The 86,799-nt window shown below is 67.0% G+C and carries 71 protein-coding genes and 2 pseudogenes; 37 read left to right on the top strand and 36 right to left on the bottom strand.

Annotated features, from left to right (window positions below; genetic code table 11):
* Window positions 1-210: 210 nt before the first annotated feature.
* Window positions 211-1,230, bottom strand: a complete 1,020-nt coding sequence (locus tag IE243_RS15830) for an LLM class flavin-dependent oxidoreductase (RefSeq protein ID WP_191320361.1) — start codon at window positions 1,228-1,230, stop codon at window positions 211-213.
* Between the two features lie 152 nt (window positions 1,231-1,382).
* On the opposite strand from IE243_RS15830, the gene IE243_RS15825 reads away from it, so the two are divergent.
* Complete coding sequence (locus IE243_RS15825) at window positions 1,383-1,706, top strand: YnfA family protein (RefSeq protein WP_191320360.1); 324 nt, start codon at window positions 1,383-1,385, stop codon at window positions 1,704-1,706.
* 161 nt (window positions 1,707-1,867) lie between these two features.
* Here IE243_RS15825 and IE243_RS15820 read toward each other — a convergent pair whose 3' ends face one another.
* The 4 genes from IE243_RS15820 to IE243_RS15805 form a co-directional block, all read right to left on the bottom strand.
* Window positions 1,868-2,356 carry an ABZJ_00895 family protein gene (locus tag IE243_RS15820; RefSeq protein WP_191320359.1) on the bottom strand — a complete coding sequence of 163 codons (489 nt, stop codon included), beginning with the start codon at window positions 2,354-2,356 and terminating at the stop codon, window positions 1,868-1,870.
* 106 nt (window positions 2,357-2,462) lie between these two features.
* Window positions 2,463-2,945 (bottom strand): very short patch repair endonuclease, encoded by a 483-nt coding sequence (locus tag IE243_RS15815; protein WP_244643214.1) that lies wholly within the window; start codon window positions 2,943-2,945, stop codon window positions 2,463-2,465.
* Window positions 2,926-3,756 carry a GIY-YIG nuclease family protein gene (locus IE243_RS15810; RefSeq protein ID WP_244643213.1) on the bottom strand — a complete coding sequence of 277 codons (831 nt, stop codon included), beginning with the start codon at window positions 3,754-3,756 and terminating at the stop codon, window positions 2,926-2,928. Before IE243_RS15810 ends, IE243_RS15815 begins: the two co-directional genes overlap by 20 nt.
* 26 nt (window positions 3,757-3,782) lie before the next feature.
* Complete coding sequence (locus IE243_RS15805) at window positions 3,783-4,970, bottom strand: DNA cytosine methyltransferase (protein ID WP_191320357.1); 1,188 nt, start codon at window positions 4,968-4,970, stop codon at window positions 3,783-3,785.
* 290 nt (window positions 4,971-5,260) lie between these two features.
* On the opposite strand from IE243_RS15805, the gene IE243_RS15800 reads away from it, so the two are divergent.
* Window positions 5,261-5,506 carry a hypothetical protein gene (locus tag IE243_RS15800; protein ID WP_191320356.1) on the top strand — a complete coding sequence of 82 codons (246 nt, stop codon included), beginning with the start codon at window positions 5,261-5,263 and terminating at the stop codon, window positions 5,504-5,506.
* A 370-nt stretch (window positions 5,507-5,876) separates the two neighbouring features.
* Here IE243_RS15800 and IE243_RS15795 read toward each other — a convergent pair whose 3' ends face one another.
* The 4 genes from IE243_RS15795 to IE243_RS15780 all read right to left on the bottom strand — a co-directional run bounded on the left by IE243_RS15795 (window position 5,877) and on the right by IE243_RS15780 (window position 10,685).
* Entirely contained in the window at window positions 5,877-6,317 is a 441-nt protein-coding gene (locus tag IE243_RS15795; protein WP_191320355.1) for a DUF983 domain-containing protein, read from the bottom strand.
* 341 nt (window positions 6,318-6,658) lie between these two features.
* Window positions 6,659-8,161 (bottom strand): aminotransferase-like domain-containing protein, encoded by a 1,503-nt coding sequence (locus tag IE243_RS15790; RefSeq protein WP_191320354.1) that lies wholly within the window; start codon window positions 8,159-8,161, stop codon window positions 6,659-6,661.
* 110 nt (window positions 8,162-8,271) lie between these two features.
* A complete protein-coding gene (locus tag IE243_RS15785) occupies window positions 8,272-9,966 on the bottom strand; it encodes an AMP-binding protein (protein ID WP_191320353.1) in 1,695 nt (564 codons plus the stop codon).
* Window positions 9,967-10,061: 95 nt separating this feature from the next.
* Window positions 10,062-10,685 carry a MarR family winged helix-turn-helix transcriptional regulator gene (locus tag IE243_RS15780; RefSeq protein ID WP_191320352.1) on the bottom strand — a complete coding sequence of 208 codons (624 nt, stop codon included), beginning with the start codon at window positions 10,683-10,685 and terminating at the stop codon, window positions 10,062-10,064.
* A 330-nt stretch (window positions 10,686-11,015) separates the two neighbouring features.
* On the opposite strand from IE243_RS15780, the gene IE243_RS15775 reads away from it, so the two are divergent.
* Together IE243_RS15775 and IE243_RS15770 are read left to right on the top strand one after the other, a co-directional pair.
* Window positions 11,016-14,426, top strand: a complete 3,411-nt coding sequence (locus IE243_RS15775; protein ID WP_191320351.1) for a carboxyl transferase domain-containing protein — start codon at window positions 11,016-11,018, stop codon at window positions 14,424-14,426.
* Window positions 14,427-14,575: 149 nt separating this feature from the next.
* Entirely contained in the window at window positions 14,576-16,306 is a 1,731-nt protein-coding gene (locus tag IE243_RS15770; RefSeq protein ID WP_191320350.1) for an AMP-binding protein, read from the top strand.
* A 72-nt stretch (window positions 16,307-16,378) separates the two neighbouring features.
* Here the strand turns inward: IE243_RS15770 and IE243_RS15765 are convergent, their stop codons facing one another.
* Complete coding sequence (locus IE243_RS15765; protein WP_191320349.1) at window positions 16,379-17,608, bottom strand: ABC transporter substrate-binding protein; 1,230 nt, start codon at window positions 17,606-17,608, stop codon at window positions 16,379-16,381.
* Window positions 17,609-17,780: 172 nt separating this feature from the next.
* The gene (locus tag IE243_RS15760) at window positions 17,781-18,305 is read right to left on the bottom strand and encodes a hypothetical protein (protein WP_191320348.1); all 525 of its coding nucleotides are present in this window, start codon (window positions 18,303-18,305) and stop codon (window positions 17,781-17,783) included.
* A 283-nt stretch (window positions 18,306-18,588) separates the two neighbouring features.
* Between IE243_RS15760 and IE243_RS23795 the strand changes: the two genes are divergently transcribed.
* The 12 genes from IE243_RS23795 (at window position 18,589) to IE243_RS15700 (ending at window position 31,976) form a co-directional block, all read left to right on the top strand.
* A complete protein-coding gene (locus IE243_RS23795) occupies window positions 18,589-19,662 on the top strand; it encodes a tellurite resistance TerB family protein (RefSeq protein ID WP_191320347.1) in 1,074 nt (357 codons plus the stop codon).
* A 352-nt stretch (window positions 19,663-20,014) separates the two neighbouring features.
* Complete coding sequence (locus tag IE243_RS15750) at window positions 20,015-21,610, top strand: OpgD/OpgG family glucan biosynthesis protein (protein WP_191320346.1); 1,596 nt, start codon at window positions 20,015-20,017, stop codon at window positions 21,608-21,610.
* A 255-nt stretch (window positions 21,611-21,865) separates the two neighbouring features.
* Window positions 21,866-22,156, top strand: coding sequence for a hypothetical protein (locus IE243_RS15745; protein ID WP_191320345.1), 291 nt, complete (start codon window positions 21,866-21,868; stop codon window positions 22,154-22,156).
* Window positions 22,153-22,947, top strand: a complete 795-nt coding sequence (gene aztA, locus IE243_RS15740; protein WP_191320344.1) for a zinc ABC transporter ATP-binding protein AztA — start codon at window positions 22,153-22,155, stop codon at window positions 22,945-22,947. Before IE243_RS15745 ends, aztA begins: the two co-directional genes overlap by 4 nt.
* A gap of 71 nt (window positions 22,948-23,018) precedes the next feature.
* Window positions 23,019-23,894 carry a metal ABC transporter permease gene (locus tag IE243_RS15735; protein ID WP_191320343.1) on the top strand — a complete coding sequence of 292 codons (876 nt, stop codon included), beginning with the start codon at window positions 23,019-23,021 and terminating at the stop codon, window positions 23,892-23,894.
* A gap of 190 nt (window positions 23,895-24,084) precedes the next feature.
* Window positions 24,085-25,083, top strand: coding sequence for a CobW family GTP-binding protein (locus IE243_RS15730; RefSeq protein WP_373301708.1), 999 nt, complete (start codon window positions 24,085-24,087; stop codon window positions 25,081-25,083).
* A gap of 15 nt (window positions 25,084-25,098) precedes the next feature.
* A complete protein-coding gene (locus tag IE243_RS15725) occupies window positions 25,099-26,124 on the top strand; it encodes a WD40 repeat domain-containing protein (RefSeq protein WP_191320342.1) in 1,026 nt (341 codons plus the stop codon).
* Between the two features lie 12 nt (window positions 26,125-26,136).
* Window positions 26,137-26,406 carry a hypothetical protein gene (locus IE243_RS15720; RefSeq protein ID WP_308432060.1) on the top strand — a complete coding sequence of 90 codons (270 nt, stop codon included), beginning with the start codon at window positions 26,137-26,139 and terminating at the stop codon, window positions 26,404-26,406.
* Between the two features lie 15 nt (window positions 26,407-26,421).
* Window positions 26,422-27,075 (top strand): GNAT family N-acetyltransferase, encoded by a 654-nt coding sequence (locus IE243_RS15715; RefSeq protein ID WP_191320341.1) that lies wholly within the window; start codon window positions 26,422-26,424, stop codon window positions 27,073-27,075.
* A 447-nt stretch (window positions 27,076-27,522) separates the two neighbouring features.
* The gene (locus tag IE243_RS15710; RefSeq protein ID WP_244643212.1) at window positions 27,523-28,905 is read left to right on the top strand and encodes a serine hydrolase domain-containing protein; all 1,383 of its coding nucleotides are present in this window, start codon (window positions 27,523-27,525) and stop codon (window positions 28,903-28,905) included.
* Between the two features lie 199 nt (window positions 28,906-29,104).
* Window positions 29,105-30,925 (top strand): glycosyltransferase family 2 protein, encoded by a 1,821-nt coding sequence (locus IE243_RS15705; RefSeq protein WP_210319878.1) that lies wholly within the window; start codon window positions 29,105-29,107, stop codon window positions 30,923-30,925.
* Between the two features lie 139 nt (window positions 30,926-31,064).
* Window positions 31,065-31,976: a DMT family transporter gene (locus IE243_RS15700; RefSeq protein WP_191320366.1), complete on the top strand. Its 912-nt coding sequence runs from the start codon at window positions 31,065-31,067 to the stop codon at window positions 31,974-31,976.
* Window positions 31,977-32,033: 57 nt separating this feature from the next.
* On the opposite strand, the gene IE243_RS15695 is transcribed toward IE243_RS15700, so the two are convergent.
* The 6 genes from IE243_RS15695 to IE243_RS15670 form a co-directional block, all read right to left on the bottom strand.
* Window positions 32,034-32,552, bottom strand: a complete 519-nt coding sequence (locus tag IE243_RS15695) for an RNA pyrophosphohydrolase (RefSeq protein WP_191320339.1) — start codon at window positions 32,550-32,552, stop codon at window positions 32,034-32,036.
* A 353-nt stretch (window positions 32,553-32,905) separates the two neighbouring features.
* Window positions 32,906-34,363 carry a S41 family peptidase gene (locus tag IE243_RS15690; protein ID WP_191320338.1) on the bottom strand — a complete coding sequence of 486 codons (1,458 nt, stop codon included), beginning with the start codon at window positions 34,361-34,363 and terminating at the stop codon, window positions 32,906-32,908.
* Entirely contained in the window at window positions 34,363-35,802 is a 1,440-nt protein-coding gene (locus IE243_RS15685; RefSeq protein WP_191320337.1) for a murein hydrolase activator EnvC family protein, read from the bottom strand. Before IE243_RS15685 ends, IE243_RS15690 begins: the two co-directional genes overlap by 1 nt.
* 239 nt (window positions 35,803-36,041) lie before the next feature.
* On the bottom strand, window positions 36,042-36,521 hold the full coding sequence (gene rlmH, locus IE243_RS15680) for a 23S rRNA (pseudouridine(1915)-N(3))-methyltransferase RlmH (protein ID WP_191320336.1): 480 nt from the start codon (window positions 36,519-36,521) through the stop codon (window positions 36,042-36,044).
* A 159-nt stretch (window positions 36,522-36,680) separates the two neighbouring features.
* Complete coding sequence (rsfS, locus tag IE243_RS15675) at window positions 36,681-37,079, bottom strand: ribosome silencing factor (RefSeq protein ID WP_191320335.1); 399 nt, start codon at window positions 37,077-37,079, stop codon at window positions 36,681-36,683.
* A 78-nt stretch (window positions 37,080-37,157) separates the two neighbouring features.
* Window positions 37,158-37,820 (bottom strand): nicotinate-nucleotide adenylyltransferase, encoded by a 663-nt coding sequence (locus IE243_RS15670; protein ID WP_191320334.1) that lies wholly within the window; start codon window positions 37,818-37,820, stop codon window positions 37,158-37,160.
* 75 nt (window positions 37,821-37,895) lie between these two features.
* On the opposite strand from IE243_RS15670, the gene IE243_RS15665 reads away from it, so the two are divergent.
* Complete coding sequence (locus tag IE243_RS15665; protein ID WP_191320333.1) at window positions 37,896-38,144, top strand: hypothetical protein; 249 nt, start codon at window positions 37,896-37,898, stop codon at window positions 38,142-38,144.
* A 95-nt stretch (window positions 38,145-38,239) separates the two neighbouring features.
* On the opposite strand, the gene IE243_RS15660 is transcribed toward IE243_RS15665, so the two are convergent.
* Window positions 38,240-39,481, bottom strand: a complete 1,242-nt coding sequence (locus tag IE243_RS15660; protein ID WP_244643218.1) for a glutamate-5-semialdehyde dehydrogenase — start codon at window positions 39,479-39,481, stop codon at window positions 38,240-38,242.
* Between the two features lie 257 nt (window positions 39,482-39,738).
* Window positions 39,739-40,884, bottom strand: a complete 1,146-nt coding sequence (gene proB / locus IE243_RS15655; RefSeq protein ID WP_191320331.1) for a glutamate 5-kinase — start codon at window positions 40,882-40,884, stop codon at window positions 39,739-39,741.
* Window positions 40,885-41,411: 527 nt separating this feature from the next.
* On the opposite strand from proB, the gene IE243_RS15650 reads away from it, so the two are divergent.
* Window positions 41,412-42,446: a complex I NDUFA9 subunit family protein gene (locus IE243_RS15650; RefSeq protein ID WP_191320330.1), complete on the top strand. Its 1,035-nt coding sequence runs from the start codon at window positions 41,412-41,414 to the stop codon at window positions 42,444-42,446.
* A gap of 128 nt (window positions 42,447-42,574) precedes the next feature.
* Here the strand turns inward: IE243_RS15650 and IE243_RS15645 are convergent, their stop codons facing one another.
* The 4 genes from IE243_RS15645 to IE243_RS15630 form a co-directional block, all read right to left on the bottom strand.
* On the bottom strand, window positions 42,575-43,108 hold the full coding sequence (locus IE243_RS15645; protein ID WP_191320329.1) for a DUF4405 domain-containing protein: 534 nt from the start codon (window positions 43,106-43,108) through the stop codon (window positions 42,575-42,577).
* Window positions 43,109-43,367: 259 nt separating this feature from the next.
* Window positions 43,368-44,111, bottom strand: a complete 744-nt coding sequence (locus IE243_RS15640; RefSeq protein WP_280514603.1) for a sulfate transporter family protein — start codon at window positions 44,109-44,111, stop codon at window positions 43,368-43,370.
* A gap of 520 nt (window positions 44,112-44,631) precedes the next feature.
* A complete protein-coding gene (locus tag IE243_RS15635) occupies window positions 44,632-45,456 on the bottom strand; it encodes a YiiX/YebB-like N1pC/P60 family cysteine hydrolase (RefSeq protein ID WP_191320327.1) in 825 nt (274 codons plus the stop codon).
* A gap of 63 nt (window positions 45,457-45,519) precedes the next feature.
* Complete coding sequence (locus IE243_RS15630) at window positions 45,520-46,515, bottom strand: 2-hydroxyacid dehydrogenase (RefSeq protein WP_191320326.1); 996 nt, start codon at window positions 46,513-46,515, stop codon at window positions 45,520-45,522.
* 230 nt (window positions 46,516-46,745) lie between these two features.
* Here IE243_RS15630 and IE243_RS15625 point away from each other — a divergent pair, with 230 nt between their 5' ends.
* A complete protein-coding gene (locus IE243_RS15625; RefSeq protein ID WP_373301706.1) occupies window positions 46,746-47,276 on the top strand; it encodes an SH3 domain-containing protein in 531 nt (176 codons plus the stop codon).
* 256 nt (window positions 47,277-47,532) lie between these two features.
* On the opposite strand, the gene irrA is transcribed toward IE243_RS15625, so the two are convergent.
* Complete coding sequence (gene irrA, locus IE243_RS15620) at window positions 47,533-48,012, bottom strand: iron response transcriptional regulator IrrA (RefSeq protein ID WP_191320325.1); 480 nt, start codon at window positions 48,010-48,012, stop codon at window positions 47,533-47,535.
* A gap of 328 nt (window positions 48,013-48,340) precedes the next feature.
* Here irrA and fabA point away from each other — a divergent pair, with 328 nt between their 5' ends.
* The 8 genes from fabA to IE243_RS15580 all read left to right on the top strand — a co-directional run bounded on the left by fabA (window position 48,341) and on the right by IE243_RS15580 (window position 58,028).
* A complete protein-coding gene (fabA, locus tag IE243_RS15615) occupies window positions 48,341-48,865 on the top strand; it encodes a 3-hydroxyacyl-[acyl-carrier-protein] dehydratase FabA (RefSeq protein ID WP_191320324.1) in 525 nt (174 codons plus the stop codon).
* Between the two features lie 275 nt (window positions 48,866-49,140).
* Window positions 49,141-50,364: a beta-ketoacyl-ACP synthase I gene (fabB, locus tag IE243_RS15610; RefSeq protein WP_191320323.1), complete on the top strand. Its 1,224-nt coding sequence runs from the start codon at window positions 49,141-49,143 to the stop codon at window positions 50,362-50,364.
* Between the two features lie 248 nt (window positions 50,365-50,612).
* A complete protein-coding gene (fabI, locus tag IE243_RS15605) occupies window positions 50,613-51,434 on the top strand; it encodes an enoyl-ACP reductase FabI (protein WP_191320322.1) in 822 nt (273 codons plus the stop codon).
* Window positions 51,435-52,606: 1,172 nt separating this feature from the next.
* Window positions 52,607-53,296, top strand: a complete 690-nt coding sequence (locus IE243_RS15600; RefSeq protein ID WP_191320321.1) for a phosphoribosylanthranilate isomerase — start codon at window positions 52,607-52,609, stop codon at window positions 53,294-53,296.
* Window positions 53,293-54,597, top strand: a complete 1,305-nt coding sequence (trpB, locus tag IE243_RS15595) for a tryptophan synthase subunit beta (RefSeq protein WP_191320320.1) — start codon at window positions 53,293-53,295, stop codon at window positions 54,595-54,597. Before IE243_RS15600 ends, trpB begins: the two co-directional genes overlap by 4 nt.
* Window positions 54,598-54,614: 17 nt before the next feature.
* Complete coding sequence (gene trpA, locus IE243_RS15590; protein ID WP_191320364.1) at window positions 54,615-55,484, top strand: tryptophan synthase subunit alpha; 870 nt, start codon at window positions 54,615-54,617, stop codon at window positions 55,482-55,484.
* A 274-nt stretch (window positions 55,485-55,758) separates the two neighbouring features.
* Window positions 55,759-56,667: an acetyl-CoA carboxylase, carboxyltransferase subunit beta gene (gene accD, locus IE243_RS15585; RefSeq protein ID WP_191320319.1), complete on the top strand. Its 909-nt coding sequence runs from the start codon at window positions 55,759-55,761 to the stop codon at window positions 56,665-56,667.
* A gap of 17 nt (window positions 56,668-56,684) precedes the next feature.
* On the top strand, window positions 56,685-58,028 hold the full coding sequence (locus IE243_RS15580; protein ID WP_191320318.1) for a bifunctional folylpolyglutamate synthase/dihydrofolate synthase: 1,344 nt from the start codon (window positions 56,685-56,687) through the stop codon (window positions 58,026-58,028).
* Window positions 58,029-58,338: 310 nt separating this feature from the next.
* Here IE243_RS15580 and trxA read toward each other — a convergent pair whose 3' ends face one another.
* From trxA to ahcY, 7 genes are all read right to left on the bottom strand, one after another.
* Window positions 58,339-58,662 (bottom strand): thioredoxin, encoded by a 324-nt coding sequence (trxA, locus tag IE243_RS15575; protein WP_191320317.1) that lies wholly within the window; start codon window positions 58,660-58,662, stop codon window positions 58,339-58,341.
* A 145-nt stretch (window positions 58,663-58,807) separates the two neighbouring features.
* A complete protein-coding gene (gene addA / locus IE243_RS15570) occupies window positions 58,808-62,362 on the bottom strand; it encodes a double-strand break repair helicase AddA (protein WP_191320316.1) in 3,555 nt (1,184 codons plus the stop codon).
* Entirely contained in the window at window positions 62,359-65,688 is a 3,330-nt protein-coding gene (gene addB / locus IE243_RS15565; protein WP_244643210.1) for a double-strand break repair protein AddB, read from the bottom strand. Before addB ends, addA begins: the two co-directional genes overlap by 4 nt.
* A 258-nt stretch (window positions 65,689-65,946) precedes the next feature.
* Entirely contained in the window at window positions 65,947-66,648 is a 702-nt protein-coding gene (locus IE243_RS15560; RefSeq protein ID WP_244643216.1) for a nucleotidyltransferase family protein, read from the bottom strand.
* A 338-nt stretch (window positions 66,649-66,986) separates the two neighbouring features.
* On the bottom strand, window positions 66,987-68,684 hold the full coding sequence (tsaE, locus tag IE243_RS15555) for a tRNA (adenosine(37)-N6)-threonylcarbamoyltransferase complex ATPase subunit type 1 TsaE (RefSeq protein WP_308432063.1): 1,698 nt from the start codon (window positions 68,682-68,684) through the stop codon (window positions 66,987-66,989).
* Window positions 68,685-68,901: 217 nt separating this feature from the next.
* On the bottom strand, window positions 68,902-71,532 hold the full coding sequence (locus IE243_RS15550; protein WP_191320314.1) for a sensor histidine kinase: 2,631 nt from the start codon (window positions 71,530-71,532) through the stop codon (window positions 68,902-68,904).
* A gap of 443 nt (window positions 71,533-71,975) precedes the next feature.
* The gene (gene ahcY / locus IE243_RS15545) at window positions 71,976-73,385 is read right to left on the bottom strand and encodes an adenosylhomocysteinase (protein ID WP_191320313.1); all 1,410 of its coding nucleotides are present in this window, start codon (window positions 73,383-73,385) and stop codon (window positions 71,976-71,978) included.
* A 350-nt stretch (window positions 73,386-73,735) separates the two neighbouring features.
* Here ahcY and IE243_RS15540 point away from each other — a divergent pair, with 350 nt between their 5' ends.
* Window positions 73,736-74,662: an SMP-30/gluconolactonase/LRE family protein gene (locus tag IE243_RS15540; RefSeq protein ID WP_210319877.1), complete on the top strand. Its 927-nt coding sequence runs from the start codon at window positions 73,736-73,738 to the stop codon at window positions 74,660-74,662.
* Window positions 74,663-74,808: 146 nt separating this feature from the next.
* Here the strand turns inward: IE243_RS15540 and IE243_RS15535 are convergent, their stop codons facing one another.
* Both IE243_RS15535 and IE243_RS15530 read right to left on the bottom strand, forming a co-directional pair.
* Window positions 74,809-75,522, bottom strand: a complete 714-nt coding sequence (locus IE243_RS15535) for a type 1 glutamine amidotransferase (RefSeq protein WP_191320311.1) — start codon at window positions 75,520-75,522, stop codon at window positions 74,809-74,811.
* 188 nt (window positions 75,523-75,710) lie between these two features.
* A complete protein-coding gene (locus IE243_RS15530) occupies window positions 75,711-76,493 on the bottom strand; it encodes an SDR family NAD(P)-dependent oxidoreductase (protein WP_191320310.1) in 783 nt (260 codons plus the stop codon).
* Between the two features lie 442 nt (window positions 76,494-76,935).
* On the opposite strand from IE243_RS15530, the gene IE243_RS15525 reads away from it, so the two are divergent.
* Together IE243_RS15525 and IE243_RS15520 are read left to right on the top strand one after the other, a co-directional pair.
* Window positions 76,936-77,355: a VOC family protein gene (locus IE243_RS15525; RefSeq protein WP_191320309.1), complete on the top strand. Its 420-nt coding sequence runs from the start codon at window positions 76,936-76,938 to the stop codon at window positions 77,353-77,355.
* 128 nt (window positions 77,356-77,483) lie between these two features.
* A pseudogene (locus tag IE243_RS15520) lies at window positions 77,484-78,125 on the top strand (magnesium chelatase domain-containing protein); the annotation flags it as partial.
* Window positions 78,126-78,224: 99 nt separating this feature from the next.
* Here IE243_RS15520 and IE243_RS15515 read toward each other — a convergent pair.
* On the bottom strand, window positions 78,225-79,208 hold the full coding sequence (locus IE243_RS15515; RefSeq protein ID WP_191320308.1) for a DUF2806 domain-containing protein: 984 nt from the start codon (window positions 79,206-79,208) through the stop codon (window positions 78,225-78,227).
* 235 nt (window positions 79,209-79,443) lie between these two features.
* Between IE243_RS15515 and IE243_RS15510 the strand changes: the two genes are divergently transcribed.
* Window positions 79,444-80,556, top strand: coding sequence for a hypothetical protein (locus IE243_RS15510; protein ID WP_191320307.1), 1,113 nt, complete (start codon window positions 79,444-79,446; stop codon window positions 80,554-80,556).
* Between the two features lie 38 nt (window positions 80,557-80,594).
* On the opposite strand, the gene IE243_RS15505 is transcribed toward IE243_RS15510, so the two are convergent.
* A complete protein-coding gene (locus IE243_RS15505; protein ID WP_244643209.1) occupies window positions 80,595-81,494 on the bottom strand; it encodes a recombinase family protein in 900 nt (299 codons plus the stop codon).
* A 66-nt stretch (window positions 81,495-81,560) separates the two neighbouring features.
* Here IE243_RS15505 and IE243_RS15500 point away from each other — a divergent pair.
* The 6 genes and pseudogenes from IE243_RS15500 to IE243_RS15480 form a co-directional block, all read left to right on the top strand.
* Window positions 81,561-82,469: pseudogene (locus tag IE243_RS15500) on the top strand (YifB family Mg chelatase-like AAA ATPase); the annotation flags it as partial.
* 377 nt (window positions 82,470-82,846) lie between these two features.
* Window positions 82,847-83,557: an acid phosphatase gene (locus IE243_RS15495; RefSeq protein WP_210319876.1), complete on the top strand. Its 711-nt coding sequence runs from the start codon at window positions 82,847-82,849 to the stop codon at window positions 83,555-83,557.
* Complete coding sequence (locus IE243_RS23190) at window positions 83,532-83,684, top strand: hypothetical protein (RefSeq protein ID WP_210319875.1); 153 nt, start codon at window positions 83,532-83,534, stop codon at window positions 83,682-83,684. Before IE243_RS15495 ends, IE243_RS23190 begins: the two co-directional genes overlap by 26 nt.
* A gap of 221 nt (window positions 83,685-83,905) precedes the next feature.
* On the top strand, window positions 83,906-84,160 hold the full coding sequence (locus IE243_RS15490) for a hypothetical protein (protein WP_191320304.1): 255 nt from the start codon (window positions 83,906-83,908) through the stop codon (window positions 84,158-84,160).
* A gap of 220 nt (window positions 84,161-84,380) precedes the next feature.
* Window positions 84,381-85,007 (top strand): HAD-IA family hydrolase, encoded by a 627-nt coding sequence (locus IE243_RS15485; RefSeq protein WP_191320303.1) that lies wholly within the window; start codon window positions 84,381-84,383, stop codon window positions 85,005-85,007.
* Between the two features lie 133 nt (window positions 85,008-85,140).
* Complete coding sequence (locus tag IE243_RS15480; RefSeq protein ID WP_191320302.1) at window positions 85,141-85,914, top strand: HpcH/HpaI aldolase family protein; 774 nt, start codon at window positions 85,141-85,143, stop codon at window positions 85,912-85,914.
* A 118-nt stretch (window positions 85,915-86,032) separates the two neighbouring features.
* Here the strand turns inward: IE243_RS15480 and IE243_RS15475 are convergent, their stop codons facing one another.
* Window positions 86,033-86,749, bottom strand: a complete 717-nt coding sequence (locus tag IE243_RS15475; protein WP_191320301.1) for an alpha/beta hydrolase — start codon at window positions 86,747-86,749, stop codon at window positions 86,033-86,035.
* Window positions 86,750-86,799: the final 50 nt, after the last annotated feature.

Raw genomic sequence — 86,799 nt, 5'->3', positions numbered from 1 at the left:
CGGTAGCTCGTCAGGCTCATAACCTGAAGGTCGCTGGTTCAAATCCAGCCCCCGCAACCACCGATACTAACAAACCCGTCGCATCAGCGGCGGGTTTTTGCGTTCAGGAAAACACCCACGTCACAACGCATCCCCAATGGCCAGACAATCAGGATAACCCCCCGAACAAGGGTGGCCAGGGGCCCGTCCCGGAGGCGTGCCCCGCGCCAATCACCGCCAGCCAAGGCCCGGGGCAACATGCTTCAGGATGGCCTCGATCACATGCGCGTTGTAGGCCACGCCAAGCTGGTTCGGAACGGTCAGCAGCAGGGTGTCAGCCTCGGCGATCGCCTCGTCCTTGCGCAACTCCTCGATCAGCCGTTCAGGCTCCGCCGCGTATGAGCGGCCGAAGATGGCCCGGGTGTTGTCATCGATATAGCCGATCGAATCCGCATCCTTGCCGTTGCCGAAGTAAGCGCGATCCTGATCATTGACCAGGGCGAAGATCGAGCGGGACACTGAAACGCGCGGCTCCCGCGCATGGCCAGCTTCCTTCCACGCCTCACGATAGGCGCGGATCTGCTTCGCCTGCTGCACATGGAAAGGCTCGCCTGTCTCGTCGTCCTTCAGCGTCGAGCTTTGCAGGTTGACGCCGAGCTTCGCCGCCCAGATCGCCGTCGCGTTGGAGCCAGAACCCCACCAGATCCGCTCCCGCAGTCCCGGTGAGTGGGGCTCCAGCCGCAGCAGGCCGGGCGGATTGGGGAACATGGGACGTGGATTGGGCTGGGCGAAGCCCACGCCCTTCAGCGCTTGCAGGAAGGCCTCGGCATGCCGGCGGCCGAGATCGGCGTCGCTCTCGCCATCGCCTGGCGCGTAGCCAAAATAGCGCCAGCCGTCGATGACCTGCTCCGGCGAACCCCGACTGAGGCCAAGCTGCAGGCGGCCGCCGGCTATCAGATCGGCGGCGCCGGCGTCTTCAGCCATGTACAGCGGGTTTTCATAGCGCATGTCGATGACGGCGGTGCCAATCTCGATCCGGCTGGTTCTGGCGCCGACAGCGGCGAGCAGCGGAAACGGCGAGGCCAGCTGGCGGGCGAAATGGTGGACGCGGAAATAGGCGCCGTCCGCGCCAAGCTCCTCGGCAGCCGCCGCAAGGTCGATCGACTGCAACAGGGCGTCGCCGGCCGAACGGGTTCCTGAGTGCGGCGAAGGCGACCAGTGCCCGAATGAAAGGAAGCCGATTTTCTTCATGATCTCATCATCCCTGGGGCTCGCACATGGTGCAGGCCATCGAACCTCCATGTGGCCCGGCGCGAAGCGCTTCGCCAGCGCTGGGGCGCAAACAGCATCTTGCGCAAACGCAATTGGCGGGTGATGAGCAGCGCATGGGCAAAGGAGGACGAATGACCATTGCAGCCTATATTGGCGCGGCTTTCGCTGAAATCGCCGGCTGTTTCGCCTTCTGGGCCTGGCTGAAGCTGGGAAGGAGCCCGCTGTGGCTGGCGCCAGGGCTGGCGTCGCTGGCGGCCTTTGCCTGGTTGCTGACCCTGGTCGACAGCGAAGCTGCGGGACGGGCTTATGCAGCTTACGGCGGAGTTTACATCGTGGCGTCGCTGTTGTGGCTGTGGGGCGTTGAGGGCGTCCGCCCCGACCGCTGGGACACGTTCGGCGCGACAGTGTGTCTGGCGGGCGTAGCCATCATCATGTTCGGCCCGCGCGCGCCGTGACCGTGGTCGCTAATGCCAAAAGCCAATGAGGCTGGCATTTTGGCTTTTGGTAAAGCCCAAGCTGCGCAAGGCAGGCCCAGCAAGGACATGCGTCCCGCCTGCATGAGCTTTGCAGGTCGGGGATGCGTCGGCGTCCTCGCGGCGATCTGGTGTAAAGCGGCTTACTCGAAGGTCCCGGCAATCACCCGCCTGTCCTTCTTCTGCGCCTGACGGCCGCCCATGAACAGGCCAAGCCGGATGAGCGCCAGCTCCAGCAACAGGACAAAGGCGCCGACGCCGGCCAGCAACAGCTGTTCATTCGGACGCACGCCGCGCAGGGGATTGTCTGGCATTCCGGCGGCCACATAGAAAACGCCGACCAGTAGCGCCTGAACAAGGATTGTCGCCATCAGACACAGCAGGGCGACCCGCCACGCACGGGCGCCATGGGGGCGGACGTGTTCGCGCCTGTACCAGATCTGACCAACGCTGCCGGCGGAGGCGACCATCAGCAGGAAGGCCATGGCGGCGCCATTCGACGGGCTGAAGTGGAAGAATGCCTGGATCAGCAGATACAGGACGTTGAGCGCCACGACGCCGCCAACGAAGATGGCGAGATAATACAGCGCAAGCGTCAGATTGGAGACAGGGCGGGGTGTGTTGGCGTTCATGAAATCATCCGGATGCTTGTAACAACCCCTTGTTGGTCGCGCATCGCCACGGGTCCAGTCGCAGCCGCGCCGGAAATGGCCAGGATCACCGTATCTTGATCCAGGATCATTCAGGGAGGGCTGCGGGGGCCGTTGCCGGCGGGGCGTCCACGGGCGTGGTCGCATCTTCCAGAAAATCCCGCAGCAACGCCGTCAGGGCCGGACGTTCGCGGACTTTGAGCTGGCATTCCCAGACAATCAGCACGTCCCACCCCGCCAGGCGCAGCGCGGCGAGGTGATCGGCGTCACGGGCGACATTGCGGGCGATCTTGCTGCGCCAGTAGTCGGCATTGGCGGCTGGCGCGCGGGCGCCGCGGGCGCAGTCGTGGCCATGCCAGAAGCAGCCGTGCACGAAGATAAGCTTGCGACGGCCCGGAAAGACGATGTCTGGCGCGCCCGGCAAATCGCGGCGGTGAAGCCGGTAGCGATAACCCATGGCGTGCAGCAGTCGCCGGACGGTCATCTCGGGCCGGGTGTTAACCGAGCGCACGGCGCGCATGATGCGGCTGCGTTCGGCCGACGGCGCGCTCTCAGGTTTCTTCGGCGTCATCGGCGACGTCAACATTAGCCGCGCCGCCCAGCGCCTGATAGCGTCGCTCGGCCAGCCATTGTAGCCGGCGGGCCTGGGTGGTCAGCACCCGGCGCAGACCGCCAGGCGCCTTGCGCTCCGAGATCACCTGGGCCAGCCGGGCGATCACGAGGGCGCGGCGGGCGATGCGGAAATCCGGGTGGGAGCGGATGGCGGCGACGGCGTCCGAGACGATGCCGCCGCGCAGCGATGGCGGGGGCGTCATGGCGACGCGCGGCGTCGGCGGGTCTTTCTCGTTGAGCACGGCCCCAAAGGCGCTGCCGGCGATAGCGGCCAGATAAACCGCGTGCTCCAGGGCGTTGAGCGCGTCGCGGGCCGCCCGGCTGTCGGTGCGGCTCATGTCCTGAAACTGTGGCAGCGGCCAAACTTCAATCTCGAACACTTCGAACGGATCGAGCACCGACATCGCCACCGCATCGGTGCGCTGGTTGGTGAGGTGACGACGGATCCGCGTGCGCAGGCGTTCGTTGGTCTGGCCAACATAGATCGGCTCGCCGTCATAATCGTAGAAAGCGTAAACGCCCCAACGCCAGTTGCCGACCGGCAGGGTGACGCCAGTGACGGCGTCCGCGAAGGGCGTATCCAGAAAGATCGTCAGATTGCGCCGCAGGTCATCGGTTTCAAAGGGAGGAGCGGCGTCGTTGTCCCGGCCGGCGTCAGGGCGCCGGTCAGGCAGGGGCTGCGGCGTTGGCATGGCCTGATGCGCTGGCGTGGCCAGATCGGGGAACAGCAGCGGCGCATCGCAATCCGGCATGGCGTAGCGCTGCGTCATGGCCGCCCCCATTTCGCCGTCCCCACTCAAGCCTGGCCTCCACTCCCGGACTGGTTGGCCGAAGCCGTCGCGGACTGCGCGGCGACGCCGAGCAGCGGTTCGAACAGATGACGGGCCAGGTGGCGCACCACCGGCGCGGCGACGCCGTCGCCGGTCAGGTGATAGGCCTCGTTGTAATTGCGCGGCAGGCGGTATTCGTCTGGCAGGCCCATCAGGCGGGCGGTTTCACGGGCCGAAATCAGGCGGGAGCGGATGCGGTCGCCGTCGACCACCATGATCACCTGGCGGCTGGAGCCGCCGGCTGGCGTCCGCAGGCAGCCCGCCACGTCGTCAAAGCGAACTTCGGCCCGTTGCGCCTTGGCGCCGCTGGCGTCGGTGCGGGTGCGTTTGTAGATGGCGCCCACCATGCGGCGCCCGGCGCGGCGCGCCGCTTCCACCTTGGCGAGATTGACCGGCGACATGCGCGACAGCAGCAGCCGGGTTTCCGCCTCCGTGTGCCAGGCGACGCTGGCCGGATTGTCCTCAACCAGATCGGCGAAGCCCTGGTTGCGGCGCGGCGGCGTCGGCACGTTCCACCACAGCCAGTTGGCGCGGGCCGCGTCGGACAGGCGGGCCATCGCCGCCCGCAGTCCACGGGTGTGAAATGGCTCCAGCGCGTCCGGGGCGATCAGGCCTGGCGGCAGCGGCAGATCCTTGCGCACGCCGACAACGAACAGCCGCGGACGCGACTGGGGCACGAACAAGGCGGCGTCGATGACGAGAGCGCCGCAGGCGTAACCATTATCTGCGAAGGTCTGGCAGATGGCGGCGAAGTCCTGACCGCCATGCGAGGTCAGCGCGCCAGTGACGTTTTCCAGCGCGACGACGCGCGGCCCCCGGCCTTCCGCCGCAAGGGCGCGGACGATATCCCAGAAAGCGTAGAACGTGCCCGAGCGGGCGCCCTTCAGCCCGGCGCCGGCGCCGGCCAGCGACAGGTCCTGGCAGGGGAACGACGCCCAGGCCAGATCGGCCACGCCTGGCAGCGAATCAATCCCGACAGCGCGGATGTCGCCGACCTGGATGACGCCTGGCGCGCCCCAGTTGGCCTGATAGGTCAGGGCCTTCTTGTGATCGAAATCATTGGCGAAAGCGCAGCGCCAGCCGTCTCCGAGGCCGGCGCGGGCCATGCCGCCGCCAGCAAAAAACTCGTAGAATGTCGGCTGCGGATCATGCATCGCCGGCTCCGGAAGCGCATCCCGCCCCTGTGCCGGAGCGGAATGTGTGTTGCGGGTGGGTGGACTACGGCGCGGGCCGTCAATCGCCGCGAAATGACGCCGGCCAGACCGCCAGCGTTTCCTGTTCGTTCCTATCGTAGCAGGCCGGGCCGGGCGTCGCCAGCACATCCTGGCGGATGGATCGGCCGACCGCCCGTTCCGTTGGCGGGCGGCGCCGCTTGCGCAACATCATGCGGCGCGGAAGTTTCCGCGCGGCGCCCCGGATAGCGGGGCGTTTTTTGGGGGGCGTTGTGAAAATTCCATTCCTGTGCATGGCGGCGATCATGCTGGTCTGGGCCAGTGCGCCAGTCGCTGCGGAAGCCGCCCCATATGGCTCGTATATGGCCAGTTGCAAGGATATCCGCGTCGTGGCCGGTTGGCTGCGCGCTTCATGTCAGGATCGCAAGGGGCGTTGGGGCGAGGCGACGACGGCGGTGAGCTGGTGTGCGCGGGGGCGGGACATCGCCAACGACGACGGGCGGCTGGTCTGCCGCTAGATGTGAGCTTTCCATAGGTTGTCCATCCGGTTCCAAGCGAGGAAGCTGAACCGGATGAACATCCACAAGAATGCCCGCCTGACGCCGATTGGTCGAGAGCGTCTGGTCCGGCGGATTGCGGGCGGCCAGACAGCGGAGGCGGCCGCACCGCCGCTGTGTATGGAGGGGGCGTATGGCGGAGCCAGGATCACTGGCGCCGGGGGGCAGGCGTTGCCCCGAGCGGGCGCCAGGGATGGCGAGCCCGGCAAGCGGCCGGCGCGCGCCTTGATCAACCACCCCCGCGTCACGCCGTCGGGGCGCTGGCTGCGCGCAGGCGCCCGAGGCGCTGCACGTTTGGGGCCAAGATGAGGTCCAAGGCTTGGCGCAAGCCTTATTCCTTCGCGCCTTTCGGCCAGGAGCCGCCCTGGGCGTCGCTCAGCTGGTAGTGGCCGGAGGCGCCGGCGAGACGTCCTTCCTCGGCCTTGTGGAAGTACTGGCTGGCGACGAGCCAGCCCTTGAGCGGTCGCAGCGGCAGGATGCAGCCGATGATCATCAGCGGCATGGTCGTCACCAGATGCACCCAATAAGGCGCCGTATAGGCGACTTCCAGCCACACCGCGAAAGCGCTGATCAGGATGCCGGTGACGCAGATGGCGAAGAACGCCGGGCCGTCGGCCGGGTCAGCGTAAGAATAGTCGAGGTCACAGACCTCGCACTTCTTCGCCAGCTTCAGATAGCCGGTAAACAGGTGGCCCTGGCCACAGCGGGGACAAAGGCCGCGCGGTCCGGTGCTGGAAGGGGGGAGGGGCGGCCAGTAGGTCCCGTCAGACATCGCCAGTTCCTCATGTCGGGCATTTCCGGGCGACGCCAGGCGGGAGCGGTTCAAACCGGACCGGCAATCGCCTTGTCGCGCAGATGCTGGACGTGCTGGAAGCGAGTGTCGCTGGAAAGCGCTCCGGTCCGCGCGTCTACGCCAGGAAATGCGCCTTTTCAAACGCAGGTTGCCATCCGCTCTGGCCCCGATCGTGCGCGCTGGCCCAGCGAACCGCAATGCACCCGGGTCCAAGGCGCCCGCATGCATGATATTGTATGTATATTGAATGGAATGTATGTCAACGACGCGGCGGCGCGCCAGGCGCGTTTGTCGCAGGCCGAAGCCCTGGCCTCCCGCTGTCAGACCACGCCAGGCGCGAATTCCGGTTCCCGGGCCAGCATGTCGGCGGCGATATGCAGGCCGCGCTCCAGATCGCCGCGTCGCGCCGGCACGCCGAGGCCGAGACGCAGCGCCTGCTGCGGCGCGGGGCCAATGGCGAAGGCCTCTGAGGGAACCGCGGCGACGCCGGCGACACGCAGCCGGGCGGCCAGATCAACGCCGCGCCACGGCGCCGGCGCTTCGAGCCACAGGTGGAAGGCGTTGCTGTCGGCCGCGACACATTCGGCCGGGAGGATGCGCCGGGCCAGCGCCACGCGGGCCGCGGTTTCGGCGCGGATGGCGTCGCGAACCGCATCCGCCACGCCATTGCGAATCCAGGCGGCGGCGATGGCGACAGTGAGCGGCGAAGCCATGAGCGTTGTCGCGCCAATGGCCCCGCCGAGGCGGGTGGCGCTGCGGATGTCGGGGGCCGCCACCCATGCGACGCGCAATGCCGGGGCAAGGGATTTCGCCATGCCGGCGATATGGATGACGCGCCCGGGCGCCAGCCGGGCCAGTGGCGGCGGCGCGTCAGGGGCCAGAGCCCCATAGGCGTCGTCCTCAATGATGGCCACGCCATGGTCGGCCGCGATCGCGAGCAGCGCCTGGCGCCGTTGCAGCGACATGGTGCGGGTTGTGGGGCTGCTGAGCGTAGGATTGCAGTAAAGCGCGCGCGGCGTCCCGGTCTTGCAGGCAAGTGCGAACGCATCCGGCAGCAGGCCTTCGCGGTCCATGGCGATGGGCAACAGGCGCAGGCCCAGCACTTTCGCCGCCGCGATCAGACCGGGGTAAACCAGGGTTCCGGCGGCAATTGCGTCACCCGCGGCGCAGAGGGCGTGACAGGCGGCGAGCAGGGCGCTCTGGGCGCCCGGGCAGGCCAGTATCCGGGCCGGATCAACGCCGGGCAGGCGCGGGGCCAGCCACAGGGCGCCGGCTTCCCGGTCCTGAAAGGCGCCGCCGGGTTCCTGATAGCGCATCATCAGGTCGGCGCCGCCTTCATGGCCGATGGCGGCGATGCTGTCCCACATGCGCGCGGCCAGCTCACTGTCGCCAACCGGCGGCGGCAGGTTCATGCTCATGTCGATGAGGCCGCTCCGCTCCGGCGCGCGTTCCGGCGGGCGGCCTTGCGGGGGCTGCCCGACGCGGCGCCGCGGCGGCGCGGCGTCCGGCGCTGGCCTGTCGCCGCCGCCGGGCTCGCGCACCCAGGTGCCCTGGCCGACCTTGCCGTCGATCAGGCCCCGGCTGCGGGCCTCCGTATAGGCGCGCGTCACCGTGGTGAAATCGACGCCGAGGCGCGCCGCCAGGGCGCGCTGTGACGGCAGGCGGGTCCCGGCCGCCAGGGCGCCGCGGGCGATATCCGCCTGCATGGCGTCGGCGATGGACAGATACAGCGGGCCGCTGCTGCGGTTGATCGCCGGCGACCAGACGTCGTCAGACGGGCCATCGCCACGCCTGTCGCCGGAATCTGCATCTCGCCGCGCCATACAATATCCCCTCATTCGTCAACGGGCATATTGTATGTATAGTGTATGTCGACGGCAAGACGGCCCATATGGCGACCGCCCTGTGGGGACTGGCTGGCGACGGCCTGCCGTCAGCCGCGCAGCTTTTCGCGCGTCACCTTCACGCCGGCTTTTTCACGATCCCACGTCTCGCCAGTGACGCCGGCGCTGCGCAGCACGTGCTTCTCCACCTTCTGGGTTGGCGTCTTCGGCAAGTCCGGCAACACGCGGATGTAGCGCGGCAGCATGAAATGGGCGAGGCGGGGGCGCAGGAACTCCAGCAACTCCAGCGGATCGATGGTCGCGCCAGGCGTCGGGGCGACGATGGCCAGAACGTCGTCCTCCGAGGTCTCGTTGGGCACGGCGACCACGGCGCACTCACGCACCGCCGGGTGCGCCAGCACCTCCACTTCCACCTCGAACGACGAGATGTTTTCGCCGCGCCGCCGGATGGCGTCCTTCTTGCGGTCAACGAAGAAGAAATCGCCGTCCCCGTCGCGGCGGAAAGCGTCGCCGGTGTGGAACCAGCCGTTGCGCCACGCCTGCGCCGTCGCTTCCGGATTCTTGAAGTAACCGGAATTCAGCGCCCATGGCGCGTCGGTGCGCAGGATCAGTTCGCCGACTTCGCCGGGCCCGACCTCGCAATCGTGGTCATCGACAATGCGCACCTCAACGCCGGCGCGGGGCCGGCCGCAGGTCCCCGCCTTGGCCGGTGAAGGCCCGGAGACGATTGGCACGTTGATCTCGGTCATGTTGAACAGCGTCGTCACTTCCGTGCCGAACCGCTCCTTGAAGGCGCGCCAGTTCTCATCGAGCGGGATCATCACCACCTTGCGCAGGGAATGCTCCCGGTCCTGCGGCGACGGCGGCGCCTTGGCGACAAAGGTGGTCATCACGCCGAGCAGGATGGTCACCGTCGCCTGCGTCGCCCGCACATGATCCCAGAACCTGTCGGTAACGAAATCGCCAGCCATGCCCACGGAGCCGCCGCGATTGAGCATCGCCACCACCGGCAGGGTGCCGCCGACGTGGAACAGCGGCCCGTAGAACAGGAAGGTGTCCGTGCTGTCCACGGTTGGCCAGGCTTCCCGGCCGCTCATGTGGAACAGGTGAGCGTAGCTGCTGATCACGCCCTTGGAGGGGCCGGTCGTGCCGGAGGTGTAGATGATCGACTGCACGTCCCACGGCTCGATTGGCCGCTGCAACGCTGGCAGCGTCGCCGGGTCGCCCGCCAGCGCGACGGCGCCGGAGAGGATATCGAGACCGGGAATGGCAAGGCCAGGCTCCACGTCGCCGCCAACGGTGACGCAGGTGGTCAGACCGGCGCGGTCCACGTCCGCCAGGCGGGGCGCGAGATCAGGGCTGGCGACGATGACGCGCGAGCCGGCGTTGGCGATGACGTGAGCCAGCAGATTGCCGCGATAGGCGACGTTGATCGGCACATAGGTCGCGCCCAGCCAGTTGATGGCGAACCAGACGCGGATCATGTCGACGCTGTTCGGCAGCCAGACGGTGACCGTATCGCCCTGGGCGACGCCCAGCTTCGCCAGCGCCGCCGCGATGGCGATCACGTCGTCGCGCATGGCGGCGTAGGAAATCGCCGACCCGTCGGCGAGACGCAGGAAAGGATGGTCCGGCTGCTCCACCGCGCGACGCTCGAGCACGTAACGCAGCACGCAGGCGTCGCGGGCGGGCACACGGGAGTCCGGCGGGTATTGGTTCTCCGCGCGCGGATCCTGCACCGATGAATTCTGGGCGGACGGAGTCCCGATGATCTGTTCGGACATGGCGTTTCCTGCTGCGTGGCTTCTGTGGCCAGAACTTCCGCAGGCGAATGTGCCGTGTCGTGGTTATTGTGTCAATTCATTGATGTATTTTGCGGTCAGTCGCTGGCGCGCGCCGCGTCATCGCGCAGCCCGTCGGCGGATCCCACGTCCGGATGCGCGTCGTCCCCGTGATGCGCGTCGTCCCCTTGCAGGTCTTCGCGACCGTCGGCGACCATCCGCAGGTTGCGCAAATTGCGGGTGACCTTGGCCAGCGTCGCGGTGAAGGCGATCTTTTCTTCCGGCGAAATGCCAGCGGCGGCGTGTCTGAAGAACTCCACCGTGCGGCCGCCCAGGGTTTCCCAGGCCCGTTCGCCGGCCGGGGTCAACCGCACCATGCGCACCCGGCGGTCGCGGCGGTTCTCCACCCGCTCCACATAGCCGAGCTTCTCCAGGCGCTTCAGCACCGCGTCAAGATTTTGCCGGCTCACGGCGATGTAGTCGACGAAACTGGAGAAGGCGATGCCGTCGGGCATGTAGCGCGAGAGCGCGCCGAGGACGACGCCCTGGATGGCGGAAATGTTCAGTTCGCGATGAGCGGTGCGCTCATACTGGTTGGCGGCCTGGCAGAGGCGGAAAAACAGCCTGTTGTTGATGTCATGATCCGGCGCGACCTGTTGCCCGTGCACGGCGCGCCCGGACGGACCAGCCCCCCCGACGCCGTGTAAATCCGGCTTGTTCATTGTTCTGCTTCCCTGAAACACGTTCGCGCGCCGCCCGGTCAGCCCACGCGCTTCATGCCCTGGTTATGCGCTTCCGTCGCGGACATGGACGCCGCCTGTCCCGGAAATGCTTTGATCCTGACAAGTATGCCCGACGTGACAGCGTCTTGTCACGTCACAGGCCCGGGCGGGGATAAACGGAGAAAAAAGGCGACCCTGGAATACGTGTCAATATATTGACGTAATCGCCGATCGCTCCTAGGCTCGGGCAAAATCTGAACCTTAAATCTGAAAAAGCACTGTGGCCGTCGCTTCTCCAGGAGCAGCCGGCTGTCCGGACGGGAAACCCCAATGAGTCTCTCCAGCGCGCGTATTTCCAGGCTGCTGATCGCCAATCGCGGTGAAATCTCCATCCGCATCGCCCGCGCCGCCGCCGGTTGTGGCGTCGCGTCGATCGCCGTCTACGCCAGTGACGACGCGAAGTCCCTGCACGTGCGCGCCGCCGATGAAGCCGTCGCCCTGGATGGCGTCGGCGCCGCCGCCTATCTGGATATCGAAAGCCTGATCGCCGCCGCGAAAACGAGCGGCGCCGACGCCATCCATCCTGGCTATGGGTTTCTGTCGGAGAGCGCGGCCTTCGCCCGCCGCGCCGCCGAGGAGGGCGTCGTCTTCGTCGGCCCGCGCCCCGAGTTGCTGGAGCTGTTCGGCGACAAGGCGAAAGCCCGGGCGCTGGCCATCGAGGCTGGCGTGCCCCTGCTCGCTGGCACGACTGGCGCGGCGACGCTGGAAGAAGTCCAGTCGTTCTTCCGCGCCCAGCAGGAGGCGCATGGCGACGGCGCGGCGATCATGATCAAGGCCATCGCCGGCGGTGGTGGTCGCGGTATGCGCGCTGTGACGCGCTTCGAGAATATCGAAGACGCCTGGCGGCGCTGCCGGTCGGAGGCGAAGGGCGCCTTCGGCGACGATTCCGTCTATGTGGAGCGCTATCTGCCCAACGTGCGCCATATCGAGGTGCAGGTGGTGGGCGACGGCGTTGACGTCATCCATCTGGGCGAGCGCGAGTGCACCATCCAGCGCCGCAACCAGAAGATCGTCGAGATCGCGCCAAGCCCGACCCTGTCGCCGGTGATGCGCGCCGCCGTCTGCGACGCCGCCATCCGCATGGCGCAGCGGGTCGGTTACGCCGGCCTCGGCACCTTCGAGTTTCTCGTGCCCGGCGACGCCGCGCCAGATTCCACTGACTTCGCCTTCATGGAGGTGAACCCGCGCGTTCAGGTCGAGCACACGGTGACCGAAGAGGTTTACGGCGTCGATCTGGTGGAGGCGCAACTGCGCATCGCCGACGGCGCGCGTCTCGCTGATCTGGGACTGGCCGCTGGCCTGCAGCCGCGCGGCTACGCCATCCAGTTGCGCATCAATATGGAGACGATCACGCCGGAGGGTGAGGCGCGCCCGTCCGGCGGCCGGCTCGACGCCTTCGATCCGCCGTCGGGGCCCGGCGTGCGCGTCGATACCTTTGGCTACGTCGGCTACGTCACCAGCCCGCGCTACGATTCGTTGCTGGCCAAGCTGATCGTTCACAGCCGCGCGCCCGACTATGACGAGGCCGTGCGCCGCGCGCTGCGCGCCCTGCGCGAGTTCCGCATCGAGGGCGTGGCCACCAACATGCCATTCCTGCGGGCGCTGCTTGATCACCCCAAATTCATCGCCAACGCGGTGAGCACCCGCTTCCTTGAGCAGCATATTGGCGAGCTGGTCGGGCCGGATGTGACGGTGCAGGGCGACCTGTTCCACAAGGGCGCCGCTGGCGCGCCCGGCGGGCGCGGCAAGATCCGGTCGTCAAAGGAGTTAGATCCGCTGGCGGTGTTCGGCGGCGCCGGGCCAGAGGCGGTCGCCGATGCGGCGCCGGAGCCGGGCGACGCCATCGACGCGCCGGAGGGCATGGCGGCTGTGAGCGCGCCGCTGCAGGGCACGATCGTCAGCATCGACATTGCTCCTGGCGCCGAGGTGCGCAAGGGCCAGCCGCTGCTGGTGCTGGAAGCCATGAAGATGGAGCATGTGGTGGCGGCGCCAGAAGCCGGCGTGGTCGCCCAGGTTCTGGTCAGCGCCGGCGACACGGTGTTCGAGGGCCATCCGCTGGCTTTCTTCACGCCCGGCGAGGTCAGCGGCGGCGAGGCGGCGGTCGAGGAGGAGATTGATCTCGATCATATCCGCCCCGATCTGGCCGAGGCGCTGGAGCGCCACGCCATTCTTTATGACGATCGCCGCCCCGATGCGGTGGCGCGGCGGCGCAAGACCAACCAGCGAACCGTGCGCGAGAACATCGCCGACCTGGTCGACGACGGCAGCTTCATCGAATACGGCGGCCTCGCCCTGGCCGCCCAGCGCCAGCGCCGCAGCTTTGACGAGTTGCTGAAGATGAGCCCGGCCGACGGCATGGTCACCGGCCTTGGTTCGGTGAACGGCGCGCTGTTTGATGAAGACGCCGCCCGTTGCGCCGTGATGGGTTATGACTACACCGTGTTCGCCGGCACCCAGGGCGTTATCAACCACCGCAAGAAGGACCGGCTGCTGGAGCTGTCGGCCAGATGGAAGCTGCCAATGGTGGTGTTCGCCGAAGGCGGCGGCGGCCGCCCCGGCGATGAATGGCCGACCCCGGCTGGTCTCGACACCACCACCTTCACCCGTTTTGGCCAGCTCAGCGGCCTGGTGCCGACCGTCAGCATCGTCGACGGACGTTGTTTTGCCGGCAACGCGGCGGTGGCCGGCGCCTGCGATCTCATCATCGCCACCGGCAACGCCAACATCGGCATGGGCGGCCCGGCGATGATCGAAGGCGGCGGCCTTGGCGTTTTCCGCCCCGAGGACGTTGGCCCGGTGTCGGTGCAGGCGCCGAACGGCGTCATCGATCTGGTGGTGAGGGACGAGGCCGACGGCGTCGCGGCGGCGAAAAAATATCTGGGTTATTTCCAGGGCCGCACCCGGGACTGGACCTGCGCCGACCAGCGGCTGCTGCGCCGGGCGATTCCTGAAAACCGCCTGCGCGCCTATGACATCCGCGAGGTCATCGCCACCCTGGCCGATACGGATTCGGTGCTCGAACTGCGCGCCGGTTTCGGCAAGGCCATGGTCACCGCCCTCGTCCGCTTCGAGGGCCGGCCGATGGGCGTGATCGCCAACAACTCCCAGGTGCTGGGCGGGGCCATCGATTCCGACGCGGCGGACAAGGCGGCGCGCTTCGTGCAGCTCTGCGACGCCTTCGACATTCCGTTGCTGTCGCTGTGCGACACGCCCGGCATGATGGTGGGGCCGGAGGTGGAGCGCACCGCCCAGGTGCGGCACGTGTCGCGCATGTTCGTGGCGGCGGCCAACGCCACCATTCCCATGTTCACGGTGGTGCTGCGCAAGGGCTACGGTCTTGGCGCCCTGGCCATGGCTGGCGGCGGCGGCCATTCCTCGTTCTTCACCCTGGCGTGGCCCACCGGCGAGTTCGGCGCCATGGGCCTGGAGGGCGGCGTCAAGCTGGCCTACCGCAAGGAGATGATGGCGATTGAAGACCCCGCCGAACGCAAGGCGTGGTTCGACGCCATGGTCGCGGCCGAATACGAGAAGAACAAGGCGCTCTCCGGCGCCACCTTCCTCGAGGTCGACGACGTGATCGATCCGGTGGATACGCGCCGCTGGATCCTGCGCGGCCTCAGGTCGCTGCCCGCCGTCGCCCCGCGCGCCGGCAAGAAGCGGCCGAGCGTCGACGTGTGGTGAGGCCGTTGGCAAGGCCTGCCAGAGCATGACAAGCTGACGCCAGTTTCCGGCGGCCGTTCGCGCCGCCGGTTCTCGCAAGAACAGCCGGAGCAGCGCCGGCGAGCGATTGAGGTTCCAGCCGGAAGGCGTGGACCGCGGGGGATGACGCCATGAGCACACAGGAGCAAAACGCCGCCTGGCTGGCCAATGAGGCCGCTTACCTTGAGCACGTCCGGGCCCTGTGGGCGGCGCGCTGGCCACAGGGCGTTCCGCGCCAGCAGCATTTTCCACTCGGCGAGCAGACGCTCACATATTATCTGCGCGAATGGGCCCGGCGCACGCCCGACAAGGCGGCGATCATCTTCTATGGCCGCGAGATTTCCTACGCCGAACTGGACCGGCTGAGCGACCGCTTCGCCGCCGTGCTGCATGGCGCCGGCGTGCGCAAGGGCGACGCCGTTGGCGTGTTCCTGCCCAGCTGTCCGCAGTTCCTCATCGCCTTCCACGCCATTCTGAAGCTCGGCGCCATCCATGCGCCGATCAATCCGATGTTCCGTGAGTCGGAGCTGGTTTACGAACTCAACGACACCGGCGCGCGCATCCTCATCGCCCAGGACATCCTGCTGCCGGTGGTGGATGCGGCGCGCAGCCAGACCGGTTTGACCCATGTCTTCGCAACGGCCGTGTCGGCCTTCCTGCCGGAAGCGCCGTTCGGTCCCGTTCCCGCCGGCCTGGACGCGCCGTTGGTCGATCTGCCGGCGGGCGTCGTCGACTTCATGGCCGCCATGGTGGCGGAAACCGGCGCGCCGCCCGTCGTGGACGTCAGCCTGGATGACGTCGCCGCCCTCAACTACACCGGCGGCACCACCGGCCTGCCGAAGGGGTGCATCCACACCCAGCGCGACATGCTGTTCACCGGCGCCAGCATGTGCAGCATCACCGCCTCCATTGGACCGGACGATGTGATCATCAATTTCTGGCCGGTGTTCTGGATTGCCGGCGAGGACGTGGGCGTCATCGCGCCGCTGGTCGCGGGCGCAACCTGCGTGCTGCTCGCCCGTTGGGACGCCGCCGCCTGGATGGCCCAGGTGGAGCGCTACAAGGTGACCGTCACCGCGATGGTGGTCGACAACGCCGTCGAGATCATGGAGAGCCCCGATGCGGGCAAACACGACCTGACCTCGCTGCGCGAGGCGGTGGTGGCCTCCTTCGTCAAGAAGCTCAACGTTCCTTTCCGTGAGCGCTGGCGCGCCCTGACGGGCACAACCCTGCGCGAAGCCGCCTGGGGCATGACCGAGACCCACTCGTTCGACACGTTCACGCGCGGATTTCAGGACAATGATTTCGACCTGAACGCCCGCCAGGTGTTCTGCGGCCTGCCCACCGGCGCCACCGATTTCAAGATTCTGGAATTCGGTAGCGAACGGCTGATCCCGCTCGGCGAGGAGGGCGAACTGTGCGTGCGTACGCCGTCGCTGCTCAAGGGCTACTGGAACAGCCCCGGCGGCACGGCCGGCGAGATCAGGGACGGCTGGCTGCGCACTGGCGACCTCGGCATGATTACCGCGGAGGGCTTCATCCTGTTCCTCGGCCGGCGCAAGGAAATGCTCAAGGTCAAGGGCATGAGCGTGTTCCCGACGGAGATCGAGGCGGTGCTTGGGCAGCATCCTTCGGTCATCGGCAGCGGCGTCATTGGCCGCGAGGATCCGGACAAGGGCCAGGTGCCGGTCGCTTTCGTCATGGTGAAGCCGGAAGACGGCGTTGAAGCCGCCGACGTGCTGGCCTTCTGTCGCGAGCGCCTTGCCGTCTACAAGCTGCCGGAAGTGCGGGTGGTGGAGGCGCTGCCGATGACCGCGACCGGCAAGGTGAAAAAGGAGGAGCTGGCGCAGCAGTTTCTCTGAAGCTTCGCCAGACACCGCCGAATAAAAAAACCGCCGGGAAACCGGCGGTTTTTTCGTTGTCCAGGGGGGCGGTTATTTCTTCTCGCCGGCCTTCGGGTTCAGCAGCTTGCATTCGCTCTCGCTGGCCGGGATGAAAACCTCTTCCGCCGGATATTTCTTCACCAGCGTCAGCAGGTCGTCCTTGTCCTTCATCTCTTCCGGTTTTTTGACCGTCGCGTAGTACATGTCGCGCATCAGCCGGCCATCGGCGCGGATTTTGGCGTCTTTCGTGAAGAAGTCGTTGACCGGCGTTTCCTTCATCTTGGCCAGCACGGCCTTGTTTTCCGTCGTGCCGGCGGCTTTCACCGCCTTCAGGTAATGGGTCACGGCGCTGTAGACATTGGCCTGCGGGTCGGCTGGCATCTTGCCGAACTTCGCCTTGAAGCGCTCCGCGAACTTCGCCGCTTCCGGGGATTCGGTCCAGTGGTAGCTGAGCACCGCCGGCATGCCGGCCGTCGCCTTGTTGCCGAGGCCATAGACGTCGACGGTGGTCAGCGAGAACGGCACGAACTGCTGGCCATTGGCGTTGATGCCGAATTCATCGGCCTGCTTGATGCCGTTGATGAGGTCAGCGCCGCCGCCGATATGGGCGATGTTTTTCGCGCCGGAATTCTGCGCCTGCAACAGGAAGGAGCTGAAGTCCGCCGTGTTCAGCGGGAAGCGCACGGCGCCGAGGAACTTGCCGCCGTTCTTCTCGATGATCTTCTTCGAATCGCCTTCGATCGAATGACCGGCGGTATAGTCGACGGTGAGGAAGTACCAGGTGTTGCGCGCTGGCGTGGTGCTGCCCTTCACCGTCAGATTGGCGACGGAATAACCGTCATTGGCCCACTGCATGCCGTTAGGCGAGCAGTTCTTGCCGGAAATGTCGCGGCTGGAGGCCATCGAGACCACGAGGATCTTGTCTTTTTCCTCGGCCAGCTTCTGCACGGCGAGGGCGACGCCCGAGGAATAGATGTCGAACACGGCGCCAACGCCGTCCACGTCGAACCATTTGCGGGCGATCGAGGCGCCGACGTCAGGCTTGTGCATGTGGTCAGCCGCCACGACTTCGATTGGCTTGTCGAACAGCTTGCCGCCAAAGTCTTCAACCGCCATCCGCGCGGCCACGACGGAGCCCTCGCCGGTGATGGTGGAATAGACCGACGCGCGGTCGTTGAGGACGCCGATTTTCACCGGCCCCTGGTCAGCGGCGAACGCGCCGGCGCTCCAGACGGCGCCAAGGGCCGTTGCGGCCAAAAGACTCTTGTATGCAGTTTTCATTACGCCGTCCTCCCCATGGCGCACAGGTCCCCGACCGTGCGACGCCCGCCGGATGTTCTCCGGAACCGGATTTTTTACTGTTGTCTGGCGATGGCCCAACCCAAAGGTTGTCGCCTGGCCGCGCCTTGCCAGCGAGTTTCCACGCGCAGAAATAAATGTCAACAAGTTGATATTAATTGACGACTGTTCCGTTTCCGTCCGGAGGTCGGGAATCTGGCGCCGGCTGGCCTGGTATCACCACCGGACGGGCGTCATTGCTGACGCGGGCGGCGGCGTCGCTGGCGGCGCGGCGCAGGGCTGCGTAGAGCAGGCAGGCCAGCAAGAACGGCGCCAGGGAGAACAGCGAGAGGCCGCCGCCGCCGTTGGCCCGCCAGCCGATCCACAGCAGGTTAACGATGGCGATCCCCAGACAGATCCATGCCGGACTGCGCGGAAAAGCATGCACGGGCGCGCCATTGACCGGGCGAAAACCGTGAACGCCGCGAAATCCGGCCACATTATACACGTAATAGCGGCCCGCCGCGCCCACATGGATATGGGCGGCGATCTCCGGCAGGGCGCGGATATTGGCGAGCGTGGTGGTGACGCCGTGGGGATCGATCACATCGACGGCGGCGTAATTTACGGCGCGGCCCGGCGCCGCGGGGCGGCGCGCCTCGACGGCGTCCACTGTTCCGTCAATGTCTCCAAGCTTCATCGTTCCTCACCCGGCTTCTAACTTTGTGATCCGGCGCCGCCGCGGGACCGGGAGCCTTGCCACGAAACCTGACGTTGCGGCGAACGCCTTTCCGCCAGCGGTGTTTGGAGCCGTCAGCCTGACGACGTCCGGGACGCCGCCCGCCCGGGCGCGCCGCTCTGCTGGACAGCGCGCTCTTGCGTCGCAGCCAAAGCCATGGCCCGATGCGCTTCTCGCTGCGCGCCGCAAAACCGTCAACAGCGGGTGTGAGAAATCGGGCTGCACATGCAATGGAGCGATACAGATGTTCGACGCCAGGCAAATCCTTGACGCCCTTGTCGGCGCCGCGGCCATCAATCCTCAGGGCGGTCAGCCCGGCCAGCCGGGCAATGTCGCCCGTGATTCCGGCGCTCAGGGGGGTGGTCTCGGCGACATTCTCGGACAGTTGACCGGCGGCCAGGCTGCCGATGGAGGCCAGGCGACAGGCGGCGCCGCGGGGGGACTGGGCGGTCTGCTCGGCAAGATGCTTGGCGGTGGGCAAAGCGGTTCATCTGGCGGCTCATCCACCGGCGCGTCGGGCGGTGGGCTCGGCGACCTGCTTGGCGGCCTGCTGGGTGGTGGATCGGGGCAGGGACAGGCCGGCGCGCCGGTTCCGCAAGCCGGCGAGGCCCAGGGCGGCGGGCAACAGGCCGGCGGACAACAGGGTGGAGGTCTTGCAGGCTCGTTGCAGGACGCGGTCACCCGCATGGCCGGTCCGCAGGCCGGCGGTCTGCTGCGCCAGGCTATCGATTTCGCGCAGACGCCGAAAGGGGCCGCCATTCTGGCCGGTCTCGCCGGGCTGATGCTGAACAAGGCCGGGCGCACGGTCTCGGGCCGGGCGGCGCAACTGGGCGGCGCGGCGCTGGTCGGCGGCCTCACCTACAAGGCCGTGCAGGAATGGCAGGCCGGTTCGGCTCCGGCGCAGACCCAGGCCAGCACGCCGGCCCCGGCGCCCGCGGGCTCCGGCTTCGAGGCGGCCAGCCAGACCCATGACGGCGCGCTGGCGCTGGTGCAGGCCATGATCGCGGCCGCCGCTGCGGATGGTCAGGTCGATGACGCGGAACGGGCCAAGATCACCGGCGCCCTTGGTTCCGCCTTGCCCCAGGATGCGGTGGATTTCCTGAACGCCGCCTTCGCCAACCCGCTGTCGCCGGAGCAACTGGCCGATCTGGCGACCGGCCCGGAACATGCGGCGCAAATCTATGAAGCGGCCCGGTTGACCGTTGATCCGGACACCCCCGCCGAGCAGGCGTTTCTGGCGCGCCTCAAGAACAGCCTTGGCCTTGATGAGGGGCTGGTCGCCCATCTTGACGCCGCCGCGCTGAGCGCCCGCGCCTGATCATCAGGCGCTTCAAGAGCGCTTTCCGGGCAGGCGCGACTTGTCTGGCCGATCAGAAATCGCTCAAAACAGGAAGCCACGGAGCCGTCCCGGCGCTATGCTGACCGGAAACGATCCGGCCCCTGGATTCCAGACCCAGGCCCGGACCAGGCGCGCCGGATCAGGCGCGTCCAGCCCCCGGGTTCTCCGCCGGACCGTTTTGCTGGCCGATCTGGTCTGGAACCGTTTTCTGGCGTGGGCGACGATTGTCGGCCACGATGATGACGCAATATCCGTTCAACCGGCTTTACCCCCCAGGCCTGAAGGCTCCCGGCCTTCCGCCGTCCGCATTTTCCGGAGCGATGTCCTGCCCATGCTTCACCGCCGTTCGTTTCTGACTGCCTCAGCAGCCACCGCCGCCCTCGCCGCGGCGGGTTTTCCGGTTGGTGCGCTGGCTGAGGCCGGCCTCAAATTCGGGGCGCCGGCGCCGTTCTCCTTCGAGGCGCTGAAGGCGCGCGCCAAGGCTCTTGCCGCGCAGCCGTACAAGGCGGCGGCGTCGCCGGATCCGGCGGTGCTCGACGCCATCGATTATGACGCGCATGGCAAGATCAAGTTCCGCCCGCAGGACGCGCTGTTCGCTGATGGCCCCGGCGCTTTTCCGGTGACCTTCTTCCACCTCGGCCGCTTCTTCCAGCGGCCGGTGCGGATGCGCGTGGTCAAGGACGGCAAGGCGCGCGAGATCATTTACGAGCCGCGCTATTTCGACATGCCGAAGGATTCCGTGGCGCGGAAGCTGAAGGAAAATTCCGGCTTCGCCGGCTTCCGCTTCCAGGAAAGCCGCTTTGGCGACCAAAAGGAAAAGCCCTGGCAGACCAATGACTGGGTCGCCTTCCTTGGCGCGTCCTATTTCCGCGCCATCGGCGGACTGTATCAGTATGGCCTCTCGGCGCGCGGCGTCGCCATCGATTCCGCCGTGGCCGGCAAGGGCGAGGAGTTCCCGGATTTCACCGAGATCTACTTCGAGACGCCGACCAATGATGGCCCCACCGTCACCATCTTTGCGCTGCTGGAAGGCCCCTCCGTCACCGGCGCCTATCGTTTCGACATGACGCGCGGCAAGGACGACGTGGTGATGGACATCACCGCCTCGGTGAATGTGCGCAAGGCGGTGACGCGCTTTGGCCTCGCGCCGCTCACCTCCATGTACTGGTTCTCCGAGACCGCCAAGCCGACCATGGCCGACTGGCGGCCGGAGGTGCACGATTCCGACGGCCTCGCCATGTGGACCGGGTCCGGCGAGCGCATCTGGCGGCCGCTCAACAATCCACCCTACATCACTGCTTCCGCCTTCTCCGACGACAATCCGCGCGGTTTCGGCCTGATGCAGCGCGACCGCAATGTCGATCATTACCTCGACGGCGTGCGTTACGAGCGGCGGCCCAGCGCCTGGGTCGAGCCGGTCGGCGGCTGGGGCAAGGGCGCCGTGGAACTGGTGGAACTCACCACTGACGACGAGATTCACGACAATATCGTCGCCATGTGGGTTCCGGCAGGACAGACGGCGCCCGGCCAGACTCATGACATCCGCTATCGCCTGTACTGGGTCAACGGCGATCCCTTCTTCCCGGACAGCCTGGCGAAATGCGTCGCCACCCGCCTCGGCAATGGCGGCGTGCCTGGCCAGCCGCGCCCGAAAGGCGTGCGCAAGTTCATGGTCGAGTTCCTCGGCGGACCGCTGAAGGATTTGAAGTTCGGCGAAAAGCCGGAGGTCGTGCTCAGCGCCTCGCGCGGCAAGTTCTCCTACATCTTCACCGAAGCGGTGCCGGACGACATCCCCGGTCACTGGCGGGCCCAGTTCGATTTCTCGGCGGAGGGGCAGGATCCGGTGGATCTGCGCTGCTACCTGCGCCTGGGCGACAGGGTGCTGACGGAAACCTGGCTCTTCCAGTATTTCCCCAACCGGGGCTGAGATGTGGATACGCCGGCGCCCTCAGGCATGACGGGGCCGGCGTCTGCAACGGCCATGCGGGGGCCGCGCCGCGCCGGGCGCCGGCGCGCTGCTCCTGTCGCAGGCGCTCCCGGGCGCAGGCGTTCAGGCTGTTCGCCCATACCGGCGCCATGGCGTTGCGGGACGACATATTGTAATATTGGAACGTTGCATCAACGCCCGTGACGATGGGCGGAGGGAATGATTGTGAGTTCGGGCGTCAGCGCAGGGATCAGGATGGCCGATGCGGCCGGGCGCGACGTGGCCGCGTCGGGGGGCGGGTTTGCGCCGGTCCATGCGGCCGATCAGTATAGCCACGGCCAAACCCCTCATTCCCATGCGCACGGCCACTCGCATGATCGCGTCCACGGCGACGCGCACGCTCATTCGCACGCGCCCGCCGCCCGCAATCTGCCGCAACAGCCGGGGTTCTCGCTGATGCGGGCGTCGCTTGCCGAGCGGCTGCTGCTGGCGGCGGCGTTATCGGCGTTGTTGTGGATCGCCATCGCCGGAGTGCTCTGGTCATGAGCGCGCCCGTTGTCGCCCCCGTCTCCCCCCCGCCACAGCCGGCGAGGCGTCCACTGCCGCCGGTGCTGCGCTTCGACAATGTGACGCTCGGCTACGACCGCCATCCGGCGGTGCATCATTTGCATCTGCAGATCGCCCCCGGGGCGCTCACCGCCATCGTCGGCCCCAACGGCGCCGGCAAATCGACGCTGCTGAAGGCGGCGGCGGGGTTGATCCGCCCGCTCGACGGCGTCATCCAGCGCGGCGTTCCGGCGCGGCGGATCGCTTATCTTCCCCAGGCGGCGGCGCTGGACAACAGCTTTCCCCTCACGGTCTATGATCTGGTCGCCATGGGTTTATGGGAGCGTTGCGGGCTGTTTGGCCGCATCGGCCGCCGTCATGCGCCGCGCATCGCCGAAGCCCTGCGCGCCGTGGGGCTCACCGGCCTCGAGAGCCGGCCCATCGGCGCGCTCTCAGGCGGCCAGTTGCAGCGCGCCCTGTTCGCCAGGCTGCTGCTGCAGGACGCCGCGCTGATCCTGCTCGACGAGCCGTTCAACGCCCTCGACGCCGCCACCGTCGCTGACCTGACCGCGCTGATCCATCGCTGGCGCGACGAGGGCCGCACCGTGCTCGCCGCCCTGCACGATCTGGAGCTGGTGCGCGCTTCCTTTCCGCAGACCCTGCTGCTGGCGCGCGAACTGATCGCCCACGGGCCCACCGACGTGGCGCTCACCGAAGCCAATCTTGCGCGGGCGCGCCGTATGAACGAGGCTCCCGATCCTCACGCCGCCCCCTGTGTCCGCGCCGCCTGAGGCCATGGCGCGCAATCCAGCGCGCAAGCCCCGCAATTCCAGACCCCGCAGTTCCGGATAGCTTCCTTACCATGCACGCCATTTACGCCTGGCTGATCGGGCCGTTCGTCGAATTCGACTTCCTGCGCCGGGCGCTGGTGGGGGCGCTGGCCCTGTCGCTGTCCGGCGCGCCGGTTGGCGTGTTCCTGATGTTGCGCCGCATGAGCCTGACCGGCGACGCCATGGCGCACGCCATTCTGCCAGGCGCCGCCATTGGCTATCTGCTCTACGGTCTGTCGCTGCCGGCGATGACCTTCGGCGGTCTTGCCGCCGGCTTTGTCGTGGCGCTGCTGGCCGGGGCCGTGGCGCGACTCACCCAGTTGCGCGAGGACGCCTCCATGGCGGCGTTTTATCTGCTGTCGCTGGCGCTCGGCGTCACCATCGTCTCGCTGCGCGGCTCCAATGTCGATCTGCTGCACGTGCTGTTCGGCTCGGTGCTGGCGCTGGACGACGCCACGTTGATTCTGCTCGGCGCCGTGGCCGTCATCACCCTGTTCACTCTGGCGGCGCTGTGGCGGCCGCTGGTGGTGGAGTGCGTTGATCCGGGCTTTTTGCGTTCGGTCAGCCGCGCCGGCGCGCCGACGCACCTGATTTTCCTGGTGCTGCTGGTGCTCAACCTGGTGGCCGGGTTCCATGCGCTGGGCACGCTGCTGGCGGTGGGCGTCATTGTGCTGCCGGCGGTTTCCGCCCGCTTCTGGGCGCGCCAGGTCACCGGCATGGCCGCTGTCGCCATCGCCGTGGCGGCGCTGTCCGGATGGCTTGGCCTGGCGCTGTCCTATCACCACGGTCTGCCAGCCGGGCCGGCGATCATTCTCGTCGCCGGGGTGATCTACGTGCTGTCGCTGTGCCTCGGCCCGGTGGGCGGCCTGGTGTGGCGGGCGTTGCCTGGCCGGCATCTCGAAGCATGAATGGCGCCTGGAGCATGGCTGTCTCCCGGACGCCGGGGCTTTCACTTTTGCCGCGCTGACCAATATATCTGTGTCAGCCAATCGGGGAGCGGCGCGCCGGCTGCCGGCGCATCCCGCTCCTTATCCTGTCAGCGCAACGCCGCTGCGGCGCAGGGTTGCCCTTGCGCCAGAGCCATTTCCGGAGGCCACCATGCCAGACATGCCCGAGACGAATACAGGCGCCGATGCGTCCGGCAAGATTCCCGTCACCGTGCTCACCGGCTACCTTGGCGCTGGCAAGACGACCCTGCTCAACCGCATTCTCAGCGAGCCGCACGGCAAGAAGTTCGCCGTCATCGTCAACGAGTTCGGCGAGGTCGGCATCGACAATGACCTCGTCGTTGGCGCCGACGAGGAAGTGTTCGAGATGAACAATGGCTGCGTCTGCTGCACGGTGCGCGGCGACCTGATCCGCATCATCGACGGGCTGATGAAGCGCAAGGGCGGCTTTGACGGCATCATCGTCGAGACCACTGGCCTGGCCGATCCCGCCCCGGTGGCGCAGACCTTCTTCATGGATCAGGACGTGCAGGATCGCACCCGCCTTGACGCCGTGGTGACGGTGGTGGACGCCAAATGGCTGGGGCAGAGGCTGAAGGACGCGCCGGAAGCGCATAACCAGATCGCCTTCGCCGACGTGCTGGTTCTCAACAAGACTGATCTGGTGACGCCAGAGGAACTGGCCGGGGTGGAGGCGCAGGTGCGCGCCATCAACCCCTACGCCCGGCTGCACCGCACCCGGAACGCCCAGGTCGCCATCGACGACGTGCTCGGCCGCAACGCCTTCGATCTCGACCGCATCATGGAGCTGGAGCCCGACTTCCTGGAGGCGGGCCACCACGCCCACCACGACAGTGACATCCAGTCGGTGGCGGTGACCATCGACGGCGACGTCGATCCGGACAAATTCCTGCCCTGGCTCAATGATTACGCCCAGCGCGAGGGCGCCAATCTGTTGCGCTCCAAGGGAATTCTGGCGTTTCGCGGCGAGCCGAAGCGCTTCGTCTTCCAGGGCGTGCACATGATGCTGGACGGCGATTTGCAGCGCGACTGGCGCCCTGACGAAAAGCGCACGTCCAGGATCGTGATGATCGGTCGCGATCTGGATCGGGAAGCCATTGAAAAGGCGTTCCGCGCCTGCGCCGTTTGATCTGGTGGTGAATCCATGACCTCTGCCGCCCCGAACGCCACGGCCACAGGCGCCGTGACCTCCCTTCTTGATCATGTGCGGCCGCTCGATGCGGGCGCGCATGTGACCGGCGCCGCCTTCGCTGGCGACACCGCGATGCTGGCCCTTGGCGACGGCTGCGTGCTGCTGTGCGACGCCGCCGGCGAGCGGCGCGTCGATGCCCATCCGGGCGGCGCGGTGCTGGCCGCGGTCGGCGCCGGAGACCGCTTCATCACAGGTGGCGACGACGGACGGGTCGTCGCGACGCTGGCGAATGGCGAAACCCAGGCCATCGCCGATGAAAAAGGCCGCTGGATCGACGCGGTGGCCGCCAGCGGCGGCGCCATCGCCTGGAGCTGCGGCAAGCAGGTGGCGGCGCGCGACGCCAAAGGGAACGTGCGCCGCATGCAGGCGCCGTCGAGCGTGCGCGGCATTGCCTTCGCGCCAAAGGGCTACCGGCTGGGCCTCGCTCATTACAACGGCGCCAGCCTGTGGTTCCCCAACACGGACGCCGCGCCGGAGGCGCTGTTCTGGAAAGGCTCGCACCTCGACGCCAGCTTCTCGCCGGATGGCCGCTTCTTCATCACCTCCATGCAGGAGAACATGCTGCACGGCTGGCGGCTGGCCGATAAAAAAGACATGCGCATGTCGGGCTACCCGGCCAAGCCGCGTTCGCTGTCCTGGTCGCATGACGGGCTATGGATGGCGTCGTCCGGCGCTGACGCCGCCATCATCTGGCCGTTCGAGGCCAAGGATGGCCCGATGGGCAAGGCGCCGCGCGAATGCGGCGTGCGCCCGGCGAAGGTGACCCAGGTCGCATTCCATCCACGGGCCCTGATCGTCGCCATCGGCTATGACGACGGGGCGGTGATGCTGGTGCGGCTGACCGACAATTCCGAACTGATGGCGCGCATGCCGGCCGCCGGCGGCGCGGTGACGGCGATGGCGTGGGACGCCAAAGGCAAGCGGCTGGCGTTTGGAACCGCCGACGGCGCTGGCGGCCTGCTCACCCTGCCGGTCTGATCGGGCGTCGCCATGGCTATGTCCTGGTTCGGCAGGAAACCCGCCCCGGATCGCGCTGTTGGCGATCGCATCCGCGCCTGGGCGGCGACGGCCTGCGGCGGCGATCCTGAAACGCGGTTTTCGGTGAACGAGATCATCTGCCGTGATCCATCCTGCCCGGGGACGGAGACGGTGATCCTGGTGATGGCGCCAGGCGTCAGAACCCGGGCGCTCAAGATCGCCCTTCCCATGGTTGCGGTGACGGAGCAGGACGTTCAACAGGCTGTTATGGACAGCGCCTGAAACGGGAGGCGGGGTATGGTTGATCTGCCGGCGGACTGGACGGCACCGCCGTTTCCCCCGCGCCAGCCGCTGGACGGGCAATGGGCGCGGCTGGAGCCGCTTGATCTTCAGCGGCACGGCGATGATCTGGCGGCGGCGTTTCGCGGCGCCGACGCGGTCTGGACCTGGTTGCCGCCCGTGGCGCCAGCCGGTGATGCGGGCCTGCGCGCCATCGTCGCCGACGTGGCGGAGCGCCCTGGCATACTGCCTTACGCCGTCGTGGAGCGGCGCACCGGCCGGGCAGGCGGTTTTCTGACCATCATGGAAATCCGGCCGGCCGATGGCGTGGCTGAAATCGGTTATGTGGCGTTCGCGCCGGGCCTGCAGAGAACCCGCGAGGCGACGGAGGCGGTGTTCCTGTTGCTGCGGCAACTGTTCGGCGCCGGCTATCGCCGGGTGGAATGGAAGTGCGATAATGACAACGCCCCGTCGCGTCGGGCGGCCGCGCGCTTCGGCTTCCAGTACGAAGGCCTGTTTCGCCAGCATATGGCGCGCAAGGGCCGCAACCGCGACACCGCCTGGTTCTCCATGCTCGATCACGAATGGCCGGCGTGCGAGCGTGTGTTCGCCGCCTGGCTGGCGCCCGAGAATTTCGACGGCGCGGGCCGGCAACGTGCGTCGCTGCGTTAGCGAGCTTTCCGGCCAGGCGGAGCCGTCTGGTCAGCCAGAGTTCGCGCAAAGCAGGAAACGCGTCCAGGGCATTTCCGGGAGAAGCGGCCTCCCGCTTTTCGTGGGGAGTCGCGCCCTGGTGAACAAATCTGCCTCCGCAGCCGGCCACGCATCGCGCCGGGTCCGCGTATCGTGAATCGTTCCGGCCGAAAGGTGAAACCATTTCCCCGAACAGGTTGGAAAGCGATGTGTCTGATCCAGCTTCGCCGGGCGCCCCGATGGTTGGCCGGGTGCGTTGTAACGCCACTTTTTTCCGGGGTTCTGTCGCTTCACCAGCGGATTACTTCATGGCCATTGGTGGTATGGCCACAGGCCGTGCAAATCATCTATCCTCGCTGAGTATTCGGTGCTGAGCGCATCAAATGAGATGCGAACCGGCCCGCAGCGGCGCGCCGGAGCAGGGAGGACATGAGCATGGTTGAAGCCGGGAAGCACGGTCCGGAAAATGGGTTCGCCAGGGCGCCGTCGCGGCGTCGGGCCGCTGTGAAGGCGCTGGCGCTGGGGACGGTCGCCCTTGCCGCCGTCTGGAGTCAGGCCGCTGGCGCCCAGGGTGGGCCAGCCCTGCCGGATCCGGCGACAACCGACCCGATCAAGCTCGGCTGGATGCAGGGCTCGCCGCCGCCAAAAGACAAAACGATCCGCGCTGCTGACGGCAGCATGCTGAAGTTCCCGCAAATCCGCTGGTCGTTCAACCACATGCGCGAGCTGCTGCCGACGCGCGACGTGCGCCATGCGGAAACGCCTTCCACGCTGGCGACGCAGCCCGCCGAACTGGATGGCGTGGCGTTCAAGACCATGACCGGCGCCGACATGACCTGGAAGGAGATGCTGGCGAACACCTATACTGACAGCATTCTGGTGATGCATGACGGCAAGGTGATCTACGAGCGCTATTTTGGCGCGGCGGCGCCGCACCGGCCGCACCAGGCCATGTCTGTCACCAAATCGTTCGTCGGCACGCTGGCGGCCATGTTGGCGGCGGAAGGCAAGCTCGACCCGCAGGCGCCTGTCACCAAATATGTGCCTGAGCTGAAGGATTCAGCCTATGGCGACGCTACGGTGCGCGACGTCATGGATATGCGCATCGGCGTCAAATACACCGAGAACTATGCCGATCCGACCTCAAGCATCTGGGATTACGCCCGGGCCGGAGGCATCCTGCCGCGGCCGCCGGGCTACAAGGGGCCGGACAATTTCGCCGAGTTCCTGGCGGCGCTGCCCAAGGAGGGGCCGCACGGCAAGGATTTCGCCTACAAGACCAGCAACGCCGAGGTGCTGGCCTGGATCGTACGCCGGGCCGGCGGCAAGTCCCTGGCGGAATTGCTGCGTGAGCAGATCTGGGAGCCAGTGGGCGCCGATGACGACGCCTATTTCCTGATGGACCCGGCGGGGGATGAGTCAGGCGGCGGCGGTCTGAACGCCACCCTGCGCGACATGGCCCGTTTCGGCGAACTGATGCGCAATGACGGCAAGGTCGGCGATCGCCAGGTGATTCCGGCGGGCGTTGTCGCCGATATCCGCAACGGCGGCGATCGCGACGCCTTCGCCGCAGCCGGCTACAAAACCTTGCCGGGCTGGTCCTACCGCAACATGTGGTGGGTGACGAACAACGCCAACAAGGCGTTCATGGCGCGCGGCATCCATGGTCAGTCGATTTATGTCGACCCGGCCGCCAAAATGGTGATCGCCCGCTTCGCGTCCCACCCCATCGCCGCCAACGCCGCCAACGATCCGCTGACCCTGCCGGCCTTCGCAGCCATGGCGGCGCATCTGATGAAACAGAAGCCGTGATCCGTCAGGCATGACGGCGGATCCGCCGCCGCCGTCACGCCGCGTCATGGCCGTTCTGCCGCCGTTTGCATGATGCAGATGCTCAGGTTAGAGCAGTTCTCGTCGGGCATTCCCGATCAGGCTGGAGCATCCGGGAGACACCGTCATAATGACACGGCAGAGCGGCGAGCCCCCCCAGGGAAACGCTGGTGAGCGCCAGATGACAACCAGGCGGCCGACGGGTGCGCCTGGTCACCCCGTTGATCTTGCGCGCGCACTTGCCAAACGGCTTTTGCCGCTTGGCGCCCGGGACTGGTTGCGCCGGCGGTTGACGCCTTTCGCCGGCAGCAATCGCCTGGCGCGTCGTCTGTTGGGCGCCGGTGGGGCGTCCTATCGCTATGTCTCGCCTGAGCGTCCGGCCGATCTCGCCGAGATCCTGGCGGAGCCAGGGCCAGGCATCCGGTTTTCTATTGTCACCCCGACCTGGAATACGCCTCCGGCGTTGCTGGAGGCGATGATCCGTTCGGTGCAGGCGCAATGGTATCCCCATTGGCAGTTGATTCTCGCTGACGACGCCAGTCCATCGCCTGAGACGCGCGCGGCGTTGGCGCAGATTTCGGATCCGCGCGTCCAGGTGCTGTTCACGGAGCAGAATGGCGGCATCTCCGCCGCCACCAACCGCGCCATCGCGGCGGCGACGGGCGACTACATCGTCTTTTTGGACCATGACGACGAACTGACCGTCGATTGTCTGTATGAACTGGCGCGCGCCATACGCGATACGGACGCTGACTATCTGTATAGCGACGAGGACAAGCTCTCGCCGCGCGGCTGGCATTTTGAGCCGTTTTTCAAACCGGACTGGTCACCCGACACGCTGATGAGCATCATGTACACCTGCCACGTCAGTTGCGTGCGCAGGAGCCTGCTGGATGAGACGGGGCTGTTGCGGTCTGAGTTCGACGGCAGCCAGGACTGGGATCTGGTGCTGCGGATCACCGAGAAGGCGCAGCGCATCGTTCATATCCCCAGGGTGCTGTATCACTGGCGCGTCAATCCAGGCTCCGCCGCCGGGGATCAAGCCGCCAAGCCCTATGCCATCGACGCCGGCAAGCGGGTTCGGGAAGACGCGCTGGCCCGGCGCGGCATATCTGGCGCTCTGGAGCCCTTGCGGGAGGCGCGCGGCTTTTTCCGCGTGCGCCCGCACATGCAGGGCGCGCCGCTGATTTCCATTGTCATTCCGAGCAAGAATAACGGCCGGGTGCTCGGCGTGTGCCTGGAGTCCATCCGGACAAAGTCCAGCTACCAGAATGTTCAGATCGTTGTGCTGGATAATGGCACAACCGACGCCGCGACCCTGCAGATGCTGGAAGAGGAGCGGCGGAAGGACGTGAAGGTCATTCGCCACGATGCGCCGTTCAACTATTCCGAGCTGAACAATATCGGCGCGCACCATTCCGATGGCGAGCTGCTGCTGTTCCTCAACGACGACACAGAAGTGATGACGCCGGATTGGCTGGAGCGGATGGCCGGTTTCGCGCAACTGTCGCACATCGGCGCCGTTGGCGCCAAATTGCTGTACCCGCAGAGCCGGGGCGTGCAGCACGTGGGCGTGATCAATTCGGAGATTGGCCCGGTTCACGCCTCGCAACATGAGCGGGCGAACCGGCCTGGTTATTTCCTGCGCAATGTACTGGAATATAACTGGCTCGCTGTGACTGGCGCCTGTTTGATGATCACACGCACGAAGTTCGACGCAGTCGGCGGATTCAATGAGCAACTACCCGTTGCTTATAACGACGTCGACTTGTGCTTTCGCCTCTATGAGCGCGGTTACTACAATATCGTGGCGACGGCGGCGGAATTGCTTCACTATGAATCGGTCAGCCGGGGCAATGATTTAATGGACCCGGCGAAACGGGCGCGTCTCGACGCCGATCGAGAGAAGCTTTATGGCGCACACCCGGACCTCCGCAACCGGGATCCATTTTATAATCCCAATTTCCATCCGCGGGGAGCGCACTTCGAACTTGCGGGCTGACGGCTGCGGTCAGGAGGCGGGGCTTCCAAAAGCGTGACCGTTATCTGAAACTGCGCCAGCCAGGGTGAGCCTCGAACGGCGCCTGCCACATTCCTGAGACCATAAGTCCGTGACTAGCCCCGCTCCCGTCAGTCCCGGCATGACCGGCCGCCTCTGGCTGATGATATTGTTGATGTCCGCCCTGTGGGGCGGCGGCTTCATGTTCATCAAGTTCGCCCTCACCGGCTTTGCGCCGTTCAGCGTGGTCGCCGGACGGGTGGGGGTGGCCGCGGTGGCGCTCGGTCTCATCGTGGCGGTGGGGCGGCAACGTCTGCCGCGTCAGGCGAAGGTCTGGCGGGCGTTCTTCATGATGGGGGCGCTCAACAACCTGATTCCGTGGATGATGGTGGCGTGGGCGCAGACGCAGATTCCCTCCAGCATGGCCGCCATTCTCAACGCGCCGACGCCCTTGCTGACGGCGGTGATGGCGCATCTGCTGACCCATGACGAAAAGCTGACCCGGCAAAGATTCACTGGCGTCCTCGCCGGCATGTTGGGCGTCGCCCTGGTGGTGGGCCCCGGGGTCCTGTCCGGCATGGACAGCGCCGTTCTGGCGCAAATCACCTGCCTGTCGGCGACGGTCAGCTACGCCGCGTCCGCCGTCTATGGCCGGGTGTTCCGCAGCATGGAGGTGACGCCGGTGGTCGCCGCCTTTGGTCAGCAATTGATGGTGGCTTGCGTCATCGTTCCGCTTGCGCTGGCGGTCGACCAGCCGTGGTCCCGTCCGGCGCCGGGGGCAGGGGCCCTCGCGGCGGTGCTGGCGCTGGGCGTGATCGCCACGGCGCTGCCCTATATCATTTTCTACCGGGTGCTGGCGGAGGCCGGCGCCACCAATCTGATGCTGGTGAACCTGCTGATTCCAGGCTGGGCTGTGGCGCTCGGCGCCATGGTGCTGGGCGAGCGGCTGCCGCCCACGGCCTTCCTTGGCATGGCGATGGTTGGCGTCGGCCTGGCGGTGATCGACGGTCGGCTGTTTCCGGCGATCTGGCGCCGGCTGACGGGGCGAAGCTGACGCCAGCATCCGGGTCAGCCCGCCTCACCGGATGCTGGTCCAGCCTGGAATCGGGCCTCAGTTTTTCGGCAGTTGCGAAAAAGCGGCCACGACCTGTTCGTAAACGGGGCGCTTGAACGGGATGATCAGGCCTGGCAGGCTGTCCATGGGCGCCCAGCGCCACTCGCTGAATTCCGCCCTGTGGCCGCCAGCCGGATGGCGCACGTTGATCTCCGACTCATTGCCGGTGAAACGCATGGCGAACCACTTCTGCTTTTGCCCGCGATAGCGGCCCCGCCACGAGCGGCGCAGGATTTCCTGTGGCAGGTCATAGCTGTACCAGGCGGGGGCTTCGGCAACCAGCTCAACGGAGCTGACGCTGGTTTCCTCGTAGAGTTCGCGCAGGGCGGCGGGGTAGGGCTCCTCGCCGTCGTCAATGCCGCCCTGGGGCATTTGCCAGGAATAGGCGGCGTTAACGTGTTCAGGCCCGGCCTCGCCGCGCCGCTTGCCGACAAACACCTCGTTGTCGCGATTGAGCAGCATGACGCCGACGCACAGCCGATAGGGAAGTCTCAAAAAGCGCTTGTCGTCAGTCATGGCAGGCCTCGCCCGGGATAAATTGGTGGCGCTCAGGCAGACAGGGGGCGTCCGGCCCATTCGGGTCAGCCCTGTCCTGCGCCTTGTGCTGCAGACCCCGAAGCATTCCCGGGGGGGGAGGTTGTTATGCCGGATGCGACCCTGCTCTGGCAATGGTCTGGCGGCGGCTGGCCGTGAACCTGCCACACGCGGCCTGTTGCCTGAATGAGCGGCGCGTCGCCTTCATCCAAGCGCGCCTCGCGGCGAAACCCGGCGCCAGCCTTTTCAGGAGGCGTCCTGATCAAAAAGGCGCGGATACGAAAAAGGCCCCGGCGATTTTCGCCAGGGCCATCCCTTGTTTCCGGTCTGGCGCCTCAGTTGGCCTTGGCCTTCTGTGGGTCGGCGGGTTTGACGACGGCGGCGGTGGCGCGACCGGTGCGCAGAAGTTCAAGGGCGGCCTGCAACTGCTTGTCCTTGGCCGGGTCCGGCGGGATGTAGGCCGAGGAACCGGACTGCTCCTCCGGCTCCTTGTCCTTGCCGGCCTTGTCCTTGCTGGCCTTCTCAGGCGTGGCCTTTCCAGCGCCAGGAGCGGCCTTGTCGTCCGGCTTCGTCTGGGCGGCGTCCTGCTGCTCCGCCTTCTCCCTGTCGCGACGCTCGCCGGAGAGGTGCCCCTTCAGGCCGGCCTCACCCTTGGTTTCGTCCTTGCCCTTCCACTCGTCGGGGATGTCCTGCAGCACCACCATGTCAGGGTCGATGCCCTTGGCCTGGATGGAGCGGCCAGACGGCGTGTAGTAACGGGCGGTGGTGAGCCGCAGCGCGCCGTTGGAGCCCAGCGGGATGATGGTCTGCACCGATCCCTTGCCGAACGAGCGCGTGCCGATGAGCGTGGCGCGCTTGTGGTCCTGCAGGGCGCCGGCGACGATTTCCGCCGCCGAGGCGGAGCCGCCGTTGATGAGCACGACCACAGGCTTGCCGTTGGTGAGATCGCCGTTGCGGGCGCTGAAGCGCTGCGTCTCGTCGGCGTTGCGGCCACGGGTGGACACGATCTCGCCACGGTTCAGGAAGGCGTCGGAGACATAAACCGCCTGATCAAGCAGACCGCCGCGGTTGTTGCGCAGGTCAAGGACATAGCCCTTGATCTTGTCGGCGCCGATTTCCTTGGTGGTCTTCTCGATGGCCGCCTTCACGTCGTCGAAGCTGTGCTCGATGAACTGGGTCAGGCGGACATAGGCGATGTCGCCCTCGACGCGCGAGCGCACCGAGCGGATCGAGATCATCTCACGGGTCAGCGTCACCTGCAGCGGGTCCTTGCGGCCCGGGCGCTGGATGGTGAGCGTGACCTTGGTGTTGACCGGGCCGCGCATCTTGTCGACGGCCTGGTTCAGCGCCATGCCCTGCACCGCTTCACCGTCGATCTTCGTGATCAGATCGTTGGTGAGGATGCCGGCGCGGGCGGCGGGCGTGTCGTCGATCGGCGTCACCACCTTGATCTGGCCGTCCTCCTGCGTCACCTCGATGCCGAGGCCGCCAAACTGGCCCCGCGTCTCCACCTGCATGTCCTTGAACGCCTTCGCGTCCATGTAGCTGGAGTGGGGATCAAGCGATGAGAGCATGCCGTTGATGGCTGACTCGATCATCTTGCCTTCGCTGGGCTTCTCGACGTAGTCGCTGCGGACCTTTTCAAACACGTCGCCGAACAGGTTGAGCTGGCGGTAGATGTCTGGCGAGGCTGCGGTGGCGCTGGTCGTGGACATCAGCCGGGTCTGCGTCGCCACGAGCGACATGCCGACGCCCATCGCCACGCCGCAAACCAGAATGGAAATCTTTCGCATTATCCGCGAACCTTTTCGCCTTGAGACGCGCCCTGGGATCTGGACCACCAGGGCGTGGGGTCGATCGCCCCGCCATCCTTACGGAATTCGATGTAAAGGGCCGGTCCCGGATGTGCATCCGCCCGTCCGCCCCCGGTTGCTTCTGCGTTGTCAGGCGTCCCCGCGCCGGCCTTGTCCGCGTCGCTGGCGCCAGATTGCGCCTGCCCCATGATGGCGACAGGTTCACCGGCCAGGACGAACTGGCCGAGACTGACGTTGATCCGCTCCATGCCGGCCAGCAGGACATAGTACCCACCGCCCGCATTTATGATCAAGAGTTGGCCGAACGACCGGAACGGGCCAGCAAATGACACCCAACCATCAGAAGGCGCCGAAACAACGGCGCCGGGTTGCGCCGCGATGGTGATTCCCTGCGTCTTGCCGCCAGCAGAATCCGATGTTCCAAAGGAAACCACCTCTTTTCCACCCACGGGCAGCGGCAACTGGCCGCGCGCGTCGACGAAGGCGATCTTGGGTTCAAGGCGCGCCGGGTCCTTGAACGCCAGCGAGGCGAGCTGTTCCTTCGCGTTCTTGAGGTCTTCCTCGGCCTTGCGCGCCGCCGCGGTGTTGCGCTGGGCCGCGCCAAGCTCAGCCTCAAGCCGGGCGATCAGGCTCTTGAGGTCGGTCGCTTGTTTGGCCAGCGCGGCCGCCTGACTGGTCTGGTCGCTGGTTTCCTGTTCGGCGCCGGCGAGGCGGGCCTGGCGCGCCTCGATCAGCGCCGCCAGGCGTCGCCGCTCCTCGACGATCGCTTCCATTTCCCGGAAGAGGGTCTGCTTGTCCGCCTTGATGGCGTCGCCGAGCCGCACCAGCTCTGCCAGATCGCTGGCGAGGGCGCGGGTTTCGGCCCGCAACTCCGGCAGCACCGCCCCCAGCAGGATCGAGGTGCGCACCGCCGTCAGCAGGTCGTCAGGACTGGCGAGCACCGCCGGCGGCGGACGCCGGCCGATGCGCTGCAACGCCGCCATCACCTCGACGATGACGTCCTGGCGGCTCTGGAACGATTTGCGGATGGCCGCGGCGCTGTCGTTGAGGGTGGCGAGACGCGATTCGAGTTCGGCGATTCGTTCTTCCGTCGCCTGCACCTTGCTGGTGGTGTTCAGCAGGGCGCCGTTGAGGCGGGCGCGGTCCAGCTTGATGGCGGCGATTTCCGCCTCCAGACGAATCCGCGCTTCCTCGCTGGAGTGCAGGCGGGTTTCGATGGCCTTCAGTTCGGCCTCTCGCGCGTCTTTCTCGGTCTGGCGGGTGTTGGTGCCGGGGCGTTGCTGGGCAGTGGCCACGCCAGCGGGCAGCGCGGCGGCGCACGCCGTCGCCAGGGCGCAGGCCAGCAGGCCTCCCCTTGCGATTCGCAGGGTGGAGAGGGCGCGACGCGAACGGGGCGGCGGGAGCGCGGAATGAACCATGTCCAGATGTGCTCAGATGCTGACCGCGTGAATGACAGGCGAGCGGCGCAACGCCTCACATTGACTGATATGGCAATGAGGTAAACGCAGCCTTTGCATCATCAACCGTTTTGTTCCGCCGGAGACGCCAGTCAGGCGCGGACAAGGGCGCGGCGACAGCTGGTCGTCGCGATTGCTGGCGACAATCAATGGCAAACAAGGCGACGCGGTGGCGCCCGGCGGCGAAATGCGCCGGGGGCTCAGCTGCGGTGATAGGGGTGACCGTCGATGATGGTCATCATCCGGTAAATCTGCTCCAGCGCCAGCACCCGCACCAGCTGGTGCGGCAGGGTCATGGCGCCGAAGGAGAGCGCCAGCCGGGCCGCGTCGCGCACCGACGGGTCGAGGCCGTCGGCGCCGCCGATGACGAAGCACACATGTTCGGCGCCGCTGTCGCGCCATGCGGCGAAGCGCGCCGCCACCGTCTCGCTGTCGAGGGCCGGACCGCGCTCGTCAAAGGCGACGATGACGCCGCCCTGGGTCTTGCCGAGAATCGCCTGCGCTTCCTCGGCCTTGCGCCGGCTGGCGTCGGCGGCGCGGCTCTCCGGCAGCTCGATCACGCTGACCGCGCTGACGCCGAGCGGCCGGCCCTGGGCGACGGCGCGCTGGTGATAACGATCAGCCAGCTCCCGCTCCGGGCCGGCCTTCATGCGGCCGATGCAGATCAGCGAGATTTTCAAGGACGTGGTCCCATCGCCTGAGGCGCCATCCTCATCTGAACATATGGAGCGGGCGGGAGGCCTGGTTTCGGCCGCCAGGGATGCTGACGTCGCGCAGGTGCCCGGCTCCGGACGTCAGCCTGTCGCGGCCAGACGCCGGGACGACGCCCGCGGATGGCGTCAGGAGGCGGTTCCGGCGGCCGGAGCGGCCCCCCACATCTTCTCCAGATTGTAGAAGACGCGAACTTCCGGGCGGAAGATGTGGATGATGAGATCGCCGGCGTCGACCAGCACCCAGTCGCAGGAGGGGAAGCCCTCGTCCTTGATGCCCTTGACGCCCGCCGCCTTCAGGTCCTCGATCAGCTTCTCGGCGATCGAGCCCACGTGACGGTTGGAGCGGCCGGAGGCGATGATCATGGCGTCGGCCAACGACGTCTTGCCCGTCAGGTCGAGCTGGACGATGTCTTCCGCCTTCATCTCGTCAAGGCTGTGCAAGGCGACCGAGAGGACATTGGCGAGGGCGACGTCCGCGTCGACGTCTGCGGCCTGCGGTTCGGTGTCCGGAATGCGATTGGGCATATGGTAGCGCGCCTGGTCCCTTGCGTGAAAAACGGTGTCTGAAAACTTTCTCCACCATAGCCGTTACGTCATCCAGGTTCAACGGAGCGGCAGGGGCTTTCCGCAGTCTCGGGACGGGCTGATTTCCACCGCATGCGCCTGCCCGGCGCTGGCGCGCAGCGCCGTGGAGGAGAGCGGCGAGCGCGGGCCATGCAGCAGAACCCACGCCGGCGTCGGCGCCGTGGCCAGCCGGCGGGCTTCGGCCTCCGGAAGGCGGGCCGCGGCGAAGGTGCGGGCGGCGACGGAGGCGGTGGCGGCGAGGGTCTGGCCCGGCCGGTCGATCACCGCCACCGGGATGCGGCGCATGATGTCGCGCCAGTGATGCCAGCGGTGCAGCGTCGCCATGCTGTCGCCGCCCATGATCCAGACGAAGCGCACGCCGGGAAATCGCCGTTGCAGCCAGACGATCGTATCGTGGCTGAACCTGGCGCCGATGTCCTGCTCGAAGCCGGTCACGTCTTGGCGGGCGTGGCCGGCGACGCCGCGCACCTGGGCGATGCGCGCGGCGATGGGCGGCAAGCCGTCAACGTTCTTCAGCGGGTTGCCTGGCGTCACCAGCCACCAGACGCGATCAAGCCCCAACCGTTTCATCGCCTGGTCGGCGACGAGGCGATGGGCGGCGTGGGGTGGGTTGAACGAACCGCCATAGAGCCCAATGCGCGCGCCGGGGGCGAGAGGCGGCAGGCGCCAGCGCGGAATCATGCGGCGCACGCCCGAACAAAATCGCGCGTCCCTGTGTTACACTGGAAGGGAGGTAACCGACGCAAGGAGGTTGTCATGTTCATCCACGTCACAGATCCGGTCGACAATACCCGCATCCTGCTGAACGCATCATGCGTGCTGATGGTGCGCGGGACGGTTCATGGCGGATCGGCCATCTATCTGTCCACCAGCGCGGCGCACCATCCGGACGTGCTGCTGGCGCGGGAGACGCCGGAGGAGATGCAGGCGCTGCTGACCGGAGAGGCCGCGCCGGCGCGACCGATGACGGAAACGCCGGTGGAAACGGCGCGTCCGGCGCATTGATCCTCCGTCGCCGTCCTGTCGCAATCCTGGGGCGGACAGGCGCGGCGGATGCGCCCGTCTGACCGCAGTCGCGGCGCGCCCGTTTGTTCAACGATTCAGGGCCGGGTCTGGCCGGCGCCGCGCACCTTGTATTTGAACGAGGTGAGCTGTTCGGCGCCTACCGGCCCGCGCGCGTGCATGCGCCCGGTGGCGATGCCGATTTCGCCGCCGAAACCAAATTCGCCGCCGTCGGCGAACTGGGTTGACGCATTGTGCAGCACGATGGCCGAATCGACCTCATTGAGGAAGCGCTCCGCCTTGTCGACGTTCTCGGTGATGATGCAGTCGGTGTGCTGGGAGCTGTAGGCGTTGATGTGCTCCAGGGCGCCGTTGAGACCGTCGACCAGACGCACGGAGATGATCGCCTCCAGATATTCCGTGCTCCAGTCAGCCTCCGACACGTCCGTGACGCGCGCGTCGGCGGCGCGAACTTCCGCGTCGCCGCGCACCTCGCAACCGGCGTCGAGCAGCATGGAGACCAGCGGAGCCAGCAGGCGGCCGGCGGCGGCGCGGTCAACCAGCAGCGTTTCTGCGGCGCCGCAGATGCTGGTGCGCCGCATCTTGGAGTTCATCACGACCGTGCGGGCGGTTTCCGGATCGGCTTCGGCGTCGACATAGACATGCACCAGGCCTTCCAGATGGGCGAACACCGGCACCCGGGCCTCGTTCTGCACGCGCTCGACCAGACTCTTGCCGCCGCGCGGCACAATGACGTCGACGGCGCCGTTCAGGCCGCGCAGCATCTCGCCGACGGCGGCGCGATCGCGGGTGGGCACGAGCTGCACGGCGTCGGCGGGCACGCCGGCGGCGGCCAGCCCCTCAGACATGGCGCGGGCGATGGCGCGGGCCGAACGGAAGCTGTCCGAGCCGGAACGCAGGATGACGGCGTTGCCGGCCTTCAGGCTGAGCGCTGCAGCATCGGCCGTGACGTTGGGACGGCTCTCGAAAATGATGCCGATGACGCCGAGCGGGGTCGAAACGCGCTGGATCACCAGGCCATTGGGCCGCTCGAACGTGGCCAGCACCCTGCCGACCGGATCGGGCAGGGCGGCGATGGCGGCGACGCCGTCGGCGATAGCGTTGATGCGGGCCTCGTCCAGCGCCAGCCGGTCGATGTAGGCCTCGGTCTGGCCATTGGCGCGCGCCTCCGCGATGTCCTCGGCGTTGGCGGCGAGGATACCGGCGCTGGCGCGCCGGATGACCGCCGCAGCGGCGACCAGCGCCGCAGCGCGGGTTTCGGCGCTGGCCAGCGCCAGCTTGCGGCGGGCGGCGACCGCCCGTAGCCCCATGTCCGCCATCAGCGTGGCCACGTCGACGTCAGGCGCGGCGGAGGTCGCAACTGGAGTCGCCGGACCGCGGACAGACTGCGCTGCGCTGGCGGTATGGGCGAGGTGGGCTGCGGTGCTCATGGATGGGCCTTTGCGTGTTGCACGGGACAAACGTAGGCGCGCCGGGTCTGGCGGCGACGATTGATTACGGTCATCATTATTGGCCGTCGCGCCGGCCAATACAAGGGGCTGTCAATACCACGGACGCTGCCTGGGGCGACGGCGCCTCAGGTCGCATCGTCCTTTGCGGCGGCGGTCAGCACCAGCACGTCGCGATGGATCATCTCGGCCCGGCCGGAATAGCCGACAATGGCGGCGATTTCGCCGCTGCCGTGGCCAGCAATGGCGCGGGCGTCGTCTGCGTCGAAACTGATGAGGCCGCGGGCGACCACCGCGCCAGCCGGGTTCTTCACCAGCACCGCGTCGCCACGGAGGAAATCGCCGTCCACGATAGTGACGCCGGCGGGGAGGAGACTCTTGCCCCGGCGCAGCGCCGCCACCGCGCCCTCGTCGATGGTGACCGCGCCGCTGGTTTCCAGCAGGCCGCTGATCCACTTCTTGCGCGCCCTGGCCGGAGTTGAACGCGACAGGAACCAGGTGGCCGGGCCGCCTTCCGCGATGCGGCGTAGCGGATGCTCCACCAGGCCGGAGGCGATGATCATGTGGGCGCCGCCGTGCGTGGCGATCTTGCCGGCCTCGATCTTGGTGCGCATGCCGCCACGGGAGAACTGGGAGGCGGCGCCTCCGGCCATGGCCTCGATCTCCGCCGTGATGCGCGGCACCACCGGAATATGCTTCGCGGACGGATCGGAACCAGGGGGCGCGGTGTAGAGGCCGTCGATGTCGGAGAGCAGCACCAGCAGGTCAGCGTCGGCCATGGTGGCGACGCGGGCCGCGAGCCGGTCGTTGTCGCCATAGCGGATTTCGCTGGTGGCCACCGTATCGTTCTCGTTGATGACCGGGATGGCGCGCCATTCCAGAAGTTTGCCGACGGTGGCCCGGGCGTTGAGATAACGGCGGCGCTCCTCGGTGTCCCACAGGGTCACCAGCACCTGGCCGGCAGTGAGGCCGCGCGCCCCCAGCGCTTCAGACCAGGTGCGGGCGAGGGCGATCTGGCCAACGGACGCGGCGGCCTGGCTTTCCTCCAGCCGCAACGGGCCGAGCGGCAGCTTCAGCACGGCGCGGCCCAGCGAAATCGAGCCGGACGATACCACCAGCACGTCCTTGCCGGCCTGATGCAATGCGGCGAGATCATCGGCAAGCGCCGACAGCCATTGCTGGCGGACGCCGCCGCGTTCGCGGTCGACCAGCAGGGATGAACCGACCTTCACGACAATGCGACGGAAGCGGTCCAGGGCGGGAATCTCGGTCATGGCTGTCTGTCGCCGTTTTGCGCCGTTAAAATGCCTTCACGAAAAAGCGGCTGCTGCTTTTCCTGAAGAGAACAGGTCGAAACCAGTCGGGCAGGCGCATGTTTCCTGGCTGCAGGGGCATTGCCCTGCTGGTCAGGAAACATGCGCCGGACATGATAAAAGCCGGGCGGGCCTCCGGCGGCTGGCGGGGCGTTCGCCGCGCCGCGCCTGCTCTATACAGCAGGAAACCGTCAATCCGGAACGGCGACAGGCGCTGTAACCGGCAAAATCTTTCATCAGACGCCGTGCGGCATTCCCGCTGGAGCCGCGTCGCAGGTCAGGGCCCCCCGCCGGCTGGAGCCTCTGGACCGGGCTTTGCGACCTTGGGTCGCGCTGCGGCGTGGCCTGACCTGTCCGCTGGAGGGCGGGATCGTGCAAGTATGGAGCAAGTAAGCACTTGCGCCAGCGCGGCGAAGGGGGCAGGAACAGGTTTCCTGTAATGGCTCCAACTTTGGCGCTGCAGGGTACAGTTTCGGCGGGAGAGGTTCATGTCCAGCAGCATCCGTCAGCCATCCGACACGCTTGTCACGGTGTTCGGCGGCTCCGGCTTCGTTGGCCGTCATGTGGTGCGCGCGCTGGCGCGGCAGGGATATCGCATTCGCGTCGCCGTGCGGCGGCCTGATCTGGCCTTCCATCTGCAGCCGCTCGGCAATGTGGGACAGATTCACGCCGTCCAGGCCAATCTGCGCAACCGGCCTTCGATCGTTCGCGCCATCGCCGGCGCCGATATCGTGGTCAACCTTGTCGGCGTCATGCATCAGGGCGGCCGCCAGCGTTTTGACGCGGTGCATGGCTTTGGGGCCCGCGCCGTGGCGGAGGCCGCCCGCGCCGCCGGCGTTGAACAGCTTGTCCACATCTCGGCCCTCGGCGTCAGCGCCGACTCAGGCTCCGCCTATGCGCGCTCCAAGGCCAATGCCGAAGCCGCGGTGCTCGACGCTTTTCCCGGCGCGGTCATCTTGCGACCGTCGGTGATGTTCGGGCCGGAAGACCAGTTTTTCAACCGTTTCGCCCAGCTGGCGACGTTCATGCCGGTGCTGCCGCTGGTTGGCGCTGAAACCCGCATGCAGCCGGTGTTCGTCGGCGACGTGGCGGCGGCCGTGGTGAAGGCCGTGCAGGGCGCGGCGCGACCCGGCGTCGTCTATGAGCTGGGCGGTCCGGAAACCCTGACGATCCGTGAGGCGGTGAAGTTCACCCTCGGCGCCATCCGTCGTCGCCGCCTCGTCGTCGGGCTGCCGTTTGGTCTGGCGCGTCTGCAGGGACTGGCGCTGGAAATCCTGCACACGCTGTCGCTGGGCCTGCTGCCGGACAGCCTGCGTCTGACCCGCGACCAGGTGGAGTTGCTGCGCCACGACAATGTGGTGTCGGACGCCGCTGTCGCTGAAAAGCGCGGACTGGCTGACCTCGGGGTCATCGCCAGCGGTTTCGACGCCATTGTCCCGACCTACCTCTGGCGGTTCCGCGAGAAGGGCCAGTTCGAGCCGCCGCCGCAGGTCGGCTCCGGCGCCCACGAGGCCGGGGTCTGAGCCAGCTGGTTTGCTACGGATAAATAAAAACGCCGCCCTTCAGGGCGGCGTTTTTATGTGTGCTGTTGCTGGAGCAAGTCCCGGGGGAATTCCGCATCGGCGGAAAAGGGGTCCTCGCGGCCCGTGCGTCAGGAACCCTGCCGGCGCGGCATCAGCTCCACAAGCACCTGCGGCGCCTTTTTACCGGCAGTCCCGGCGATGGTTTCCAGGTTCTCCTCGATGCTGGTGGCCTGGTATCCGCGCTCGCGCAGGGTGGCCAGGAGCTTGTCGGGTGAGGTTTTCAGCAGCGGCGCCAGATCAGCCAGGCGCGCCTGGGTCATGAGCGGCAGGGCGCGAAAAGCCGGATTACCGGCGCGGCCTGGACCGCTGAGGCCAGAGACGGCGAAAGGAATTGCGATTGCCAGCGACAGGACCAGCGGCAGGAAAAGGGTCTTGCGCTTCGCATAGTTCACCAGCGGGCGCCAGTTGCGGACCATGTGCAGGATGAACGGCGCCAGCAGCAGCATGCTCAGCCATTCGTGCATGGCGTGGAACGTGCGCGGCGTCCAGCGGAAGAACAGCGCCACGCCGGAAATGGCCGATACGAGAAACAGGCCAGTAGTCAGGGGCGTGGCGTAGCGGGTGAGAACGCGGTTGTAGAGGCTGTTGGCGGCGGTGGACATCGTGGTTCCGGAAGGCATGCGGGTTGCGACGGCGGGCAGGACAGCCATCGCCGGGAGGGGACAGCCTCTGGCCGCCTCTATCGCATTTCATGCAGGACCGATACCAGGACGCGCCAGAAAAGTGCGCCGGAACATAAAGTTAGAGCTATTCTGAAAAACGGGCAGGCGCGACGCCTCAGGATTGTCCGGAGCGTCCGGCGCAAAAAATTCGCTGCTGCGCCAGTGCCCCGGCTTTCGCCCGCATGACCAGGCGGGCGCCCTACAGCGCCGCCGTTCCCTGCGGCGCCGCCAGTTCGGCGCGCTGGACACTTTTGTGAACGTGCACCATCAGCGCGATGCCGAACAGCGGGGTCAGCAGATTCAGCACCGGCACGGCGACCAGCAGCGCGGCCACCAGGCCGGCGCCGAACACCGTGGCGCGGTTACGCAGACGCATCGCCTCCGCCTCGGCCATCGGGCGGAAACGCGCCGCGGCCATCTCGAAATACTCCCGCCCGAGCAGGTATCCGTTGGCGATGAAAAACGCCGCCATGTTGACGCCCGGGATGAAGAACAGCAGCAGGGCGAACAGATTGATCACCAGCGACAGGCCGGCGAAGCGCAGGCCGTAGAGGAGCGACAGCCCGACGGAAAGCGGCTTGCCGGGTGGGTCCTCGGGGTAGTCGGTTTTCTCCACGAGCTCGGCGGCGTCATCGAGATAATATCCGGAGACCAGGGCCGAGACCGGGGGGATCAGGAACGCCAGCCCCACCATCAACCCGGCCCCCGCCACAAAGAACGCCAGTGTGTCGAGGATTGGCCACGAGGCGCTCAGGCTATGTGAGGCGAGATAGTGGTTCAGCAGGCGGGTGAGGCCAAACCAGACGAGACCGAGGATCAGCAGGGTCAGGCCGACGGAGCGCAGCAACATGCGCCGGAACGGCGGCGACACGATCTGCCGTAACGCCTGGATGGCGGCGTTGAAGATCTGCACGGGGCCGGTGTGTCGCAGGCTGCTGATCAAGGAGGTCGCTCTCGTTACGCGCATCTGGAAACGGGTTTCGCCACAACAGGTACAGGACGGGCGTAACCGGCTGTTTAACTGCAGCATTGTCGGTGAAAACCCGTTCGCCCAAAATGCTCCGTCGCTTTGATTTGAGACATTTTCTTCACAAAAAGTGGGCTCCACCTTTCTCGAAAATGGCCTGCTGGGTCATGCAGCGGCGAAACAGGAGCCTGACAGCCGGCGCAGCTACAGACCTGTTGCTGACGCTTTCATTGACTTTCGCGCTTCAATGAGGGGTGGATGCGGCATGGATAAGGCGGCGTGGAGCGCCCGCTCCATATCTGTCCGGCGCCCCGGCGTGGCGGCGCGATGCGTTGATGTCAGATCGCGAGAATGCAGACGCATCCACGGTTTGAGAGCCCGGACCGGTGTCGCGCATCTCTCGCCGAAAATGCTTTGCAGCGCCCGGCTGCGCCAGAAGTCATTCGCCGGAAGCCTTTCATCGGAGCCCATTGGGACCGGCCCGGCGGAGCTGGCCTCAGGCCAGCAGGCCGGCGCTGGCGCCGTCGGCGGTTTCCAGCGCCGCTTCGGCGGGCATGTCAGCGCTCCAGACCAGCTGCTTGTAGTCGAAGCCGGTTTCGATGGTCGGCTTGACGATGGCGAAGTAGGGCGAGATGTCGAAATCGCGCGGGGCATACAGGCTGTGGTGGCGGATGTGCAGGATCTCGGCGCGGGTAAACCGCGTCATGTTCTTGCGCGCAGCGACTTCCAGGCGCGGCAACACCGGGTAACGCACCTGTTCGAACGCCTGGGCGATCAGGGTGGAGCAGATGGCGCGGGTTGGTTCGCCGGAGCCGAGGGCGATCATGCGCCGGCGGAAGCGCGATGGCGCGGGCAGTGGCAGCAGATAGCGGCCGAGATCGATGACGTTGCGCAGGTCGTAGGCGTGGCCGATGCGCGAGCGGGCGTAAGCCACGACCGCGTCGCGGTCACCCGGCGTCAACGCCACCGGGCGGCAGATGCGGACGCTGGCGGCGGCGTATTTCGACAGGGGCGCGGTGGTGACGCCATGCTGCACGTCGGCCTCGACCAGCACGTGGTCGTCCTGATCCGGCGCCGGTTGTCCGGCGTGGTGCGCCGGAACCGGGCCGACGTACAGGGCGGCGTGCGACCAGCTCGACTGGGTGAGATATTTGATGATCGAGGCGACGCGCGTCGCGCCCTCGACCAGCAGCACGTCGCCGGGTTGCAGGGCGCGGGCGAGAGCCTCCGGATCTGGCGGGGCCGAAGGCCGGTAGCCAGGCAGATCCTGCATCAGGAAGGCGGCGATCTTTCGCCCGAGCCAGGTAAGCGCGCTGTCCATGTCGTTTTGCCGGAAACCGACCCCGTTAGCCCTGGCGGTGGTGGGCCATGCGGGACGCGGCGCTTACAGCATGCTCGGCAGGATTCTGTCCGGCGGCCGATGTCCGTCCATGAAGGTCTGAATGTTCAGGATCACCTTTTCGCCCATGTCATGACGGCTTTCGATGGTGGCGGAGCCGAGATGCGGCAGCAACACCACCTTGTTGGCGCGCGCCAGCTTGAGCAGCCGGGGATTGACCGCGGGGGCGTGCTCGAACACGTCGAGGCCGGCGCCTGACAGCTCATTGGCCTCCAGCATCCGCGACATGGCGGTCTCGTCGATGATCTCGCCGCGCGCCGTGTTGACGATGATCGCCGAAGGCTTGAGCAGCTTGAGCCGGCGGGCTGACAGCAGGTGATAGGTTGCCGGCGTGTGCGGGCAATTGACCGAGATGATGTCCATGCGGGCCAGCATCTGGTCGAGCGATTCCCAGTAGGTCGCTTCGAGAGCCTGCTCGGTGGCGGCCGATACGCGACGACGGTTGTGATAATGGATCGACAGGCCGAAGGCGCGGGCGCGGCGGGCCAGGGCCTGGCCGATGCGGCCCATGCCGACGATGCCGAGGCGCTTGCCGGTGATGCGCCGGCCCAGCATCCAGGTGGGCGACCAGCCGGTCCATTCGTCGTCCGGCACCACCCGCGCGCCCTCGGCGATGCGGCGCGCCACGGCGAGAATCAACGCCATGGTCATGTCGGCGGTGTCCTCGGTGAGGACGCCAGGGGTGTTGGTGACGGTGACGCCGCGCGCCAGCGCCTGCTGCACGTCGATGTGGTCGACGCCGGCGCCGAAATTGGCGATGAGCCGCAACTGCGGGCCGGCCTGGGCCAGCACGGCGGAATCGATCACGTCGGTGATGGTGGGAACCAGCACGTCCGCCGTCTTCACCGCCTCGATCAGATCGGCCTGGCGCATGGGCGCGTCGTCATGGTTCAACCGTACGTCGAACAACTCCGCCATGCGGGTTTCGATCACATCGGGGAGACGGCGGGTGACAACGACGAGTGGCTTCTTTTTGGTCATGACGCGTCCCAGGCAGGTGCTTTTCACGCAGCGTTAAGCAGGCTCGGGCGACACAGGGTGAGATCTGCGTCTCGGGACTCTGTAGCAGACAAGACCAGAAACACAACGCATCCAATCGTCGGACGCCCATGCGCCCGCGTGGACGGCGTTCGCTGGCGCCAGCATCGGGGCTGGAGCGCCGGAACGGGAGATTGGGCATGATGGGGGTTGGCCGGGTCAGGAGCAGGCGCATGGCGATGGCGCAGGTCGCGGGCGCGCTGGCGCTGCTCGCGACGGGCTTCGCGCCGGTCAGCCTGGCGCCGGCGCGCGCGGCTGACGGGCCGAAGGGCTCGGTGACCGGTCTGCCGTTGCCGCGCTACGTCAGCCTGAAGTCCGATCGCGTCAACCTGCGTCAGGGGCCCAACAAGGACCACGCCACGACCTGGGTGTATCACCGGGTCGGGCTGCCGGTGGAGATTACCGCCGAATTCGAAACTTGGCGGCGGGTGCGCGATTCAGAGGGCGTGGAGGGCTGGGTGCTGCACTCGCTGCTGTCGGGCAAGCGCACGGCGCTGGTGGCGCCGTGGGAGAAGGCCGCGTTTGTGCCGATGTTTCGCGAGGCGTCGGAAACGGCTTCCCTCGCGGCGAAGCTGGAGCCAAATGTCGTCGTCCAGGTCCGGAAATGCGACAAGACCTGGTGCCGGGTCGAGGCAGCCCGGCGCGAAGGCTTTGTGCGACAGGACAAGTTGTGGGGCGTTTATCCCGGCGAGGTGGTCGACTGATCCCCGCCTGTCAGGTCGCCGCCTGTCAGGTCGAGGCCGGACCGTGACAGCGCCCAGCCCCGCCATTCCGGGCCGCCCCCGCCGGTGTTCCGCGTTGCATGGTGAGGCGGCTGCCTGAAAGGCAGGCGCTCAAGGCGGAGCGCCGCGCGCAGGCATGGGGCCAAAAAAAGACCGCCCGGAAGGGGCGGTCATATCTGCGGGCATGGATCTGCGCGAACCGCGCGCGAGCAGCCAGAGGCCGCTCAGGACGCGCCTGTCAGGACGCCCGCTTGGGACGCAGGCGAACCACCACGTCGACGCGGGCGATTTCCATGCCGTCCGGGGCTTCCGGCAGATTGGAGATGTTGATTGACGAACCGGGGATGTCCAGCAGCCGCTCCTCGCCTTCGACGAAGAAGTGGTGGTGGTCGCCGACATTGGTGTCGAAATAGGTGCGCGAGCCGTCGACAGCCACTTCACGCAGCAGACCAACCTCAGTGAACTGGTGCAGCGTGTTATAGACGGTGGCCAGGGAAACCGGGACGCGGGCCTTGCTGGCTTCCTCGTACAGCATTTCAGCCGTCACGTGGCGGTCGCCTTTCGCGAACAGGAGCCAACCCAGAGAAACACGCTGGCGGGTGGGGCGCAGTCCGGCGCGACGCAGTTCCGCGCGCAGGGCGTGCACAGGGCAACCCTTCAGACCGTCCGTTTCGCCAGCAACAGTGTCCACGCCACGCAGGGCGTCGCCGTCAGTCATCAAAGCCATATCCCGTAAATTGCCCTGTTATCATAGGCAACGGAGGCCGCGGCCGCAACCCGCGTCCTGTTTCAATGGGTTACCTGCGACCATAGGGCCCCGATCCGGCCGCCGCTTCATGGCGACGCCAGCCGGATCGCGCCAGCGCGCGGCGCGAACTTTCGAGGCCCCCAATGTCCGGCTTTCGGCCGGGGGGGCAATCATGTTACAAGCGCCCGTGAAGACAGGCGATGGCCATGCGTCCGGATCCGGTCCTTCTCTTGCGCATTCGCCGCGCACCCACGATGTGATCCCTTAAACCAGGATCCACCCGCGATTTGTCAGGACGATGACCGACACTGCTCACAGCGCCACGCGTCAATCCAGCTTCACCTATGAAGAGCTCCTCGCCTGCGGGCGCGGCGAACTCTTTGGGCCGGGCAACGCCCAGTTGCCCCTGCCGCCCATGCTGATGGTGCATCGCATCACCGACATCTCCGAAACGGGGGGCGATTTCGACAAGGGCTATGTCCGGGCCGAATATGACGTCAGCCCCGACGACTGGTATTTCCCCTGCCATTTCCAGGGCAATCCGATCATGCCCGGCTGCCTCGGTCTCGACGGCATGTGGCAGATCACCGGCTTTTTCCTCGGCTGGCTCGGCGAGCCGGGTCGCGGCATGGCCCTCTCCACCGGCGAGGTGAGGTTCAAGGGCATGGTGCGTCCGGGCGTGAAGCTGCTCGAGTACGGCATCGACTTCAAGCGGGTGATGCGCGGCCGGCTTGTGCTGGGCACGGCCGATGGCTGGCTGAAGGCCGATGGCGAGAAGATTTACGAGGCGAAAGACCTGCGCGTCGGACTGTCCACGGCCTGACGCCAAAAAACTGGCCGCGGACCGCGCCGGACGATCCGGCGGGGATCTGCGCGGACGTGGCCCGGTTTGCCTGTTTTGTGATCTGGCGTCCCGGGCCATTGCGTCCTTCCCGGAAAAACACGATATGCTCCGGATAACGCCCGGCGCGCGTCCGCGCCGGCGACGGAATGAAATCAGGCGCGCCTTCGCGCGTTCGCAAAATGATGCAGATCTGCGGGGAGTCGCGACCTTGGGGTCACGACGCCGCGCCGGTCCGGAGAAAGGAACAGCGGCTGATGAGGCGCGTCGTCGTTACCGGGATGGGCATTGTCTCCTCCATTGGCAACAATATCGCGGAGGTGACGGAGTCGCTCCGTGAGGCCCGCTCCGGCATTTCGTTCGCCGAGGAATACGCCAAACTCGGCTTCCGCAGCCAGGTTTACGGCAAGCCGACGCTTGCCCCGGAAACAGTGGTCGACCGCCGCGCCATGCGCTTCCTCGGCGAAGGCGCCGCATGGAACCATGTGGCGATGGAGCAGGCGATCGCCGACGCGGGGCTGGAGCCCGGCGACATTTCCAGCGAGCGCACCGGCATCATCATGGGTTCCGGCGGACCGTCCGCCCGCACCATCGTCGAATCGGCCGACATCACCCGCACCAAGGGCCCCAAGCGCGTCGGTCCGTTCGCCGTGCCGAAGGCGATGTCGTCGACCGCGTCCGCCACGCTTGCCACCTGGTTCAAGATTCGCGGCGTGAACTATTCGATTTCGTCGGCCTGCGCCACCTCGGTGCACTGCGCCGGAGCGGCCTACGAGCAGATCGCCTGGGGCAAGCAGGACATCGTGTTCGCCGGCGGCTGCGAGGAGCTGGACTGGAGCCTGTCCGTGCTGTTCGACGCCATGGGCGCCATGTCGAGCAAGTACAACGACCGCGCTCCGACCGCGTCGCGCGCCTACGACAAGAACCGAGACGGTTTCGTCATCGCTGGCGGCGCCGGCGTTCTGGTGCTTGAAGAGCTTGAGCACGCCAAAGCCCGCGGCGCCAAAATCTATGGCGAAGTCATTGGCTACGGGGCCACCTCGGATGGTTACGACATGGTCGCGCCCTCGGGCGAGGGCGCCATCCGCTGCATGCGCCAGGCTCTGGCGACGGTGAAGCAGCCGATCTCCTACATCAATCCGCACGCTACCTCGACGCCTGTTGGCGACGACAAGGAAATTGAGGCGATCCGCGAGGTCTTCGGCGCCGGCGACAAATGCCCGCCGATCTCGGCGACCAAATCGCTGACCGGTCACTCGCTTGGCGCCACCGGCGTGCAGGAGACGATCTATTCACTGCTGATGATGCAGAACGGTTTCATCTGCGAGAGCGCCCACATCGAGGAGCTTGATCCGGCGTTCGCCGACATGCCGATCGTGCGCAAGCGCATCGACAATGCGCAGCTGGAAACGGTTCTGACCAATTCTTTCGGCTTCGGCGGCACCAACGCGACGCTGGTGCTGAAACACATCGATTCGTGATCCCCAGGGGCGCGGGACACCGCGCCCGGCGTTTCCGTTCATGTGAACGCGCGGGAGCGCTTTTCCAGGCTGCTTGATGCATTTCCCGCGTGAAGGGTGACGTCTACGTCTACCTTTCACGGAAATGCCTGGCGTGCGCGCCTTCTGGATTTGAAACTGGCGCGGCTTCCGCAGTTCAGGCAGCTTCCTGACCGGACCCGTTGCAAATTGGCGCGTCGCCGGCGGCGGCCGCATGGAGAGGACGACACATGGCGTTGATGGCGGGCAAGCGCGGCCTCATCATGGGCGTTGCCAACAACCATTCGATCGCCTGGGGCATCGCCCAGGCCCTGGCCGCCGAAGGCGCCGAACTGGCTTTCACCTATCAGGGCGATTCCCTGCGCAAGCGGGTCGCGCCGCTGGTGGCGTCCCTTGGCGCTGATGTGCTGCTGCCCTGCGACGTTGAGGACATCGACAGCGTCGATTCCGTATTCGCCGCCCTGCAGGAAAAATGGGGCAAGATCGATTTCCTCGTTCACGCCATCGCCTTCTCCGACAAGAACGAGCTGAAGGGGCGCTACGCCGACACCACCCGCGCCAATTTCTCGCGCACGATGGTGATCTCCTGCTTCTCGTTCACCGAGATCGCCAAACGGGCGGCGGCGATGATGCCGGATGGCGGCGCGATGCTGACCCTGAGCTTCATGGCCAACCGGGTCATGCCGAATTACAACGTCATGGGCGTCGCCAAGGCGGCGCTCGAGCAGAGCGTGCGTTACCTCGCCTCCGACTTCGGGCCGGATGCGGTGCGCGTCAACGCCATTTCCGCCGGGCCGGTGCGCACCTTGGCCGGGGCCGGCGTCAACGACGCCCGGCTGATGTTCAACTACCAGAAGGCGCACGCGCCGCTGCGGCGCTCGGTGTCAATCGAGGAGATTGGCAAGTCGGCGCTGTATCTGCTGTCGGACTGGTCGTCGGGCGTCACTGGCGAGATTCACTACGTGGACAGCGGATACAATATCATCGCCATGCCGCGCACGTCCGAACTGAAGGCGCAGGAAGACGCACAGGCGCAGGTCGAGGAGGCCTGACGCCAGATTAGCGAATCTGCTGGCGCATCGGCGGTCCGCAAAACTCCGGCGCCGGTCGGGCTTCGCCACAAACCGGTGGCCAGGCTCCAGCGCGCAGGTTCATTGGGGTTGGCCTGAGACTGTTCAGGGAGCGATGGGCGCGGAAAGCGCATTCCATGGGTGTGCCTGAACATTGGGCACACACGGTGCGGCGCCCGAAAAAACAAAACGCGGCCTTTCGGGCCGCTTTTTTGTTGCCGCCACAGGTTTTTGCCCAGGGATGGCGCGAGGCGGGGCAGACGTCCGCGCCATGTTCAGGGCTCTGCGCCGTGTCCTTTGGGTGTGTCCTTGGGCACACAGCACAAAAAATGGCAGCGATGCTGCCATGATTTTAGTTGCGCCATTTTGCGACGCGCCCTATCAGTTGACTTGCAGCACTTGCTGCATGCCCTCCGTGGGCGTTTCCTCCCTAGACTTCAAGGGCGGCGCTTTGTGCGCGGCCCTTTTTTCTTTTCGGGGGTGAGACTACCCGGGCTGGTATCATTTGCAACGAAATTTTTTACAAAAAATGCCGGATGTTGAGATTTCCGTGAGCGGAACGGGCCTCCCGGGCGCAATCTGAAACCGGCGTCGCGCGCGTCTGGCGGCCGAGTCGCGCTGATGTCCGCCGGCAAGTATTTGTTATACAATTCGTTCCGCACGCGCACTGTCATGAAGCCGTCACAATGAGGTCGGCCGCCTGCCGCGCTACATGCGACATTTTGCGCCATGTGACGGTCGCGGACAGGTTCGCTCTGGACCATCAGGCCGACGGGAAGGGCGCGCATGTTTCCGGAACGCGGGGACGGCAGCCCGTTTCCTGTGACGGAGCGTTCTTCAATCAAGTGGATAATTTCGCCAGTTCAAATGGATAGGGCGAAACTCCACGCCAGGATGAACCGATCCTGCCCTGGCGCGGTTTTGTCGGAGCGGCGCCTGTCGGGGAAAGAACGTCGCGGTGGACAATGGCCAGAAGTCATGCGAACCCGGCCACACCGTTGGCAAGAGCATAATTCGGTCATGCGGAGCCGGAACTTTGCTCCAGGCTGCGTCGCGCGGTTTGTTCAGGCGACGTGGGCCCCTCCCGGACGTTTTCCGGCGTCCTCACGGGCGGGAGCCGTTCAGGCGGGTTTGACCATGCTCGGGGAGCGCAGATGACGTTTCTGGTGAAGATTTGCGGCCTGCGCGACGCGGCGACGCTGGACGCGGCCCTGGCGGCAGGCGCGAACATGGTCGGTTTTGTCCACTTCGCCCGTAGTCCACGGCACCTGGAGCTCGTTGACGCGGCCCGGCTGGTCGCCAGGGCGCGGGGGCAGGGCCAGGCGCAGAGCGTGGTGCTGGCGGTTGACCCGGATGACGATACGGTGGCCCGCATTGTGGAAGAGGTGAAGCCCGACTGGCTGCAACTCCATGGCGCCGAAACCCCGGAACGGGTGGCGGAGATCCAGGCGGCGCATGACATTGGCCTCATCAAGGCGATTGGCGTCTCCGGTCCGGAAGACGTTGCGCAGGCCCTGACCCATGACGCCGCCGATCTGCTGCTGCTTGACGCCCGGCCGCCGCGCGACGCCACCCGCCCCGGCGGCAATGGCGTGGCCTTCGACTGGGCGCTGGCGCGCGATCCGCGACTGCCGCCGTTCCTGCTGTCGGGCGGCCTCCGTCCGGATAACGTCGCCGACGCCATCTCTGGCCTCGCCGGGCAGGCGTCCCTGACTGGCGTTGACGTCTCGTCGGGGGTAGAGAATGCGCCAGGCGTCAAGGACGCGGCGCTTGTCGGCGCGTTTATTCGCGCGGCAGTCGGCGCGGCTCCGTCGCGCCCGAGCATGAAGGAACCGGTTGCGTGAGCGCTCATTCCCACTCCGCTTCGCCGCAGGCGGGGCAACGGCCCAATTCCTATCGCAGCGGTCCCGACGCCCGCGGCCGCTTCGGCCTGCACGGCGGCCAGTTCGTCGCCGAGACGCTGATGCCGCTGGTGCACGAACTGGAGGCGGCGTGGGCTGAGGCCAAGGCCGATCCGGAATTTCACGCCGAGATGCAGCGCCATCTGGCCACCTATGTCGGCAGGCCGAGCCCGCTCTATTACGCCGAGCGCCTGACGGAGCATCTGCGCGCCGGGGCCCGCAAGGCTGGTCGCGATGGCGGCGCCAAAATCTATCTGAAGCGCGAAGAACTGAACCACACCGGCTCGCACAAGGTGAACAATGTGCTGGGCCAGATCATGCTGGCCCGGCGCATGGGCAAGCAGCGCATTATCGCCGAGACCGGCGCCGGCCAGCATGGCGTCGCCACCGCCACGCTCTGCGCCCGCTTCGGCCTCGACTGCGTCGTCTACATGGGCGCGGTGGATGTGGAGCGGCAGATGCCGAACGTCTTCCGCATGCGCATGCTTGGCGCCACGGTCGTTCCGGTGGAATCTGGCTCGCGCACCCTCAAGGACGCCATGAACGAGGCGATGCGCGATTGGGTGACCAACGTCGACAGCACCTTCTATTGCATCGGCACGGTCGCGGGCATGCACCCCTATCCGGCCATGGTGCGCGATTTCCAGTCGATCATCGGCAATGAAACCCGCGAGCAGATGCTGGCGGCTGAAGGGCGGCTGCCCGACAGCCTGATCGCCTGCATCGGCGGCGGCTCCAACGCCATGGGCCTGTTCCACCCGTTCCTCGACGATCCGGAGGTGGCCATCTATGGCGTCGAGGCGGCTGGCCACGGCATTTCATCGGGCATGCACGCCGCGTCGATCGCCGGCGGCCGCCCGGGCGTGCTGCACGGCAACCGCACCTATCTGCTGATGGACGCCGACGGCCAGATCACCGAGGCCCACTCCATCTCCGCTGGCCTTGACTATCCCGGCATTGGTCCGGAGCACGCCTGGCTGCACGACGTCGGCCGGGTCAATTATCTCAGCGCGACCGATGATGAGGCGCTGGCGGCGTTCCAGTTGCTGACCCGCCTCGAAGGCATCATTCCGGCGCTGGAGCCGTCGCACGCCATCGCCCGCGTCATCGAGCTGGCGCCGCAGATGCCGCAGGATCATCTCATGGTCGTCTCTCTCTCGGGTCGCGGCGACAAGGACGTTCCCCAGGTGGCCGAGATGCTTGGCCCCAATCTGGACGGCAACACAGGCGGAGCACGGGCATGAGCGCGGTGGAAGCAAAAATGGCGGCCGCTGCGCCAGCGCAGCCGGGCGCCGCAACGGGCGTGGCCCGCATCGACGCGCGCTTCGCCGCCTGCAAGGCTGAAGGTCGCGCCGCCCTGGTGACCTTCCTGACGGCGGGCGATCCGGATTTTGACGCCTCGGTCGGGATTATTTCAGCCCTGCCGGCGGCGGGCGCCGACGTGATCGAGATCGGCATGCCGTTCACCGATCCGATGGCTGACGGCCCGTCGATCCAGGCCGCGGGCCTGCGCGCCCTCAAGGCGGGGCAGACGCAGATCCGCACCCTGGAGCTGGTGCGCCGCTTCCGCGAAATCGACCAGGCGACCCCGATCATCCTGATGGGCTATTACAACCCCATCTACGTCTATGGGGTGGAGCGGTTCCTCGCCGACGCCAGGGCGGCGGGGGTAGACGGGCTGATCGTCGTCGATCTGCCGCCGGAGGAGGACGACGAGCTGTGCCTGCCGGCGCTGCAGGCCGGGCTCGCCTTCATCCGCCTGGCGACGCCGACGACGGACGACGTGCGCCTGCCGGTGGTTCTCGCCAATACGGCGGGCTTCGTGTACTACGTCTCGATCACCGGCATCACCGGCTCGGCGACGCCAGATTTCGGCCAGGTCGGCGCGGCCATCGCCCGCATCAAGCAGCATACAAGGCTGCCGGTGGCGGTGGGCTTCGGCGTCAAGAACGCTGAACACGCGGCGGCGGTGGCGGCCACGGGCGCCGATGGCGTGGTGGTGGGCTCGGCGCTGGTCGATCGCATCCGCGCCTCGCTGGATGGCGACGGCAGGGCGACCGCCGCAACGCATGATGCGGTGATCTCGCTGGTGGGCGAGCTGGCCCGGGGCGTGCGCGCCGGGCGCGCGTGAGGACGCGGTCGCGGCTGGTGAATTGCGGTCGCCATCCGGCGGCCGCCTTGAAATTGCGCGATTGCCCCCTTTATTGAGGGCTCTTGCGCAGGGCGGAATGCGATCGGGTTGAACCGGCGTTTTGCTCTGCCTTGTTGATATGATGGGTTTTCCGGATGCGACGCGGTCGCCGTTTCGCAGGAAAACGCCTCAGGAGCATGATCCAGAGCCGCTGCCGCTGGCGGTTCTGGCATGGAGCGTCTCCGGCTGGAGCGACGCAGAAGGTCAAGGGTTCATGAACTGGATTTCCGACGTCGTCCGGCCGAAAATCAAGACGCTGTTCAAGCGGGAAGTACCCGAGAACCTCTGGATCAAGTGCCCGGAGACCGGGCAGATGGTGTTCCACAAGGAAGTGGAAGCCAACCAGTTCGTCATTCCAGGTTCGGATTTCCATCTGCGCATGTCGGCGACAGCGCGGCTGAAGGCGATGTTCGACCAAGAGACCTGGGAGGAAATCTCCTTTCCCGAGGCGCCGCTTGATCCGCTGAAATTCCGCGACGAGAAAAAGTACGTCGATCGCCTGCGCGACGCCCGGACCAAGACCGGCGCTGTCGACGCGGTTCGGGTTGGCGCTGGCGCCGTGGAAGGCGCCCAGATGGTCGTCGCCGTGCAGGACTTCGACTTCATGGGCGGCTCGCTGGGCATGGCCGCCGGCGCGGCCGTGGTCACGGCGCTGGAAACCGCCGTCGCCCGTCACACGCCCTGCGTGCTGTTCGCAGCATCGGGCGGCGCCCGCATGCAGGAAGGCATGTTCTCGCTGATGCAGATGCCGCGCACCACGGTGGCGGTGCGGCGCCTGCGCGCGGCGGGCCTGCCCTATATCGTCGTGCTGACCAATCCGACCACCGGCGGCGTCACCGCCTCTTACGCCATGCTGGGCGACGTTCACATTGCCGAGCCAGGGGCGCTGATCGGCTTCGCCGGGCCGCGCGTCATCGAGCAGACCATCCGCGAGAAACTGCCGCCAGGGTTCCAGCGCGCCGAATATCTCAAGGAGCACGGCATGGTCGACATGGTCGTGCACCGCCATGAGCTGAAGGCCACCATCGCCCGGTTGTGCCGCCTGCTGATGAAGCAGCCAGCGCGCGATGACGGCGACGCCATTGCCCGCGCCGATGCGCCGGCCGAGGCGACGGCTGGCTGACAGGCAGGACGCTGCACATGAGCCAGGGCCAGACGGGCGGCGATACTTCGGACGCTCTGATCGCGCGATTTCTTGGCCTGCATCCGAAGGCCATCGACCTGTCGCTGGACCGGATCCGCCATTTGCTGACCGCGCTCGGTTCGCCGGAAAAGCGCCTGCCGCCAGTCATCCATGTCGCCGGCACCAACGGCAAGGGTTCGACCATCGCTTTCATGCGGGCGATTCTCGAGGCGGCGGGCCTCGCAGTTCATGTCTATACCTCGCCGCATCTGGTGCGTTTTCACGAACGCATCCGCCTCGGCCGGCGCGGCGGGCCAGGCGTCTTCGTCGACGAGGACGTGCTGGTGGAGGCGCTGCGCGCCTGTGAGCAGGTCAACGCCGGCCAGCCGATCACCGTATTCGAGATCACCACCGCCGCGGCGCTGAAGCTGTTCAGCGAACACCCGGCTGACGTGCTCCTGCTCGAAGTCGGGCTTGGCGGACGCTACGACGCCACCAATGTCATCGACGCTCCGGTCGCGGCGATCGTCACGCCGGTGTCGCAGGATCACGCCGAGTTTCTCGGCACGGACGTGCTGGCCATCGCCCGTGAAAAGGCGGGCGTGTTCAAGGCCGACTGCCCGGCGATCATCGCCGCCCAGCCGCGCGACGTCAGTCGCGAACTGGAGGAAGCCGCGCTGCGCGTCGGCGCGATCCCGTTCGTTGGCGGTCAGGATTTTCAGGCGCGCGAGGAAAACGGACGGCTGATCTACGAGGACATCAACGGCCTGCTCGATCTGCCGCTGCCGCGCCTCGGCGGCCGCCACCAGCACGTTAACGCCGGCGCGGCCATCGCCGCGTTGCGCGCCGCCGGCATGACCAACCTGTCGGACGCCGCCATTGAACGCGGGCTGCTCGGGGCCGAATGGCCGGCGCGCATGCAGCGGCTGCGCGACGGCCGGTTGTTGTCGCTGGCGCCGGCCGGCGCGGAAATCTGGCTGGACGGCGGCCATAATCCGGACGGCGGCCGCGCCATTGCCGCAGCCCTGGCCGATCTGGAAGAGCGCAGCCCGGCGCCGCTGGTGATGATTGTCGGCATGCTCGGCACAAAGGACGGCGAGGGCTTCCTGGCGCCATTCGCCGGGTTGGCGCGCGACGTCATCGCCGTGCCGATCCCGGGTCAGATGGCGGCGCGCACGGCGGCCGAGGTGGCGCAGATGGCGCTGGCCGCCGGCATGCGCGCCGAAACGGCGACCAGCGTGGAAGCGGCGCTGATCGCCACAGGCCGGCGCGTCTGGGCCCGCCCGCCGCGCATCCTGATCGCTGGCTCGCTGTACCTGGCTGGCGAGGTGCTGGCGGCGAACGGCACGCCGCCGGTCTGAGGCGAAGATTGACCGGCCGCCGGTTGGGGGCAGTCACTGCCATTTTCGGCGGCGTCATTTCCGTCGACGTCATTTTCGCCGGCATCCTGCCCTCCGAAGCCGCGCCCGCAGCGAACCGCTCCCCGGGAGTATGGCTCTCGCGCCATGACCGGGCCTGTTGTGGTCACCTGCGAAAACGCCGCCGCCACGGTTGCGTCGGCCGCCAAACACGAATGCCCGCAACAGGTGCGGGCATTGACGTGGCTGGAGCGTTGTTGCTCCCGCAGGCGAAGCCGGAGCCAGCCTCGCCCTCTGGCTGTGTGGCTGGGGGTCAGGCGACCGAGGTCTGGATCCAGCGCGACAGGTCGCCCTTTGGCGCGGCGCCGACTTTCTGCGACGCCAGCTTGCCGTCCTTGAACACCATCAGGGTCGGGATCGAGCGGATGCCGAGCTGGGCGGCGACGGCCGGATTTTCGTCGATGTTCAGCTTGACGATGCGCACCTTGTCGCCGAGCTCGCCGGAGATTTCCTCGAGCGCCGGGGCAATCATGCGGCAAGGGCCGCACCATTCCGCCCAGAAATCGACGACAACCGGAACGCTGGACTTGAGAACGTCGGCCTCGAAGGTCGCGTCAGTGACTTTTGCGGTCGCCATGTCATGCCTTTCCGCGAGTGGGCTCGCGACTCGTGTCTGTATGTCTGCTGGAAGCTAGGTAGCCCCCGGGAGAGGGTCAAGGTCGGCGGCCCTTCAAATCAGACATGTCCGTACGTCATGCGGCGGTTTGCGGACGGCCTGAAGCTTACAGGCTGGCCAGCGCCGCGGCGCACGCCGCCTCCTCCAGTTCCAGAATGCGTGGGCCGCCAGCATAGACCAGCAACGGCCTGACGGTGCGATCCGGCCACGCCTGGCGCAGCAGGGCGGCGTAGAGCGCCAGCTGCGTCACATAGGCCTGGGGCGGGGCCGCGTCGCCAGCAAGGCTGGCCAGTTTGAAATCGGCCAGCCACACCGTGTCGGCGGTCACCGCCAGCCGGTCGATCTGGCCTGTGACCGCCATCGGGCCGCGCCCGGGCAGGTGAACGCTGCCGGCTATCGGCGCCTCGGCGATGGCGTGGGTCCCAAACAGGGGGGCCAGCTCCGGCGCGGCGACGAGGCGAAGGGCGCTGTCAACGATCCATGCCTGGCGCTCCGGCTCCAGAAACGCCGGATCGCCCCGGGTCAGCATCGCCGCGCGGCGCGCCACATAGCGCTGGGCGAGCGCCGCCCGGTCGTTCGCGGGCGCGGCGGGCAAATGTTCCAGCAGCGTGTGCAGCAGTGAACCGGCAAAGCGCGCCGCTTCTCGCGTCCGTGCGGTTTCCGCCCGCGCGCTTTCGGCTCCTGTGGTTTCCGCCTCCGGGGTCTTTCCTGCCGGAAGCGCGCTTGCGCCCGGTCGCAGCTCCGGCGCGGCGCGTGAGGGGCTGATGGGCGCGGCTGGCGGCTCCTCGCGGGCGGCGGGGGCGAACAGCCAGTCGGGCGCTGGCGCCAGCTGGCGTGGCTCCGGCGCGTCCGCCGGCGCGGCGACGGCGCGGCCGCTGGCCAGCACGCGGGTGACGGCGCCGCTACCCGGGTCGGCGATGCTCTGCACCGTGTCGGCCGCGGCGAACGCCGTATCGACCATGCCGTACCAGCTGTCCGGCGGCAGGGTCTTCTGGTTGCGGGCGAAATAGGGGGCGACGATCAGTCGTCGGCGCGCCCGGGTCAGCGCCACATACAGCAGGCGGTTGTGCTCCTCGCGCTCGCGCGAGGCTTCGGCCCCGGCGGCCTCGCGCAGGGCGGCGGGGCGGGCGGCGGCGGCCGGCAGCCACACCGGCAGCGGCGTGAAACGGCCGTTGATGCGCACCTCCAGCGGCAGGACGGCGGGCGGGCGGGCGTTGAAGCGGCAGGCGTCGGCCAGCACCACGACGTCCGCTTCCAGCCCCTTGGCGCCGTGCACAGTCATGACGCGGATTTCGCCGCGCGATTCGTCCATGTCGCGTTTGACGTCGTGGGCGGCGTCGCCGAAGCGGGCGATGAAGCCGGCGAGCGAGGGCGTCGCCTGGCGCTCGTGCCCCAGCGCCAGAGCAAGAAACTCATCGATGGCGTCGCCGGCCTCGGCGCCCAGCCGGGCGACCAGCGCCGTGCGACCGCCCATGGGGCCGAGCAGGGTGGCGTAAAAGCCGAAGGCGCCGCGTTCCCCGGCCAGCTTCCGCAGCGTGCGCAAAAGTGCGAGCCCACGCCGCGCGGCGTCGTTGCTCTCCGCTTTTTCAACCAGCGCCGCATGCAGGGAGAGGGGGCCGCGCCGGGCGGCGATGGCCATCAGATCGTCGTCGTCGAGGCCGGCGAGCGGGGTTTTCAGGAAGGCGGCGAGGGTCAGGTCGTCCTCGGGCAGCAGCGCGGCGCGTCCGGCCGCCAGCAGGTCGAGCACGGCGATATGGTCGCCAAGGGTCAGGCGGTCGGCGCCGGCGACCTTCAGACCCGCTGCCTTCAGGGCGCTGATGATGGCGTCGAACAGGGCGCCGCGCTTGCGCACCAGCACCAGGGCTTCGCCGGGGAGCGTGCGCCGGCCGGTTTCATCACCGTCGCGGGTCAGCCTGGCGATCTCGTCGGCGATGCGGCCGGCGAGGGCGACGGCGGGTGAGGTGGGATCGGGCGCGTCCACCGGCGCGTCCCAGGCCTCGGGCTCCGCGTCCTCGTCAGCGACGACGGGCTCCCAGATTTCCACGCGGCCGTGCTGGCCGATGCGGCTGGTTTCATGCACCGTGCCGGCGCGGGCGCCGTCGCCCTCGTCAAAAGCGAGGCCGGCGAAGTGCTCGGCCACGCCGAACACCAGATCAACGGCGGCGAGCACGGCGGGCGCCGAGCGGAACGAGACGTTGAGGGGCACGCTCTCGAAGCGGGCGCCGACATCGGCCAGCGCCTTGCGGTAGTGGCGCTCGCTGTCGGCGAAGGCGCGGGGCTCGGCGCCCTGGAAGCCATAGATCGACTGCTTGGGGTCGCCGACGGCGAAGACGGTGCGGCGCAGCCGGCCGGCGGCGTCGACGGTCTCGCCGGCGCTGAACTCGCCGGTGAGGGCGCGCAGGATGTCCCACTGGGCCGGGTTGGTGTCCTGCGCCTCATCGACCAGCACGTGGTCGATGCCGGCGTCGAGCTTGTGCAGGATCCAGCTCGCGGCGTCGGAGCGCAGCAGCAGCGTGCGGGTTTTGCCGATCAGATCGTCGAAATCGAGGGCCCCGCGCCCGTGCTTGATGGCTTCGACCCGTCCGGCGATGGCTTCGGCCAGGGTCAACAGGGCGTCAGTGCGTTGCAGGACCCTGGCGGCGCGTCGCCGGTCCTCCAGTTCCGCCAGCCGGTCGCGCTCGGCGCGCAGGGCCCCGGCGACGGCGGGGTCAACGCTTTTGGTCGGAAAGCCCTTGTCGGCGCGCGGCTCGCCGTCCGATTTGAAGAACACGTCGAGGTAGAGGCCGAGGCGCTCGGCTTCGTCGCCGGAAGCCGAAGCAGCGCGCAGCGTATCGGCCAGCTTCTGGTCGTTCTTCGAGCCGGCCGACAGGGCCGTGACCAGGTCAGGCCATTCATCGGGCCCGTAGCCGTCGTGCAGCATGGCCCGTTCGATGCCGGCCAGGGTTTCGCCGGGGCGCAGGCCAAGCGTCAGCGCCAGCGCCGCCATGGCGTCGGCGTGGCTTGCGGCGTCCTCGCGCAACTGGCGGGCCTGGCGGATGGCGGCGCGCAGGGCGGCGTCGAAAGCGTCGCCGGCGGCGGCGAGGCTGACGATGGTCAGGGCGTCGCCAAGGCCGGGGTCTTCGCCCCGCGCCGCCATGGTGAGCACGGCGCGACGGGCCTGGGTGAAGATTTCCTCGCTGGCGGCCTCGTCCAGAACCTCAAACCGGGCCGGCACATTGGCTTCGAACGGAGCCAGATGCAGCACCCGCTCGCAGAAGGCGTGAATGGTCTCGATCTTCAGGCCGCCGGGGGTTTCGACGGCGCGGGCGAACAGGCGGCGCGCGGCGTCGAGCCGGGCGCGCGCCGGGCGCCGGCCTTCCAGTCGCGTCAGTTCGGCGGCCAGCGCGGCGTCGTCCAGCCCGACCCAGCCGGCGAGGCGATCGAAAACCTTCACCGCCATGTGGGCCGCCGCCGCCTTGGTGTAGGTGAGACAGAGGATGCGGCCAGGGGCGGCGCCTTCCAGCAGCAGTCGCAGCACCCGGTCGACCAGCACCTTGGTCTTGCCGGAGCCGGCGTTGGCTGACACGAAGGCGGAGATGAATGGATCGGCGGCGAGACGCTGGGCTTCCGTGGCGCGGCTGACCGGATCTGGCATGGCGCCAGGAGGGGCGAGGTCGCTCATTCCGCATCCTCCCCGCCGGCCCGGGCCCATTCGCGCACACGAGCCAAATGGTCGTAATCGTTATAGCGTCTGGCGTATTTGGCGTAGGGCCGGGCCGGCCAGGCCGCGCCGCCGGCGCGATAGCGGCTGATCAATTTCACGAAACCCCCGGCGTGGGCGCGGATGATGTCGTCAACGCTGCGGGTCTCATCTTTGCCCGGCTTCACCGGCTTTTCTGTCAGCGGCGGCTCGCCGCCGCTCATCTGCACATAGGTCAGATTGACCGGCCAGGCTCCGGCGGGCGCTTCCGGGAAAGCCCCCTGGCGCAGCATGTGCGCCTCCAGGGTGAGCTGCGGCGCGAAACCGGCGAACACTTCCCTGGCGGTGGGCGATTGCCCGGTCTTGAAGTCGACGATGGTCATGACGCCGTCGCGGCCGATCTCGATGCGGTCGGCGCGGCCGCGCAGGGTGAAGCTGTCGCCGTTGCCGAGCGGGATTTCCAGCCGGCCGCTCACCTCGGCCAGCACGCGGTCCAGACCGGGGCGGCGCTGGCGCTCCCAGCGCACGTGGCCCTGGGCAATGCGGGTGAAGCGCGGCCACCACTGCGCCCGCACGTCCGGATAGGCCTCCAGATCGCGAAACGCGTCTTCGCCCAGCGCCATCAGTTCGGCCAGGGGATCGGACGGCAGTTGCGTCGGCCAGGTTTCGGCGAATTTGCCGACCGCCTCATGGATGATCGAACCGCGATCCGAAGCGCCAGGCGGCGTCGCCAGTTCATCGAGCGGATCAAGGCCGAGCACGTGGCGGGCGTAGATGGCGTACGGATCGCGCACCAGGGTTTCCACCTCGGTGACCGACAGTGATCGCGGAACCAGCTCCACTGGCGGAACCGGGGCCGGACGACGCAGGGGCGCGACGCGCGGCGGCTCCTCAAGCCGGGCGACGAGGTCGAGAAAGCGCTGGCCGCGCGCCAGGGCTTCCGTCCATGCGTTGCTGGTTCCGGCGGCGTTATCCGCAGGCGCGCCGGGCGTGGTGGTCAGCGCCCTGATGCGCTGCAGGAAGCGCGAGGGCACCGTGGGCGCGCCGCCGCGCTTGGCGGCGCGGGTGATGACCACATCGCGCGTTCCCATGGCGGAGACAAAATCATGGGCTGTCTGGCCAATGCGCCGCTCGGGCGGCTGCATGCCCAGCGCCGCCGCCATCGGCCGGTTGAGGAATGCGTCGGTGCGCGCCGCAGGAGGCCACACCGCCTCGTCGAGCCCCCCCAGCACCACCCGGTCGGCTTCGATCAGGCGGGCCTCCAGCAGACCAAAAATACGCACGCGACGATGGGCGCCGCGACCACGGCCATCGCCCTCGCTGCGCACCATGCGGCTATTGGCGAGGCCGGCGAACAGCGCCGGGTAGTCTTCCAGCCGGCCAGGCAATTCGCAATCGTGCGCCAGGGCCACGTCATCGAACAGTTGCAGCAGGGCGACTGCGTCCGCGCTTTCCTGAAACGGGGCGGGAATGGTCGTGGCAACCGCTTCCTGTCCTTCCGCTTTCGGTCCCTCCGTCTGCTGTCCATCCGGCTCCTGCGCCGCAAGGCGCAGCAGCGTTTGCCGATGGCCGCGCAGCATGGCGACGAGATCGCCGCTGGCCGCCGCCTCGCGCAGGGGAGCCAACGCCTGCTCCAGCCGGTCGATGGTGGCGGCGACGCGCGCCCAGTCCTTGTCGCGCAGGCGTTTCAGCGGGCGTGACGCGAACGCTCCGTTGGCCTCCTGGCGGCGCGCCTCAAGGATGGCGCGCAGGCCGTGCAATCCGGCTGGCGGTTCAGGGCCGCGCAACAGGCCGATTTCCATGGCGGCCGCCACGCGGCGCGTGACGGCGCGTGGCCAGCCAAGGGTGACGAGCGGGTGGGCCAGCAGGGCGACGAGCTGGCGCGGGGCGCAATTGCTGGCGACGGCTTCCGCTGCGAGCCGGGCGAAACGTCCGGCGCCGGTTCGCGCCAGCGGGCTGCCGGCGGAATCGTCAGCCTCGACGCCCCAGCGCTTCAGATCGGCGCAGACGCGCTCGGCGAGGTCGCGGTCCGGGGTGATCAAAGCCACCGTTGCTTCAGGTTGCTCCAGCATTTCGCGGATGGCGATGGCGGCGGCCAGCGCCTCCTCGCGCTCGTCGGCGGCTTCAACCAGCGCCACGCCGTCCAGCGCCGCCGCGACGCTCGTGGCGTCCGGGCGCCGCCCCGGCCCGGCCCACAGTTCGGTGGTGCTGGCCGGCCTTAGCGCCTCGCTGAGCAGGCGCCGCCGCGCCACGGCGCCTGGCGGCGGCGCGCCCAGCGGCGTCACCTCATGGCGGCTGACGCCGATCACCTTGAGCAGCCGGGCCATCATCGCCTGGGGGTGGCTGAAGGCGGTTTCATCACCGCGTCCGTCGCCTTTTCCGTCGGTTGGGCCATCTCCTGCGACGAGGGCGAAGCTGGCGTCATCCAGATCGAGGTCGAGCCCAGGCAGCACCGCGACGCCGCGCGGCAGCCGGCTGATGGCGGCGATCAACCGGGCGGTGGCGGGGGCCGAGCCGGTGGAGCCGGCGACGATCATCGGCCCCTGGGGCGGCTGGCGGATCAGCCGGTCTGCCTCCGCCAGCAGCATGGCGTGGCGACGCAGCGTCGGATCGCTGGCGCCGCGCTCGACGAGGATCGCCGGCCAGGCGTCGCGGACGATGCGCAGGAACTCCAGGGTGATGCCGAACCAGGCGCTGTGGCGGGCCGCGACCACGGCGGCGAGCGCGTCCCAGTCCACCCCCTGGGTGGTCAGCTGGTCCATCAGCTTTTCCAGGTCGCCGGCGAGCGCCAGCGCGTCGGCCGGCGAGGCAGGCGCCAGCAGCGGTTCGTTTTCCGAGAGGCGCAGCAGGGCGCGGTCTACCTGCCGGGCCCAGCCGAGCACCAGACGGGTGAGAATCAGCCGGCGCTCGATGGCCGGGATCGGCGGGGCCAGCGCTTCGCCTGACAACGCCGTTGCGAACCCGGCCGCGCTCTCCACGCCGGGCGGTTCTGCATCGCCGGGCTCGCTGGCGAGGTCGAAATCGTCGTCGACGTCGCCCAGCGGCGTGATGCGCGGCAGCAACAGCGCGTCGCGGCCGGAGCGGCGCAGCAGAATGTCCTGCAGGGCGCGGGCAGCGCGGCGGGTGGGCAGGAAAATTGTCGCCGTGGCGAGGCCAAGCGGTTCGGCGTCTGGCCGGAAGCCGGGGATCAACGTTCCATCCAGCAGGCTGTCGGCCAGCGTGCTCAAAAACGGCGCGCCGGGCGCGATGCTGCAAACGCGCGGCCGCGCGACCCGGGTGAACAGATCGCCTGGGGCGGTTTCTTGCACGTCGCTCTCCGTATCGGGCCAGAGCCCAATGAGCCTGACTCGCCAGGCCCAGGTCAAGCCTTCAGGCCCAGGTCAAGCCTTCAGGGTCAGGTCAAGCCTTCAGGGCCTGGTCACGCCCCCAGCTTCCGGGAAGCAACAGCTCCAGTCCGCGGAACGCCCGGAACTGGCGCAAAATGCGCCTGACAGCGCCGCAGCGGCCGGTTTCCCCAATCTGGGCCCACGCCGGCGGTCCATGGATCTGGACCAGGCCTGTTTCGGCTAGCGGTGACTGCGGGCGATGACGTCCTCCGCCTCCCGCAGGCCATCGGGGGTGCCCACGTGCAGCCAGTGCCCGTCGAGGCGCAGCCCATACAGCCGGTCGTTGGCGAGGGCCATGTCAAACTGGCGGTTCAGGGAGAAAGCGCCCTCGGGCGCGCCCGCGAACAGTTCCGGCTTCAGGATGGCGACGCCAGCGTAAACGAACGGCGTCACCTCGCGCTCCTTGCACCGGCGCAACAACCCCATGGCGTCCATGGCGAAATCGCCCCGGCCCTCATAGCCAGTGCTGGAAGCGGAGGCGGCGAGCAGCAGCAGGACGTCCATGCGCTCCGGGTCCCAGAACTCCGTCAGGCGGCGGATGTTGGAAACCGGCCCCTCGATCCACATGCTGTCGGAATTACCGAGCAGGAACGGCGCGTCGCCAAGCAGCGGCAGGGCCCGGACCACGCCGCCGCCGGTTTCCAGCAGCCGGTCGCGCTCATCCGAAATGGTGATCCGTGGGCCGCCCTTGCGGCGGGCCAGATGGGTTTCGATCAGGTCGGCCAGGTAGTGCACGTTCACCACCGCATCGGCGACGCCGGCCTCGGCAAACCGGTCGAGCAGGCGATCGATCATCGCTGCGCCGCCGACGCTGACCAGCGGCTTGGGCGTGGTCGTGGTGATCGGCCGCATGCGCTTGCCGAGTCCGGCGGCCAGCACCATGGCGCGGGAGATCCGCGCCTGTGGGGTTGGAGCGGGGGCGCCAGGTCCGGCGGTCAATTGGGGGGCGGAGGATGGCGCTTCTGTCATGTCGGGGTCTGTCATGCGTGCGGGACGGCGTTGTGGAGCCTGGCGCAAGCTTCGCAAACGGGGAGACCGTTTTCAAACGCGCTGGCCGGCTCCGTTGTCCGGTTTTCTGGAGCGGGTCATCCTGCCTGTCAGGAAGATGCGTCAGTTTGGTGAATGCGTCATCCCTGCGCGACATTGGCGCGGCCGGATGTCCGGCCGCGCGGCGGCGCGCGCGGGAACTGGCGGCGCCCCCTCAGCCGTCGGCAAGGGGATCAATCCCCCTCGACCACATGGATCAGATAGGTTTCATACCATTTTTTCACCGGCGCCAGCGCTGGATGCGCCAGATTGCGCAGCAGGTAGCGCTTGATGCGCGGCAGGTGCGCCAGATACTGCGGTTTGCCGTCGCGCCGGTCCAGCCGCATGAAAATGCCGAGCAGCTTGGTGGCGCGCTGGGCGCCGAGCACGGCGTAGGCGGCGGCGAAATCGGCCATGTCGAATTCAGGATCGTTGGCGCGCGCGCTGGCGTAAGCGCGCAGCAATTGCAGTTCCAGCGCCGGCGGCACGGTGACCCGGGCGTCCTGCAGCAGCGACATCACGTCATAGGCCGGGTGGCCAAGCACTGCGTCCTGAAAGTCAATGACGCCAATGCGCTGCAGACCCTGCCGCTCTGGCAGCCACAGCAGGTTGGGCGAATGGTAGTCGCGCAGGGTCCAGGTCTGCGGGCCAGCGATGACCGGACGCAGCGCGTCAACCCAGGCGCCGGTGAACTGCGAGCGGGCCAGCGCCGGCAGGGTCCGCACCGTCGCCGGCACATACCAGTCGAGCAGCAGGTCGACCTCGATCTGCAGCGCCTCCATGTCATAGGCCGGAATCACATGGTCGACGCCGTCGCTCACCGGCAGGGTGTGCGGCAACTGCACGGCGTGCATGCGGGCGAGCAGGCGCACCGCCTCCTCGTAGCGCGAGGGGATCGGCCCGTTTTCATTGATCACGCCCTGGGCGCCCAGATCCTCCACCAGCAGCACGCCGGCGTCGAGGTCGCGGCCAAGGATGGCGGGGGCGCTGATCGACAGGGAGCGCAGGCCGTTGGCCATGGCGACGAAGGCGTGCACTGATTCGGCCAGGTGGGCGATGGCGCTATAGGGCTTGCCGCGGCGGATCGGCGGGCCGTCCGGCTGGCGCGGCGACACCATCAGCACGGCGGTCTGGCCATTGGGACGGATCAGGCGTTCATATGAGCGACTGGAAGCATCGCCCTGCAGGAAAGTGCGGCGCGCCTTGTCCCAGCCGGCCTTCTGGAACACGGTGCGGATGGCCCGCGTCATGGCGAGGCGACCGGCCCATTTGCCGTGGCCGGTGAGCACGGCGACGCGGCTGCCTTCGGCGCCGGCCGGATTCATCTGCAGCAGCACGTCGAGCCGGTCGGGCGACAGCATGTCGCCGGCGCGATCGGGCCATTCGACCATGGTCAGGGCGTGGCGGGTGATTTCCTCCCAGCCGAGCTCGACCAGATCGTCAGCGCCGGAGAGGCGATACAGGTCGGCGTGCGCCACCTCGCCGAACGGCGTTTCGTATTCCTGGATCAGGGTGAATGTGGGGCTCGGCGCCTCCAGCTCCGGATCATTGGCGAGAATGCGCAACAGGGCGCGCGCCAGGGTGGATTTGCCGGCGCCCAGATCGCCGGACAGCGTGATCATGTCGCCCGGTTTCAGGGTTTCCGACAGGATCAGCGCCAGATGCCGGGTCGCCGCTTCGTCGGGCAGGTCCACCGTCCAGGTGATGACATAGGGGCCCTGGGAGCCATGTCGCCCGGCGTCGGCGGCGTGGGCGCGCCGGTTGGCGCGCGGGCCAGGCCGGGCGGAATGTATCACCGTCTGCAACGGCGTTGTGGGCGCCGCGGTTGCGGGCAGATCCCGGGCTGGGGAGGCGTCTGGGGACGCGTGGGTTGGCGCGGAGGTCAGCGACACGGTCAATCCGGTTTCCTGAGAGGCTGGCGGCCGGTCCCGTCCCTGTTCCGGGACGCCGCAGCCTGTCACATGTCAGTCAGTCTGGGGACAGAATAGCGCCGTGAAGGTTTCCAGTTCCTTCCCGGCGGCAAATGCTTGCAGCCCCCAGGCGCACGTTGATGCGCGCCCGCCCATGATGGGCCAGAAGCGGGACGCGGCGACGGTTTGTCATGTCATATCAATCAGGTGGCGGCTTCGCCAGTGTCGCGCCCGTCGCAGGCGGCGGTGGGGCGTCGCCGGAGGGCGCGGGCGTCGCCGACCGGGCAGGCGCAGGCGAAGCTGGTTCGTGAGCCCGCTCCTGGGTCAGTTCCTGCGCTGGCTCCTGCTTCGGTCTGGGGCTTTCCGGAGCGCCAGCCGGGAAGAAGCAGCTCACATGGGTGCCGACGCCGGGCTGTGAACTGATCTCGACGCGGCCACCATGCAGTTCGACGAAGGCGCGGACCATGGAGAGGCCGAGGCCGACGCCGCGTCTGCGCGCGTCCGGGGCGTGGCTTTCAAAGCGCTCGAACACCTTGTCGATGACGTCGGGCGGGATGCCATGGCCCTCGTCGATGACGTCGAAGCGGATGTAGTCGCCGTCCATGCGCACCTTCAGCCAGATGTTCTGGCGGCGTTCCGAGAAGCTGACGGCGTTGGAAAGCAGGTTGAACAACACCTGGCGCAGACGCTTGCTGTCGGCGACGAAGCCCGGCGTCGCCGGTGGCGCTTCAACATGCAGGGCGATGGAAGCTTCGGCGAGCCGGTCCTCGACGCCGCGCGTGGCGGCGGCGATGGTGGCGCGCACGTCGACCAGCTCGCGGGTCAGCTCCAGTTCGCCATTGTCGATGGTGGCGAGGTCGAGAATGTCGTCGATAATGGCGTTGAGCGCCGTGGATGAGCGCAGGATATGGTCGGCGTATTCGCGCTGGCGATCGTTGAGCGGGCCGATCATGCCGTTGCCCAGCATCTCGACGAAGCCGATGATGTTGGTCAGCGGCGAGCGCAGCTCGTACGACACGTGGTGCACGAAATCGTCGCGCAACTGCGACGCCTTCAGCAGCGCCTCGTTGCGCTCGGTCAGGGCGCGCTCCATGCGCACCGAATCGCTGACATTGGTGAAGGTGATCAGCGTCGAGCCATCCGGCAGCGGGGCGATGCGGCAGTCGACCACGAGGACGGTTTCGGCGTCGGCGCGCCCTTCCATGCGGCAGGTTCCGCCGGTGCGGTCTTCCAGACCGACCACGGCGTCGCGCAACATCATCCAGCTGGCGTCGTCGCCAGCGGTTTTTCGGGCGCGCGCGACGACCTCATCGATATGCGGCTCGGACGAGACCACTTCCTGCGGGATGCGCCACAAGGCGGCGAAGGCCGGGTTCGACAGGCGCAGGCGTCCGTCCGGGCCGAACACCGCCACGCCCTCGCGCAGGGTGTCGAGGGTCTCGCCCTGAACGCCGAGCAGGCCATTGTAGCGGGACTCAAGCTGGAAGCGCTCGCTGACGTCGTCATAGAGATAGGTGACGCCGCCCTGGGGGTTGGGGTTGATGACGACGCGGATCGTGCGTCCATCGGGCAGGTGCCACCAGTGTTCGTGGGATTCCACGGTGGTGTAGCCGGAGAGAATCCGGGCCTTCCACTGTCGGAAGTCCGCTTCCTCCGGCAGTCGCCGCCAGGCGCGCAGCCGTTCGAGAATGTCGCCGTCGCTGGGGCCGCTTTCCAGCCAGTCCTGGTCGAGGGTCCACAGCAGGCGGTAGGCGGCGTTGTGGAAGATCAGCTGGCGGCTGCCGTCGAAAATCGCCACGCCAGTCGGCAACTGGTCGAGGGTGCGGGCGTGGGCTTCGGTCTGGCGGGCGAAGTCGTCGCGGAGGCGCGCCAGCTCGGAGACGTCGGTGGCGATGCCGGCGCTGCCGGAGACGCCCGGCGTTTCGACGATCTCCATGATGCGGCGGTCGCCGGCGATGACGGCGGGAACCCTGGCCTGCCACGGCGCGCCCTGGGCGCGCTGGCGGCGGGCGTCCGCGCGTGAGTTCTGGTCGAGCAGCTCAAGGTTGTCGCGGGTCACCGCCGCGACGTCGGCCGCCTCCACCGCCCGCACATAGGCGGCGTTGGCCCAGACCAGGCGTTCGTCCCGGTCGCGCACCCACACCGGTTGGGGAATTTCGTCAAGCATGTCGCGGACGGCGCCCAGCTCGCCATCGGTGGCGGCGAGCTGGTCCTCCAGCTTCGCCCGCGCGCCGCGCTCGCCGGTAATCTCCCGCAGCCGGAGCGACGGCGCGCCGGCGACGATGCGACCTTCCGCAGAAATGAAGCGCTCGCCGGCGCGCAGGGTCAGCGACAGGGGCGCGCCGGCGTCCCGAAGCCGCGTCAGCGCCTGCTCCATGGCCTGGGCGTCGGAAGGACCAAGCCACGAGCCGAAGGCCAGAATCCGGCCCGGCGGCGTGTTGAAAGCGGCGAACTGGCCGTCGCTCTCGATCAGCGGTTGGGCGTCGGGCGTGGGCCAGGACACCAGCGCCTGGGGCTCGCTGGCCATGAAGACGTCGGCCTGGGCGTTGGCAAGCCGGGCATGGCGCAGCTCGTGTTCCATCGCGCGCATGCGGTCGCGCCAGCGATTGCGCATGGCGCGGTGAAACCAGGCGGTGACCGCGAGACACAAGGCGAGGCCGACGACCAGCACCACCAGGGCGAGCCGCACCGGGTCAGTGAAGCCCGCGGTCTGGGCCTCCGCCGCCAGCGCCGGTCCCGGCAGGGCCAGCGTGGCGAGAGCCAGGCCGGCGGACGCGACGGGACCCGGCTCGTAAAGGCTCTTGCGTCTGACGTGGCGCGGGCCGGTCATCCCCGTGCGTCTCCTGAAGCGTGTGCGGGCGGCGTCCCGCGAGCTGGCGCGCGACCGCCGCAAAAGCGGGCGCGCTCCTGTTTCGTGATGTGACGCCTCTTCAATCCGGCGAAGCTGCGGCTGCCTCGCCGGACATTGCGTCGCTCCGCCGTCGCGGCCGAATCAGTCGCGACAGCTCCCGCCGCCGGCGCAGATATTGCTGCACGGCCGGAACATGCGTCACAACAAGGAGACAGAACAAAATTCGGGCCCTGTCCGATCGCATGGCGCCCGATGTCTGGCGGCGGCGGCGTCCGGAGCGAAGCCAGTCATAGCGACGGCAGGCGTCACGAAGCAAGGGATCACGAAGCAGGGCGGGAGCAAAAACGCCGGCGGGAAACCCCGCCGGCGTCGCGCAGCGCGCCTTTTGCAAGCGCGTTTGCCAAGGCTTTCTGCAAAAGCGTTCAGTAGCGGTAATGGTCGGCCTTGTAGGGGCCTGCAACCGTCACGCCGATATACGACGCCTGCTCGGCGGTGAGCTGGGTGAGCTTCACGCCGATCTTGGCGAGGTGTAGGCGGGCGACCTTCTCGTCGAGGTGCTTCGGCAGCGTGTAGACCTTGCGCTCGTACTGGCCGGCGCGGGTGTACAGCTCGATCTGCGCCAGGGTCTGGTTGGTGAACGACGCCGACATCACGAAGGACGGGTGGCCGGTGGCGTTGCCGAGATTCACAAGGCGGCCTTCGGACAGCAGGATGATGCGCTTGCCGTCGGCGAACTCGACCTCGTCGACCTGCGGCTTGATGTTGTGCCACTTGAAGTTCTTCAGGCCGGCGACCTGGATCTCGTTGTCGAAGTGGCCGATGTTGCAGACGATCGCCCGGTCCTTCATGCGGCGCATGTGATCGACGGTGATGATGTCCTTGTTGCCGGTGGCGGTGACATAGATGTCGGCGCGCGGCAGGGCGTCTTCGATGGTGGCGACCTCATAACCTTCCATCGCCGCCTGCAGGGCGCAGATCGGGTCGACTTCCGAGACAATGACGCGGGCGCCAGCCTGGCGCAGCGAGGCGGCCGAGCCCTTGCCCACGTCGCCGAAGCCGGCGACGAACGCCACCTTGCCCGACATCATCACGTCGGTGCCGCGACGGATGCCGTCGACCAGCGACTCACGGCAGCCGTAGAGATTGTCGAACTTCGACTTGGTGACGCTGTCGTTGACGTTGATGGCCGGGAACAGCAGCTTGCCGTCGCGCTCCATCTGGTAGAGCCGGTGCACGCCGGTGGTGGTTTCCTCGGAGACGCCCTTGATGGACTTCGCCACCTCGCCGAACCAGCCTTTCGGCTTCTCGGTCAGGGTTTTCTTGATGAGGGCGAAGAGGATTTCCTCTTCTTCCGAACCGGCCTGGTCGAGGAAGGCGACGTCGCCGCCCTCGGCGCGCACGCCGAGGTGGATGAACAGGGTGGCGTCGCCGCCGTCGTCGAGGATCATGTTCGGCACGCCGCCGTCATGCCACTCGAACAGCTTGCGGGTGTAATCCCAGTAGTCGGTCAGCGACTCGCCCTTGATGGCGAACACCGGCGTGCCGGCTGCGGCGATGGCGGCTGCGGCGTGATCCTGGGTGGAGTAGATGTTGCACGACACCCAGCGCACGTCGGCGCCGAGCGCCTTCAGCGTCTCGATCAGCACCGCGGTCTGGATGGTCATGTGCAGCGAGCCGGCGATGCGCGCGCCCTTCAGAGGCTGCGACGCGCCATATTCCTCGCGGGTGGCCATCAGGCCCGGCATTTCGCTCTCGGCGATGGCGATTTCCTTGCGGCCCCAGTCGGCCAGCGCGATGTCCTTGACGATGTAATCGTGGGTGGTCTGCGACATGTGGGGTTCCCGGAATATTCTGGTGAGGTCTGGACGGGCGCGACGACGCCCATGATCGGCGCTTCCTTTAGCACTCCGGGCGGCGCTTCGCAATCAACACATAAAGAATTCTTTATATGTAATCGCCGGCGCCGGGTTGGCGCCCACGGATGGAATGACCACCAAGCTTTTCCGGAGGCTGACGCGGCGGCGCAATGGCGCCAGAGTGCATGGGGCCGCCGGCGCGAATCTGCTGGCGGTCGCGGTGTTTTCCGCCGGAGCAGATCCGCTCCGCGCCAGGAAATCGCACCAGATCAAAACAATGGAGCGAATGCCGGTCCGGATGTTCGTTCAAAAGGGAGATGTCGCCAGTGAGCAAGGTTGAGCTTGAACTCGTCACGGAAGGGCTGGAGTTTCCGGAAGGGCCGATCGCCATGGCGGACGGGTCAGTCATTCTGGTGGAAATTCGCCGCAAAACGCTTACCCGCGTGACGCCGGACGGCAAGGCCACGGTGGTCGCCGAACTCGGCGGCGGCCCCAATGGCGCGGCGATCGGGCCCGACGGCGCTGTCTACGTCACCAACAATGGCGGCTTCAACTGGGTGAAGCGCCCGGACGGCACGCTGGCGCCGCACACCCAGCCCGACGACTACGCCGGCGGCTCGATCCAGCGCGTCGATCTGGCGTCGGGAAAATTCACCACGCTGTATACGGAGGGCGGCGGCCGCAAGTTGCGCGGGCCGAACGATCTGGTGTTCGACCGTGAGGGCGGCTTCTGGTTCACCGACCTTGGCAAGCATGACGATGAGCGCATGGACCTCGGCCATCTGTACTACGCCAAAGCGGATGGTTCGGAGATCATCAAGGCGCGCAGCGGCCTGCTGACGCCCAACGGCGTTGGCCTGTCGCCGGATGGCAAGACGGTGCATGTGGCCGAAACCCGCACCTCGCGCGTCTGGAGCTTCGCCATCACCGGCCCCGGCCAGGTGGCGACATCGACCGACCGCTACGCCCAGCACGGGGTGATGGGACCGCTGCCCGGCTACCAGTTGCTCGACAGCCTCGCCGTGGAGGCTGACGGCCGCGTCTGCGTGGCGACCATCGCCAATGGCGGCGTCACCGTCTTCAATCCGGCTGACGGCTCACATGACCACATCGCCGTTCCGGACGTGCTGACCACCAATATCTGCTTTGGCGGCGCCGACATGCGCGACGCCTGGATCACCGCCTCATCCACCGGCAAGCTGTACAAATGCCGCTGGCCGCGTCCGGGCCTGAAGCTGAACTACAACGCCTGAGCGCTGACCGGACCGCCGGGGCAGGCAGGGACGGAAATCCGCTCACGCCGGGTTTCCGTCCTGCTTTTTCCGCCAGCGCGCTGCCGCAGCAACTGACCGTCGGGCAGGAAGCGACGCCGACAGCGCAGGTGAGCGGGGGCTGGCGTTCAGGCCAGCGCCGTGCGGTAAAAGCGGGCGAAGGCCTGGCCGATCCGCTGATTGTCCAGCGCGCCGCCGAGGCTGGCGCGGGCCATGGCGGCGACGTCGGCGGGGGGGGCGCCGGGACGCGCGTTGTCCAGCATCGTCGTGACCGTCCGCGGCCGGAACTCCGGGTGGAACTGCACCGACATGGCGGGGAAATCATAAAGCAGACCGCCGTGCGGCGAACGCTCCGAGGCGACGATCACCTCCGCGCCCACGGGAAGCCTGGTGACCTGATCCTGATGAAAGGACAGGGCGGAGAGAGTCGCGGCGCCGTCGAACAGCGCGCGCGCCCTGGCGGCGACCTGGTGCTGCTGCCGGCCCACGTTCCAGCCGCCGCGGGCTTTCTCGATGACGCCGCCATGGGCGGCCGCCATGATCTGGTGGCCGAAGCAGACGCCGCCGACCGGAACGCCCTTTTCCGCCGCCTCCCGCAAAAAACCCTGCAGCGGCTGCATCCACGGCAGGTTGTCATAAACGCCGGCGCGCGAGCCGGTGAGCATGTAGGCGTCATACGCCCCCGGAGCTGGCAGACGGGCGCCGGCGGGGACCAGGGTGGAGCTGAATGTCGCCTCCGGCAGCGCCGGCGTCAGCCAGTCGATGAACAGATCGCGAAAACGCACGCCGCGCGCCGCCATCTCCGGCCCCAGATCATCCAGTTCGAAAATATGGAGACGCACGCTGGTTGTTCCCTTGCTGGCTGCGGGCCGGCAACCTGCGCCCGCTCTGGCCAGAGTTCAATCGCTCTCAGGGGCGCCGGCGCCCAAAGGGAGGGCAGGCGTTGCGCCGTCGCGGCGTGAAAAAGGGCAAAGAAAAAGCCGGCGGTTTCCCGCCGGCTTCGAATGTGGACGTCGCGCGACTGCAGCGATCAGCGCGGAGCCATGCGGATGGCGCCGTCGAGACGGACGTCTTCGCCGTTGAAGTAGCCATTGGTGATCATGGTCAGAGCCAGCTGCGCGTACTCTTCCGGCGCGCCGAGACGCTTCGGGAAAGGCACCGAAGCCGACAGGGCCGCCTTGACGTTCTCGGGAGCGCCCTGCAGCAGCGGGGTGTTGAAGATGCCCGGCAGAATGGTGTTGCAGCGGATGCCTTCGCTCATCAGGTCGCGGGCGATCGGCAGGGTCATGCCGACAACGCCAGCCTTCGAGGCGGAGTAAGCGACCTGGCCCATCTGGCCGTCTTCAGCGGCAACCGAAGCGGTGTTGACGATGGCGCCGCGCTCGCCGTGCTCCAGCGGGTCGAGCGACAGCATGCCCTGCGCCGACTTGGCGATGCAGCGGAAGGTGCCGACCAGGTTGATCTGGATGATGCGGTTGAAGGCGTCGAGCGGGAAGTGGGTGGCTTCGCCGGTCTTCTTGTCGCGGCCAGCGGTCTTGATGGCGTTGCCGGTGCCGGCGCAGTTCACGAGGATGCGCTCCTGGCCGTGGGCGGCGCGGGCCTTGGCGAAGCCGGCGTCAACCAGCTCTTCGTTGGTCACGTCGACCTTGCAGAAGACGCCGCCGATTTCCTTGGCGAGGGCCTCGCCCTTCTCTTCGTTGAAGTCGAAAAGGGCGACCTTGACGCCCTGGGCGGCGAGCGCGCGGGCGGTCGCGGCGCCGAGGCCGGAAGCGCCGCCGGTGACGACTGCGGAGACGGATGAATCGAGCTTCAAGGCATATACCTCCCAAACCGTGGCGCAGCGCATGACTGGCGACCACAAGAGAAACCTGGCGGAGCAGGCCGGGGCCCGATCTCCGGCGTCAGACGCCCTGGCATGAGCCCGGCGGGCCATGACCATGCCATGGACCAACGGTCGCGAGACATGGAACGGGCGTTCCGAAAACAATCGGGACGGCTCCCGCTCTAATGCGGTCCGCATGTGTTGGTCAAGCGTTTGGCAGGTGGAAATCCATCCATCTTTTCGGGGGATGTCGCAAAAGGGCGGCTGGCGCGGCAGCGCTTCGCGCCGGGCGCTGCGACATGATAGCGGCCCAGCGTGGCCAGCGACCGTGTCGGGGCCAGGGAACCGGAACCGCGCCGCTGCTCCGCTTGTGAACCGGCCGGACGCCAGGGCGTGCTAACATGCCCGCACGCCAAAGCCGGGAGGACCAGCCATGCCGCGCATGATTTTCATCAATCTGCCAGTGCGGAGTTTGCCAGCCGCCACTGCTTTCTACAAGGCGATCGGCGCCGGGCAGAACATGCAGTTCAGCGACGAAACCGCGTCCTGCATGGTGCTGTCAGACACGATTTTCGTCATGCTGCTTACCCACGAGAAATTCCGCGGTTTCGCGCCGCACCCTGTCGCGGACGCGCGCCAGCACACCGGAATGCTGATCGCCCTGTCCGCGGACAGCCGCGAAGAGGTCGATGGCCTGGTGCGCAAGGCTGGCGCGGCGGGCGGGACGGCGGACGTTATGCCGACGCAGGACCACGGCTTCATGTTCCAGCGCACATTCGCCGACCCCGATGGTCATGTCTGGGAAATTTTCTGGATGGACCCGGACGTCGTGCAGCAGCAGCCGGCGACGTAAGCGCGCCGACGGGTAAAGGGAGAGATTTTGAACGCATTATTACTTATTTATTCTTGCTGAATTTTATATTTACTGACAGTATTTTCCCGTTTGACGAGAGCCGCCCTGAGGGCGGGGGCGGGGACGGCATGGCGACGCATGTTTCAACGGTGGCATTCGCCGGCATCGAGGCGCGACCCGTTGACGTTCAGGTGCAGATTTCGAGCGGCGCCGTGGCTTTCGCCATCGTTGGACTGGGCGACAAGGCGGTGGCCGAGTCACGCGAGCGGGTGCGCGCCGCCCTGCTGGCGGCGGGGCTGGCGCTGCCGGCGAGGCGCATTACCGTTAATCTGGCGCCGGCTGATCTGCCCAAGGAAGGCTCGCACTACGACCTGCCGATCGCTCTGGCGGTGATGGCGGCGATCGGCGCGTTGCCTTCCGACGCCCTCGACGGTTTCACCGTGCTGGGCGAACTGTCGCTGGACGGTTCTATCTGTCGGGTGACCGGCGTGCTGCCGGCTGCGATGGCTGCGGCGGCCCAGGGGCATGGGTTGATCTGCCCGGCGGCCTGTGGCGCTGAGGCGGCCTGGGCCGGCGAGGAGCTGGAGATTCTCGCGCCGGAATCGCTGCTGCGCATCACCAGTCATTTTCAGGGAGCCCAGGTGCTGTCGCGTCCTGCCCCCGTCATGCGTCAGGAGGAGACGGCGCTGCCCGATCTGGCCGACGTGCGCGGCCAGGAGCTCGGCCGGCGGGCATTGGAGGTGGCGGCGTCGGGCGGCCACAATCTGCTCAGGTTGTTGTCAATGGACCTCTGAGTATGGAGTCTGCGTATACGCATTGCCGTTGCGCGGTGCTAAGGATGTGCGTCCTGCTTGCACTAAGCCTGATGCTTAAGTCGGTGCTTGAGCTGAAGCGACCAGCCGATAGGTTGGCATGCAGAAGCCGCCGTTTGGAGTCGGCTGGATGCCTCCGACATAAACTTCATCGCACTTGAGCTTATTCAGCAGATACCTACCAAATGCTTCGGAATCGAATTCTCTGTTCACAATTTTGACAAAAGACATCGCCGCTGGCGAAAGTAATGATGCGCTGATTGTTGCGGAAGTTCCCGGATTTCCCTTGAAAAGAGCAACTAAATCGTCCCCTCTTAGTCGGAAGAAGCCCATTGCATCATCGCCAATTTTCATACCTAATGCTTTGTCTGTCGTCCAGAAGCCGGCCTGTTCCAGTCTGACGATCTCTGGGATGGTCAGGGCGGGAGTGACGCACTCGTGGAAAGCCGCGTCAGTGCCTGTGCAGAAGGGTAGAACTCGGTCGATGAGTTGCGTCGTCTCTGCGTCAAGTAGCGATGCGAAGTGCAGAGTAGCGGGTGCTATCGAGCGCGGTGAGCGGATTTCGCCGGCCAGCAGTTTTCCAAACAGCACACGTAGGTCCTCGCTTGATGCGTCCTCCGCCAGCCGCTCGAATTTTGCTAACCAGTCATCCGCCGGGCCTGTACTCCCCTCCGCAGGTGGATCATTAGAAAGGTCTTCGATGGCGAACGCAGCGACTGCGTCTTTGTTGGCCTGAATACGAAGGCTGCGATCCAAGAAGTTATTCAATGCGCGGTCAACAGCAGCAGGGTCTCCCACGGCTGATTCAAGGGCTTTCTGTGACAGCCCCCGCGTGATGGCGCTTCGAGCCGCATTGCGATCTCTTACGCGTTGGGTCAGTCCTTCAATATGTGCGATGGGATAGTCTGCACCCGCGCCGATCAAACGGCTTATGGCTTTCCCGGCTGGTCCCAGAAGTATTTGAGGGATGCCACCTTCGATGATTCTCTCAATCCAGCCTCCTGAGTCCGGGGTCGCGTCTTCGTTTTCAAGATCGGCCATCTTCGTTCCCATTCCCCGGTCTATATCGAGCAGGCTTGTTGCACAGAGTAAGTGACCATTGATGAGCGGGCAACGTTATCTGAACCGAAAGACAGCGATGATCTCCCGGTGGATCGACGTGGCCTTCTCTCCGCCGGAGGTGGTTCATCTCGTGAACTCCTGAGCGCCACTTATAGGCGACTCAGAAGATATATGTTATGTCGTTCCCGTTTCGTTTCGTGCAAGGAGACGCGGTTTGGCGACATCCCTTCACATGCTCGTCGAGCAGATTGAAGACGCGGGTACGACAGAAAACAATAAAGTTGAAATATCTGCTGCCTGCCGGGCGGTTAAGCCATACTTCAAGGCTCGCCCCAGCGCCGGTCTGGTACGCCAGATACTCCACCATATCAGGGATGGAGGCGAACCTCATGAATGGTGGGGGCACACTCACACACGACCGCCCAAGGGCGGTGCGCTGGTCTATCTCGAAGAATTTGACCTTCCCCTAGCTCGCTTCAGGGGGAAGGTGTGGGCTGTATGTCCATGCTGTGCCCCGGAAACCCGGAAGTATGGAAAAGCGGGCAAGATCGGTTGGTTTCCAGACGAGGCGGTCATCCGATTGCTGGGTCCGGCATGCTTTCGCTCTCTCGATCAAGGCGCACATGACAATGCCTATCGAGAACTAAAAGCGGAAAAACGAAAGCAGCAGGATGAGGCTTTCGTGTTGTCCAAGCTGCCTCTCTTGGGCGGAGTTCTGGACGCTTGTCAGCAGGCGACATTGGTCGCTGAAGCGCTGGATGAATTCAGGGCTGACCTTGTCAAGGTATTAGCTGACAAGAGGTTTCCACTTTGGGATCATGTCAGACGCGATGGGAAACTCAAGATCGTTCAAAAGGCGAAGGACCTGCGGGTAAGCCGTGACGGAAACGCATCCCTCGTCGACATTGAAGTGGAGCGCTCCCACGCTGACTTGCCTGGCTATGAACTGCTGAACCCAGCTTGGAAACCTATTGCCCCAAAGCTCAGACGGGCAGGGGAGAGGTTGGAAGCACACGTGCTGACCGGGGATTGGCGCGGTCGCGTTGCTAATATGACCGACTTGGATAGGCACAGGCTGGTTCGCTCGCTCAACTTCAGTGTCAAAACAATTAGAGAGTGTATCTCGGACCTAGAATCAGGCCGAAGGCTTGCTGTGCCCCTGACGGTCAAGACACTTCGGGCTTGGGGCGTGCGCGAGGGGTGCCCAATTCCCAGCCAGTGGAGCCACGATTTCAATCATATCACCTTCGCGAAGGAAGGTTCGTTTTCATCCATCGTGCGTATTCCGCCAGCGATGGCCAAAGAGCTATACAAGGTTCAGTTTTAGCGAACCATTGAAGGCCGCTGGGACGCTTCACGGAGCGACTACGCGGCCCGAGATTGCCTCATGGCTAGAGATAAGGACAATCTGGGAGTGCCCCCTACGGCAGTAGCCGCAGGGGGCCGCGTCTTGCGCGGGAAGGACCCCGACTTGACCAGACGGGCCAGAACTTCCTTGCCTTCAGCCGTGGCGTAGATGGTGCAGAAGCCACGCTCCGGGTGCAGCTTCTCGATGAACTTGCCTTCCGCCTTCGCCCCACGACGGACGCGGTAGCAATTGACGGTCGGGCTTCGGTAATAGCCGAGGGCCACGAGGGTGCGGGACACCATGCCGAGGTTGATGCGGTGGTCGAGCATCTTCACGTAGTCACGGACGGTGTGCAGGTAGGTGCCGACGCTTTCCTTCAGGGCGTCCTTTGCGTCGGTGACATCCAGAATTTCTTCAACCAGCTTGATGTTAGCCTCGCGGGCTTGATCCCGCTCAGCCTTTAGCCGCTCCACCTTGCGTTCCATGATCTGCATGGCGCGGAGGATGAGGGCCTCGTCGTCCTCTTCTGTTCCCTTGCCGATGTTCTCTTCGCCAGCGACGTAAGCGCCTTCCTTGCGGATGGTAGGCAGGACGACGTGACGGACCCAGCGGTCGAACTCGCGGGCCTTACGCGCAGCTTGGCGACTGACACGGTCGAGGCTTTCCACAAGGAGATAGGAACCGGGCTGAACCAACTCGTCCTCTACAGCTCGCTTGAAGTCCCCAAGGCGTCCTGTTTCCGCGTTCGCTCCCCGGAATGCCGAAACACCGAGGTCGTGGAATGTCAGGTCCGCAAGCTCAAGCCCGTGACGGACGGCATACTCCTGCGCCAGTGCCGTCTGGCGACGGAAGCTGTCCCCCTTGGCTTGCTCGGGGGTGGAGAAGCGGAGATAGCTGTACGCTTTAGGGCGTTCCATACGTTGTCTCATCCGGGTTGATCCTCAAAGCCTTACGTGCCATATGGGTCCTAAGTCAACATCAGGCTGATGAGCGGGCCGCCGGGGGCGGGAAAATCGATGCTGGCGCAGCGGTTGCCATCAATCCTGCCGCCGCTGTCGCCGCGCGAGCTGCTCGACATCTCCATGGTGCATTCAGTGGCCGGCCTGCTGGAAACCGGGGCGCTGACTGACCGGCGGCCGTTTCGCGCTCCGCACCATTCCGCCTCGATGGCGGCGCTGGTCGGCGGCGGCGTCAACGCCCGGCCGGGCGAGATTTCGCTGGCCCACAACGGCGTATTGTTTCTCGATGAGTTGCCCGAGTTCAGCCCTCAGGCGCTGGATAGCCTGCGCCAGCCGCTGGAGAGCGGCGAAGTGATGGTGGCCCGGGCCAATCACCGGGTGACCTATCCGGCCCGTTTCCAGCTGGTGGCGGCGATGAATCCCTGCCGCTGCGGGCGCGGAACCGAGCCCGGTTACGCCTGCCGGCGCGGGCCGAATGAGCGCTGCATGGCGCAATACCAGGCTCGCCTTTCGGGGCCACTGCTCGATCGCATCGATCTGGTGATCGAGACGCCCGCGGTGAGCGCGACCGACCTGATGACGGCGCTGGAGCGGACGCAACCGGGCGAAAACTCCGCCACGGCGCGCAAGCGCGTTCTGGCGGCGCGCGCCGTACAACGCCAGCGCTTCACGGCCTTTGGCGCGCCAGACCTGCTGAACGCCACCTGCCCGGCGGCGCTACTGCCGGACATTGCCGCTCCGGACAAAGACGGCGCCCGTCTGTTGCGGGCGGCGGCTGAAAGCATGCAGCTGTCGGCCCGCGCCTGGCATCGCGTGCTGCGGGTGGCGCGCACGCTGGCCGATCTCGCCGGCGAACGCCAGGTGGGGCGCGCCCAGGTGGCCGAAGCGCTGGGCTATCGCATGCATATCGACCGGGCTTCGCGCGCGGCGTGACGCCAGAATGCTTTCCGGCGAGGCTGGATCGTTTGGTTGATCAGACTTCGTTCAAAACAGGAAAATCCGCAGCGGTCAGGTCGACCTGTTTGAGGGCGGTTCCGGTTGGCGATTCAGCGGCGACCAAACCTCAGCGCCAGCCTGGCTCAGGCCCGGCCAGGGCCTGATTCCTGACGCCCTCGCCCAGGCGATCTGTGGGCGATCTGTCCATGTGAACCGGGGCGCGTGAGAACGGCGCCGCCAGGCGGGAAAAGCCCAGGGGCGATATCTGGGCGATGTCTGGACGATATATGGGCGGCACCTTGTAACAAACGTCAGTTGACAGACGCCGCGCCGCTCCGCACGTTCGCGAAAAGCAGTGCGCGAGGGGGGCGGAAATGGTCAGATCATCTGTGGTTCTGGCGGGCGTCATGTGCCTGCTGGCTGTTGTCGCCGGCCCCGGTGGAGCGGCGGCGGGCGATGCCGGCGCGGCGAAAGCTCCGCCAACGACCAATCCGGCTGATCTGAAGGAACTGCGGCCAGGCATCCTGGCCGGCTACCTGCCGCGCGAGGAGGCCATTGACAGCCTGGCGCTGCTCGGGCCGCCGCCGGATGCGGGTTCGGCGCAGCAGGCGCGGGACGAGGCGGCGCGGCTGGCGGCGCTGAAGCAGCGCGACACGCCGCGCGCCAGGGTGGCGGCGCGCGACGCTGTCTACAGCTTCCCGCGCGCCGTCGACGCCTTCTCCTGCACCATCGGCGTCGAGATCAACGAAAAGACCACGCCGCACCTCAACATGTTGCTGCGGCGCACGCTGACTGACGCCGGGCTTGCCACCTACAAGGCCAAGAACAACTACAATCGCCAGCGTCCCTACGTGGCCGCCAACGACAATGGCACCTGCTTCGCCGATCACGAAGAAGGGCTGCGCAAGGACGGGTCATACCCCTCTGGCCACGCCGCCTTCGGTTGGGCGTGGGCGCTGATCCTGACCGAGGCGCTGCCGTCGGAGGCCAACGCCATCATCCAGCGCGGTTATGATTTCGGCCGATGTCAACGCTGGCCGTCTGGTCGGCGCAGCGGTGGTGGCGCAGCTGCACGCCAACCCTGATTTCGAGGCGCAACTGGCGGAAGCCAAAAAGGAAATCGCGGCGGCGCGAGCTTCCGGCGCGGCGAAGCCGGACTGCGCGCTCGATGATGCCGCCGCAACTGCGGCGAGGGCTTCGGCCGGGCGCTGACAGACGGCGCTGGCGGTCCGCCAGGGGTAAAACCAGCAAGACCAGCCGCCGCTGGCGCGCTGGATCGCAATCGGGACCGGCCGCGCCGGCCCCCAATGCCGGCGCGCTGGCGGCGGGGTTGAACGGGCCCCGCGAAACCGTCTGTCTTTTTTGAATTCAGGCGCCTTCCTGGCGCAAGGTGGCGTTCACTTTGCGGGATGGCGCTCTGGTGGGAGAACATCATGAAGCTGGTCAAACGTCGCGCGGTCGTGGCGGTGCGTATGGTGGGGGCGATTGCGATCGCCGGCCCGGCCCTGTTGCTGGGCGCCTGTCAGACCAGGACGCCGGAAACGCGGGCGCAGCAGCTGGCGCGCATCTGCGCCGATCCCTCCAGCCTGCGCCCGGACAGCTTCTACTTCGGCGAGTGCGTCGCCTACAAAAACCCGACCGCCAATCAACGCCGCCAGATCTATCTGAACACCGCGCCAGAAAGCTGAGCGACGCGTGGCGCGGGCGTTCGTGAGGCATGCGCCTTTGCAGCCGCTGGCGGCCGCGCCTCACCAAATCGTAGCCGTCTGTCTGGCGCCAGGACTGCGCCCTGACCCGCCGTTCGGCGGCCGCCACACTTCCCCACACCGCGATTGCATTCTACAACGCCGTGAAAACCGGTAACGGACGGGCGGCCCGGGGGCTGGCCCGTTCCAGGAGGAAACAGGCGTGATCGAAGCAGTTATCTGGGATTTTGGCGGCGTTATCTCGTCCAGCCCGTTCGAGGCCTTCAACCGTTACGAAGCCGAACGGGGCCTGCCGAAGGACTTCCTGCGCAGCGTCAACGCGGCCAACCATCTCGACAATGCATGGGCGAAGGTCGAGCGGAACGAAATCGACAACGACGCTTTCGATCGCCTGTTCGCCGAGGAGAGCAGGGCGCTTGGCCATGAAGTGCCGGGTCGCGACATGTTCGAACTGCTCGGCGGCGACATCCGGCCGGAAATGGTCGAGGCGCTTCGCCGCATTTCGGCGCGCATGAAGACCGGCTGCATCACCAACAATCTGGTGGTCAGCGCCACCGACAATCCCAAGTCCGTCTACAAGGCCGACGTCATGGCGCTGTTCCATGAGGTGATCGAGAGCGCCAAGCTCGGCATGCGCAAGCCCGATCCGCGCATTTACACCATGATGACCGACAAACTCGGCGTCGACCCGGCGCGCTGCGTCTATCTCGACGATCTGGGCATCAATCTGAAGCCGGCCCGGGAGCTCGGCATGACCACCATCAAGGTCATCGACCCGGCGGTGGCGCTGGCCGAACTGGAACGCGCCGTCGGCTTCCCTCTGGGTTGATGAGAAAGAGCGTTTCCGGTGAGGCGACCTCGCCGGAAATGCCCTGACCTTTGTTTCGCGCATTTTCTTGCGAAAGGTGAGCGTCCACTTTTCCCTGAAGATACGCCCGCCCGCATCATCACCGGAGCGCGACATGTCGGTTTATCAGGCTTTCACGGACAGTTTGCGTGGCGGCGGCCCGCTGTTTTCCGCATGGATCGGCATGGGCGAACCGCAGATCGCGGCGACCCTGGCCCGCTCCGGTTTTGACGCCGTGACCTTCGACATGCAGCACGGCGCCATCGACTTCGCCGCCGTGACGCGGGCCGCGCCGCTGGTGTTGGCCGCCGGCAAACCCGCAGTGGCGCGCATCCCTGTCGGTGAGTTCGCCACGGCGTCGCGACTGCTCGACGCGGGCCTGTCCGCCATCATCGCCCCGATGATCAACAGCGCCGACGACGCGCGGGCGCTGGCGTCGTTTTGCAAGTTCCCGCCGGTTGGCGGGCGCAGCTGGGGACCGGGAGAATCACGCTTCTCCAGCGGGCTCGATAACGCCGGCTATCTGGCCCGCGCCAACAGCCTGCTGCCGGCTTTCGCCATGGTGGAGACGCGCGAGGCGCTGGCGGCGCTGGACGACATTCTGGCGGTTGACGGCGTCGACGGCCTATTCGTCGGGCCAGCGGATCTGTCGATTGCTCTCTCCGGAGGCGCATTGATGGACCCGCAATCCGCCGAGGTGGAGCAGGCGCTGGCGCATGTGGTCGCCCGCTGCCGGGCGGCGGGCAAGACGCCCTGCGTCTATGCGGTGTCGCCCGAGCGGGCCCGTGTTCTGGCGCAGGCCGGTTTTGCGTTCATCGCCGTTTCCGGCGACGGGGCGCTGCTGCGCGCCGCCGCCGACAGCGCCGTGAAAACGGCGCGTGGGCTATAGCCAACGAATGTTGCAGCCACGCCGCGCGCTCACGCGGCCTGTCCGCATCTCCCGGTAGCCTGGCGGCGCGCCCGTACAATCCTGACGGCGTCTCTTTGATACAGCCTGGCGGCGGCTTCTATACAGCCTGGCGGCGGCCTGGAGGGCGCTCCGGCAAACCAAACGCCCTGGCGAGGAAGCGGCCGGCGGAAATGACGCCGCGCGCCCCTGGCGCATGGCCAACGCCTTTCAGCACCTGTCCCTGATGCGGCACGCCGGCGGCTGTCAGCACGCGGGCGGTCAGCTCCAGCGCTTGGGGCGGAATCACCTTGTCGTCGGCGCCGTGCACCAGCAGCACCGGTGGGCGGCTGGCAATGTCCCCCTGCAGTCGCCCGGCCTCAGGCTGGTCAGCGTCCACCAGAATCCCGGAAAAGCTGACAATGGCGGCGATGGGCCGGGACCGGCGCAGTCCGACGGCCAGCGCCATCAGTGCGCCCTGGCTGAAGCCGACCAGGGCGATGTCGCTGTCGCGCAACTGGTGGCGGTCGCGCTCCTGATCCAGCCAGGCGTCCAGCGCCGGCGCGGCGGCTGCGACGCCAGCGCGCCGCACGGCGGGTTCAAAGGAGGGCAGGGGAAACCACTGTCGCGAACCATCGGCGTCCGGGCACGGCTGCGGACCATTGGGGGCGACGAAGGCGGTGTCTGGCAGCAGACGCCGCCAGTCCTGCGCCAGGCGGAATAACTGGCTGGCGTCGGAAGCGACGCCGTGGAGCAGAACCACCAGCCGGCGCACTGGATTGCCCTCGGGCATCAGTCGGGGGCAGTTCGCCGAAACGTCATCAAACCGCGAAGCCATGAATCATCTCCCCTGGCGTTGCTGGAGCGCCCGTCTGGCGCCCAGTGGGT

The sequence above is a fragment of the Camelimonas fluminis genome (assembly GCF_014656355.1).
Lineage (GTDB): Bacteria > Pseudomonadota > Alphaproteobacteria > Rhizobiales > Beijerinckiaceae > Camelimonas > Camelimonas fluminis.
The sequence above is the reverse complement of the archived record's forward strand: the minus strand, read 5'-3'. Positions and strand labels throughout refer to the sequence as shown.

Coding starts and splice junctions, on each gene's coding strand:
- IE243_RS15505 (WP_244643209.1), bottom strand. CDS start 81,494: ATGGAACGCCCTAAAGCGTACAGCTATCTCCGCTTCTCCACCCCCGAG.
- IE243_RS15635 (WP_191320327.1), bottom strand. CDS start 45,456: ATGGACAGCGCGCTTACCTGGCTCGGGCGAAAGATCGCCGCCTTCCTG.
- fabA (WP_191320324.1), top strand. CDS start 48,341: ATGACCGACACTGCTCACAGCGCCACGCGTCAATCCAGCTTCACCTAT.
- fabI (WP_191320322.1), top strand. CDS start 50,613: ATGGCGTTGATGGCGGGCAAGCGCGGCCTCATCATGGGCGTTGCCAAC.
- trxA (WP_191320317.1), bottom strand. CDS start 58,662: ATGGCGACCGCAAAAGTCACTGACGCGACCTTCGAGGCCGACGTTCTC.
- IE243_RS15780 (WP_191320352.1), bottom strand. CDS start 10,685: ATGAACAAGCCGGATTTACACGGCGTCGGGGGGGCTGGTCCGTCCGGG.
- IE243_RS15790 (WP_191320354.1), bottom strand. CDS start 8,161: ATGGCGCGGCGAGATGCAGATTCCGGCGACAGGCGTGGCGATGGCCCG.
- IE243_RS15795 (WP_191320355.1), bottom strand. CDS start 6,317: ATGTCTGACGGGACCTACTGGCCGCCCCTCCCCCCTTCCAGCACCGGA.
- IE243_RS15695 (WP_191320339.1), bottom strand. CDS start 32,552: ATGACTGACGACAAGCGCTTTTTGAGACTTCCCTATCGGCTGTGCGTC.
- IE243_RS15525 (WP_191320309.1), top strand. CDS start 76,936: ATGCCGCGCATGATTTTCATCAATCTGCCAGTGCGGAGTTTGCCAGCC.
- irrA (WP_191320325.1), bottom strand. CDS start 48,012: ATGACTGACGGCGACGCCCTGCGTGGCGTGGACACTGTTGCTGGCGAA.
- IE243_RS15710 (WP_244643212.1), top strand. CDS start 27,523: ATGAGCATGGTTGAAGCCGGGAAGCACGGTCCGGAAAATGGGTTCGCC.
- IE243_RS15630 (WP_191320326.1), bottom strand. CDS start 46,515: ATGACCAAAAAGAAGCCACTCGTCGTTGTCACCCGCCGTCTCCCCGAT.
- proB (WP_191320331.1), bottom strand. CDS start 40,884: ATGACCGAGATTCCCGCCCTGGACCGCTTCCGTCGCATTGTCGTGAAG.
- IE243_RS15650 (WP_191320330.1), top strand. CDS start 41,412: ATGTCCAGCAGCATCCGTCAGCCATCCGACACGCTTGTCACGGTGTTC.
- IE243_RS15825 (WP_191320360.1), top strand. CDS start 1,383: ATGACCATTGCAGCCTATATTGGCGCGGCTTTCGCTGAAATCGCCGGC.
- IE243_RS15550 (WP_191320314.1), bottom strand. CDS start 71,532: ATGACCGGCCCGCGCCACGTCAGACGCAAGAGCCTTTACGAGCCGGGT.
- IE243_RS15700 (WP_191320366.1), top strand. CDS start 31,065: ATGACCGGCCGCCTCTGGCTGATGATATTGTTGATGTCCGCCCTGTGG.
- IE243_RS15770 (WP_191320350.1), top strand. CDS start 14,576: ATGAGCACACAGGAGCAAAACGCCGCCTGGCTGGCCAATGAGGCCGCT.
- IE243_RS15775 (WP_191320351.1), top strand. CDS start 11,016: ATGAGTCTCTCCAGCGCGCGTATTTCCAGGCTGCTGATCGCCAATCGC.
- IE243_RS15515 (WP_191320308.1), bottom strand. CDS start 79,208: ATGGCCGATCTTGAAAACGAAGACGCGACCCCGGACTCAGGAGGCTGG.
- IE243_RS15750 (WP_191320346.1), top strand. CDS start 20,015: ATGCTTCACCGCCGTTCGTTTCTGACTGCCTCAGCAGCCACCGCCGCC.
- IE243_RS15815 (WP_244643214.1), bottom strand. CDS start 2,945: ATGACGCCGAAGAAACCTGAGAGCGCGCCGTCGGCCGAACGCAGCCGC.
- IE243_RS15665 (WP_191320333.1), top strand. CDS start 37,896: ATGTTCATCCACGTCACAGATCCGGTCGACAATACCCGCATCCTGCTG.
- IE243_RS15475 (WP_191320301.1), bottom strand. CDS start 86,749: ATGGCTTCGCGGTTTGATGACGTTTCGGCGAACTGCCCCCGACTGATG.
- IE243_RS15735 (WP_191320343.1), top strand. CDS start 23,019: ATGCACGCCATTTACGCCTGGCTGATCGGGCCGTTCGTCGAATTCGAC.
- rsfS (WP_191320335.1), bottom strand. CDS start 37,079: ATGCCCAATCGCATTCCGGACACCGAACCGCAGGCCGCAGACGTCGAC.
- IE243_RS15490 (WP_191320304.1), top strand. CDS start 83,906: ATGAAGCTGGTCAAACGTCGCGCGGTCGTGGCGGTGCGTATGGTGGGG.
- IE243_RS23795 (WP_191320347.1), top strand. CDS start 18,589: ATGTTCGACGCCAGGCAAATCCTTGACGCCCTTGTCGGCGCCGCGGCC.
- IE243_RS15645 (WP_191320329.1), bottom strand. CDS start 43,108: ATGTCCACCGCCGCCAACAGCCTCTACAACCGCGTTCTCACCCGCTAC.
- IE243_RS15685 (WP_191320337.1), bottom strand. CDS start 35,802: ATGGTTCATTCCGCGCTCCCGCCGCCCCGTTCGCGTCGCGCCCTCTCC.
- IE243_RS15690 (WP_191320338.1), bottom strand. CDS start 34,363: ATGCGAAAGATTTCCATTCTGGTTTGCGGCGTGGCGATGGGCGTCGGC.
- addA (WP_191320316.1), bottom strand. CDS start 62,362: ATGAGCGACCTCGCCCCTCCTGGCGCCATGCCAGATCCGGTCAGCCGC.
- aztA (WP_191320344.1), top strand. CDS start 22,153: ATGAGCGCGCCCGTTGTCGCCCCCGTCTCCCCCCCGCCACAGCCGGCG.
- IE243_RS15785 (WP_191320353.1), bottom strand. CDS start 9,966: ATGTCCGAACAGATCATCGGGACTCCGTCCGCCCAGAATTCATCGGTG.
- IE243_RS15480 (WP_191320302.1), top strand. CDS start 85,141: ATGTCGGTTTATCAGGCTTTCACGGACAGTTTGCGTGGCGGCGGCCCG.
- IE243_RS15660 (WP_244643218.1), bottom strand. CDS start 39,481: ATGGCGGACATGGGGCTACGGGCGGTCGCCGCCCGCCGCAAGCTGGCG.
- IE243_RS15600 (WP_191320321.1), top strand. CDS start 52,607: ATGACGTTTCTGGTGAAGATTTGCGGCCTGCGCGACGCGGCGACGCTG.
- IE243_RS15715 (WP_191320341.1), top strand. CDS start 26,422: ATGGTTGATCTGCCGGCGGACTGGACGGCACCGCCGTTTCCCCCGCGC.
- IE243_RS15820 (WP_191320359.1), bottom strand. CDS start 2,356: ATGAACGCCAACACACCCCGCCCTGTCTCCAATCTGACGCTTGCGCTG.
- IE243_RS15830 (WP_191320361.1), bottom strand. CDS start 1,230: ATGAAGAAAATCGGCTTCCTTTCATTCGGGCACTGGTCGCCTTCGCCG.
- IE243_RS15725 (WP_191320342.1), top strand. CDS start 25,099: ATGACCTCTGCCGCCCCGAACGCCACGGCCACAGGCGCCGTGACCTCC.
- trpA (WP_191320364.1), top strand. CDS start 54,615: ATGGCGGCCGCTGCGCCAGCGCAGCCGGGCGCCGCAACGGGCGTGGCC.
- IE243_RS15580 (WP_191320318.1), top strand. CDS start 56,685: ATGAGCCAGGGCCAGACGGGCGGCGATACTTCGGACGCTCTGATCGCG.
- IE243_RS15765 (WP_191320349.1), bottom strand. CDS start 17,608: ATGAAAACTGCATACAAGAGTCTTTTGGCCGCAACGGCCCTTGGCGCC.
- IE243_RS15720 (WP_308432060.1), top strand. CDS start 26,137: ATGGCTATGTCCTGGTTCGGCAGGAAACCCGCCCCGGATCGCGCTGTT.
- IE243_RS15730 (WP_373301708.1), top strand. CDS start 24,085: ATGCCAGACATGCCCGAGACGAATACAGGCGCCGATGCGTCCGGCAAG.
- IE243_RS15560 (WP_244643216.1), bottom strand. CDS start 66,648: ATGGTGCTGGCCGCCGGACTCGGCAAGCGCATGCGGCCGATCACCACG.
- IE243_RS15760 (WP_191320348.1), bottom strand. CDS start 18,305: ATGAAGCTTGGAGACATTGACGGAACAGTGGACGCCGTCGAGGCGCGC.
- IE243_RS15625 (WP_373301706.1), top strand. CDS start 46,746: ATGGCGATGGCGCAGGTCGCGGGCGCGCTGGCGCTGCTCGCGACGGGC.
- IE243_RS15805 (WP_191320357.1), bottom strand. CDS start 4,970: ATGCATGATCCGCAGCCGACATTCTACGAGTTTTTTGCTGGCGGCGGC.
- IE243_RS15810 (WP_244643213.1), bottom strand. CDS start 3,756: ATGACGCAGCGCTACGCCATGCCGGATTGCGATGCGCCGCTGCTGTTC.
- ahcY (WP_191320313.1), bottom strand. CDS start 73,385: ATGTCGCAGACCACCCACGATTACATCGTCAAGGACATCGCGCTGGCC.
- IE243_RS15670 (WP_191320334.1), bottom strand. CDS start 37,820: ATGATTCCGCGCTGGCGCCTGCCGCCTCTCGCCCCCGGCGCGCGCATT.
- IE243_RS15495 (WP_210319876.1), top strand. CDS start 82,847: ATGGTCAGATCATCTGTGGTTCTGGCGGGCGTCATGTGCCTGCTGGCT.
- IE243_RS15745 (WP_191320345.1), top strand. CDS start 21,866: ATGGCCGATGCGGCCGGGCGCGACGTGGCCGCGTCGGGGGGCGGGTTT.
- IE243_RS15705 (WP_210319878.1), top strand. CDS start 29,105: ATGACAACCAGGCGGCCGACGGGTGCGCCTGGTCACCCCGTTGATCTT.
- fabB (WP_191320323.1), top strand. CDS start 49,141: ATGAGGCGCGTCGTCGTTACCGGGATGGGCATTGTCTCCTCCATTGGC.
- accD (WP_191320319.1), top strand. CDS start 55,759: ATGAACTGGATTTCCGACGTCGTCCGGCCGAAAATCAAGACGCTGTTC.